This window comes from Vibrio cyclitrophicus (assembly GCA_023206055.1).
In the GTDB taxonomy this organism is placed as follows: domain Bacteria; phylum Pseudomonadota; class Gammaproteobacteria; order Enterobacterales; family Vibrionaceae; genus Vibrio; species Vibrio cyclitrophicus_A.
Window position 1 is genome coordinate 2018499 of record CP065366.1, and the last position, 115343, is coordinate 2133841.

General features: G+C 42.1%; 88 protein-coding genes, 8 pseudogenes and 2 riboswitches (1 of these 98 only partly in view). Of the genes and pseudogenes, 39 read left to right on the forward strand and 57 right to left on the reverse strand.

What is annotated here, in order from left to right; translation table 11 throughout:
* The 5 genes from ITG09_09035 to ITG09_09055 all read left to right on the forward strand — a co-directional run.
* On the forward strand, nt 1–905 hold the 3' portion of the coding sequence (locus ITG09_09035; protein ID UPR50870.1) for a tripartite tricarboxylate transporter substrate binding protein. It extends 67 nt beyond the left edge of the window; only the last 905 of its 972 coding nucleotides appear in the window; its start codon lies beyond the left edge, outside the window; it ends in the stop codon at nt 903–905.
* Between the two features lie 247 nt (nt 906–1152).
* Nucleotides 1153–1653, forward strand: a complete 501-nt coding sequence (locus ITG09_09040) for a tripartite tricarboxylate transporter TctB family protein (protein ID UPR50871.1) — start codon at nt 1153–1155, stop codon at nt 1651–1653.
* 10 nt (nt 1654–1663) lie between these two features.
* Nucleotides 1664–3184, forward strand: coding sequence for a tripartite tricarboxylate transporter permease (locus tag ITG09_09045; GenBank protein UPR50872.1), 1521 nt, complete (start codon nt 1664–1666; stop codon nt 3182–3184).
* Between the two features lie 193 nt (nt 3185–3377).
* Nucleotides 3378–4136 carry a sulfite exporter TauE/SafE family protein gene (locus ITG09_09050; protein ID UPR50873.1) on the forward strand — a complete coding sequence of 253 codons (759 nt, stop codon included), beginning with the start codon at nt 3378–3380 and terminating at the stop codon, nt 4134–4136.
* A gap of 257 nt (nt 4137–4393) precedes the next feature.
* Nucleotides 4394–4585 (forward strand): hypothetical protein, encoded by a 192-nt coding sequence (locus ITG09_09055; GenBank protein ID UPR50874.1) that lies wholly within the window; start codon nt 4394–4396, stop codon nt 4583–4585.
* A gap of 159 nt (nt 4586–4744) precedes the next feature.
* Here the strand turns inward: ITG09_09055 and ITG09_09060 are convergent, their stop codons facing one another.
* Entirely contained in the window at nt 4745–5158 is a 414-nt protein-coding gene (locus tag ITG09_09060) for a VF530 family DNA-binding protein (GenBank protein ID UPR50875.1), read from the reverse strand.
* Nucleotides 5159–5586: 428 nt separating this feature from the next.
* Between ITG09_09060 and ITG09_09065 the strand changes: the two genes are divergently transcribed.
* Nucleotides 5587–6747, forward strand: coding sequence for an HD domain-containing protein (locus ITG09_09065; GenBank protein UPR50876.1), 1161 nt, complete (start codon nt 5587–5589; stop codon nt 6745–6747).
* Between the two features lie 122 nt (nt 6748–6869).
* On the opposite strand, the gene gnd is transcribed toward ITG09_09065, so the two are convergent.
* The 5 genes from gnd to ITG09_09090 all read right to left on the reverse strand — a co-directional run bounded on the left by gnd (nt 6870) and on the right by ITG09_09090 (nt 13388).
* A complete protein-coding gene (gene gnd / locus ITG09_09070; GenBank protein ID UPR50877.1) occupies nt 6870–8318 on the reverse strand; it encodes a decarboxylating NADP(+)-dependent phosphogluconate dehydrogenase in 1449 nt (482 codons plus the stop codon).
* 28 nt (nt 8319–8346) lie between these two features.
* Nucleotides 8347–9063: a 6-phosphogluconolactonase gene (gene pgl, locus ITG09_09075; protein ID UPR53619.1), complete on the reverse strand. Its 717-nt coding sequence runs from the start codon at nt 9061–9063 to the stop codon at nt 8347–8349.
* Nucleotides 9060–10562 carry a glucose-6-phosphate dehydrogenase gene (locus ITG09_09080; GenBank protein ID UPR53618.1) on the reverse strand — a complete coding sequence of 501 codons (1503 nt, stop codon included), beginning with the start codon at nt 10560–10562 and terminating at the stop codon, nt 9060–9062. Before ITG09_09080 ends, pgl begins: the two co-directional genes overlap by 4 nt.
* A gap of 454 nt (nt 10563–11016) precedes the next feature.
* Entirely contained in the window at nt 11017–11712 is a 696-nt protein-coding gene (locus tag ITG09_09085; GenBank protein ID UPR50878.1) for a response regulator, read from the reverse strand.
* Between the two features lie 68 nt (nt 11713–11780).
* Nucleotides 11781–13388: a sensor histidine kinase gene (locus ITG09_09090; GenBank protein UPR53620.1), complete on the reverse strand. Its 1608-nt coding sequence runs from the start codon at nt 13386–13388 to the stop codon at nt 11781–11783.
* A 663-nt stretch (nt 13389–14051) separates the two neighbouring features.
* Between ITG09_09090 and ITG09_09095 the strand changes: the two genes are divergently transcribed.
* The 6 genes from ITG09_09095 (at nt 14052) to ITG09_09120 (ending at nt 21448) form a co-directional block, all read left to right on the forward strand.
* Nucleotides 14052–14279: a hypothetical protein gene (locus ITG09_09095; protein UPR50879.1), complete on the forward strand. Its 228-nt coding sequence runs from the start codon at nt 14052–14054 to the stop codon at nt 14277–14279.
* A 215-nt stretch (nt 14280–14494) separates the two neighbouring features.
* The gene (locus tag ITG09_09100; GenBank protein UPR50880.1) at nt 14495–15934 is read left to right on the forward strand and encodes a TolC family protein; all 1440 of its coding nucleotides are present in this window, start codon (nt 14495–14497) and stop codon (nt 15932–15934) included.
* Nucleotides 15935–15937: 3 nt separating this feature from the next.
* On the forward strand, nt 15938–16912 hold the full coding sequence (locus ITG09_09105) for an efflux RND transporter periplasmic adaptor subunit (GenBank protein ID UPR50881.1): 975 nt from the start codon (nt 15938–15940) through the stop codon (nt 16910–16912).
* Nucleotides 16913–16919: 7 nt separating this feature from the next.
* Nucleotides 16920–18179 carry an ABC transporter permease gene (locus ITG09_09110; GenBank protein ID UPR50882.1) on the forward strand — a complete coding sequence of 420 codons (1260 nt, stop codon included), beginning with the start codon at nt 16920–16922 and terminating at the stop codon, nt 18177–18179.
* Nucleotides 18176–19348, forward strand: coding sequence for an ABC transporter permease (locus tag ITG09_09115; GenBank protein UPR50883.1), 1173 nt, complete (start codon nt 18176–18178; stop codon nt 19346–19348). Before ITG09_09110 ends, ITG09_09115 begins: the two co-directional genes overlap by 4 nt.
* A gap of 558 nt (nt 19349–19906) precedes the next feature.
* Entirely contained in the window at nt 19907–21448 is a 1542-nt protein-coding gene (locus ITG09_09120) for an alanine:cation symporter family protein (protein ID UPR50884.1), read from the forward strand.
* A 117-nt stretch (nt 21449–21565) separates the two neighbouring features.
* Here the strand turns inward: ITG09_09120 and ITG09_09125 are convergent, their stop codons facing one another.
* Nucleotides 21566–21742 (reverse strand): hypothetical protein, encoded by a 177-nt coding sequence (locus ITG09_09125; protein ID UPR50885.1) that lies wholly within the window; start codon nt 21740–21742, stop codon nt 21566–21568.
* Between the two features lie 342 nt (nt 21743–22084).
* Nucleotides 22085–22819: a chromosome partitioning protein ParA gene (locus ITG09_09130; protein UPR50886.1), complete on the reverse strand. Its 735-nt coding sequence runs from the start codon at nt 22817–22819 to the stop codon at nt 22085–22087.
* A gap of 485 nt (nt 22820–23304) precedes the next feature.
* Nucleotides 23305–23432: riboswitch (glycine riboswitch) on the forward strand.
* Between the two features lie 96 nt (nt 23433–23528).
* Between ITG09_09130 and ITG09_09135 the strand changes: the two genes are divergently transcribed.
* A complete protein-coding gene (locus ITG09_09135; GenBank protein UPR50887.1) occupies nt 23529–24776 on the forward strand; it encodes a site-specific integrase in 1248 nt (415 codons plus the stop codon).
* Here ITG09_09135 and ITG09_09140 read toward each other — a convergent pair.
* Nucleotides 24765–25736: a hypothetical protein gene (locus tag ITG09_09140; protein UPR50888.1), complete on the reverse strand. Its 972-nt coding sequence runs from the start codon at nt 25734–25736 to the stop codon at nt 24765–24767. The genes ITG09_09135 and ITG09_09140 overlap by 12 nt on opposite strands.
* A gap of 776 nt (nt 25737–26512) precedes the next feature.
* Between ITG09_09140 and ITG09_09145 the strand changes: the two genes are divergently transcribed.
* The 3 genes from ITG09_09145 to ITG09_09155 all read left to right on the forward strand — a co-directional run bounded on the left by ITG09_09145 (nt 26513) and on the right by ITG09_09155 (nt 29328).
* The gene (locus ITG09_09145; protein UPR50889.1) at nt 26513–26944 is read left to right on the forward strand and encodes a hypothetical protein; all 432 of its coding nucleotides are present in this window, start codon (nt 26513–26515) and stop codon (nt 26942–26944) included.
* 161 nt (nt 26945–27105) lie between these two features.
* The gene (locus ITG09_09150; GenBank protein ID UPR50890.1) at nt 27106–28890 is read left to right on the forward strand and encodes a hypothetical protein; all 1785 of its coding nucleotides are present in this window, start codon (nt 27106–27108) and stop codon (nt 28888–28890) included.
* A 60-nt stretch (nt 28891–28950) separates the two neighbouring features.
* Nucleotides 28951–29328 carry a hypothetical protein gene (locus tag ITG09_09155; GenBank protein UPR50891.1) on the forward strand — a complete coding sequence of 126 codons (378 nt, stop codon included), beginning with the start codon at nt 28951–28953 and terminating at the stop codon, nt 29326–29328.
* A gap of 152 nt (nt 29329–29480) precedes the next feature.
* On the opposite strand, the gene ITG09_09160 is transcribed toward ITG09_09155, so the two are convergent.
* From ITG09_09160 to ITG09_09185, 6 genes are all read right to left on the reverse strand, one after another.
* Nucleotides 29481–31055 (reverse strand): hypothetical protein, encoded by a 1575-nt coding sequence (locus ITG09_09160; GenBank protein ID UPR50892.1) that lies wholly within the window; start codon nt 31053–31055, stop codon nt 29481–29483.
* An 87-nt stretch (nt 31056–31142) separates the two neighbouring features.
* Nucleotides 31143–31691, reverse strand: coding sequence for a recombinase family protein (locus ITG09_09165; protein ID UPR50893.1), 549 nt, complete (start codon nt 31689–31691; stop codon nt 31143–31145).
* A 218-nt stretch (nt 31692–31909) separates the two neighbouring features.
* A complete protein-coding gene (locus ITG09_09170; protein UPR50894.1) occupies nt 31910–32551 on the reverse strand; it encodes a hypothetical protein in 642 nt (213 codons plus the stop codon).
* Nucleotide 32552: 1 nt separating this feature from the next.
* The gene (locus tag ITG09_09175; protein ID UPR50895.1) at nt 32553–32813 is read right to left on the reverse strand and encodes a hypothetical protein; all 261 of its coding nucleotides are present in this window, start codon (nt 32811–32813) and stop codon (nt 32553–32555) included.
* 17 nt (nt 32814–32830) lie between these two features.
* Nucleotides 32831–33898, reverse strand: a complete 1068-nt coding sequence (locus ITG09_09180; GenBank protein UPR50896.1) for a hypothetical protein — start codon at nt 33896–33898, stop codon at nt 32831–32833.
* A gap of 761 nt (nt 33899–34659) precedes the next feature.
* Nucleotides 34660–35427, reverse strand: a complete 768-nt coding sequence (locus ITG09_09185; protein ID UPR50897.1) for a hypothetical protein — start codon at nt 35425–35427, stop codon at nt 34660–34662.
* Nucleotides 35428–35972: 545 nt separating this feature from the next.
* Nucleotides 35973–36092: riboswitch (glycine riboswitch) on the forward strand.
* A 130-nt stretch (nt 36093–36222) separates the two neighbouring features.
* On the opposite strand from ITG09_09185, the gene ITG09_09190 reads away from it, so the two are divergent.
* The gene (locus tag ITG09_09190; protein ID UPR50898.1) at nt 36223–37593 is read left to right on the forward strand and encodes a sodium:alanine symporter family protein; all 1371 of its coding nucleotides are present in this window, start codon (nt 36223–36225) and stop codon (nt 37591–37593) included.
* A gap of 77 nt (nt 37594–37670) precedes the next feature.
* Here the strand turns inward: ITG09_09190 and ITG09_09195 are convergent, their stop codons facing one another.
* Nucleotides 37671–38306: a LysE family translocator gene (locus ITG09_09195; GenBank protein UPR50899.1), complete on the reverse strand. Its 636-nt coding sequence runs from the start codon at nt 38304–38306 to the stop codon at nt 37671–37673.
* Nucleotides 38307–38611: 305 nt separating this feature from the next.
* Between ITG09_09195 and ITG09_09200 the strand changes: the two genes are divergently transcribed.
* The 3 genes and pseudogenes from ITG09_09200 (at nt 38612) to ITG09_09210 (ending at nt 42343) form a co-directional block, all read left to right on the forward strand.
* Nucleotides 38612–40084, forward strand: coding sequence for a carboxypeptidase M32 (locus ITG09_09200; protein ID UPR50900.1), 1473 nt, complete (start codon nt 38612–38614; stop codon nt 40082–40084).
* A 743-nt stretch (nt 40085–40827) separates the two neighbouring features.
* Entirely contained in the window at nt 40828–41367 is a 540-nt protein-coding gene (locus ITG09_09205) for a hypothetical protein (protein ID UPR50901.1), read from the forward strand.
* Between the two features lie 154 nt (nt 41368–41521).
* Nucleotides 41522–42343, forward strand: a pseudogene (locus tag ITG09_09210) (relaxase/mobilization nuclease domain-containing protein).
* On the opposite strand, the pseudogene ITG09_09215 reads toward ITG09_09210, so the two are convergent.
* Nucleotides 42343–42711 (reverse strand): annotated as a pseudogene (locus ITG09_09215) (transposase). The pseudogenes ITG09_09210 and ITG09_09215 overlap by 1 nt on opposite strands.
* 51 nt (nt 42712–42762) lie before the next feature.
* Between ITG09_09215 and ITG09_09220 the strand changes: the two are divergent.
* Nucleotides 42763–43997, forward strand: a protein-coding gene (locus ITG09_09220) for an IS3 family transposase (protein ID UPR50902.1) whose coding sequence is annotated in 2 segments (ribosomal slippage) — nt 42763–43132 and nt 43132–43997 — 1236 coding nt in all. Because the reading frame shifts where the segments join, the coding sequence is not laid out codon by codon here.
* 14 nt (nt 43998–44011) lie between these two features.
* On the opposite strand, the pseudogene ITG09_09225 reads toward ITG09_09220, so the two are convergent.
* Nucleotides 44012–44656, reverse strand: a pseudogene (locus tag ITG09_09225) (IS4 family transposase).
* A gap of 56 nt (nt 44657–44712) precedes the next feature.
* Nucleotides 44713–45828 carry a hypothetical protein gene (locus ITG09_09230; protein UPR50903.1) on the reverse strand — a complete coding sequence of 372 codons (1116 nt, stop codon included), beginning with the start codon at nt 45826–45828 and terminating at the stop codon, nt 44713–44715.
* A 131-nt stretch (nt 45829–45959) separates the two neighbouring features.
* On the opposite strand from ITG09_09230, the gene ITG09_09235 reads away from it, so the two are divergent.
* The 3 genes and pseudogenes from ITG09_09235 to ITG09_09245 all read left to right on the forward strand — a co-directional run bounded on the left by ITG09_09235 (nt 45960) and on the right by ITG09_09245 (nt 48388).
* On the forward strand, nt 45960–47735 hold the full coding sequence (locus tag ITG09_09235; GenBank protein ID UPR50904.1) for a hypothetical protein: 1776 nt from the start codon (nt 45960–45962) through the stop codon (nt 47733–47735).
* Nucleotides 47736–47809: 74 nt separating this feature from the next.
* Nucleotides 47810–48031 (forward strand): annotated as a pseudogene (locus tag ITG09_09240) (transposase).
* Between the two features lie 87 nt (nt 48032–48118).
* Nucleotides 48119–48388 (forward strand): annotated as a pseudogene (locus tag ITG09_09245) (carboxypeptidase M32).
* A 59-nt stretch (nt 48389–48447) separates the two neighbouring features.
* On the opposite strand, the gene ITG09_09250 reads toward ITG09_09245, so the two are convergent.
* The 5 genes from ITG09_09250 to ITG09_09270 are packed head-to-tail and all read right to left on the reverse strand — an operon-like array spanning nt 48448 to nt 55729.
* On the reverse strand, nt 48448–49290 hold the full coding sequence (locus tag ITG09_09250; GenBank protein ID UPR50905.1) for a WYL domain-containing protein: 843 nt from the start codon (nt 49288–49290) through the stop codon (nt 48448–48450).
* The gene (locus ITG09_09255) at nt 49287–50159 is read right to left on the reverse strand and encodes a hypothetical protein (protein ID UPR50906.1); all 873 of its coding nucleotides are present in this window, start codon (nt 50157–50159) and stop codon (nt 49287–49289) included. The genes ITG09_09250 and ITG09_09255 overlap by 4 nt, the downstream gene beginning before the upstream one ends.
* A complete protein-coding gene (locus ITG09_09260; GenBank protein ID UPR50907.1) occupies nt 50152–51393 on the reverse strand; it encodes a hypothetical protein in 1242 nt (413 codons plus the stop codon). The genes ITG09_09255 and ITG09_09260 overlap by 8 nt, the downstream gene beginning before the upstream one ends.
* Entirely contained in the window at nt 51393–52025 is a 633-nt protein-coding gene (locus tag ITG09_09265) for a hypothetical protein (protein ID UPR50908.1), read from the reverse strand. The genes ITG09_09260 and ITG09_09265 overlap by 1 nt, the downstream gene beginning before the upstream one ends.
* A 2-nt stretch (nt 52026–52027) precedes the next feature.
* Entirely contained in the window at nt 52028–55729 is a 3702-nt protein-coding gene (locus tag ITG09_09270) for an ATP-binding protein (GenBank protein ID UPR50909.1), read from the reverse strand.
* Nucleotides 55730–55837: 108 nt separating this feature from the next.
* Here ITG09_09270 and ITG09_09275 point away from each other — a divergent pair.
* Nucleotides 55838–56098 (forward strand): annotated as a pseudogene (locus tag ITG09_09275) (carboxypeptidase M32).
* A gap of 93 nt (nt 56099–56191) precedes the next feature.
* Here ITG09_09275 and ITG09_09280 read toward each other — a convergent pair.
* The 3 genes from ITG09_09280 to ITG09_09290 form a co-directional block, all read right to left on the reverse strand.
* A complete protein-coding gene (locus ITG09_09280) occupies nt 56192–57193 on the reverse strand; it encodes a metal-dependent hydrolase (protein ID UPR50910.1) in 1002 nt (333 codons plus the stop codon).
* Between the two features lie 143 nt (nt 57194–57336).
* Nucleotides 57337–57765, reverse strand: coding sequence for a hypothetical protein (locus ITG09_09285; protein UPR50911.1), 429 nt, complete (start codon nt 57763–57765; stop codon nt 57337–57339).
* A 175-nt stretch (nt 57766–57940) separates the two neighbouring features.
* Nucleotides 57941–58750 carry a sulfite exporter TauE/SafE family protein gene (locus ITG09_09290; protein UPR50912.1) on the reverse strand — a complete coding sequence of 270 codons (810 nt, stop codon included), beginning with the start codon at nt 58748–58750 and terminating at the stop codon, nt 57941–57943.
* Nucleotides 58751–59092: 342 nt separating this feature from the next.
* Between ITG09_09290 and ITG09_09295 the strand changes: the two genes are divergently transcribed.
* Both ITG09_09295 and ITG09_09300 read left to right on the forward strand, forming a co-directional pair.
* Nucleotides 59093–60070, forward strand: coding sequence for a DUF1852 domain-containing protein (locus ITG09_09295; protein UPR50913.1), 978 nt, complete (start codon nt 59093–59095; stop codon nt 60068–60070).
* A gap of 45 nt (nt 60071–60115) precedes the next feature.
* A complete protein-coding gene (locus ITG09_09300) occupies nt 60116–61144 on the forward strand; it encodes a methionine synthase (protein UPR50914.1) in 1029 nt (342 codons plus the stop codon).
* Between the two features lie 116 nt (nt 61145–61260).
* Here the strand turns inward: ITG09_09300 and ITG09_09305 are convergent, their stop codons facing one another.
* The 13 genes and pseudogenes from ITG09_09305 to ITG09_09365 all read right to left on the reverse strand — a co-directional run bounded on the left by ITG09_09305 (nt 61261) and on the right by ITG09_09365 (nt 70928).
* Entirely contained in the window at nt 61261–61698 is a 438-nt protein-coding gene (locus ITG09_09305) for a GNAT family N-acetyltransferase (protein UPR50915.1), read from the reverse strand.
* 86 nt (nt 61699–61784) lie between these two features.
* Nucleotides 61785–62291 carry an N-acetyltransferase gene (locus ITG09_09310; GenBank protein ID UPR50916.1) on the reverse strand — a complete coding sequence of 169 codons (507 nt, stop codon included), beginning with the start codon at nt 62289–62291 and terminating at the stop codon, nt 61785–61787.
* Nucleotides 62292–62377: 86 nt separating this feature from the next.
* A complete protein-coding gene (locus tag ITG09_09315) occupies nt 62378–62956 on the reverse strand; it encodes a DJ-1/PfpI family protein (protein ID UPR50917.1) in 579 nt (192 codons plus the stop codon).
* A 377-nt stretch (nt 62957–63333) separates the two neighbouring features.
* Nucleotides 63334–63774, reverse strand: coding sequence for a hypothetical protein (locus tag ITG09_09320; GenBank protein UPR50918.1), 441 nt, complete (start codon nt 63772–63774; stop codon nt 63334–63336).
* Nucleotides 63775–63974: 200 nt separating this feature from the next.
* On the reverse strand, nt 63975–64475 hold the full coding sequence (locus ITG09_09325) for a hypothetical protein (GenBank protein ID UPR50919.1): 501 nt from the start codon (nt 64473–64475) through the stop codon (nt 63975–63977).
* A gap of 161 nt (nt 64476–64636) precedes the next feature.
* Nucleotides 64637–65110, reverse strand: a complete 474-nt coding sequence (locus ITG09_09330) for a response regulator (GenBank protein UPR50920.1) — start codon at nt 65108–65110, stop codon at nt 64637–64639.
* Nucleotides 65097–66452 (reverse strand): cyclic nucleotide-binding domain-containing protein, encoded by a 1356-nt coding sequence (locus tag ITG09_09335; protein UPR50921.1) that lies wholly within the window; start codon nt 66450–66452, stop codon nt 65097–65099. Before ITG09_09335 ends, ITG09_09330 begins: the two co-directional genes overlap by 14 nt.
* 6 nt (nt 66453–66458) lie before the next feature.
* Entirely contained in the window at nt 66459–67877 is a 1419-nt protein-coding gene (locus ITG09_09340; protein UPR50922.1) for an SLC13/DASS family transporter, read from the reverse strand.
* A 343-nt stretch (nt 67878–68220) separates the two neighbouring features.
* The gene (locus tag ITG09_09345) at nt 68221–69117 is read right to left on the reverse strand and encodes a hypothetical protein (GenBank protein UPR50923.1); all 897 of its coding nucleotides are present in this window, start codon (nt 69115–69117) and stop codon (nt 68221–68223) included.
* Between the two features lie 121 nt (nt 69118–69238).
* Nucleotides 69239–69508: a hypothetical protein gene (locus ITG09_09350; GenBank protein UPR50924.1), complete on the reverse strand. Its 270-nt coding sequence runs from the start codon at nt 69506–69508 to the stop codon at nt 69239–69241.
* A gap of 196 nt (nt 69509–69704) precedes the next feature.
* The gene (locus tag ITG09_09355; GenBank protein UPR50925.1) at nt 69705–70112 is read right to left on the reverse strand and encodes a hypothetical protein; all 408 of its coding nucleotides are present in this window, start codon (nt 70110–70112) and stop codon (nt 69705–69707) included.
* Nucleotides 70113–70163: 51 nt separating this feature from the next.
* Nucleotides 70164–70255: pseudogene (locus tag ITG09_09360) on the reverse strand (DUF3265 domain-containing protein).
* A 25-nt stretch (nt 70256–70280) separates the two neighbouring features.
* Nucleotides 70281–70928 (reverse strand): hypothetical protein, encoded by a 648-nt coding sequence (locus ITG09_09365; protein ID UPR50926.1) that lies wholly within the window; start codon nt 70926–70928, stop codon nt 70281–70283.
* Nucleotides 70929–71578: 650 nt separating this feature from the next.
* On the opposite strand from ITG09_09365, the gene ITG09_09370 reads away from it, so the two are divergent.
* Nucleotides 71579–73402: a M4 family metallopeptidase gene (locus tag ITG09_09370; protein UPR50927.1), complete on the forward strand. Its 1824-nt coding sequence runs from the start codon at nt 71579–71581 to the stop codon at nt 73400–73402.
* Nucleotides 73403–73425: 23 nt separating this feature from the next.
* Nucleotides 73426–73563 (forward strand): annotated as a pseudogene (locus ITG09_09375) (DUF3103 family protein).
* A gap of 158 nt (nt 73564–73721) precedes the next feature.
* Here the strand turns inward: ITG09_09375 and ITG09_09380 are convergent.
* Nucleotides 73722–74039 carry a Dabb family protein gene (locus tag ITG09_09380; protein ID UPR50928.1) on the reverse strand — a complete coding sequence of 106 codons (318 nt, stop codon included), beginning with the start codon at nt 74037–74039 and terminating at the stop codon, nt 73722–73724.
* A gap of 214 nt (nt 74040–74253) precedes the next feature.
* A complete protein-coding gene (locus ITG09_09385; GenBank protein ID UPR50929.1) occupies nt 74254–74484 on the reverse strand; it encodes a hypothetical protein in 231 nt (76 codons plus the stop codon).
* Between the two features lie 254 nt (nt 74485–74738).
* Between ITG09_09385 and ITG09_09390 the strand changes: the two genes are divergently transcribed.
* The gene (locus tag ITG09_09390) at nt 74739–75617 is read left to right on the forward strand and encodes a LysR family transcriptional regulator (protein UPR50930.1); all 879 of its coding nucleotides are present in this window, start codon (nt 74739–74741) and stop codon (nt 75615–75617) included.
* Nucleotides 75618–75711: 94 nt separating this feature from the next.
* Here ITG09_09390 and tnaA read toward each other — a convergent pair whose 3' ends face one another.
* The 3 genes from tnaA to ITG09_09405 all read right to left on the reverse strand — a co-directional run bounded on the left by tnaA (nt 75712) and on the right by ITG09_09405 (nt 80716).
* On the reverse strand, nt 75712–77184 hold the full coding sequence (gene tnaA, locus ITG09_09395) for a tryptophanase (GenBank protein ID UPR50931.1): 1473 nt from the start codon (nt 77182–77184) through the stop codon (nt 75712–75714).
* A gap of 759 nt (nt 77185–77943) precedes the next feature.
* The gene (locus ITG09_09400; protein UPR50932.1) at nt 77944–79617 is read right to left on the reverse strand and encodes a 50S ribosome-binding GTPase; all 1674 of its coding nucleotides are present in this window, start codon (nt 79615–79617) and stop codon (nt 77944–77946) included.
* Complete coding sequence (locus ITG09_09405) at nt 79604–80716, reverse strand: 50S ribosome-binding GTPase (GenBank protein UPR50933.1); 1113 nt, start codon at nt 80714–80716, stop codon at nt 79604–79606. The genes ITG09_09400 and ITG09_09405 overlap by 14 nt, the downstream gene beginning before the upstream one ends.
* Nucleotides 80717–80986: 270 nt before the next feature.
* On the opposite strand from ITG09_09405, the gene ITG09_09410 reads away from it, so the two are divergent.
* The gene (locus tag ITG09_09410) at nt 80987–81496 is read left to right on the forward strand and encodes a peptide-methionine (S)-S-oxide reductase (protein UPR50934.1); all 510 of its coding nucleotides are present in this window, start codon (nt 80987–80989) and stop codon (nt 81494–81496) included.
* Between the two features lie 133 nt (nt 81497–81629).
* Here the strand turns inward: ITG09_09410 and ITG09_09415 are convergent, their stop codons facing one another.
* Nucleotides 81630–83246 (reverse strand): polysaccharide lyase 6 family protein, encoded by a 1617-nt coding sequence (locus ITG09_09415; GenBank protein UPR50935.1) that lies wholly within the window; start codon nt 83244–83246, stop codon nt 81630–81632.
* Nucleotides 83247–83355: 109 nt separating this feature from the next.
* Nucleotides 83356–85131 carry a transporter gene (locus ITG09_09420; GenBank protein UPR50936.1) on the reverse strand — a complete coding sequence of 592 codons (1776 nt, stop codon included), beginning with the start codon at nt 85129–85131 and terminating at the stop codon, nt 83356–83358.
* 510 nt (nt 85132–85641) lie between these two features.
* Between ITG09_09420 and ITG09_09425 the strand changes: the two genes are divergently transcribed.
* The 3 genes from ITG09_09425 (at nt 85642) to ITG09_09435 (ending at nt 89780) form a co-directional block, all read left to right on the forward strand.
* Nucleotides 85642–86253, forward strand: coding sequence for a toxin-antitoxin system YwqK family antitoxin (locus tag ITG09_09425; protein ID UPR50937.1), 612 nt, complete (start codon nt 85642–85644; stop codon nt 86251–86253).
* 395 nt (nt 86254–86648) lie between these two features.
* Complete coding sequence (locus tag ITG09_09430; protein ID UPR50938.1) at nt 86649–88202, forward strand: methyl-accepting chemotaxis protein; 1554 nt, start codon at nt 86649–86651, stop codon at nt 88200–88202.
* Between the two features lie 852 nt (nt 88203–89054).
* Complete coding sequence (locus ITG09_09435) at nt 89055–89780, forward strand: N-acetylneuraminic acid outer membrane channel protein NanC (protein UPR50939.1); 726 nt, start codon at nt 89055–89057, stop codon at nt 89778–89780.
* Nucleotides 89781–89917: 137 nt separating this feature from the next.
* Here ITG09_09435 and ITG09_09440 read toward each other — a convergent pair whose 3' ends face one another.
* From ITG09_09440 to ITG09_09450, 3 genes are all read right to left on the reverse strand, one after another.
* Nucleotides 89918–90634, reverse strand: a complete 717-nt coding sequence (locus ITG09_09440) for a 3'-5' exonuclease (GenBank protein UPR50940.1) — start codon at nt 90632–90634, stop codon at nt 89918–89920.
* Entirely contained in the window at nt 90634–92496 is a 1863-nt protein-coding gene (locus ITG09_09445; GenBank protein UPR50941.1) for a CBS domain-containing protein, read from the reverse strand. Before ITG09_09445 ends, ITG09_09440 begins: the two co-directional genes overlap by 1 nt.
* Before the next feature lie 282 nt (nt 92497–92778).
* On the reverse strand, nt 92779–93498 hold the full coding sequence (locus ITG09_09450; GenBank protein ID UPR50942.1) for a FadR family transcriptional regulator: 720 nt from the start codon (nt 93496–93498) through the stop codon (nt 92779–92781).
* A 342-nt stretch (nt 93499–93840) separates the two neighbouring features.
* On the opposite strand from ITG09_09450, the gene ITG09_09455 reads away from it, so the two are divergent.
* The 3 genes from ITG09_09455 to ITG09_09465 all read left to right on the forward strand — a co-directional run bounded on the left by ITG09_09455 (nt 93841) and on the right by ITG09_09465 (nt 97028).
* On the forward strand, nt 93841–94617 hold the full coding sequence (locus ITG09_09455) for an SDR family oxidoreductase (GenBank protein ID UPR50943.1): 777 nt from the start codon (nt 93841–93843) through the stop codon (nt 94615–94617).
* A gap of 173 nt (nt 94618–94790) precedes the next feature.
* Nucleotides 94791–95513: a FadR family transcriptional regulator gene (locus ITG09_09460; protein ID UPR50944.1), complete on the forward strand. Its 723-nt coding sequence runs from the start codon at nt 94791–94793 to the stop codon at nt 95511–95513.
* 147 nt (nt 95514–95660) lie between these two features.
* A complete protein-coding gene (locus ITG09_09465) occupies nt 95661–97028 on the forward strand; it encodes a polysaccharide biosynthesis C-terminal domain-containing protein (GenBank protein ID UPR50945.1) in 1368 nt (455 codons plus the stop codon).
* A gap of 224 nt (nt 97029–97252) precedes the next feature.
* On the opposite strand, the gene ITG09_09470 is transcribed toward ITG09_09465, so the two are convergent.
* Complete coding sequence (locus tag ITG09_09470; protein ID UPR50946.1) at nt 97253–98290, reverse strand: polysaccharide lyase family 7 protein; 1038 nt, start codon at nt 98288–98290, stop codon at nt 97253–97255.
* A gap of 526 nt (nt 98291–98816) precedes the next feature.
* Here ITG09_09470 and ITG09_09475 point away from each other — a divergent pair.
* A complete protein-coding gene (locus ITG09_09475) occupies nt 98817–99677 on the forward strand; it encodes a porin (protein UPR50947.1) in 861 nt (286 codons plus the stop codon).
* Nucleotides 99678–99869: 192 nt separating this feature from the next.
* Nucleotides 99870–101669 (forward strand): hypothetical protein, encoded by a 1800-nt coding sequence (locus ITG09_09480; GenBank protein ID UPR50948.1) that lies wholly within the window; start codon nt 99870–99872, stop codon nt 101667–101669.
* A gap of 953 nt (nt 101670–102622) precedes the next feature.
* Here ITG09_09480 and ITG09_09485 read toward each other — a convergent pair.
* From ITG09_09485 to ITG09_09510, 6 genes are all read right to left on the reverse strand, one after another.
* Nucleotides 102623–104191 (reverse strand): polysaccharide lyase family 7 protein, encoded by a 1569-nt coding sequence (locus ITG09_09485; GenBank protein UPR50949.1) that lies wholly within the window; start codon nt 104189–104191, stop codon nt 102623–102625.
* 447 nt (nt 104192–104638) lie between these two features.
* Complete coding sequence (locus tag ITG09_09490) at nt 104639–106381, reverse strand: polysaccharide lyase family 7 protein (protein ID UPR50950.1); 1743 nt, start codon at nt 106379–106381, stop codon at nt 104639–104641.
* A gap of 238 nt (nt 106382–106619) precedes the next feature.
* Entirely contained in the window at nt 106620–108491 is a 1872-nt protein-coding gene (locus ITG09_09495) for a methyl-accepting chemotaxis protein (protein UPR53621.1), read from the reverse strand.
* 1067 nt (nt 108492–109558) lie between these two features.
* Complete coding sequence (locus tag ITG09_09500; protein UPR50951.1) at nt 109559–110440, reverse strand: NAD(P)-dependent oxidoreductase; 882 nt, start codon at nt 110438–110440, stop codon at nt 109559–109561.
* Nucleotides 110441–111059: 619 nt separating this feature from the next.
* Nucleotides 111060–113138: a DUF4962 domain-containing protein gene (locus ITG09_09505; GenBank protein ID UPR50952.1), complete on the reverse strand. Its 2079-nt coding sequence runs from the start codon at nt 113136–113138 to the stop codon at nt 111060–111062.
* A gap of 219 nt (nt 113139–113357) precedes the next feature.
* Nucleotides 113358–115136 (reverse strand): transporter, encoded by a 1779-nt coding sequence (locus ITG09_09510; protein ID UPR50953.1) that lies wholly within the window; start codon nt 115134–115136, stop codon nt 113358–113360.
* Between the last annotated feature and the right edge of the window lie 207 nt (nt 115137–115343).

Sequence of the window (115343 nt, forward strand, 5' to 3'; positions counted from 1 at the left end):
TTGCTGCTGACGTAGAGAAAATCCACTTCCTAATCCCTGGCGGCGCTGGTGGCGGTTGGGATATGACAGCTCGTGGTACTGGTGATGTACTTGTGAAATCAGACATCGTAGAAAATGTCTCTTTCCAAAACTTGTCTGGTGGCGGCGGCGGTAAAGCAATTGCTCACCTAATTGAAACCGCTCAACGTCAAGAAGACACGCTGATGGTGAACTCAACACCTATCGTTGTGCGCTCGTTAACAGGTATCTTCCCTCAATCTTTCCGCGACCTAACACCCGTTGCAGCAACCATTGCCGATTACGGCGCAATCGTTGCGTCTGCGAATTCTAAGTACAACACTTGGGAAGACGTAGTAAAAGAGTTCGAAACCAACCCACGTAAAGTGAAAATTGCTGGCGGTTCAGCTCGTGGCAGCATGGATCACCTTGTTGTGGCAGCAGCATTCAAAGGCGAAGGTTTTGACGCTAAGAAAGTGCGTTACATTGCCTACGACGCTGGCGGTAAAGCGATGGCTGCACTGCTTTCTGGTGAAACCCAACTGCTTTCAACAGGCCTTGGTGAAGTGTTAGAGATGTCTAAGTCTGGCCAAGTAAAAGTATTGGCAGTAACGGCACCAAAACGCCTTGAGGCTGCACCTAACATTCCAACACTAACCGAATACGGCAATGAAACAGTATTTGCTAACTGGCGTGGCTTCTTCGCGGCTCCAAATACTAGCCAAGCGAAAATCGATGAGTGGAATGAAGCACTAGGCAAAATGTACAAAACCGATGAGTGGCAAGTGGTTCGTGACCGTAACGGTTGGATCGATAACTACAAAGCGGATAAAGATTTCTACGCCTTCCTAGAAGATCAAGAAAAACAGATGGGCGATCTAATGCGTGAGCTTGGTTTCTTGAAGTAACCAACAACCAGAGAGGGTCTATGTGCCCTCTTACTCTTTCCTTGTTTTGCCGTACATGAGTTAACTAAAACTCCTTTGTTTATTCGTAGACGTATTACTAACGCTTGCCGATTCGTTGTAAACGCAAGTGGCTTGCTAAACCCAAGCACCGTAATCCGCTTACCTTTGGTTAGTGATCCCAGACATTTCATTGACTCGCTCATGTACGGTTTTTTACTTTTCTATACCACCCCAACTGGAGTTGGATATGTCGGACTTACCAACCAAATTTCTGAGTAAGGAATCCCTGCTTTCTAAAGATCGCCTAGGCGCAATGATCTTTATGTTGGCGTGCTTGTGCTATGGCTACCAAACCACAATGATTCCTTTATTCCCCGGTGACGAGTATGAACCGTTTACCGCAAGAACATTGCCTACTCTGCTGACCTTCATTGGCATCGGGCTATCGTTGATCCTACTCGTGACAAGGCAACCCGATCAGAAAATCAAATGTGACACCACACCTTTGAACTGGAAGCTGCTCATTGGCTTTTTAGTGTTAATGGCTTTGTACGGTGTTGGACTGACTTATCTTGGCTTCGTTTTAGCAACCAGCTTCTTCTTACTTGCAGGCTTCTACCTGCTGGGTGAACGCCGCAAAGCGGTTTTATTTGGGGCGTCGTTTCCTTTCGTTATCGCGTTCTTTCTTCTTTTAACTCAAGGCTTAGATATCTACCTAGAGCCTGGTTTAATCTTCACTCTTTGGTAGGGATAACATTATGTTAGATGGAATTTTACAAGGACTTTCGACCGCTGTGATGCCAATGAACATCATGATGGTAATTGTGGGCTGTTTCGTGGGCACCTTCATCGGGATGCTACCGGGACTCGGTCCAATTTCAGCAATCGCACTGATGATCCCTATCACTTATGGCCTAGACCCATCTTCTGGTCTTATTTTGATGGCCGGTGTTTACTACGGTGCGGTATTTGGTGGCTCAACGTCATCAATCTTAATCAATGCTCCGGGTTGTTCTTCTACGGTGGTAACGGCATTCGACGGCTACCCAATGGCGCAAAAAGGCCAAGCTGGTAAAGCCCTTGCCCTTGCAGCCTACTCTTCTTTTACTGGTGGTACGCTTTCTGCAATTATGCTGTTGATCGCAGCACCAGCTCTAGCAAGCGTGTCATTGAGCTTCCAGTCTTCTGACTACTTTGCACTGATGCTATTAGGTTTATCAGCAGTAGCGGCGTTTGCAGGCCCAGGTCAGGTAATCAAGGCTTGGATGATGACTATCTTAGGTTTGATGTTATCAACAGTGGGTATCGACAAAGGTGTCGGTGTAGAACGTTTCACATTTGGTCTAACGGATCTTATGGACGGATTCAGCTTCCTACTTCTTGCTATGGCAACCTTCGCTTTAGGTGAGACTTTAATGGGTATTTTGAAACCTGAGAAAGACACCAGCGGCGAAGAAAGCCAAAAGATGGCCGATATTGGCAGCATGAAAGTGACCAAAGAAGAGTTCAAAGAAGTCGCGCCCGTTTCGATTCGTTCTTCGATCCTTGGTTTCTTTACTGGTGTTCTACCTGGTGCTGGTGCAACGATTGCCGCGTTCTTAAGTTACGGTATGGAGCGTAGCCTCGCGCCAAAAGACAAACAGAAAGAATTTGGTAAAGGCAGTATTCGTGGTCTTGTTGCACCAGAATCAGCAAACAATGCCGCATCAAGTGGTTCATTCGTTCCACTACTGACGCTTGGTATTCCGGGGTCTGGTACTACAGCAATCATGTTAGGTGCATTGATTGCTTATGGTATTCAACCGGGTCCTCGCTTGTTTGTTGAACATCCAGATGTATTTTGGTCGGTGATTATCTCGATGTACTTTGGCAACATCGTACTGGTTATCTTGAACCTGCCGCTTATTCCTTACATCTCTAAGTTGCTGGCAGTACCAAGAACAGTACTACTGCCAATGATTATCTTCTTCTCAATCACCGGTGTGTACTTGGTGTCTTTCAACACGATGGATGTCTTTGTAATGCTAATTGTGGCAATGGTGGCGATCGCGTTAAGGCTGGCCAACTTCCCACTCGCACCGTTACTGCTTGGCTTCATATTAGGTGGTTTGATGGAAGAGAACTTGAGACGCGCACTGATGATCAGTGATGGTGAACTCAGCTTCCTTTGGGAACGTCCTATCACCATGACATTCACTATCTTGGCGGTATTGGTTCTCTCTAGTCCGATTCTCGTTAAGCTGTTCAAGAGCTTTAGAGCAAAACCAGTTGAAGTTTAGGCTGAGAACATCACTTACTTAAACTAAACAGAAGGAGCCTCAGGCTCCTTTTTTCGTATCCGTTAATTCAAAAAAACACAGATCTAAGATGGTAGCAAACTCACAATCCGACTCATGAAAAACACATATCCCTGATATTAAAAACAAAATCAAGTAAGGTGATTCATCATTTAACGCATTGGATTCTAAAACTATGGATTGGTTGATTCTATTCTTGTCAGGCGTGATTGGCGGCGTGCTTAACTCTATTGCAGGAGGAGGCAGCTTCATCACCTTCCCCGCTCTACTGTTTGCTGGCGTGCCTCCGATTGCGGCCAACGCGACCAATACCTTTGCTTCATGCGCTGGTTACATCAGTGGTGCTTATGCACTGCGCCATGAAATTCGATCTGGCACCAAACAACTCAAACTCGTTGTCGGGCTATGTGTAATAGGCGGCGGCATCGGTGCATTTTTACTACTACATACACCAGAAGCGTTGTTTACTCAATCCGTTCCTTGGTTATTGCTGTTCGCCGCTCTGCTTTTTACCTTTGGTGGCACACTCAATAAATGGCTAAAGAAAGTAACCGCTAAACATAAGCACGCCACCAGCGCAGGCGCGTTCTTTTCCGCCGTATTACTTTTGATCGTGTGTGTTTATGGTGGTTATTTTAATGCAGGCTTAGGCATTGTGACCTTGAGCTACTTGGCACTGGCAGGATATACCAATATCAACGTGATGAATGGCATCAAATTGTTGGTGTCGGCATGCGCGTCACTCGCGGCAATCGTGTTCTTTGTTGTGAATGGTTCGATTGATTGGCCGTCAGGCATGGCCGTTTTGTTTGGGACATTGGTCGGTGGTTACTATTCAGCAAAAGTTTCTCGCCGTATTCCTCAACAATATGTTCGTACCACAGTGATCATCGCGAGCTTTTTGATCACCGCTTACTTTTTTTATACCAACTAGATTCTATGCCTACTAGGTTTATGCTAACTAGACATTCGGTTCAATAAGGCTTGCAACTGGAAAGATAAAGCAAAAAGACTGCACCCTTCTCATACCTGCTTCGCTATTTTATTGCTTATAAAATAGCCAGAGCAAAATATGTGAGACGAGTCCTTTAATTAGTAAATTTGATAACAATTTAGACTATTTTTTAGCCTTTCTTTTACGGAAAGTAGGATAATTCTCTTGTCGAAAGTGAGACTTCATTAGGAGGCGTTATGAACATTAAACTCGGTCATGTCATGTCATCAAGTCGACTCATTTGCTTTATCGCTTTTCTTGCTGCCACATTCGCGTGGATCCTAAAAATGCCCGCTTTGTTCTCTGTGTCAGCATTATTCTTACTGGTCAGTGCGATCCTTTATCTCACCGATCTTTGGAAGAATCAAAGAAAGAACAGCGAAGCTTAGCCATTGACGGTTTACACCGAACGAATTAAAAAAGGAGCTCGTAGGCTCCTTTTGTGTTCTTCGCTTGTCTACTTAGTGTATTCGTTAACCACACCTAATAACGCCTGTTTATGAGCGACGCCATTTTTAACGCCGGCTCTTGCTAACGACGCCTTCTTATTAACGACGAAAGTTACGACCGTTACCGCCGCGGCGCTCTTTAAACGCAGACGCAGCTTTAGCTTGAGAAGCGTGGATAGACTCAACCGTTAGTTCCATTGGCTCACGAGGTTCTAGCCCATGGCGGAATGTACGTGAACGCGGAGGCATCTGGTACTCAATGTCCGATGCTTTAGGCATGCGCTTGAAACGGTAAAGGTAGAAGTTTTCAACCTTTTCACGAGCCCATTCGGTTTTCTTCAGGTATTTAACTGCGCTTGCCACTGTAGGCTTAGTATTAAAGCAGTTCATACGCATTGCCGCATCTAAAATTTCCCAACCATAATGGTCCACTAATTCAGTGATCATGGTTTCAAGCTTTAAGCCATGTAGCGGGTTATTTTGTTGCAGTTCGATTCTTTCTTCTTCAGTCATAACATTACCTTTTTCAAGGCAACTAAAGGCCTTGAATTTACTCTAGAACACCGTCATCACTGACCATTTCTAGCTCAATCACTTGGGCATTACATCCATTGCCCTTATTTATGCCTTTATGATGGCATAAAGCATACTCGTTATCCTATTTATCTTTGAAATTAATTTCGAATTGGTCACTTAACACCCTACCTTAGCTCGCTATACAGACTAAGACATTCTTCAAACAAAACTCCCCCGCAAAAGATATGAAACTGGTTTAACCTAACAAAACTTATAGTAACCGTATGCAAAATCCATGTATTTAGTGATGACATTAAAGTTTTTCAGTACGCAGTATTACATCTTAATAACACAATGCTATGGTTTTATTGAATATCGAAACGGTAAAAGACCGGATTAAACAATGACATAATTATAAGTAAAGGTTGGCTTGCCAAATGTTTGACTACTCACATTTCAGCAGAGCAGCGGCCCAAGACAAAGACATCGTCGCTATAGTCGATGATCTCTTTCAGCTAGCTCGTGAACACTACCCCATACTATCTCGGCTATCCGTGGTGCTATGCAGTGAAAATAAAGCATCTAATTATTTTGTATCAGATTCACTGTGCCAAAACGTCAAGCACCACTACATCGAACAAGAAATCAAACCCAACTCCGCTTTGAGTCGTCTAGCTGAATCATTGGAGACTAGAATTGTTGATGACCTCTCTTTGATCAATCCGACGAAGCAAATCTCTCATCTACTCGAGCTCGGTCACCAAAGTAGCTATACAACTCCAATCCACTACCAAGAGAGTAACCTCGGATTCGTTTTCATCAACGCATCATGCACTGACTTTTTTGCTAAGCAGACAATCCAAAGCGACATCGCCTACCTCACTCAAGCGATTTCGAACCTGTTTGTACAACTATTCGAACGTCAGCGTCATTTTCAATCCTCTTTAGCGGTCGCTCTAAACATGGGACATGCGCGCGACCCTGAAACCAAAGAACATCTGATTCGCATGGGAAAATACAGCGAGCAGCTCGCACGTACGCTTTCGCACAGTAACAATTCGATTACCCATCAGTTCGTTCACCGTATTCGCTTATATGCGCCATTTCACGACATTGGTAAGTACCGAATCCCAGATAACGTGTTATTCAGCACGGGGCGTTTCTCAGAAGAAGAAAGAGCCATAATGAACAACCACACCTTGTATGGTGAAGAGATGATTAACGATGTGGTGTCCCTCTCCCATCATTGCTCTATGTGTTCTGACGAAATTCAGTTCATTAAGAATATTGTACGTCATCACCACGAGCGGTTTGATGGTTCGGGGTTACCCGATGGTTTGAGTCATACTGCGATTCCGCTTGAAGCACGAATTGTAACGCTCGCGGATGTGTTTGACGCGCTGATGAGTAAAAGAGCCTATAAGCACGCATGGTCACTCGATGAAGTCATGGAGTACATTGAAGCGCACAACGGTTCGATGTTCGACCCTGAATGTGTTGAGGCCCTTAAACAGAACCTAGACGACTTTATGGCAATTCGAGAGCAATACAACGACGATGTAAAACCTCAAGCTATGATGGCTTAGCCTGAGTGAATTTCGAATGACTTATGCTAAATCGAAGCCAACAAAAAAGGATGCCTATTGGCATCCTTTTTTCTATTTACAGCTTAAAGAACAAACACGTTCTTACTGATTCTAACTAACGATTATACGTCGTAAGTTGTAGAAGCAGTGTCGCCGCCTGTACCAGTCCAGTTTGTGTGGAAGAATTCACCACGTGGACGGTCAGTACGCTCGTAAGTGTGAGCACCGAAGTAGTCACGTTGAGCTTGAAGCAGGTTCGCTGGTAGACGTGCTGTTGTGTAACCGTCTAGGAAAGATAGCGCAGAAATCGTACATGGCATTGGGATACCAGACTCTAGAGATTTCGCTGCTACTTTACGCCATGCTACTAGGCTGCCTTGTAGGATGTTTTTGAAGTACTCATCAGAACCTAGGAACGCGATGTCTGGGTTTGCTTCGTACGCATCACGGATGTTGCCTAGGAATGCAGAACGGATGATACAACCACCACGCCACATTAGTGCTACGTTACCGTAGTTTAGGTCCCAGCCGTTTTCGTTCGACGCTTCACGCATTAGCATGAAACCTTGAGCGTAAGAGATGATCTTAGAAGCCAGTAGAGCTTGACGTAGTGCGTCAACCCATTCTTGCTTGTCGCCTTCAACTGGAGTGATTGTCTTCTCAAACAAAGCTTCAGCTTCAACACGTTGGTCTTTAAGAGCAGACAGGCAACGAGAGAATACAGACTCAGAGATTAGAGTCAGTGGGATACCTAGGTCTAGTGCGTTGATACCAGTCCACTTACCAGTACCTTTTTGGCCTGCAGTGTCTAGGATCTTCTCAACTAGCGCTTCACCGTCTTCATCTTTGTAGCCAAGAATGTCAGCAGTAATTTCAACTAGGTAGCTGTCTAGCTCAGTTTTGTTCCAGTCAGCGAATACTGCTTGCATCTCGTCAGCAGACATACCTAGACCATCTTTCATGAACTGGTATGCTTCAGTGATAAGCTGCATGTCACCGTATTCGATGCCGTTGTGTACCATCTTAACGAAGTGACCAGCACCGTCGTTACCAACCCAGTCACAACAAGGCTCACCAGCGTCAGTTTTTGCAGAGATACCTTGGAAGATTGGCTTAACCGCTTCCCAAGCTTCAGCCGCGCCACCTGGCATGATTGAAGGACCGAAACGAGCACCTTCTTCACCACCAGAAACACCAGTACCGATGAAGTGGATGCCTTTCTCACGACAATGCGCTACACGACGGTTAGTGTCTGGGTAGTTAGTGTTACCACCATCAATGATGATGTCGCCTTCGTCTAGAAGTGGGATTAGGTTTTCGATGAACGTGTCTACAACGTCACCAGCACGAACCATAAGCATCACTTTACGTGGCGCTTCTAGCTTCTCAACTAGCTCTTCTAGAGAGTAAGCACCAACAATGTTAGTACCTTTAGCTGGGCCTTCTAGGAACTCGTCTACTTTAGCAGCAGTACGGTTATGAGCCACAACTTTGAAGCCGTGATCGTTCATGTTTAGGATAAGGTTCTGACCCATTACCGCTAGGCCAATTACACCGATATCACCTTTCATTATTTTATCTCCTTGCGGCTATTCGCACTTATGCGATAGCACTTGCTGCATTTGAATCTAGGAACCACTCTGTTTCGCCAGTTTTAGACTGGATTTTCGCTGCCGGGTAAGGCAACTCTGAAGCAGGAGTAGTATGAATTTCTTTAACGATCTCAACTTTACCTGCACCTAGTACTAGGTAGCTGATTCGTTTTGCTGCTTCTAAAACTTTCGCTGTTTTAGAAACTCGGATTTGACCAGACTCAGGGTGAGAAGCTAATACTGATAGGTTCTCATCTTGGTAGTCCGTTGCGCCCGGGAATAGTGAAGCTGTGTGACCGTCTGCACCAACACCAAGCAGAATCCAATCGAAGACAGGCGTGCCGTTTTCAGTTGGAATTACGCCTGCCATCTCTTTTGCGAAACGCTCTGCTTCTGCTTTAGGTTCATCTTCACCACGAATGCGGTGGATGTTTTCAGCAGGAAGGTTTACTTGAGTAAACAACAATGCATTCGCTTCACCGAAATTGCTTTCAGCGTCGTCTGGTGCAACGCAACGTTCGTCGCCCCACCAGAAGTGAAGGTTATTCCATTGAATACCTTCAGCGTAAGGCGCCTGCGCTAAAAGCTTGAAAAGCATTTTTGGCGTGCTGCCACCCGACAGTGAAATGTGAACAGGTGTGCCCTGCTCGCTGTATGCTTTCATTTCATTTGCTAGGTTTTCAACAACCAGTTCAGGCGTTGCAAAGATCTTGTGATTGATCATAGTTCGCAGTAATCCGTGTCTGTTAAGTTTTTGCATGGGAAACGCCATGCGCGGCCATCACGTTGCAGAAGTTCATCTGCTTCTTGTGGGCCCCAAGTACCACAAGCATAGCCAAACAGTGCTTGAGGATCTTGCTTGAAGTCTAAGATTGGTTGAACGTACTTCCAACATGCTTCTACTGCATCGGTACGTGCAAACAGAGTCGCATCACCGTTCAGTGCATCAAGAAGAAGACGCTCATAAGCCGTTAGCATCTGAGTTTCAGGCAAGTCAGAGTAAGAGAAGTTCATTTTCACTTCTTTTGCTTTGAAACCTGCACCTGGCTCTTTCAAACCAAAGCTCATCTGAATACCTTCATCCGGTTGGATACGGATAATCAGCTTGTTCTCAGGTGCATCTTGACCAAACACTGGGTGAGGCGTGTTCTTAAAGTGAATCACGATTTCCGTTACGCGCGTTGGTAAGCGTTTACCCGTACGTACGTAGAAAGGAACCCCATTCCAACGCCAGTTGTTGATGTGTGCTTTAAGACCAATGTACGTTTCAGTACGAGAGTCATCCGCAACACCCGGCTCTTCACGGTAACCAAGCAACTGCTGGCCGCGAACGTCTGACGCTGTGTATTGACCTAGCACTAAATCTTTACGCAGGTCGTCTTCTTCTAGCGGTTTGAGACACTGAAGAACTTTAACCACTTCGTCACGAATAGAATCAGCATTAATTTGAGCTGGTGGCTCCATACCAACCATTGCTAGCACTTGTAGCAGGTGGTTTTGGAACATGTCACGAACGGCGCCAGAACCGTCGTAGTACCCGCCACGCTCTTCTACGCCAAGGAACTCAGCACCTGTGATTTCAACGTATTCAATGAAGTTACGGTTCCACAGAGGTTCAAACATCGCGTTTGAGAAACGAAGCACTAGAAGGTTTTGTACCGTTTCTTTACCAAGGTAATGGTCGATACGGTAGATCTGGTGTTCTTGGAAGTGATGATGGATCTCTTCATCCAGCGCTTGAGCTGATGCTAGATCGTAACCAAATGGCTTCTCAATGATAAGACGACGCCAGCCGTTCTTTTCATCGTTCAGGCCATGCGCAGCAAGGTTTGCTGGGATCACACCGTAAAGGCTTGGCGGAGTTGCCAAGTAGAACAATGTGTTATGGTTTTCGAATTGGTAGTCTTGCTCAAGCTTATCCAGACGTTGTGCTAGACGAGCGTAATCGTCTACATCTGAAGTGTTGATCGCTTGGTAATGCAGATGTTCAATAAATGCATTCAGCGTCTCTGGCTCAGTTTTTTCCATTTCCTGAAGAGACTTCTTCAGCTTCTCACGGTAAGACTCGTCGCTGTACTCAGTACGGCTCACTCCAAGAATCGCAAAGGACTCTGGAAGTTGATTGCTAGCATACAGGTGGTACAAAGCAGGAATTAACTTGCGGTAAGTTAGATCTCCCGACGCACCAAAAATAACGATGCTGCTGTTTTCAGGTATTACCATCATCTTTCCTATAAAAACAAGGTTTTTAGTATTCGCCAAAGGTATCAGCGACATACGAAAATAGATAATAGGTCTTGGCTATTACATCAATAGCGAGAGCCTATTACACTTGAGAATGCGTTTGGTAAACGAGGGTGAATGCTATCACCTCTATTCGGGACAGTATTGTCTATGAGTATTTGATTTACATCAACCACTGTGAAAGCAATCGATTAAATATTGACTCATTTCGAACAAATTCTAATCGATAGCGAAGTTAATAAAGGTAGAAATAGCAGTAAATCGGCATTCTCAAACATTGTAGTAAAGAAAGAATGCCATCTGGTCTGTGGAGTGAGTGGTAGATTGGTATTAAAAAGTAAACCGTTCTTATTCAACTTGTTTTACAGTTGAAAAATTACAGGATTGTGTTTGTTGTTATCTGTCTTGTAGAAGTCACTATTATTGAGCGCGACTACTTTTTCGGCTTGTTGTAGCAACGTTCAGGACGACCAACGGTGCCGTAGTTTAAATCGGCAACTAACTCACCGGTCGTGATCAAGAATTCTAGGTAGCGTCTGGCCGTGGTTCGGCTAGCACCAATACGTTCACCCGCCTCATCCGCGGTAATATCAGCAATGTCGGCTTGTTGAAAAATGGCTCTAATTTTATCAAGCGTTACGCCATCGATCCCTTTCGGTAACGTAGAGACCTTTCGAGAGTCGGCCTTAGCATTCGCTTGCAGCATCTTGTCGACCAAGCCTTGGTTTAAGTCTGACACACTTTCAAATTCTTGTTGTTGCGATTGGTACTTTTTCAGCGCCGCTTCCAAGCGAGGAAACATCACTGGTTTGAGTAGATAGTCGACGACTCCACCGCGCATCGCTTGCTGAAGGGTGTCGACGTCTCGAGCTGCGGTAATCAGAATCACATCACAGCCCTGATTACTGCCACGAACGTGGTTCAAAATATCGAGCCCACACCCGTCCGGCAGATACACATCCAATAACACCAAATCAGGTTTTAAGATATCTAACTGCATTAACGCTTCAGACTGTGTGGTCGCAATCCCGACCACATCAAAGCCTCCCATCTGTTCTAAATAACGATGGTGAAGCTCTGCAATCGCAATATCATCTTCAATGACCATGACTCTCGTGGTTGCGTTCATTTATGTTCTTCCTTTAACCATGCTTTTCCGTCACGATGATCTTCGCAAGACCGCTTCGCGCTTAATTATTATTGTTCTTCTTTTGGCAGATAAACCGTCATACGTGACCCAAAATCGGGGTTATCAATCATTTCTAGCTGCCCTTGATAACGGTCAGCAAGTTGCTTAATAAGATACAAACCCACACCACGGTTTTGCTTCGCTTTGCTCGATACACCTTTTTCGGTCAGTGCGTTGGTTGCCAAGTGTTTTGGCAAACCACACCCTTTGTCTTCTACTTCTACGATAATTTCATTACCAAAATCACTGATTGAAACTTCAATTACCCGACGCGCTGGAGCAATTTGTCCCTCTTGCTTAATAACCGTCATCGTTGCATCAAAGGCGTTATCAATTAGGTTACCAAGAATTGTGACAACGTCATCCGCGTTTAACCAGCGAGGCAGAGCTTCAAGCCTTGAGCCTTCTTCGACCTTGAGCTCCAAACCTATTTCGCGCGCGCGCTCCGTTTTCCCTAAAAGCATGCCTGCAATGAGCGGGTCTTTAACGGTCTCACGCAAAAACTCGATCAAGCTTTGATAGTGCTCCGTTTCTTGGCCTATCAGTTGCTGAACTGAATCCAATTCGCCCATCTGAATCAAACCACTGATGGTGTTGAGCTTGTTTTGATGCTCGTGGGTTTGTGAACGCAGTAGATCAGCATACTCTTTGGTTTGTGAGAGCTGGTCTGTTAAGTCGTTGATTTCATCTCGCAATCGGAAACTGGATACCGCGCCGACCACTTCACCCGCTACTATAATTGGGCTACGGTTGGCAATGATTCGCTTATTGTTTAAATACAACTCTACATCGTGGTCAGTGTCACCCGTTGATAACAGCTGTTCTAAGTCACTGCCCACCAACACATCTGATAGACGTTGCTGATTGAGTGCTTTATCTCTATCTATAGACAAGATATCGCAGGCGCTTTTGTTTATTGAGCGCAAAATACCGTTCTTATCGATACTTAAAATGCCCTCTTTCACAGTACTCATGGTCACATCAAGTTCTACGTATAAGCGGCCAATTTCTTCTGGTTCAAAGCCCAAAATAGCGCGTTGAAAACGACGAGATACATAGCTTGAAATCAAAGCATTGACCGCAACCACCAGCAACGCCATCACAATCAAAAAGGCTAAGTAAGGCTCGATTCGATCTTGCAAAGAATCCAATAAGTAACCAACCGACACCACTCCAATAACGGTACCTTGGATGTCTTTAACCGCGGATTTACCACGAACTGAAAAACCAAGCGATCCTTTGGCCGTCGACACATAAGACTCACCCAACACCAAAGCCTTCTGATTGTCACCACCACGCATTGGTTTACCGAGCCTGTCATCATAAGGGTGAATCAGGCGGATACCTTTGTCATCTCCCACAACGATAAACGCCGCACCAATGAGCTGCGTGAGGTTACGAAATTTAATTTGGGTTTCTTCAGACAGAACGTAGGGAACGCCATTAGGGTCCAACGTTCCATTTTCTTGAATAATGCGGGTGACAAGTGGCGATTCAGATAGAAATTCAGCAACACCTAACGCTTTCAAACCCATCTCTTGCTCTTGAGATTGTTTGATGTAGTAAAAACCAGCCGCTGCAAGAATCAAAAGTTCAACAAGGCCTGTGACCGTCATGATAATCAGTAACCTTTTACGGAAACTGATACTGCTCCATTTCATATTCCATCGTCCCTAACGTTAGACGAACAATGTTAACACCAAGTTAATTGCATGACCTTTTTAGGTACGCGAATTTGTGACTGTTACTCAACTAAATAATTGAGCAGATTGTTAACTGATAATCCGGAACGCTGTTCATTTCGATCAATCGTTCACTTTTAGAACGGTTTAGCTTAAAAGCCAAAATAAACGAATAAATATTGAGCTAGATCACTAAGCTTTTAGGTGTTTTTTAGGTTGTTTAAAATAAATACAATTACAATGGTTGCATATGAAGAAGTTTATTGTTGCCAAGTTATAAATCATGATTTTCTGACAGCGCTTTAAATCGAAATTTCGATTAACAAAAAGACAACAAGCCTTCGCTCACTGGACGTATCTATAACTAAAAGTTGCACGCTCTGCGCTACGGTTGTTGAACAAACAGGTTATCTTTCTAACCTCATTCACACATCCTTATTTACACTAAAGGCCAGCATGACAACTCCGAGGTGCTTGATCAAATCAGCGCCCAATAATAAAACATTGATGAGCTGGAAGTATCGATCAGTGGCAACGTCCATTAGAAACAGGATAAAAAACATAACGTATAAACATTGTTGAAAAGGAAACCAGGCAATGAAACGCGATAACTTTGGAATTTGTCTTACTAAGACTATGCTGTTCAAACATTTACAATCGACTTTTACTCACGTAAGAGCCTATGAGAAAGATGGCACCTCCCCTCTCGATCTCAAGGTGTTGTTAGCATTCCCGCAAATGTCAGGTAGAGATTTATTACAAACAATGCAAGGTTCAAGACAGTTGGTATGGCGCGCCGATCACCATTGTCCTAGCTTTAAATAACCTACTTCATTTTGTAAAAACACTTCTATACTGAACTTAAAGAGCACGCTTCTGCGTGCTTTTTAAGTTTCATTTATCTTTGATATTCACCTCACTCAATCTTATTTACACTTGATTAACGAGTTATGAGAATTTCCATTCATATGAGACAATCTATTCAAGACAAATGACTATCGCCCTGTTAACATTAGAGTTAATGCTCTAATTGGTATTTAATGCAGATGACCAAACCAAAATTCCGATACCTTGCGCTCGCTAGTGTGCTCCTCTGCACATTCACGGCGCCAAGCTATGCTGCTTCGCTCACTTTCTCTGAAGCGTGGCAAATATTACAAGAAAACAACAACTCACTTGCGGCTCAACAAGCCAACGTTGAACGTTATCAACACCTTCAGAACTCAACAAGTAGCCTTAATCTGCCTTCGATCACCTTGGGGGCTAACTACACGCACCTTGATAGTGACGTAACCATCAATGGTGAACAGTTTTCAGATAGCTTGAGTGGACTGCCATTTCCAATACCACCCGGATTTGCTGGCCTACTTGGCGGTGTAACCTCCACCATTACCGAACAAGATATCTTCAGCTCTTCCATTCGTGCGGTGTGGCCTATCTTTACAGGTGGTCGAATTACCGCTGCGCAAAATGCGGCAGAAGGTAAAAGCGAAGAAGCGCAAAGCCAACTGTTGATGGAGAAACAAGCTCGCTACGAAGATTTAAGTAAGTATTACTTCTCGGTGATCTTAGCGGAAGACGTCGTGAAAACGCGTCAAGCCGTTGAAGCAGGCCTAACTCAACACCGTGATTTCGCCATTAAGCTTGAACAGCAAGGACAGATCGCACGAGTAGAACGTCTGCAAGCCGATGCTTCTTTAGATAAAGCGGTCGTTGAACGCACCAAGGCTGAGAATGACCTCAAAATTGCTCAGCTAGCACTAACTCAAATTCTTGGCCAAAGCCAGAGCGTTGAACCTTCAGAGCAACTGTTTATCAACAAGAACCTACCTCATATGGATGTGTTCATTGATCAAACACTGATGACCTACCCCGGCCTTAAGATCCTTGATGCGAAAGAGAAACAAGCGAGCAGCTTAATCAAAGCTGAAAAAGGCAAATACTACCCAGAAGTGTACCTTTACGGTGATTACAGCCTTTACGAAGACGACTCGCTAGCGAGTGAAATGAAACCAGATTGGTTAGTCGGCATTGGTGTGAACGTACCGCTACTTGACACTTCTGGCCGTTCCGACAAAGTCGCCGCCGCTCACAGTGCTGTATCACAGGTTCAATTCCTTAAGTCACAAGCCAAGCAAGACTTAACCGTATTGGTTCAAAAGACTTACCTTGAAGCAAAGCAAGCGATTGAAGAGGTTCAAGGCCTCAATTCAAGCCTCTCTTTGGCTGAAGAGAATCTATCGCTTCGTAAAAAGGCGTTCACTCAAGGGCTTTCTAACTCATTAGAAGTGGTTGATGCCGAGCTATATCTGGCGAGTATTAAAACCCAGCAATCGGCAGCGCGATTCAAATACCTAATCTCTCTCAACAAGCTGCTAGCGCTAACTAGCGAAATGAACGCTTACTCGAGTTACTTAACCTCTTCTGTTCCGTCTGATTTCGACTCAAAAACAGACAACGATAGCCAGTCAAAAGGATAATTCATGAAACCTATTAAGCCCCTTCTTCTATCTTTAGTTGGTATCGGCGTTATTGGCTGGGTCGGATACAGTTTCTACCAAGCTTATCAACCTCAGCCTGTTAAGCTTCAAGGTCAAATCGATGCACAGCAATACAGCATCTCATCGAAAGTACCCGGCAGAATTGATGAAATATTCGTACGTAAAGGTGACTCAGTTGAAAAAGGCGAATTGATCTTTTCTCTTCTTAGCCCTGAGATTGATGCGAAATTAGAACAAGCAAAAGCCGGTCAGAAAGCCGCTGGTGCGTTAGCACAAGAAGCAGAGAATGGCGCGCGTACTCAACAGATCCAAGCCGCTAAAGACCAATGGTTGAAAGCCAAAGCAGCTGCCGATCTGATGGACAAAACCTACCAACGTGTAAACAACCTTTACAACGATGGTGTCGTTGCCGAGCAAAAACGCGATGAAGCCAAAACACAGTGGCAAGCGGCGAAGTACACCGAAAGCGCTGCGTTCCAAATGTATCAATTAGCGCAAGAAGGTGCTCGTGACGAAACCAAAGTGGCAGCCGCTCAAAAAGCGTTAATGGCAGCGGGTGCGGTAGCGGAAGTTGAAGCTTACGCAAAAGACACACAGATCCACAGCTGGTTTAATGGCGAAGTCTCTCAGGTTCTATTGAGCAGCGGTGAACTCGCACCACAAGGCTTCCCTGTTGTGACTGTTATCGACACTAAGGATGCTTGGGCCGTGCTCAATGTTCGTGAAGATATGCTTAAACATTTCGAGAAAGGCAGCCAGTTTGAGGCGTATCTACCGGCTCTGGATAAATCATTAACTTTCCAGGTGACTCACATCGCCGTAATGGGTGATTTCGCAACTTGGCGTTCAACAGACGCAGCGCAAGGCTTTGACTTACGTACTTTTGAAGTAGAAGCGCACCCTGTCGATACGAGCGAAACACTGCGTATGGGCATGAGCCTAGTGGTTGAGCTTTAGGTGACGTATGTCTGCTAACTTTCGGTCTATCGGCTCGCGATCTACAGACTCGCAATCTAGAAGCTCACAACCTATGTGTTCGCAATCCCCTGAGCATCATAGAGCGAAGAATACCTTGCTTAGGCAGTGGGCGATTGTCCGCAAGGACAAATGGTTGTTGTCTTGCTTAACTTGGATCCCTTTGCTGCTTGCTGCCAGTATCTGGCTGATTTTTTCGCAAGGGATCGCTCGTGACTTACCGGTTGCCGTTGTCGACCTTGAGCACAGTCAAATCTCGCAACAGTTCACACGTCTTGTTGATGCGTCACCAACGCTGCAAGTCACTCAGAAATACAGCTCGGCGAGTGATGCGGCGAAAGCGATGATCGAACGAGATATCTATGGTTACGTTGTGATACCAAGGCACTTCGACCGAGACCTTCTACTCGGTTTAAACCCGCAAGTGTCTGTGTTCTATAACAGCCAATTTATCTTGATCGGTAAGCTGGTGAACTCTGCATTGCTGCAGGCTCAAGGGACTTTTAACGCGCAGCTTGAAGTCGTTAAACAGCTGTCACACGGTGATACCACGGTGCAATCAGCATTAGGCCAAGCAGTAACAGTGCAAAGCCAGATCACGCCATTGTTCAACAAGAACACCAGTTATGCTCAGTTCTTGGTGTCTGCGGTTATTCCTGCACTATGGCAGATCATGATTGTAGTGGGCACGATATTGGTTTTGACGGCGAACGTTAGAGCTCGTGGCCTTCACGCTTGGTTATCCAACGCCCCGATGAAGTCACTCGCATCAACATTAACGCCCTACCTTGTCTTGTTTTTGATGTTTGGTATCGCGTTTAGCTTTTGGTTCTATGTACTCTTAGACTGGCCGTTTAACGGCAGCTTTATAGCATTGACCATTGCCCAACTGCTTACAGTGATCAGTTGTATCATCATGGGTTGTTTGTTTTTCTTCTTAACACTTGATCCTGCAAGGGCGATGAGTTTCGCTGGCGCATTTACGGCACCAAGTTTTGCGTTCATGGGCATTACCTTTCCAGTAACAGACATGAACACGGCTGCTCAAATTTGGAGAAGCTTGTTGCCAGTGAGTCATTACATCGAAGTACAAACAGCACAGTCTAGTTATGGCGTAAGCGCAGCACAGTCTTTGATCAGCCTTTCATCTATGTTGTGGTACGCGGTTCCTGCTTTCGTGGTGATGTTGTTAATTAAAAAACACTTGGCACAGCCAGAAGCATCAGCACAACAAGGAGTACAACGATGAGCTTTACTCAACTGATCAAGCAAGAACTCTTAGCGGTACTGCGCAATCCTGTCGTGCTTCTTACGGTATTTGGTGGTGTGGTCTTCTATTCATTCTTATATCCATTGCCTTACGCGAACCAAGTCCCTCAACAGCTTAAAGCTTCCGTTGTGAACTTGGATAAGAGTCAAAGCAGCTACCAATTAGAGCGTATGGTGGATGCCACCTCTCAAATCGAATTGGTCCGTCGAGACTCGACCATCGCCGATGCTAAACAAGCCGTACTTAACCAAGAGATTGGCGGGTTCCTCGTCATTCCAGAAGACTTCTATAAAGACTTGCTGCTCGGTAAGAGCCCGACGCTTTCTTACGCTGGCGATGCTTCTTACTTCTTGGTATACGGAACCATTGTTGAAGGGCTTGCCAAAGCTGGAGGCACGTTAGCTGCACAAGTTAAGGTCAGCCACTTGTTAGTCGAAGGTGTGCCTTTAGAATCGGCAGCCAAAGGCTACAGTGCATTCAGCTTGAACCTGAAACCAACGTTTAATAGTCGCATGGGATACATCGATTACGTAGTTCCAGCCGTCTTTGTGTTGATCCTGCAACAAACCTTAGCCATGGCTTCAGGTTTAGTGGGGGCAACCCAAAACGCTCAATCGACATTTGGATACTGGAGTAAAACCTCTCCAGCGAAATTGATGCTTGCTCGCTGTTGTACCCTAGTCGGCATTTATTACTTGTTGTCGATGTACTATTTCGGCGCTAGCTTTTCGATGTATGGGATAAATCTGCTCGCTTCAACAACACAGATCTTAACCTTACTTCTACCCTTCTTACTGGCCAGCTGTTTGATCGGGATTTTTATTGGTGAACTAGTGCCACGAAGAGAGCTAGTCACGGTTGTGGTGTTAATAAGTTCAATGCCACTGATCTTCTCTTCAGGTTTTATCTGGCCAGTAGAAATGATGCCTGGATGGTTAGTTCTGTTATCACAGCTGTTCCCAAGTACGCCGGCTATCCAAGGTTTCTTAGCACTTAATCAGATGGGTGCATCTTGGCAAGAAGTGGCATCTCAATGGACATTGCTATGGGGACAGGTTTTATTATGGGGTTCGTTATTGGCATTTAAGCTCTACCACAAATCCAGCAAAAGCACGGTTGGCAATAGCAATAGTCATCGAGCCGTTTAGTTTTATGGTCTAGCGAAAAATCACTAAGACTTCCTGTTCATCGTGACATTAAAAAGCTCTGATAAAGAGCTTTTTTCTTACTCTCGGGCTGACAAGCCCTCAACCATCGAATTGCTTAAACACCTCCAAAGCATATCTAATATTCAAACTTCCCCTACGCCCCTATTATCCATCACTCTGAACTCGCCTTCATCCGCCTCTATAACAGCTACTGCATATACTTTTTCCAGTCTAAAAAGCGTCGACTTATTCCCAAACAATGACAAAACCCGAACAATTGTAAATTTATTGTAAAAATTTCTTTGTTCGTATTATTTTTATGTATAGGATTATCAGTAGGACTTGGCAGACCGAATACCATAGTCTTATTGGTGCACATACCAAAAGGATATCCATATAAAGCAAGAACAGTACTTATATTTGTTTCGTTTTTCGACCTAGCTACAGCCGTTTATGTTGCCGTTGAATGAAGTAGATATACCGCTGAAAATATACAAATCAAATAGAAAACAAACACAACAGCAACAAACATAATTTATTAAAAAGACAGGGAAAACCATGAAAAACATACGTGAATTATTTTTTGGGTTTATATTATTGTTTAGTTCCAGTGCATTTGCAGAAGAAGGATCATTTAACCAAACGATCAGTAACTTAAGTCAAAGTGTTGATGGATTTTTCAACGAATACACAGGTTGGTTCGTTGGGCTGATATTTAAAAGTGTACCGATTGGTGAAGCTAACTTTCCAGTGATTGTTGGTTGGCTCTTACTCGCTGCGATCATCTTTACTGTTTATTTTGGCTTTGTTCAATTTAAACGAGTTGGCATGGCGATAGACATTATCAAAGGTAAGTATACCGACCCTAACTCGAAAGAGGATGGCGAGGTTTCTCACTTTCAAGCGTTAACAACAGCGCTTTCTGGTACTGTCGGGCTTGGTAACATTGCCGGTGTAGGTGCTGCACTTGCGATTGGTGGTCCTGGCGCGACATTCTGGATGATCTTGTGTGGTCTTCTGGGTATGGCTTCTAAGTTCTGTGAGTGTACCTTAGGTGTGAAATACCGAACTATCCTACCTTCAGGTGTCGTTTCAGGTGGTCCAATGTACTACCTAAGCCAAGGTCTTGGTGAAAGAGGTTTAGGTGGTCTAGGCAAAGTACTTGCTATCGGTTTTGCATTAATGTGTATTTTAGGTGCATTGGGCGGCGGTAACATGTTCCAAGCTAACCAAGCACACGCGATGTTAACTTACGCATTTGATGTACCGAGCGAGTACGGTGTGATCACTGGTCTTGTACTAGCAGCTTTGGTTTTCTCTGTGATTGTTGGTGGTATGCCTTCTATTGCATCGGTTACGGAAAAAGTTGTTCCTTGGATGGCTGCTCTGTATATCGGTATGGCTGTGATTGTTATCGGTTCTAACCTTGATCAAGTTGGTCCTGCGTTCAGCGCAATCTTTACAGGTGCATTTACTGGTGAAGGTGTCGTTGGTGGATTCATTGGTGCGTTAATTCAAGGCTTGAAGCGTGCAACGTTCTCGAACGAAGCAGGTGTAGGTTCAGCAGCAATCGCTCACTCAGCGGTTAAAACAAAAGAGCCAATCACCGAAGGTCTAGTATCACTATTAGAACCGTTCGTTGATACGGTAATCATTTGTACTATGACCGCATTGGTTATCACTATCGCTGGCTTAAACGTAGGTCCATTCGATGGTTCTGGTTTAACGGGTGTAACGCTTACTGCGGCATCGTTTACTGAAACGGCAGAAGTGTTCAAATACACACTCGCTCTAGCGGTAATCATGTTTGCGTTTTCTACCATGATTTCTTGGTCGTACTATGGGCTTAAGGCTTGGACTTACCTATTTGGTGAAGGCAAAACAACGGAACTGATTTTCAAAGTGATTTTCTGTGTGTTTGTTGTGATTGGTGCGACAATTCAATTTGGCGCGGTAATCGACTTCTCTGATGCGGCTATCTTTGCGATGTCTATCTTCAACATTCTTGGTCTGTACTTCTTGATGCCGGTTGTGAAGAAAGAACTGCAATCATTTGTTGCCCGTGTGAAATCAGGCGAAATCAAGACTTACGATAAATAGTGTTTCGTCAATAAGTTATCGTCGAATAACGCTGTTCTAAAAATTTTTGTAATACCCTTTGCTTGAGAAAGCGAGAACAGTACTACAATTAATCTAAAATCCCTACTGGCTTAAGGTTTAGCTCGTAGGGATTTTTGTATCTGGATTTTCTTGTTCAAGCCGGTCAGGATCTTGGTTTACTTTTTTGCGATCCACCAGCTCTTCTACTTCAATCATTTCACGTTGCGCTAATGGCGAATTACAATCATCGAAGCAATAGGCTACGGTGCAGCTCTCACACAGATATTCGTTCATGGTTTAATCCCTGTCCATTGAGATGGTCTAATCACAGAATGACAACAGACCGCGTGTTTATCCTAGAACATCGCTATTATGCTGTTTCTCAACCCTATAAATATGCGTGCAAAGTCACCAAAATATTCAATTAGTCACATATTAAAACCATTTTACGGCTCTAATCACGAATAGCTTGGTAATAGTGTGAAAACGGGTCTTCAATGTATGGCTCTCCTAGCTAGTCATACATTGCGCAGTTCCCCTAAAAAATTAATCTGGAACGAAAAACGCCCACACCATTTTCATGATGTGGGCGTTTGAATAGCTGCCGCTAAAAACAAATGAATTAAAGGTTTGAGCTTATAAACCCATCTCTTCGGTTAGCGTTTTGATTTGCTTGAGATCCATGGTGTGAACCTCAATCATTTGTCTGATGTCACTTAGACGAGAGTTCGCATTATCTTGCTTCTCACACGCGTCAGACTTCGCATCCCATGATGTGCCATCTAAGTAAACATCACACGCTTTCTTAAGAGAACTAAGGTTCTTCTCGAGTTGATCTCTTTCTTTCTCAAGCTTTTCAAGTTCTTGAGAAATTTGTAATTCTTTTCGGAAAACTTCACGCGAACGCTCAAACAAAGTCGACTGCATGTCAGCCTGACGATTAAGTTTCTGGTTGTCTTGCTGAGTTTGCTCTAACGTTTGCTTCTGTTCATTTAGCTGTTGTTCTAACGAGTAGTTTGCCTTCTCTAAAACCGAAGACTGTTTCGCTAATTCTTCGAGTTCTTTTTGATGTTCTTCTGTTTGTTTAACTAAAGCGGCTTCTACTTTCGCGTCGATTTCGGTATCGACTTTAGCTACTTTCGCTTCAACGGATGTCATCAATTCGGTTTTGCTATCACGCAGTTCTTGATAACGAGTTTCGAGTACCTGATAAGTGGACTCCCACTTGGAAGCCGTTACTGTAGAGCCGATTAAGCCACCTAACGCCAAACCTATAACCGCAGCAATGCCGATATAGAACTGACTGCGCTTATCGCGTTCTTCAATAACAACCACTTCATCTTGTTCGCTTTGTCCAGATTGCTGGTTCACTAGCGGGTACTCCCAAAAATTTGTTTAACGTTACGCGGTCACTGGCACTAATACCAATACTGATTGTGTAGGTTCAGTTAAACCTGTCGCTCAAGTCAGAAACACTTGAGCTTTACTAACACGTTCATCCCATCTGCTCACAGACGGTTTAACGAGTTAACTCCGAAATCATCAAGCTGGCAGTATACAAAAGGAAGCTGCTAACGATAACTATCACTACCCATTTTTGCAGTTTTTCGTTGGTCCGGTAACGAAACAATACAAATGCTAAAGCCAATAAAAAAACAATCGCTATTAATCGAGTCATAACTCCTCCTTGTTTCCCTATTTTATACCATTTAAATAAGCAAGTTACGTCAGAGACTCGTTGTTTGATCATTTAGTTGAACAACATTTGTGCAAACAGATATTTTGTAGCTGACATCACATTTTATATGATCTAGGATACGCCTACAGATTACCTAATTATTTAGGTAATTGTTCCGATGAAGACTGCAGGAGAGTGGTTTTTAACTAAACATTAACATTTAGTTAGATTGACCCGCCGAAGAAGTAAATCTTTCAGGTGCTTTATGCTGGAGAAATCCAGAAAAGTGAGGACTGTCGTTGGAGGAACCTCTGGAGACCGTAATATAAAATCATAACTCTTTGTTTTATATTAACTTAACCCAGTAATTAGTCAGTTTTGCGCTACATAAGTGATATACATATGCACCTTGTAAGCCGCAGTAACACCTATTACTTCCAACGTAGAATCCCTAAAAACCTTCAGTCTCGCTACAGTGGGAAACAACACCTAAAATTCTCTCTTCAAACCAAAGATAAGCGTCAAGCACTGATCCTTGCACGTAAACTATCTGCTCAATTCGATATTGAGTTCGAAACAGTTCAATGTAAAAGCCTACCTGACTTCTCAAACAAGTTTAACACTGCCAACTCAATACAAATGCCTAGTAGCCTAAACCTTTCGCGTTGTGTTTCTGAATTCTTAGAAGCAAAACGAATCGATGGAGTATCGAAAAAAGCACTAGATCGTTACCAAGCAAGACTCAACCTGCTAGTCGATATTGTTCATGACCAACCAATCGACTCGCTTAAACGATCTGACGCCTTAGAGTTTAAGTCTATTCTAGTCAAGTTACCGCCTAACCTTTCTCGTAACCCTGAGTACAAGAGCAAGTCTTTCGTTGAGATCATTGAACTTGGTCATAAACCAATTGGAACCCATACAATCAATGACACCTTTAAAGTTGTTTCTGGGTTCTTTGATTGGTGCGTACTCAACGAAAAAGCCCAAAAGAACTCCTTTACTAAACTTGGTGTAAAACAAGAAACCAAAGCGAGCGAACAGCGTCGAGCGTTTGCAAAAGACGACCTCAAGAAAATCTTCTCTGTCGATGTCTTCCAAAATGAGCCAAGAGAAGCATGGCATAAGTGGATACCATTACTCGGTTTATATACAGGTGCTCGACTTAATGAACTTTGTCAATTGTATTGCTCAGATATAAGGATGGAGGATGGGGTTTGGTGTGTACACTTTGGTACTAACTACGAAGATCAAAAACTCAAAACTCAAAGTGCATATAGAACCATTCCAATCCATTCTAGCCTCATCAAGAAAGGTTTTATTGATTACGTCCACCAGCAAAGTGGTAGGTTGTTCCCTACCCTCAAATACCTGAAGACCGATGGATATAGCAAATACCCATCAAAATGGTTCTCAGTGCAACGTGACAAAGCACTAACACCACAAGAACGTGAGCGTAAGACATTCCATTCTATACGTCATACTGTGGCTACTGAGTTCAAGCGGAAAGGAGTCGACTATCATATTGCTGCTGCAATATTGGGACATCACAACGATTCAATGACTTATGGTAGATACGGGAAGGAGTACAGCCCTGAACAACTTGCCAAGGCTATCGAATTATTAGATTTTGCTAGTTTAAGCATTTAACTTTATGGCACTAAATAATCTTTCGTCAGAATCTTGTTCTGTGTGCCTTTTTCGAATATTGGCTAACATTGGGCGATAGGCTGTCAACTTATCTCTGCTATCTTTGACTCTCTTTTGGTACGATTTGGTAATTACCGCAATATCTTCTGGCGCTATCCCTTTTCTATGTAGTAGTTCAGCCTTTAGATTCGACGCTATCTGTTGATCTGAACTCTCTATTGAGTCGTGTAACGTCAACACTATATTTTCTATAACCTCACGGCTTTCCTTCATAGATTTCAGTTCTAATTCAAGTTCTTCGTTTTTACTGATATGTGAAGATAATTCTTTCTCAATTTCTTCATAACGAATGTAGTACTCTGAGGACTCGGCGATTTGTCTTTTCTGCTCTTCTCTCTCTTTAGTTAAGAACTCAACCTTTTCGACATTAAGTTTCAGTTCTTCTTTGCTTTTCTCAAGTTCAGCCGTGATTAAAGTTAGTTGTTCTGTACCCGATTCAAGTTGAGTATTCAGGTTTTCTATACGAGACTCGTACTCTTCCCTTTGTTGACCCCAATTATCTAAATCTCGGTTTAACTTGTCTTGCTGGTAACTAAGGCTAGACTTCGCCTGATACTCACTCGCTACCATCTGAAGCCTGTATTCATCTGCTCTTCGTCCATGGTGGTCAGCGATACGCTTTCTATCAATCCATCGATGCTTGCTGCCGTCAATTAAATTCTGAATGAATGGCAAGCCATACGTATACAGCAAAGCAAGACCCAGCGGGTAAAAAGCATCCCTTAATAAATCGAGGCTATTGCTCTTCACTAATACAATCTTATCCTCCGAAGAACTAAACAAGAACTCCACTACAAACACATGATTGACGGCTAACCAAGCCAATATGAAAGAACCAAGAAAAGGTGCTCTAAGTCGATTTATTGAGGCTTGTGTGATTGCATTGACAAGTTCTTTCATAGGGTAGCCATACAGATAAGGTATTGAGAAAGTGGTATGAATATTACTGAATAGCCATCAGTCTAGCAATTACAAATCAAACGGTTACTACTTATATTTGGGTTGCAATACAGAGCCTAAAGAAAGTTGAGGCAATATTAACTCTAGCAATAGATTCACAGTTGCATTGAAACTAAAGTAATAGCCCCCATATCTAAGTTGTCACATCTTTTCCGTGTGTGACTTGAAAACCAGTTCAGCCCTTCTCATAAGCACGAGTATTTCGCATATGAAGAAGGTCTTTTTTGAACTATTAACACATTTGAACGAGCACAAAGGCTCACTAGGGAAAATCGGTTACAGGATATATAAGTTGGTAGAAGCCTATTCGTTAGGTGATCAGCAACAATTTTTACTAGAACTGATTTATCTAGGAATGACTCTAAAAGGGGTATTAGCGCAGAACAACAAAAAACAGAAAAGTAAGACAAAGTAGCACGTCCTAGACGTATCTTTAACTACTAATTTGGTACGGATTATGAGTACATTGACTCTTAAGTAATCTGGTTTTTCAATCTGAGAGGGCTTGAGCCGTCTCATAAACGTTAATACCTAGTTCAAACAGTTAATAGGTAATAACTAACGGAGTCACCATAGACACTGACGCACAGAAGCAAGATTTTCTAGAACTCGCCAATAAGATAATTGACGATGCTTTAGCGTGCGTTGAACCCCCACCAAACATTGATGATCAGATCGATGCGGCAGGCAAGACGATTGCTTATCTTGAACAAAATATGAAAGTAATCGAAGGTATCAGCCCACTTTCTAAAGAGATCACGCCCGTAAATATTGAAGGTCTACTAAAAGATAGTTTTGACGAGGAGCGCTATGCGATATTTGAAGCGTTAATTGAAAAACAACTAGACCTCTATGCCGCGCCATGGACACTTGGCGTAAAAGTGGCAGCAATCACTGTTTACTCAACGGTAATATCTCCTATTATCAAAGGTTTGCTTCACAAAGTAACTCATAGACTACAATTGCTACGTGAATTCTTAGAGTGTTCTATACCCACATGCGAACTGTTCTTGGTATGTCCTTATAACAACAGCCCACCAGCGAAAAGTAACAACTTCTTAGGTAAAGATAGCCGCTTTCTTAATTTGACCTTCTCCAACGTATCTAAACTCCCTCTTTTTATCGATTCATATCCCCATTCCATGTAATAACTGATGAAAAACACTGATACCGTTGCCGATATCCCCCCTAACTCCTAAACATTTGTAACCTTTGACAGAAAAAAACATCCTTTTAAACTCAACATGAATCTCGTTCTTTCCCTTATGTCTGTGGTTTAATACCTGGATATAACTCATTGAGATTTAAGATGAATACAACAGAAAGAATCCATGCCCTCTTAGAAGACCGTAGTTTTCCGAGTATGGTGTTACTAGATGGACATTGGGGTGTTGGTAAGACTTACTATGTTAAGAACGAACTTCAACCCTATCTCAAAACGCATTACCCAACCCCATATAAGACCATTTACTTATCTTTGTATGGCGTAACAAGCCTTGAGGATTTCAAGGATCGAGTTCTGTCCTTAACCTATACCGAGAATAAGAAATCTAGTTGGCTCGCAAAGCACAGCAGCGATCTAGTCGGTTCTTCTGCACAAGTAATTTCTGGAACTAGAGGTGTTGGCGCTGCACTTGGTGGCGTTGCTTCAATCGTTAAGTACCACTACTTCAATAAGATCGATAACCTAGTTCTTCTACTAGACGATCTAGAGCGTATTACGTGTGAAAAAGTACGGACTCAAGTCATGGGCGAGTGTCTGAACCTCGCAGAAAACAAGCAACATATCAAAATAGTAGTCATTGGAAACCAAGATAAAATCGGTAATCATGAAGACTTAGAGAAAGCGTTTAGTGACATCGTTCATTTGAAAAGGACACCTTTCGAATCCCTTGACGTAATTAAGAAGATTTATACTGGAATTAGTAGGCTTAGTGATTATGAACTGTCTGAGATTTCAAAATGCCTTAAGTCATTAGAACTTGATAACTTAAGAATAATTCGACGGGCTATCGATAGATACAAAGCCGTCTGTTCCTTGTTTGATCGCGTAGATGAAGTTAACTACGACTATCTAGAATCTAAACTAATGGATGCTTCTTTTCGCATATCTACAGCGATACACCGAGAAGGTTTCAGTCTAGACGAGATTTTAAAAGGAATTGAAGATCGAACACGTCGTGTCAACCTAGCAAATGACAAAGTTAAAGTAGATGAACTTACTGATATTGAGAAAAGGCATCTTGAATTAGAAACATATGTTTCACCAATTCGTTACCACACACCGCAAAGCCTTTCGACTTACATCGCTACGTACCAAAATAATTTCTATGATATTCATCAAGAACTTAATATTCCTACAAGCACTGAAGCCATTGAGTTGTTCTTGGGTTACGGTTTTAGAGATAAAGATGAACACTGGTTTCAACAAAATATTGGAGTACTCAAAAAAGAAGTATTCGAACCAAATGTAGACAATCTACTTTTTTGGATACGTTGCTGCGGGCTTTACTTTTACATGTTAACTGCTGGATATGTCAAAGAGCAAGCAAACACATTTCGCTCAAAAGTTACGGTATTGCTTAAAGAAAACGACTTTTCACTTGATCTAGATTATCGAGATTTAGAACATGACCTCCACACTTTTGTTCGTGATGATGAATTGAATCAGTTGTTTAGAGCATACATAGAGAAATTTAAAGTCGAACACTCAAAAGCGAAAAGTCAGTCGTTTGTAAGTGACTTCATTAGTGACTACTCATTGGTTCGTGCAGAGATTGATGTAAAGTTGGCACATACGGCTTTTCTTCAGAACTTCACTTCTGAAGACTTCAAAACCGCGCTGTCAAACTGGAGTTCAAAAGAGATTCAATCCTTCATTTATGATATGCAGTCACGTTACGACTTTAATAATATCGATGATTATTTTTCAGTAGAATTTAGTGGGCTAGTAAGTTTATCTGAACAGATTCAATTACTTATGATAGATACTCCTTATGGAATTAAAAGAGGCAGCCTTTCTAATTTAGATCGTGTAATTACAGGCGTTATCACAAGACTTGAAACAAAAATCAACGCCAAACTAGCAACTTAATCAGTTGCAAATCACCAGTTAGAACAACTAGAATAACTGTTTATAAACACAGTTTTTTTTATGTTCTTAATTTGCGCAGAAAACTACAAACGAATCAAAGTGCATGAAAATGGCTTTACTGAAAAAGACGAACGGTACAGTATCTCAGCCCTTAAACGTAACGGTGAGTTTATCAAAAAAGACTTCATCGGGTTCGTAGAGAAGACTTCCCTATTACGCCCTCAGTTCGTAAAACTCGTCAGTATCGTTGGTGTGTATAACGGCATCGAGATCATAGATATACCCAGAGGTCACTGGGTTCTGGGGGTTTATCAGGCACAGGCATTCTCTGTAGTGCTTGAAGATAACCAACCTTTGTATCACCCAATCGAACACGAGAAACATATACAGCGCTATCACGATAATGTTGTAAGTTTGAGTGCATTCAGCAAAAGGTAGTACTTTTCTCATACTTTAAAGATCTCAAAAATCGATTAGATTTAGTTCTAACAACTGAGGAAAGAAATCATGACTATTAAAGTAAATCTGTTGTCATTAGTGCAAGAAAAAGCGAAGCAAACTGGCAGTACTTCAGAACTTAGGGAGTTCCGTTAGACAATATTGCCCATAGAGTCTTGTTCTATATGGGCAGATAGTTCTACGGCTTTGAAGTAGTCCGTTCTAGTCCATACTCCAATATGAGAACGCTCAGTCAATGGAATCTTCTCTAACTGTGTTCTTTGCTCACCTATCAAACGTTGCCATTTTTCAGCCCCCTGAGAATGATTCGTCATGTTGCGATTCATACTGCCGACCTGCTTCATGAGTAACGTTAGTGCCGTTTCTACAGTGTGCTTTTCTTTAACTTTGTCATTCGAGAAGTCATTAGCCAATCCCCAACTATAAAGGTATTCATCTCGTGTGGTCGCCAAATATGTCGAATTGTCAGGGCTAATTCGGTTGAATTCATCTTTACTTCGACTAGTTGATATTTCTACTACATCATCCGTACTGTAGTTTCGACCAATTCCATCTTTAAACTCTTTGGACAAATGATATCTCATACCGCTATATTGCTTGCGTGAGTTATATACGTCATTGTAATCAACACTGTCGTACTCAGCGATCAACTGTATAAGCAATCGAATATCAAAGAACCGCTTGCCAGAGTCAAGTTCATAGAGTACACACGATTCGAACTTGTTGAACACTTGCTCCATACGTCGAAGTGAAAGGTTGTACATGATACTAACCTCCGCTAGTAACCGCTTACCCAGTTCTTCGCTGTACTCCAAATCACCGAGTAAACGCATCTCTTCCTTTCGCTCTTCTAAGATAGAGTCCTTCACAAGCAATTCAGCAAACAAAATCTTATCCGGTAGAGGTAAAGCAGCACTTCTATTGAAGAAACGTGATAGGTATTCGCTACCGTCAAATGCTGCGCCATAGACAGCCTTAATTGAGTGACTGAGTTGTTTGGTGTCAGTTGCTACGACAAACACATAGTTATCCAGTGAGAAGAAGTGCTTTATTGTTTCAAGCATCTCTATTGCGTAGGTAGGACGACACCTGTCTAACTCGTCTATCAGAACAAAGACTTTTCGTTTATCCTTAGCAAAGCAGCCGAGGTATTCGTTGAGTGCTTTCTTTGTATCTTCTATCGCACTTAGTTGTGCTTTGTAGTTCTCGGTCAGGTTTCTACCAATATTTACCGCTTCCTTGTCTTCAAACGTCAGTGTCTTAGCCATCTCTACCATCGCACTGTTATCAGTTTGACCAGATAGATAAGTTCCAACGCCAACAGCGGTCATGTTCCATAGTCTTTTGGAGAACTTAGCCGCCACTTTCAGCATCTGCTTTTCATTGTAACTGGCATTGACCTGTAGGCTTAAGTTTTTGAACTGTTCAATGAACTCACTAACAAGAACAAGGAGAGGGTCATTGCTAAAGTCCGACCGCCAAGCATTGATGTAGATCACTGGATACTCATGTTCGAAGCGCAGATTCGAATACATTTGCCTTAAGAAATGAGTCTTCCCTGTACCCCATGCTCCATTAAGGTTCATAACAAGAGGTTTCTTTTGGCTTCTTAAGTACGAAGACAGGTATTTCCCGTATTCTTTGTTGTTTAGACCACAATTATCAAAGTTGTACTTCTCTTTCCAATCTTCAAAACGCTCTTTCACTGAACACCACTATCAATACAATTTCCATTAGACGTAATTATACATAAGCAACCGTGTTATATATTGATACATAAGAGAAATTTTGGTTTAACTACGCTCTATATTCAAAATCGTACCACGGGACACGTTGTATTCTTTCGACAACTGCAACTTTGAGGCGCCACCAGCCAATTTCGCCTTAATATCTTTCTTCTGGTCATCGGTTAACTTTGGCTTACGACCACCAAAGTTACCACTAGCCCTCTTTCCTTCTTGAGTTCGACTAACAATAAAGTTTCGTTCCATCTCAGCAAACATACCCAATAGTTGAATCATAGCAGTATTCATGGGGTCGTCATTTGATGTGTCAATACCCTGATCTAGCGCTACAAGATTTACACCTTTTTCTTTTAACTGATCTAAAACTTGTAGTACTTGAGAAAGAGAGCGACCTAATCGATCAAGTTTAGTAACAACGACAGTATCGCCATCACGAACATAACCAAGTAATTCATCTAGCACTTCTTTATTAGTATCTGCTTTACCCGAATGTTTACCACTAAAAATCTTAATACACCCATACTCATCCAATCGAGTGAGTTGATCAGTCAATTCTTGTGCTTGTGTTGAAACTCGCGCAAAACCAATATTAGCCATTTATAAACTCCGTCAAAGAGATGATGTCAAAAACTTATAAGATTATAACAGTGTGCCATTCTGACGTCAAAAACTCAGAACTGTTTACATTTGACACTGTCAGTTTTGAATTGAAAGTTTTTAACATGTGACAGAGGCAGCAAGGTAATGAGTGCTTTTACTTCTACTCAAAAACACTCGGCGGTAAGTAAAAAAAATAGCCAGTGTATGAACGCTGACTATGAGTGATGGACACGAGTAAAGATTTCTTTCGCTCTGGACGTAAAAATTCTTTGGTGAGAACGGAAGTATTTGCTCAAGTTGTCAAACAGAACGTTCTCAATAAGCACAGTGAAGTGTAACCACCAGCCATTCTCATGTTCTTGGCAGTAGTGTAAGAAAACTAATAAGTCTTTTGTTGTGTTCTTTCTGTTTTTGCCAATTTCAGCATAATTCAGCCCAACTTCATCACAGAAATTTTTCTTCGTACTGATGATATTATTGCTTTTCAGGTGATGGAGTACTTCCTGAAGTAATTTTGTGCTGTTTTTTGATGCCATGAGAGACAGACTCTCGAAATTGTTCATTGATATAGTAAGTCTTTGACCAGTAATGTGCTTGATCGCGAGTTGTTGAACATTCTCGTAGAAATCTAAGCGCTTTTTTTGCTCAAAATAATGTGTTTCTGCATTGTATCTATGAATAGCGAAGATGGATGCTGCAAGCAAACGCTCTGGCTGTATGTCTCTATCTAAGTATAAGTAACAGTCATGCAGATAAAGCAAGTCATGTAACTCAACACCAGTTGGTTTCACCATGTTTTCATTCGAATATTGGTAAAATAAACTGAATAAGTCATTTGCTAGTTGGTCATATCTCATATTACTCCCATTTGTTGAATATGTGGCTTAGTTGTTCTGCTAGCGGATCTATCGAAGTACTTGGTTCATGTACTTGATGAGATTGTAGGTGCTTCAATCGTTGGTAGGATTTCTTTACCTCACAAACCTTTTTGTATAGCACCTTATTGCTACTGACTTGTTTCAATACTTCTTTTAGTGATTGATTGCAGGCAGGATTGAATCTCACGCCATGATCTAATAGTTCGTTGATGAGTGTGTTTAAATTTTCTTCATTTTGCATGTTGCTCCTTGTACTTATTATTCAAGATCTATTTTGATACTTAACCCTGTTTCGTTATGTATGATGGCTTCGAAATCACCAACAGGCATATCGGTCTTTGTATATAGTCCGTCATGAAGTAACAAACAGTTATCTTGTTCGTGGGTAAGTGAACGCATGGCTTGTAATGCCTTCATTTCGTGAGATTGGTATAGCCAAACCATGAAGTGACGCTTCCAATAAACACGTTTCTTGTTAGCCAATGTGGCTTCATCTCGTTTCTCTTTTTCAATGTCATTTCGCTTATCTAACTCGTTCTGATTCAAGTTGCGACCTTTACATACTTCTTGTCGTAAATCTGACAACTCATTCTTCATTGCAACAGTGAGCGGATGTTTAGCAATATTTTCTCGAATATCTTGTGATATGTCGGATTTAACGCTGTTGATTAAATCACTACCAAATAGCATGGCAGTTAGTGCAGTCTTGATATGTTCAACACTTTCGCCAGTATCATCCGCAATCAATTGTCGGTACTTCTGTCTATCACTAGCGTATTGCAGCAGTGATGGATACTTGTGGAGTTGTTCGCTTTTGACCTTAGAAAGTAGAATGTTGTATGCCGCTGCTTGCATGTCGTAGCAATGGTATTGATTGAAGACAATGTTTCTCATTGCTTTACTTATTGATTGAAGCCCAAAGCAACCAAAGGTGTACAAACGTTCTGTTTTGTTTGTTCTGTAATATTGTGGAAATAGCCCATTGTTCTTGTACGCAAAAACATAAATGGCGAAAAGATGCCAACGTTCAGTGTTCTTCAATGAAGATTCTGTGTTACTTAATTCTTTCTCTATGAATTTTAGATCTGGCTCAATGTATGTATATGTGTCGTGTTTTGGAACTTGATGGTTTTCCCACGTAAACATTTCAAGGAACGAGAAATTTCCAACTTTTGGAAATAGATTGCTTAGCGATTTCAAGAAAGAAGGCGTGAATTCAAATGCTGCTGCTTGTGTGTAGCCTATTGCTTGACGATTAACTTGGAATACATTGAACGCTGTATTATAGAAGTCGAACCCTTCCATCTTATCTTTTGATTTGTCCACAGTTAGAGTCGGATGACCAAATCTTTTTCGGCGATCCTTGACTGTTCCTAAGTAGTAGCCAAGGGATGTATCTATATGCGTTCGCTTTCCAATCAAGCACTCAGCGATTAGCAAACAGAACTCCAATCGTTTTTTTTTGTTCCAATCGTTGCGTCTGCGTGTACCTTCGAAATGCACAGCCATTAAAGGCGATACGCTATCAATTTGTAACATATCAGTACTGAGTAAGTATGATGCGATAATATATGTTGGTGTTAACTCCATATTGTTAATTTCTCTGTCGAGGAGACCAACAGCCCACAAGGGGCTATTGCCTCCACAATCCCAAAAAACTTACAGCAATGGCTACGCTCATTACTGTCGTTTTATTAGCATTGTTTCTTTTTATCTATTGGTTTCTTTTTTATTACTTCTACATAGGTGTTCCAAACTTTTTAGAGTATCCGAAGCCTGATAAGCCTACGAATAGGGAAAACATAGTGTTTTCCAACGCCAGTCATATTGATGACTTCTTCCATTGTGTAGCCGTCTTTCAATAGGTCGATGACCAAGTTTGCTTGATGACCATTCATACCAATTCCTTTTACTGTGATAAGTACTGGTATTTAGTCTGGTGGGGCAATGAGATATCCGAGGTATATAGCGCAAAGAAAAATAATTATTTGATAGTACGAAAGAGCAGTGTATGGCCCTTCTCTCCTGACGATTACTTTGTATCAATCGTAAAAGTCCTACCTAGCGAATGTTAGATGTTAGCCATACTAAATTCTAAACTCAGTGCAAAGATCAGAATCATAATCACTGCTGACAGTGTGGATCTCAAAGTCTTCCAACATGCATACAAAAGAAGGATCTAATAAAATCTCTTGATGATATTCTCTTAAACCTTGCAAAGAACAAAGCCCATGTTTTTTTACGTTTACTTTGATTTCAACTATCGAACCGCTAGTACCAAAGCGAGTTGCATATAATTTCGCAGCGGCTTTATTTGTCGTCCAACCTAATCCTAGAAAGCCTCCTTGCTCTATTTCACCATGAATCCCACGGTATAGTTTGACTTTGCGATGTCTAGTGGCATGTTGCCAATGTTTCTGTATCGCTGTTAATTCTTCCTTATCACGATAAACGTCCTTATCCACTGCTTTCTCAAGATCCCATTGATTTATCCCACCTATCGTTTGAAGAATACCGTAAAAGCCTGCAGAGTTTCGGTTAGGAGCGTCCGTAGACAAATAGCAATTAACAAGGGCCAATTGGGCTTGAACTTTGCCATTTTCTTCTATGTAACGCTCCCAAAACTCTCGATTAAAGTGCCCGTGTTCACCTAGTTCACCGAAGGCTTGTGAGCCCAAAAACGACAAGGCAGAATTTGCCGCTTCGCCCCATTTATGATCAGTACTTAACATATCTGCAATTCTCGTATCGTTTGCTTCTTTGTTTAGTGCTTGAACTCTCTCTAAAAACTCTGATGGTTGTAGATTTTCATCGGCAATTGCTTTGTATTTTTCATTGTATACTTCTGCGTACATATTCAGTTCACTCTCGTTTTAATGTTTTTGACACCCAATAAAAAAGAGGCTCTCAGCCTCCTTTAACTCTTAGTCTAAATTTATAATTCAAATGAAATCAAAGCCTTAATATAATCACATGCTCATTCATTCACGTCTTTGACCACTTATGATGACTCAACTCCTGAAAGTGTCTAAAAATTTCACGAAGTGGAAACTAGTACCTCGATTTAAAAGTTCATCCTATGTGAGGAAAGCCGCTTTCAACTAACAACTCACCTTTAATGCGCGTTCTAACTATGTTCAACCATCATTGGTATACATAACTGGTATACATTTTTGAAATTCATATTGAATTACATAAAAATCATGATAGAGTTCACACATCAATAATGAACAGCATTATTGACTAACCTTTGTGCAAATGTTGCACATTTGTTCCGATGAAGACTGCAGGAGAGTGGTTTTTAACTAAATCTTAACATTTAGTTAGATTAACCCGCCGAAGAAGTAAATCTTTCAGGTGCTTTATGCTGGAGAAATCCAGAAAAGTGAGGACTGTCGTTGGAGGAACCTCTGGAGAGAACCGTTAGATCGGTCGCCGAAGGAGCAAGCTTAGTGCCCGTTACTTATCTATAAGTGATTCGCTAAGTGAAACTCTCAGGCAAAAGGACAGAGGAGTGGAAAGCAACAATCCTTAATTAACAAAAGAATTCTATCTAGAAATTCGTATGTATTAAGTAGTGCTACCGATCCCTGTGATCTGCACTGCCTTCCCTCTTCTCCTTAAATTTTTTAATTTATTAAGGGGAATCTATGAACCAGCTACAAGCTACACTACAAACCATCAACCAATTCGTTTGGGGACCACCACTGCTTATTCTGCTAGTGGGTACAGGTATCTACTTTACTTTTCGCTTAGGCTTACTCCAGTTTAGACACCTCCCAACCGCGCTAAAAATGGTATTCAGCAAAGACAAATCCGGTACGGGTGACGTATCAAGTTTTGCCGCTTTGTGTACAGCACTTTCAGCGACCATTGGTACTGGAAACATCGTTGGTGTAGCGACCGCAATCAAGATTGGTGGCCCTGGTGCCCTATTCTGGATGTGGCTTGCCGCTGTATTTGGTATGGCGACCAAATACGCAGAATGTCTACTTGCTGTTAAGTACCGCAGAACCGATAGCAATGGCGAAATGGTTGGCGGCCCTATGTACTACCTTCAATACGGTGTTGGCTCAAGAATCTTAGCGGTGATGTTCGCTGTGTTCGCTTTGGGTGTTGCCTGCTTCGGTATTGGTACCTTCCCACAAGTTAACGCTATCTTAGATGCAACTGAAATATCATTTGGCGCTTCGCGTGAGATGTCTGCTGTTGTTCTGACGATATTAGTGGCAGTGGTAACCCTTGGTGGTATTCAATCTATCGCTAAAGTTGCAGGAAAAGTGGTGCCAACCATGGCGGTTATGTACATCGTCGCGTGTTTGAGCGTTCTGGTTTCAAATGCAGACCAACTACTGAGTGCCGTTATCCTTGTTGTTACCTCTGCATTTACCAATACAGCGGCAACAGGCGGATTCTTTGGCGCGAGCATCATGCTTGCTATCCAATCAGGTATCGCTCGTGGTGTATTCTCGAATGAATCTGGTCTAGGTAGCGCACCAATGGCTGCGGCGGCAGCAAAAACAGATTCATGCGTGAAGCAAGGCCTTGTCTCTATGACCGGTACCTTCTTCGACACCATCATCATTTGTACGATGACAGGTTTGGCGCTTATCTTAACTGGCGCTTGGCAGACTGACCTTTCTGGCGCTGCAATGACCACTCATGCATTTGCTGTTGGTCTGAATGCAGACACGCTTGGCCCTATGCTGGTTTCTGTTGGCCTAATCTTCTTTGCGTTTACTACGATTTTAGGTTGGAACTACTACGGCGAGCGCTGTGTTGTTTTCTTGCTAGGCACTAAAGCAGTCCTACCTTACAAGATCATCTTCATTGCGTTGGTGGCTTCTGGCGCATTCTTGAAGCTCGACATGATATGGATAATGGCCGATATCGTGAACGGTTTGATGGCAATTCCAAATCTAATCGGCCTTATCTTGCTACGCCACGTGGTTATCGAAGAAACAAAGCTATTCTTCAAACCTTTAACGTCTTCAAAAGGTTGTGAAGCTGCTAAAGCATAATAAGAACTGAACGATCAAAACGCCCGCAATATTCTGCGGGCGTTTTATTATGATTGAGATAGCTATATTCCAAAAGCTTAGGTAGGTTCTTCCATCAGAAGCTTAACACCCAGTCCCACCAGCACCATGCCAGTCACACCTTCCATCCACTTCATAAAGCTCGCGTTTTTAAGCAAGTTTTTAGCGGAGTTCAATGCCCCAGCCAAACTGCATTGCCACACCATCGCAATCATAAAGTGCACCGAAGCCATCACCATGGATTGCAACAAAGGCGATCCTTCAGGGTTGACGAATTGAGGCAGAAAAGCCAAATAGAAAACCGCTGTTTTCGGGTTAAGCACATTAGATAAGAAGCCTTCGCGTAGAGAGCGCTTGGCACTGTATGCTTGCTTAGCTTGTTCACCGACCTTCAAACCGCCACCGTTTTTCATCAAAGCTCGCAAACTGCTTAAGCCAAGCCAAATCAGATAAACCGCACCTACCATTTTAACGGCTTGAAAGAGTTCAGCGGATTGGGCGAGGATTGCAGAGATACCTACAGCAGAGAAAAACGCGTGTACATATAAGCCGCTACAAATACCAAAGCTGGTCATACAACCGTCAGCTAAGCCAGAGCGGCTGGTATTACGAATCACCAAAGCCGTATCTAAACCCGGCGTTAGCGTTAAAATAGTGATGGCAATCAGAAATGCCTCAAAGTTCAAAATATCCATATCATTGTCATTCTTGTTCAGCGATCTATCATCAATACCGTGTATCTGAACAATTCGCAAGCAACAATTGCCATCAGCTATACAACTCACTGATTTTGTGCACAATGGTACAGTTTAATTTGTTAACAAATAGTAAATTACTGGCATATCACTGCCCTATCTTGTTTAGGCTATATCTTCTACTGAGAAGAGCTGCCTCAAAAACAAAGTGAAGTGACCAACTTCAAAGTACTAAACATCGAGATGCCCCTTAAACTGATGCAGCCTTATGGGTCATTAAAAGAAACCAAATTAAGAGTAGTCAAATGAGCGCATTCAAAAAACTAGTCGAACACTCTCAAAAATGTTCACGCTTTCAACACCTAGCTTCTATTTGTGGTTGGGACCAAGCTTCAATGATGCCAGCTGGCGGCAACCAAGCACGTAGCGAAGCGATGGCCGAGCTTTCTGTTCATATTCACGGCTTGATGACTCAGCCACAGCTTGGCGATTGGATTGCAGACGCTGAAAACGAAGCGCTAAATAGCGAACAACAATCGTCACTTCGTGAAATAAAACGCCAATGGCAACAAGCTAACCTGCTTCCAGAGAAACTGGTTGAAGCAAAATCTCTAGCAGGTTCAAAATGTGAACATGCGTGGCGTAGCCAACGTGGAGAAAACGACTGGGTTGGTTTTGAAAAGAACTGGCGTGAAGTGGTTGAGCTATCACGTGAAGAAGCGCAAATCCGTGCAGATGCGGCAAATTTAACGCCTTACGATGCGATGCTGGATATCTATGAACCGGGCACCAGCTCTGCTTCGCTTGATACCCTGTTTGCAGACGTTAAAACATGGCTACCAAGCCTGATTTACGAAGTGATCGAAAAGCAATCGAGCGAGCAATTTAACGCGCCATCGGGTATCTACTCGACAGAGAAACAGAAAGCGCTTGGCCTAGAAGTGATGAAGCTACTTCAATTCGATTTCGAACACGGCCGATTAGATGAAAGTGTTCACCCTTTCTGTGGTGGTGTTCCTTCAGACGTGCGTATCACAACCCGATACGATGAAGCTGAATTCGTTCAAAGCTTAATGGGTATCGTCCACGAAACAGGTCACGCACGTTACGAACAAGGCTTACCTAAACACCTAGCAGGCCAACCTGCCGGTGAAGCTCGCTCTATGGGTATCCATGAATCTCAGTCTCTGTTCTTTGAGATGCAAGTTGGCCGCAGCGACCCATTCATCGGACACTTAGCTAGCCTAGCAGGACAACAGTTCTCAGGCTCGGAATTTGAGAAAGATAACTTCCAGAAGATCTACACTCGCGTGAAGAAAGACTTCATCCGCGTTGATGCCGATGAGCTGACCTACCCAGCGCACGTTATTTTACGTTACGAGATTGAACGTGATCTGATTAACGGCAAAATCAAACACACTGATGTCCCTGAACTTTGGAACACTAAGATGCAGTCTTACCTTGGTTTAAGCACTCAAGGCAACTTCACTAATGGCTGTATGCAAGACATTCACTGGACAGACGGAAGTTTTGGCTATTTCCCGAGCTATACTCTCGGCGCGATGTATGCGGCTCAATTCATGGCATCTATGAAGCAAACCGTTAATGTTGATGAAGCTATCAGAAGTGGAAACATGACTCCAATCTTTACGTGGCTATCAGAAAAAATTTGGTCAAAGGGGTCGTTGCTAACTACTGATGAGTTAGTTAAACAAGCCACAGGTGAAGTTTTAAACCCGATATATTTCCAGGAGCACTTAAGGAATCGTTACTTATAGTTTAAATAACCCCAGCATAGGCTGGGGTTATTCTGCGTGCTATAAACCTGTAACACTTCGCAACAAAGCCTTATCGTTCAATAGTTAAAGAGATGCTATGTGAAACTTTAAACTAACGTTCAATAACTAAAGTTTAAATTGCAACTACTACAGTGACCAAAATCGCGTTCTTTTAAATCACACAATTACTGAAATCCAGTTTTCTAAACTAGCATCAATAGCTTACGCTTTATTTAAAACTAATTTCCAAAAAAGTAAAACCATCACAATATACATACTTTAGAGAAATAAAATGTAAAATAAACATTAAACTTAATATTTTAAGCCATAAGCTTATAATTTAAAAATCAATAGACCACATAATAATATTGTTATAATAAAAACAAGAACTAATTAAATAACAAGCGGGTGTTTAAATTCACTATTTGTTCCAAATAGCGATTTAATCAGCTTACCTCACCTTCTGGTGACGTTGCGCTAACATGCTTCGCAGTTATCGCTAGTAAATACAAGCACTATGATATGCATCATTAAAAAATAACAAAAAGAGCATATCGAAAATGACTAAACAAGAATTAAATAATTACAGAGCAGTTGTAAATAACATAACAAGAGCAAGTAAAAAATAGTTAGAAGAAATAATTAAATCAACATCTCTTTCAAAGGAGGAGCTTAAAGTTATAGTTCCTTCACTTCTGCCGCCTTTCACCAAGGACTTCGGCATTGCTATTGCTGACTACAAAATGACGGTTGAAACTATAGCTATTTACTACACAAACAATCAGAAAGAAGCTAATGAAGAATGCCTTTCTGCATCTCGTGAAGTAATTGATGCAGCAAAGTCTGCTTTTAAAGAAGAACGAAAAGCACGAGAAAACCTTTACGTTAAAGCCATAAAAACAAACCTCACTGAAGAACAGTTTAAATATTTCACCGAGCTAATGCACAGCTACAACTCAGCAGCAGCTTTTCTGAGAGACGTGGCAATCAATCAGCTTGTTGTTAAACCTAACAACCATGAAGAATTTATTAACTATTTCAGAGAAACGAAGAAGCTTGCAAGTTTACTCGAAGATATAGCAGATGACCTAGAAGATGTAGAAACCCAGCAGCAGCTCTCTGGTATCATCAAAGAGCTTATTGTCAGCTTAAACCTCGTCCGCAAGCTTGCGCTAGACTCCCACTCTTCTGCTACAGCTATCCCTATCGCTAGGAAGTTTCTAAGTGCTAAACAGCTTAAGGCTATATATCTTGAAAAGCTTGAAGAAGAAGCCGACCTTTAACCTTTAACTCCCTTCTTATCTTAAGGAGGGCTTATCTACATCTATACATCTATACATCTATACATCTATACATCTATACATCTATACATCTATACATCTATACATCTATACATCTATACATAACAATAATAATAATAACTACGAGATTTTAAATATGATTTTTACAAAACTAGAATGCAAAAGAACTAAGCAGACAAAAAAAGACGCAGAGCACTTGATAGAATATGGCGCTAAACAAAAAGACGCAGATAACCTCGTTAAATACGGATCTGGTAATTCAAAAGACCACGCTTCAGCCTCTGAGGGACACTCCTTTTTCATCCATGCGAACGAAATAGATTCCATACCTGTCCGCACTGGTGAATTGGCTACAGGCGCAGACTGGAGCGATGCTATAAGCGAACTACAAAGCTCACTCAAGCACAATCCAAACGTTACTGAGTCGTTCCGTCATTTCGTAATAAGCCTCGATGAAGGCGAGCATCTAACTGATAAACAGTGGAAAAAAACAGTAAAGAAAACGATGGCTCATCTCGGCTACGACAGCGCTCGTTATATCGCTTTCCGACACAGTGATACCGACTCAGACCATGTACACATCACAGCTAGCACTCAATGCCTTGAAAGCAATAAAGTCATCAACGATTGGCAATCCGTTACGAACGCCCAGGAAGTAATGAGAGAGCTTGAAAAAGGGTTTGGTCTTAAGGAGCTAGCAAGCACGAAAGATATGGATCGAACAAAAGAATGCGTTGCTGATAAACAAGCCCCTGACACTGTTAAATTCATGATGCACAGGCTTGTAAACAAAGCTATAGATACACTAGATAAAGAAGCTTCCCTGGTTGATTTTGAGCTGGCTTTGCTGAATGTCGGTGTAACCATCCGCCTTAAAGAAGAACAGGTTAAGGGTGAGTTTAAAGGTCTAATTTACGGCTTTAACGACTACAAAATACCAGCCACAAAACTTAGGTCCTCTATCCCTAGACGAGGTATGGATAGAATTCGGCGTTGTTTAATGCTGTCGGCTTGTACTGCAATGAGGCCATTCCACCACATCAAGATTTCAGCGAGTAACGCAGTAAGAAGCAGGATATCCAATCGCTTAGTACAACGAGTCCTGTTGTGACGAAGTGCGATCCCATAGGCGGTACTCTTTAGATCTCGGAAGGCTTCTTCTATTTGCATGCGCTTGGCGTACAGGTTGGTAATTTGTGCTTCATTTAAGATATGTCTAGGGACATTGGTCGCGAGTAACCACGACACCTCTACACTGCGTTGATAGAGATGTGTAGCGGAGTGTTTTTGGCTGGCTCTGCTATAGCGCTGGGCTTTTCTGCCTTTTTCTAATCCTTTGTCCCGTCCTGAAATGTGTTTACACATTGAGGACGAATTATGACTACTTCAAATAATACCTACGTTAAGCGCACTCAGCGTGATTACACACTAGGCTTTAAATTACAGGTCGTCGCCGCTGTAGAAAGAGGCGATATGACATATAAACAAGCCCAAACCATTTATGGTATCCAAGGCCGTTCAACTGTTTTAACTTGGCTTCGAAAGCACGGTAAGATGAATTGGGCGCAAACTCCAAGGATGAATACCATGCACCAATCTAAGCCTAAAGAGTCACCAGCACAGAAAATAAAGCGCCTTGAGAAAGAGCTGGAAGACGAAAAAATAAAGAATCTCTTTTTAAATAGAGTGGTTGATATTCTTGATGCTGAACACGGAACTAGCCTCAGAAAAAAGTATCTCGCCAAGGAGCAAGAAGTCTTCAAGAACAGGACGGAATAAGTTTAGTTCGAGTATGTAAGCTATGCGGGATAACGAGACAAAGCGTTTATCAACGAGAAAAGCGAGCTGTTCATCGCCAGTTAGAACTTAAACCCATCAAACAAATGGTGTTGGATATTAGACGTTATATGCCTCGGGTTGGCACTAGGAAACTCTACTTTTTACTTAAGCCAAAGTTGCAAGAACAAGGTATCAAGCTAGGTCGAGATGCTCTTTTCAACTACTTACGTGATGAACGATTATTGGTAAGACCTAAACGTAGTTTTACAAAAACGACAAACAGTAAGCATTGGATGAAAAAACATCCGAACTTATTAAAGAACTACAAACCATGCAATCCAGAGGGTGTGTTAGTAAGTGACATTACCTATATCCAATCAGATGAAGGTGTTCACTATCTCTCATTGGTAACTGATGCGTTTAGTCGGAAAATTATGGGCTACGAGCTGAGCAACGAAATGAAGGCGACGGATGTTGTGAAAGCGCTAGATATGGCTGTTAAGGGACGTCAATATCATTGTTCGTGTATCCATCACTCTGATCGTGGTCTCCAGTACTGCTCAGGTGTTTATCAAGATAAGTTGAAAAGTAGCGGCATAATCCCCTCGATGACAGACGGTTATGACTGCTACCAAAATGCATTAGCAGAGAGAGTAAATGGAATACTGAAACAAGAGTTCTTACTTGATAAGTGTAAAAACCTCGGAGAGCTTAAACAACTAGTAAAAGAGTCTATAAGTACCTATAACAACATGAGGCCGCACCTTAGCCTTAGGATGAAAACTCCAAATGAGGTGCATGAAAAAAGCCAACAGCTGACGCTATTGGCTTAGTAGAAATACTGTCAACGTATTTTAGGACGAGACACTTTATAAACATAGGCTTCACAAGATATCGGTGATCTCTTTGGTAATAAGCAGTGGCCAAGATATTTAGGTTTATGGATAGCGTTTGGATAAAAGGTTTTATTTGAGACCCAAGGTTTTTGAGGTTGTTTTATTGATACTTCACCTCGGACACGACCTAACCAAAACCAACCTTTCGCCTGAACTTGTCTGAACCAAGTATTTCGAAAACCCGCATCAGAAACGATGATCGGACTGATTTTTTTCGGCAAAATACTCTGTAATTTATCGAGGAACATATGGTGACTTTTCGGTGAATTATATTGGCCATATTCAAAAACTTGTTCAAAGATTGTGATGGCTCGACCATCAAGTTCAACGGATGCTCTTAACGTCATATAACGAAGTTGTTCACTAACATCAGACCAATCAACAAGGATCCCAAGACATGGGTTAGCGCCCGTTATTAAGTAGGCATGCCATTTATAAATAAGGTCTTTCTCACGATGTAGTTGGCGATTTCCAAGCAGTCTATCAACACGTTTGATCGCATGTTTTGCCGTGGTATTAGTTTCCAGTTTTCGACCTAGTTTTGTCAGCGTTAAGTCTGAGCCGTCAAGTACACTTTTTGTAGCAAGTATCAGAGAAATAAAGCAAAGTAGTTATCCTTCGGGCGTGTGCTTCACTTAGGTTTATATCTTCATCATCTTTTTCTTGCTGCATAATCTTCATACATATCATTAATTTTGAAAAATATGTAAAAACCTAGAACAACACATAAAGCTCCAGTGACACCAAGTGTTTCAATCCAGTATCCGCCAGCAAAAGAGAAAAACCCAAAGCCTTTGACCGCGCTAAGAATTGTTGCAACGATATACACACAAAGAGGAAAGATAAAACTAAAATAAAAGATACCCCCTTTGTTGCCATTCTTATCAAAGTAAAGAAGAGCTTGAAATTTCAAAAGGAAGCCGCTTAAAAAACCAGCGGAAATAATTGAGGTCATTGCAGATTCATTGAATGAAATAATGGAATACAAGATGCCAATAAATACTGAACAAAATAAGATAAAAAACACCAGACCAATGAATCCGAAAAACTTAATCTCTTTCATTGCATGAAGCAGCTCAACGCCATCTTTCGTTGCATGAAGCCAAAGTTGAAAGCCAACCGCAAATAGAATCATGTAAGTCCATGCCTTTTCACCATCAGCTATTGTTTTAATGTGAGAATTGCTTCCATATAGTGCCTTACTATAGAGAAAAGAAGATATACCATGAGGAGAATTAATGATGAGTTTGACAAAGGTATCCGCTTCATCACTAGAAATGATCTGGTAAATGTTTTTGGATGTATCTTTTTTCTTTAAATTTTGCTGATTAGCTAGCGATGCGGCATTACGAGCTTGCCTCTCAATATACATGTTCTTTTCAGTATCGATGAAATTTAAAACGTAACTATGAGCTTGGGAGATAGTGTTTGGGATTGTATCGTTAGTAAAATGAGCATAAGTACCAAAGCCTCCAATAGTAACTGATACAGTTAGCACGACATAGACGATGAGATTGCGAATTTTACTCTTGAATCTTAAGGCAAAAGGAATAGCAAACCCCAGAAGAGCAATCAATATGAAGGCTGGCTCTCGATGTAGATCGGCAAATCGCTGATTATCAAAAAGCGCTATCAAAAAAAGGAAGACACAACAATGAATGACTGAATATAGATAAAAAAGAGTCGTTGTGAGCTTTACCGAACTTTTCTGTCCACTAGCCTTTAAAACGGTGTTTGATTCGTTTTCTCTTAATGCTTGATTTTCCATATTCACTCCCTTTGGCCATAAGTATTTAACCTACAACCCATGCCAACCACAAACTTCACATATGCATCATGGAATATACCATTAATTTAAGTTAGATTACTCAATACTTTATAAATTATGGATAATGATAGATGCAACATTGTGAAACAAAGCTTTTTAAAGACGAAAATTATTGCGGAGATTGTGGAGAAGCACTGCCAAAGTTTGTCAAGAATAGTATTGATCAAGTTCACCCCGAATTGGTCAGCAACATAAAGAGTGAGTTTCCTAATGCAGAGCTTGTAACGGGCGAGATTATTTCAATTAGTTACGCAAAGGAAATAGTTGGCGGGGTCGAAACCACTAAAGAAGACAAATATGATGGTAAAAACCAAACAAAAACTAGGACTTACACTGATAATACGAAGGAGTATAGTCTTTGGAATACGAAAGTTGTTGATAGTGATGGCGAGCTTCACGAGTTTAAAATTATTGCCGAAGCAGAAGCGACACGCAACTTACAGAAAGGCGATATTATTACCGTGTTTAGTGTTGGAATCGACGGCGTAATTGGCGAAGAAGTTATAACCATACATAAGGATGACGGACAAGATCAGTTTATTAAGCCTAGTCTTGTCAAAAAGCCAGAAAAAAGAAGTCCAAGCTTTGGTTTAACTTTAACCATCGCTATTTTTCTTCTTGTTTTCTGGCAAACAAACAACTTGGAACTTAGCCTCATAGCTGGCGTTGCTATAGGCGCGATTTTGTTTGGACTTGAGTATTCTCATCACTCATCTAACTTTAAAAACAGCATAAAAAAATACAATCAAAGACTCGATTTCTATTCATCTATGCTGCAAATAACAAAGCAATCACTTGGCTATTTACCTTCAAAAAGACCTCGTTTAGAAAGCGATATTCTTTGTAGTTCATGTACAAAACGTATTGCTAGTGATAGCGCATACTGTGCATTTTGCGGAACCAACACTACAGAAGAACTACAAGAGCCAAGTGAGACAACCCTATTCACATCATCCGATCATCCTGCGCTAGAAATAGTTTCAACTCAGAGCCAAGCCCATGTAGAGAGCGCTGACGAACCTCTGCTAAGTAAGCCTGCCAACCAAATATCAATCCAGCAAATAAAGTCGAATCTTGAGGGTGAGTACAATTCACAATTTAATACCGATTACTTACACAAGTTAGTCCTTGCTGGTGACATTAAGTTTAATGTGGTGAATAATTTCTATTTGGGCCAAGTTCTCGACATTGATACGAACGCAGATATTCAGTACAAATCAGAGTCAAAGAAGGAGATATCAGGGACAGATAAAGAAACAGATCACTACGAATTCAGTCATTTTAATAAGTCTTATAACTATACTCACACTGAAATTGAGCGAAAACGAAATATTGAAAGCTATATTACCGACACTCGGACATCTAAACTAAGCCAAGTACTGTTATTGCAAACAATGGACGGCAATTTAACAGAACTACACATGCCTACAGGCATGACAGGTAAGATTCAAAGAGGAGACTGGCTGGCGATCAAAGATTACACGCTAAGCTCAGACAACAAAGCTTTCCAAAAACACAATGAGCAAGATAAATTCCTTGAGAGTATTTACAACATTACCCAAGAATCAGAATACAGTATAGATGATGGTTTTAAGGGGTTTGAATTCAGATTAGGGTTTGTAAGATCCTTATATGCCTTAATCCCTGTTGTGGCACTTAGCTTTCTTTTCCCGCCACTGTTTGCCCTCTATATTCTTGTTGTCTGCTTTGGAATGCTTGCCACTCCATTTGCGAAAAAACGCAATAAGAAAGCAAGAGAGTTCATCATTAATGAAGCTAAAGTACCTTGGATAAAGCTAAAAGATAACTTACCATCGATACAAACGTTAACGAAAAAAATCAGCTAACCTTCCTCACACATAAGCCAAGCGCTTGCGCTTGGCTTCATTCATCTAGAATAGTTCGTACTTTTGTTAAGGAACGTGGCGGAGAAACGGTCATTGCTAAACGCAATTACGGACAAGATATAGACAAAGACAGTATGGATTGGTGTCTATACAAGTATCGTCACTTGGTCGAAAATGCCTTTGCGAGAATTAAGCATTATCCAGCTATTTCAAGTAGATATGACAAGCTGGAAAGGAATTATGCCAGCATGTTATCACTGGCATTCATGTTGATGTGGCTAACGATGTATTGTTGAACGCGAAATGTACAGCAAAGATCAACACGCCCTAGTTAAAGTCTGTATATAAATCATGCGCATATAGAGAATAAAATAGTGATGAGTGTTCACCATACAGACGGCGCATTCGGCTACTTCCCATCGTACACACTAGGCGCGATGTACGCGGCTCAGTTCATGGCTTCAATGAAGAAAACGGTCGATGTGAACTCGGTGATTGAAAACGGAGACCTATCGCCTATCTTCACTTGGCTAGAGTCGAACATTTGGAGCAAAGGCAGCCTACTCACCACTGACGACTTGGTGAAAGGCGCAACAGGCGAAACCTTAAATGCACAGTACTTCAAGGATCACTTGAGAAGTCGTTACCTTTAATAAAACATCAAATTAGATATAGAGCAGCACAAGAAAGTGCTGCTCTTTGCTACTTTCGATTAGAACAACCACCTACTAACTTCGTCATAGTTTTCTAGGTACAAAGGCCGTATCTTAGGATCATCTGATTCTGATCGTTCATACTTATCAATAAGGTGAAATTGTAAGTAGTACTCGGCCATAGCTGCTCGTATACTTACCTCATAGAAGTCCCCTTCTCCCTTATCCATCATAATCACACGTTTCTGTTCAACAGTTAGCGTTGGTTGAGGAGAAATTCTCAAAGTTATTGTCTGCATCCAACAGTCGTCATCCTTGACTTTCCAAGACGAGTTTCCAGCAATAGCTACATCCTTCATACGACTTACATTGAAATCTCTAAATTCTTTCCTGTACTCATCGTAAGCTCGGCAATGCCACCTGAGTCCACTGTTTGCCATTGCAATTGGATGTAATCTTCTTTTCATTCCTTCTGGATGACTAAGAGAATAGTATGTCACTTGGATAGCGAGATTTTTTGCTATTGCCTGTGTAAGAATGCGACTTACTTGTGGGTCAACATGACTCGAAATCGTAGGCCCAAAATCAATGGTATTTTCACCCCATAGCGTTGAAGAGTAGCTAACGTTATTTAGTCTCAGGAACGCAGTATACTCCTCCCATGAACCGTCAATATACTGGAGATGAAACTCACTAGTCGGTTCAAATCTTTTCTCGCTCTTATTGTAAGAAAGTGAGTCTGGATATTCTTTTCTATACTCTGCTAAGCTCTTAGTAATATTGTTTACTGTTACCTGAAACAACACGGCTAACTTAGAGGCATTAACCATTCCTTCCCAATAAGCCAGTAATTCGATAACTCTGAAACGCGCTTCTTTTGTACTAAGGCCGCCTCCAATCATTGCTTAATCTCCAGATTCTCTATCACTTTCAATCGCGCTTTATGTACCACCAGGTGTTCTTGTGTAATAGCCAAACGTTCCGATTCAATTTTCTTCAAGTGCTCTCTAACGACCTCTGGTGTGTGAGGATCCTTTAGTCGCCTTAATAGCTGAGGCTGCTGCTTGTGAAATTCCTCAAGCTTACTCAATTTTAGTATTTCTGGAGATAAGCTTGTTGGTACTATTAGATCGATGGGTCTTACCTCTGCTACCTTTAAAGCCATATCAATGCCTGCTGCATCGTAGTCAAAGAAGATAGCAACTTTTGCTGAATTACCTAAGCTATTAATCACTTCCATCACAACTGACTGGTTATCACCATGCCCTTTATAGATCATTACCGCCTCCTTATATTCAGAAGGTATACGGTCGATGACTTCCTCCCAGTAAACCAAGGCTTCTCCGTTTTCTAAGATTATCATCTGCTTTATGCGTTCGACATCCAAATGACCTTTTCTTACCGATACTACAGTACCAACTGGTGTTGATACTTCCACATCACCTACCAAGGGAATCGATGAAGTAAGGCTCGACATATTAATCATCGATTTAAATACGTCTCCTTTTGCCCACTTTTCATCAGGTACTGTTTTTGATGCATCCATGCGGTTATGAAATTCAAGAGATAAATCTATTACTGATTTACCAAACATTTCATCAAGAAAGGTTTCCAGCTTCCTCAACTCATAAGAACTTAAATGAATTTTGCCACTTCGATAATCGCCTATACCTACTTCATCGCAAATATGTCTATAAGAAGGTTTGTCTGGAAGCTGTCTTCTCGATGACTTAACTATTTGGAGTGCAAGTTTAAGAACTTTCTTATTCACGATTACCCTTCCTGAAAACCATATCCTTAATATACAAAGTACCGTCAAAAGGCTGAACAATATCTCTGACCTCTTCGACAGTTACGTATCTGGAAATTGATTTTTTCTGTGCTTCATAATAGCTCATCACCATGATCATCCAATCTTCAGGCAGAGCTTCAACACCGAGAACTCCATAAGCATTCATTGCTGAAATATCTTCTTTGTGGGATCTGTCGGTAATAGCCTGAAATAGTAGCTCAACATTTTCTGTTAGAGGATCAAGAACATTTTCTAGAGTTCCTCCTCTTGCATCGGAGATTTCCTCTTCAATTTCTTCTGGTTGCTCAGTATTCGGCTCTGGTTGAACCTTTTCCAAAGTATCCAGAGCTATATCCATCAGCAGTTCTTCATCCCTTGCACTACTGATATCAGCATATCCCCCCAAACGTTGTCTTTCAGCAAGAGAGGCACAAGTTGGCAACTCCATAATTCCTGATATGTCGGGTCGATAGCCAGGTTGCTCTTTGAACTTACTCGAGAAGATATCAATCAGCATGTTAAGCCGACGAACTGCTTTATCTTTTTGCAGCTTCTCTACCATGCTGTTTAGCTTGCGATTGGTCGCTGCTAGGTCTTTTAAACAGCGATCAATATGAGATTTAAAGACTTTCATTAGTAAACGTTCAAGCAGTAAATCAGTTCCAACCCATTCTCTTATCTTTACCACATTTAAGTGGCTGATTGTCGTTCGGAGCTTATAGCACTCATCTTTGCAGCGGGTTGTCTGCCTTATACGTTCATCAATATCAGACACAACACTAAATTCATCAGAAACAATATGGTGGTACATGCTTAGCGCACCTGTAAGCATGTCCATTATTTCCATAACTATCTCTCTGATTTCATCAAAGTATTGCTCATGAGTAGTATGTGTCCTGACCTTCGATTTATTGTAGCTCTCAATATTAAACTCTAAATCTTCAATTAGGCTGGAATATGCTCCTACTTTTTCTCTAAACCTATATCTGCTCGTGACATGATCTAACAAATTCCTAACTTTGCTGTGGACCTGCACACCAAGATTGTCATCTACATAGTAAGCTAATCGATTCTTTTCTAAGGCTGTTATTGCAGATTCATTTTCAGGTGTGTCATCAATTTGACCAGCAGTGACATAACAGCTTTCATCGACTACTTCTATATGCTTACTTAGTGCTCGAATCGCTGATTTAGAATCTTCTTTACGTCCCATCAGAAGAGCTCCTGCTGAGATTCTAGTTCATCATCTGGTAATTCATAACCTTCAAATGAATGTATGAATTCTAATTGGTCAAATAATAGAGACCATTTAGCTGTCGCTTTATACACCGCGCCAGAACTACCAACTGATAGAAGATAGCCATTGTCAGATAAATAAGTCAAAACAGAGCTCAACTTGGTTTTTGTTTCAACAGACCTTGAAACTTTTCTAAATTTAGAAGCTATTTGGCTCAAGAGTTCAGACATAGAGGAAGACTCTTCTATTGCAGATAGTAGCTCTGACTCTGAAATTCTTGTCCCTGCTTCTATTGGGCGAGATTCTGCATCTACATTTCTTACTAATCTAAGCCAATCTATCAACGGTTCTAGGTCGGCCAGCATATGAGAGAACTGTTTCGTCGCTTTTTTTCGTCTCTTTGGATCTTCCAATGTCTCATATGAACAATAATAACCTTTACTGTCTTTCGTCTTTCCAACTTGTCTGGAAACTCGATGCAGAAATGCATTAACTTCGGAACGATTTCTAGAGTCTTGGAGGAATCGAAAAGTTTCGGGATAAGAAGCTTCACATATCACTTTTTCATCAAGCAAATATTCAACCGTAATTTCAAATCTGGTGCTCATGATTACTTGTCCTCTTCTTCAGGTAATAAAGGATTTTTCTTATCACCTTTTATTGAGACATAACGTTTAATACCCAGGTTTTTGTCTACATAATTCTTGGTGGTAAAGTAGCGGAGTAATACAGGAGATGGGTTAGGCTGAGCACAAAACAGCGAGATGTTATGTTCATCCATCAACTCGAATAGGATCATCACGTTTTCGTCTGAAATTTTACCAAGTTCATCCAATGGCCAATGTATCCTCACATTATTGTCTTTACATAAGTAACGAGTCATTCCACAGAACACAACAATCACTGCCAAAGTAGATATACCTTCACTACTTAGCCCTTTCAGATCTGCATCGGTTCTTATGTTTACAGGTCTACCATTTTCTCTCATCGAGATATCAATATCGACTAAAGACTCTATATCATTACTTATCTGACAACTACGCAAAGAGTCTGTCGTACTTTGGAATATCGTTACAAATTCTTTGCTAGGAAGAACATTCCGATCGCTCTCCACCCAGTTAGACCAGACTTCACTAAACGCCTTTAAATCTTTCCAGATATCAAACTCATCGACTTTTGATACCAACTCTATGTTAATGTCACTTAATGCTTCAAAGTGATTTGTTGTATTTATCTCTTCACCAAGTGTTGAGGAAATTGATCTCACTTTTCTATTTAATGTGTCCAATGAATGGTAGAAACGCACATACCGTTCACCTACTGTTTTAAGTGACTCTAAGGTAACTTCCCTGATATCGGGGATGGCTACCTCTAACAAACGTTTTACATCATCGACACCCTCAATTAAGAAATCTTCAGTGTAATTGGCATGAATCGAACGACGACTTCTGTCTTGTTCCATGTTCTCCCACAAAACATAGATTTTATTTTTTGAACCTATACTTGTTAGAACCTCTCCCACTTTCTTTACTGCATCAGCGATGCTTCGACGCAATACTTTAATCCTATTAATGTTCTTTGTTAGTCGTTCAAGTAACAGATCTAAAGATAAATTGTCTCTTATTTCGGATGATTCATGTGTAGAAGGGACTTTATCAAGAGCATCATTAACATCTTCAAAGGCGTTATTTACACTCTTCTGCTCCTTCTCTAACCGACCTAGCTTCGTTTTCTGTTCTTTGGTCTTGACCTCTAGTTCTTTCAATCGCTCTTGGTAATTTTTCTTTTTATCCTCAAGCTGACTAGATAGGCAAGCAACTGATGCTGAAAGTTCAGCTGCCTCTTTTTCATGCTTATCTATATGTACCCACAACGATTTTTCCCAGCTACGATAGTCGTTGAGTAGCTGTGCGTAGCTTTTTATCAGTTCATATTCACTCTTAGACTTGACCGCCCTTTCTTTAGCTACTTGCTCAGTCAAAGGATCGATACCTTTATTTTTCAATACGGCCTCAAAGGTCTTCTCGAGCTCTTTACGTTGATTATCCGCAGTATCTTTAATGCCTTTAATCAATTGATCTTTCAGATCGATTTGCTCTTGAATTGCCGCCTCTTCAACCGAAGCGTTGGCTTTCAAAGTAAGTATCTCTTGCCTGGCAGTTTCTTCTAACTTTTCAACACCACTATCCGTTTGATGATCATATGCTTTTAGCTCTAAAATACTCTGCTGAATACGTTTATCAATTTCCCCAACCCTAATGGTTATGGCCTTCTCTATATCAATTTTTTTTGCTTTTATTGATAGACCTATCTCTTTCTTTTCAGTATTCAATCCATCTTCTTCTCTTCCCAGTTGGGATAGCTCCTTTTCGGACTGGGAGACCTGCTTGTTAAATTTTCCAAGCTCTGTTTTTATACGAGTTATATCTTCTTCATAGTTCAGGATATCTTTTTTTAGGACTTCTCTTTGTTGCTTTAGCTGATTCTCAGACTTAGTAAACTCGTTCGGTTCAACAAAGTTTAGGTTTATTTCGAGTCCATACAGAGCTTGGGAACTTTCCCCACCGACTAATTGAGGATTTAAGTTCTTCTGGCTAAGGAGCTCAGGTCGAATCACTTTCCCTATTGTGTCTCTCCAAGAGTCTTTCGTTTCATTCAAAAATTCATGCAAACTATCAGGCTCTGGATTTAACTGCCTAGTGATTTTCTCTCTTTCCTTTTCCGTCTTACCCAGTGCTTTCTTTTTGAGTTCTAGTTCGTCTAGTTTGCCGTCCCGAAACTTTTTATCACTATTAAGTTGTCTTCGTTTCTCCGATATATCTTTAGCTTGCTTTACTAGTTGTTCTTCGATTTCATTAATCTGGTTTTCATATGAATTAATTTCTTTATTCTCGTCTTCAGAATACAAAGAAGCCTTTGTTATATCACCGTAGAGCGCTTGAATATCATCATTAATGCGTTGTTTTTCTGAGGCTCGACTTTTTAAAAATTCACGAATTTGCACATGCATTTCGTCAGAACGATCACTTTGCCTTTGCTGGGCAAACCTCAAATGCTTAGACATTGAGTTATCTAATGTGGAACGCTCATCCTTTGCCTTGCTTAATTTATTCGTTGTATCTGTTTCCAGTTGACCAATTTTTTTTTGGTGGGCATCAGCCTGCTGTGATACCGCTTCTAATAAACCTGTGTAGTGGTTACTATCACTGTTCATCTTGGCTTCATAGTCAGACAACTGTTCATACTGGGATATCTTGGTTGTAATGTTCTCCTTCCCGTCCCACCGTTCTCTTTCATCATATATCGTCTGAATTAGGCTATTTTTGCCCCCTAAGTTATTAGACTCGTTGTTATAACGTTCTCTTAATGCGGCTGTTTTACTTTTATAATCATCTTCCAGATCACCTGTTTGAATATCCAAGTCTTTTATTAAAGCCACTGTAGTAATCAGGTTTAATCCCACTTGAGAAGCAGCTTGGTCCAACTGTTTTTTATAGGCTAACAATAACGACCATTGTTCTTTGAGTTCTACATCTTTATCCAAAGCACCATGAAACGTAGCGCTATGCTTTTCAATCTCAACCAATACATTAAGGCTATTGATATATTCCGCATCGTCCTTGTGGAAAGGCGCATCTCCGATGTCTATCTGATCAGATAAAAAGCTGTCTACTACCATGGTTTTAAATTGAGCGAGTAGCTTATCGTGTCTCAACATTACTGCTGTTAAAGAATCGATATGCTGCATTTGAGTGTCATTTAAACAAAGTGAAAACTGGTAAGCTATTGATGATAAAGATTGATGGGATTTACGTTTCTTTTGAAGGCGCTTTTTATCGTTTAATAGAACCGCTCGGTAATCAATTGAGCTTCCTATCTGATTACTTACATAAAAGTGTTTAGATACTACGTGTCTCAACCAGTCATGCACATCGTTAGTGCAGGCCAACTGATCCATAAGATGTTGTTGAAACAAGCCTCCTTCTGCACTGCAATCAACAAACCTATAAGCTACCGATTTCTTCGATTTATACATTACAACACACTTGAGTTCACCCAAACGCTGATACTCGAAAATCAGCATTGATCGCACTGATGGTAATAAAAAATCAGCAAATGCTTTTTTCTCACCAGCTCTGTTTACCAGTGAACTCGGTTCTTTACCATAAAAGAAAGGGATAAGGCTAAGCATGGTCGATTTACCTGCACCGTTTGTCCCCATATTGTTTGTATGCCCAACACACTCAACTTCTGTGAATTTTCCTTTGAAGTAACTGTGGTGAAGGTAGATCTTCTGAAGTCCGCTTTCCATGTTTAAACTCAACTCAAATTATACACACCAAATCAATGTACACCAAAACGATGTATATTATCAGGTGTGTTTTTGTACAGCAGTCGTTGACATTACCATTGCTAGCTGACCGACGGCGCATTCGGTTACTTCCCATCTTACACACTAGGCGCGATGTACGCGGCTCAGTTCATGGCTTCAATGAAGAAAACGGTTGATGTGAACTCAGTGATTGAAAGCGGTGACTTATCACCTATCTTCACTTGGCTAGAATCGAATATTTGGAGCAAAGGCAGCCTACTCACCACCGGTGACTTGGTGAAAGGCGCAACGGGTGAAACCTTGAATGCACAGTACTTCAAAGATCACTTGAGAAGCCGTTACCTTTAATCAGCCAATCAACAAAGGCTGTTTAGAACAACGATAAATTAAAGGCTGGGCAGATTACTGACTCAGCCTTTTTACTCTCAAGACCTCTAACCATTAATCACCTTTCAACATCTCTAAGAAGATCTGTCTCGATTCAGGCGTGTTGTCTCTGTGCATTTCGTATTTTACATGCGCGTTTGCACCAACAGCTTTTGATAGCTTAATGCTCCATAATGCTTTCATTTGGTTCGGTACAATTGAATATCGGACATCGATAATACGCAGCTCGTCTGTTGGATCTTGTCCAAGATAACCATTCGAAAACCAGCGAAAGCGCTCAATGTCTTTGGCTTGTTGGGATTCAGGGTCAAGCCAAGGTAAATCCCTGCTAACGTTCAGCTTAGCAATCGACTCTCCGGGATATGCACTTACCGATGTGCTAACCCGTACTGCGTCTACATAATAATGAGCCTCTGTTTCGTACACCACTTTCCAAACTAAGATATTCGCGAAGCTCGGCTTTGCCTCTAATCGGATCGGCGTGTGTTGTCTTTCTTGCGCTAATTGCCAGCCAATCGCCTCTGCCCTATCTCGCTGAATCATCCCTAGTGTTGGGTAAACCAAAGCCCACGCAAATGCGACACGTGCTAGCCAAGGTGCTCGTTTCAACGTTGCAAACACAAGTAAAATTAAGATGGGAAGCGTATAAACAGGATCGATTATTGATATGGTATTCCAAGCAAAACGCGCGTTGGTCAAAGGCCAAAGTAACTGCGTGCCATAAGTGGTACAAGCGTCCAACAGTGCATGAGTGCCATAACCCAGTGCACAAAACAGCCAGCTTTGTTTGAAAGAAAGCCCACGCCTTTTTGCAATCAGGTGATGCAGAACCAAGGCACAGATCAAACTGCCAATGGGGATAAAGAAGAGTGAATGGGTAAACTGTCGATGAAATTCCAAAGCCAACAAAGGGTCACTTTGAGACTTAATCAGTGCATCTAAATCTGGCGCTAACCCGGAGAGCAGCCCTAATACCCCAGCAACAACCAAATGCTGTTTTTTGCTGGCCGATTGTGACAAAGAAGTGCCTAGCACGCCCTGCGTTAAAGGATCCATAAATCACTCATTGATAGCATTCCGTTTAATCAAACAAGATACATTTAGCTATAGCAGTGAATTGGGTTAAATAACAATGTTTTATCAAGATAATCATGTTGATAGAAGATACTGATATGAGTACTTTCCATTAAGCGTCAACGTTAAACGTTTTGCAGAGAAGCCTTGCTCAACAACATTTCCCAATCAGATTTCTCTACCTGGCCTTTGCGAACATTCACCTTGTAATAGCCCTTTTGAGTCAGAGATTTAACTTGAATATACTGTCGAGCAAAGACAGAGTTTTTGATTACTAAGTCCGCTTTAATACCATGTAGATGTACGTCTTCACCCACTAAAGATAGATTGCTTTTAGTGAATCTTGAGGCGAGAGCGTAGAAAGCAACCATGATGATAATTGAAGTAATGAAAGGGAAAAACTGGAGTTCTGTGTGATAAAAGAAGTTAATAGCTAAAGATACGATCACGTAACTTATCGTCATTGATAGAACAACGTTCCAATGTGTGCTGTTGTTCTTAAATGAGATTTCTCGTGCCATCACTCGCTCCTTTAGGTAAGTATTTGACCACATTTGAACATTTATAAAACGTGAACAATCTTATTATGAACCATGATGCATTAAAAGGCGTAAATACGGCGATTGATAGACTCAGATCGTAATTAGACATTTACATGCGTTTTCTCGCACCTAAATGTCTAATTGATAAAGAAACTGAATCAGTTACAGGTCAGAGGTCGGTCTTTAATTAACGCGCCACCATACTTGCCGCGATAACCACCAACAACACTGAGAAGATTTTCTTAATTGTTGGGACAGGTAAGTGATTGGTTGCTTTTGCGCCCAACGGAGCCGTAAACCAAGACGTGCACACAATACCCAACAGCGCAGGCAGATAAACAAAGCCAGCAAAACCGTCGGTTAGCGCAAAGTGGCTGCTGCCCGAACTGATGTAACCTATCGAGCCAAACAACGCGATGACAATGCCACAAGCAGACGCACAACCGATCGCCTTTTTCATATCGACCGAAAAGAACGTAAGCAATGGAACGAGTAACGCACCGCCACCAATACCTATCATCGCAGACAAGCCGCCAGTAATGGTTGTCAGCACCGTTAACACACCTTTATTCGGTAGTTTTCGTTCTTCAGGCGCGTCGTTTTTGCTGCTTAAGAACATCTTAATCGCTATCAGCACCACGCTTACGGCAAACACAATACGAACAACCTTTTCCGGTAGTAACGCCGCCATAAATCCACTAACCAGTGCTCCTAGAGCAACACCTAGCATGATCCAAGGCGCCAGATCCCAAGGCACGTTGCCATTCTTGTGGTGAGCAAGAGCAGAAGACGTAGAGGTGAACAGTATTGATGCCAACGAGGTAGCAATCGCAGCGACAACAACTTGGTCGGATGGTAGAACTTCTAAATACAGTAAAATGCTGCTTAACACAGGGACAATGATCAGCCCTCCGCCAATACCTAACAAACCGGCTAGAAACCCAACACCACTGCCTAGTAACGCACAGTAGAAAACCAACAACAGCAATTCACTCATTTCATCCATCTCTTAATTAAATTAATTGTCTTAAATAACACACTAATAATATGGTTATATTTCCATCAAGCTAATTAATATAACTGACACCGACTTAAATATTCAAACAGAATAGATCATGAATATTCCTCATGTTGAATGTGAATTAATACCATTGTTAATGGTCAACCTATCCACGTATAAAAACCTTAAGCGATTAACTTTATACGACATTAATTCAACTAAGTATTAATTTCAGACAGCATAGCCTTCGATTCTTAATCCGGTCACAAGCAAAAATAAAAGCCGTTTTAATACTAAAGACCGAGAGAATCAGAAAACAAATTGGGGTACCAAATCAGCATGAATAAAGAATTTAATTTTACGATTAAGAGCATTAGCCTCGACGAAAACTACCAGCCTGCAGACAGCACGCGTATCACAACCAACTTTGCTAACCTAGCTCGCGGCGACAGCCGTCAAGCGAACTTACGTAATGCACTACAAATGATAGACAATAGTTTCAATGCGTTAGCACACTGGGACAACCCGAAGGGCGACCGTTACTCTGTTGAGCTTGAAATCATTTCTGTTGATATGGACATTGAAAGCAACGGCGAAGCATTCCCTTCAATTGAAGTGCTGAAAACCAATATTGTAGACCGTAAAACTAACGAGCGTATTGAAGGCATTATCGGAAATAACTTCTCTTCTTACGTTCGAGATTATGACTTTAGCGTACGTCTATTGGATCATAATAAAGGCCAAGATAAATTCAGCATTCCAGAAGATTTTGGTGATTTACACGGCAAGCTTTTTAAATATTTCGTTAACTCTGACGCTTACAAAAAGAACTTTAATAAACCACCTGTTATTTGCTTAAGCGTGTCAGATAATAAAACCTATTACCGCACTGAAAACCAACACCCAGTATTAGGTTTTGAATACCAACCGAATGAGTCTTCTTTAACTGAGCAATATTTCAAGAAGATGGGCTTACAGGTTCGTTATTTCATGCCGCCAAACAGTGTTGCACCTTTGGCTTTCTATTTCTTTGGTGATCTGCTGAACGATTACTCTAACCTGGAGCTTATCAGCACCATCAGTACCATGGGTACTTTCCAGAAGATCTACCGTCCTGAGATCTACAACGCGAATGCTGTTGCGGGCAACTGCTACCAACCAAATTTGAAAAACTTGGATCACTCACTGACTCAAATCGTGTATGACCGTGAAGAACGAAGCCAGCTAGCGGTTGAACAAGGTAAATTCGCAGAAGAGAAGTTCATTAAGCCATACCAATCAGTTCTAGAGAACTGGTCGGCAAATTACGCACTTTAATCGTCTATTGCGCTCTCAAACCACCCAAGGATAGGCAGTATTATTATGAAAACACTATTACCGACTTCAACAGCGGGCAGTTTGCCGAAACCGTCTTGGCTTGCACAACCAGAGACGCTTTGGTCGCCATGGAAACTTCAAGGCAATGAACTCACAGACGGCAAACAAGATGCACTGCGTGTCTCTCTGCACGAGCAACAGCAAGCAGGCATTGATATTGTAAGTGATGGCGAACAAACACGTCAGCACTTTGTAACGACCTTCATTGAACACTTGAATGGCGTTGATTTTGAAAAGCGTGAAACCGTTAAAATCCGCGACCGCTACGATGCGAGTGTACCGACGGTTGTGGGCCCTATTTCTCGCCAAAAATCCGTGTTTGTTGAAGATGCGAAATTCTTACGTCAGCAAACCGACCAACCGATCAAATGGGCTCTGCCGGGGCCTATGACGATGATAGATACGCTTTACGATGCGCATTACCAAAGCCGTGAAAAACTGGCGTGGGAATTTGCGAAGATCCTCAACGAAGAAGCCAAAGAACTTGAAGCTGCAGGCGTTGATATTATTCAGTTCGATGAGCCTGCGTTTAACGTATTTTTTGATGAAGTGAATGATTGGGGTATCGCTTGTTTAGAAAGAGCCATTGAAGGGCTTAAATGCGAAACCGCAGTACATATATGCTATGGCTACGGCATCAAAGCAAACACAGACTGGAAAAAGACATTAGGTACCGAGTGGCGCCAATACGAAGAGGTATTTCCTAAGCTGCAGCAATCGAATATCGATATTATCTCTTTAGAGTGTCACAACTCTCATGTACCACTTGAGCTACTTGAACTGGTGCGAGGCAAGAAAGTGATGGTTGGCGCTATTGATGTAGCTACAGATAGCATTGAAACACCGGAAGAAGTGGCTAGCACTCTTAGAGAAACACTTAAGTACGTTGACGCAGACAAGCTCTACCCTTGCACCAACTGTGGCATGGCTCCCCTACCTCGCGAAATCGCCTCAGCGAAGCTCAATGCGCTAAGTGCCGGCGCAGAGATCGTTCGTAAAGAGCTTTCAGAGTAACGGTTTAAACTCAAACTAAAAGCGAACTTTTGAAGCCTAAGTATCAGATTGATGCTTAGGCTTCACTTCAAAGTTCCATTGGACATGAATCGATAGCCCAAACCACCTCAAAAGACTTACTCGGAATATGTTCCTAAAAGCAGCTCCATTTCAGCGAGCCCTTTCACTTCAGACAACTTAGTAAAACCTTTTGATTGATAGAGCTTAATGGCGGGATTCTCACTGAACACGCGCAACACTAACTGAGCCGATGCTTGATTGTTCGCATGTTCAATAGCTAAATCGAGACACTTAGAGCCAAAACCTCGACCTTGATAGTCAGCTAATATCTGCAAGTCCCTAAGAAACGTTGTACCACTGGTGTAACTGAAGCGGATAACACCAATACGGCTACCCCCCACATAAATTTCATAGTTATCCAGATCATCCCAGCTTCGTAAAAACTGACTATGACCCCAAGCGATGCCACGAGCCTGATAGTAACTCGCCATATTCGTTTTGGTGATCGATTCAGCGAACTTAGGATCTGAACCTTGGACCAACCTTACTTCCATATTGTGTCCTTTTTTTTCTAGGCTAAACATTGAGCAATACGCAATTAAAGTACCAAGAGTATTGCATCGTGTTTGAGCCATTCTTATCACTCTGATCCCTTGTTTAATGCCTTCTCTAACCACATTGAACTGATGTATTGGCCGTTTTTCTTCGCATATTCATTGAACACTCCTACTTCTCGAAATCCAAAACGTTTATGAAGTGCTATTGAAGCCTCATTAGGCAAAGCAACACCTGAGACTACGCGGTGAACATCATAATCACTAATCGATGCAAATAGCTGAGAATAAAGCTTAGAGCCTAAACCTTTACCTTGAGCTTCTGCCGCAAGATAAATAGTGACCTCTGCGGTATCTTCAAATGCCGACATAGCCCGGTATTGTTGAGAACACGCGAAGCCTAATAACACACCACCTTCTGTCGCGACATACAGTTGATATTTACTTTGGCTCGAAAATTGAGAAAACCACTGTTGGCGATTTTCCAACGACAACTTATCTTCTTCAAAGCGCGCATTGGTATGTTCAATATAGAAGTTGAAGATACGAGTAATAGCTGCAACATCGGACAATGTTCCTATTCTAATGTCCATATAATGTCCTTTTTCAATTGTGCTTTAAACTCCCAAACCAACACATAAAATACACAACACACGTAGACTCACCTTTGAAGGGTTAGCTACTTACATTCCTGCCAACTGTACTCCATTTGACGTGCAACTTTCTTAGCAAACAATAGACCGCTATGTACTGACACCAAATGCAAGCTCATATCTATCCCTGCTGAAATACCACCTGAAGTCGTAAATTTTCCTGATGTCACCCAGCGCTTATCACTGACCACATCTAATTCTGGGAACTGCGACTCTAAGTCGGAAATGTCTTCCCAGTGGGTGGTTACTTCTGACCCTTTCAGTAAGCCAGTTTGAGCGAGAAGGAACGCACCAGTGCAAACAGACACCACTTGCGAGGCTGAACCTGAAACAGAAGCTAGCCAATCAAGTACATTTAGTTTGTTCATTTCGTCAGTATGCACACCACCAACGACCATTAACAAATCGATCTTTGGATGATTGTTTAACGAATAGTCAGCCAATACCTTGAAACCGCCACGAGCTATAACTGGTCCCACATATTCGGAGATTAAGAATACATTTAGATCTTCAGCACCTAAGCGCTTTGCTGTACTGAAAACTTCAAACGGGCCAGAGAAGTCGAGAACTTCTGCTTGATTATAAATATAGATTCCGATGTTCATTGCACCTCCATGTACAACTTCATTAATAACTAGAATTTACCATAAACATCTTGTTCGGCTAATTCATACAACCCATTAAGGATTCTTAACTTTACCCATTTTAGTCAGGATGCCTTTGCCCTTCTCATAAACAAGAGATAAACCAAAGTAGACTGAAACCCACAAGACAAAATCAAGAGCGGCTAATTTGATATCAAGTGGATCTGAAAAGGTGTTATAGGTGTGCCCAAACTTTGCTTCAATTGATTTAACTAAAATCACTGTAGCGATAAATATCACAATCCTCATGGGTTTCCCTATCTAACGTTTAAACTAAATCGTACACATGCGTGTGGAAATTGTTTAAGTTATTCCAAGTATATAATGCGTTGACAGCCCTACTTGCCATCGACCTTTTCTATAAACCAACGCCCTTGGCACGGGCCATTGGTTAAGTGCCACCGGCCGTCAAATCTATTGCCACTGCCATGTGCGGAAAAACGATAATCCCATTGGCGATGTTTAGTGTATAAACGTAAGTCGCCGCTTTCCGTAACCCAGCCCTCTAACGGTGTTCCGTTGGAGGTAAGCCTTAGGGTAGCCTTGCCCTCACGAATGGTTCCGGTGATGGTTGTGCGTTCACACATATTATTGCCAGTGGTGTTAATACGGCGACCTAGCCACTCACCGTCAAAGTCAGTAGATGGCACAAATTGCGGGCTATCAGGAAGTGTAGGAAACGACTCGGAATTACTGGACCCAAACCACTGGAGTTCACGACCAACGAGGATGAAGACAACAAAACCGATTGATATCGCTATCAAAAATCCCTTTTTCATTAGCCTCTTCCCTAATCCGCTGACCTTAAGAAAAGAACCCTAACATAATGAAAAGTAATAACTTACCATCAATTTAATTAATTTTGATATATTCCACAAATTGCATTCAAATGTTGAATATAGAGAAAGCGGCATCGTACAAAAATGCCGCGCATTGAGAATCCATTATGTGCAGTGTCGAAAGACCTGCACAGAAAGCCCTAACCTTCCAAGGCATTGCGCCAATACTGAACGGTTTTCTCCGACACCGAGCCTGTCTCGCTCGCCGCTGAGACTAGGAAGTCACATAAGCAAGTAGCAACGTCTTCATTACCTAACAAGTATAAACTGCGAATGGCTCGTGTTAGTCGAAGCTGGTTATGATCATGACTCTTCAACCATACATGGTTCGCTGGGCTAAGTGGCAACAATGACGATATCTCACTTCCATCTCGCTGCATTCCCCAAAACTCAAGCATCAGGTCAAGCACTTGTAGATGTGCAGTGCGAAGGTCTTCTGAGTTAGCAAAAATCGCCCTATCTTCTTGGGTAACCAACGGTGCATGTTGATTAAACTTAGTCCCTTCATCGATTGGGAAAAACACCTGAATATACTTATGGTTATGCTCCAACCAAAAGTGATTATAAGCTAACAACTGTTCAATATTACGACCAAATTTGTCTGGCACTTCACCAGATATAAAGCGAGCAATCTCACTCATTTTAAAATCCTACTGACCAGTGTGTTAATAACTGAGTACTAAAACCTGAACGACTAAAAGAGATAGGTAATATATGCACCGAAAGGTTTCATCTTTCAAAGAAAAAACCATTCAAAAAGCGTCCTTCGGTGCATACAATTTCAAGCGGCTGACATAAATGACTAGCGTAAGCGTCTCAACACAACCTGCTGGTCAAGCTCATTCTGATAGTCCGTGTAATCAAGCCCCTGATCAAATATGTACTCAGTGACAAGAGTACGAATGCATTCAACTAATGTGCTTGCTTGCCAAGGCTTTTCAAAGTAACGGTCGATGCCTGCTGCATTAATCGCATTGATGGTATCAGTATGAGTGGCCTGCCCCGTAAGAAGAATTTTCTTTGTATTCGGAAAGCGACTGTCATGGAACACGTCAGTGAGTAACTCCACACCCGTTTTCCCTGGCATCACATGATCAGACACGATGACGGTAATGTGTTCGCCTTCTGCGTCAAGTTCATCAATGAGATCAAGCACTTCTTGTGCTGATTCACAATCTTCAATATTCAGCCAACTCGCCAGCGGCTCTAAATCTTGTATCACTGCGCTCAGTACTTCTCTCTGGTCATCGACACAGATTAAATTAAGCTTCTCCATGTTCACCCTCTATTGGTAACTTGATTCTAAATACCGTTTTAGAAGCATCACTTTTCACAATAATACTTCCGCCATAACCTGCCACAATCCGCTTAACTACTGATAAACCCAAGCCCAATCCAAACGATAAACCACCTTTTTTAGTGGTGAAGTTGGGCTGAAATACCTTTCTACGAGTCGCCTCGTCTATCTCAGGGCCGTTATTCGCGATCGTAACTAATATTCTTTTCTTACTTAATCTGGTTTGAATCTCTATTGCGGCATCGTCTGAATTCGACATTGCATCACAAGCATTCTTTACAATGTTGACCCAAATCTGAACGAGCTCTGTTTTCGAGCCTTTAAAAGGCGGTAAATCTGCAGGGCTCAACCGCACTGATACTCTACGTAACTCACTTTGTAACAACGATAAGGCATGGTTAATGGAGTCATTAATATCAACCGCTTCTTCGGTGTCGATATCAGTTCTGCCAAGTTGTTTAACCGATTTTACGATGCCGACAGTGTGTCTAGATGCCAAACGTAAATCATGTAAATCACAGCCCATCTGCCAAAAACGAATCGCTTCTTCTGGGTTTTTCAGCCAATGCTTTGAAATAACGTCTGTTGCAGATAAAGCATCAATTGGAATCGCCTTTGCAAGAGAGCGAGCAATGTTTTTGTCTAAACCATATTTTCTTTCAAATTGTCTCCCACGCGTTCGTGCTTCTAACGACGACGTTTTCTGACCATGCATTAACCCAAAATCGAAAAATTGACTGGCTTCTGGATGCACTTCTTCAAGCAGGTCCATGATGACCGTTTCAAGTCGACCCGATTTACTATTTACTACACCAATAGCGTTGTTAAGTTCATGAGCAATCCCTGCAGCTAATTGACCCAAGGTCGTCATTTGCTCAGCAGTATGTAACTTCTCTAGCGCTTTTTGTTTCGCGATCGCTTCTTGTGTTGCGCGGCGTTGACGACGCGACAACTCATTGACAATCACAGGTGTGAACTGTGCGGTAAGAGGACCAAATTTACGTTCATCTTCTGCAGGCGTGTCTTTATCGATCCACGCTAACTCAACATCGGTTTTAGCAACAACCGTTGAAGATGCAGTCCAATTACCTGAAAAGAAGCTATGAACGCCTATAAAAGCCCCACTACCCGCGCTAAATACTCGCACTTGCGGTGTATTCGCATCGGTATAAAACCCTTCCAGTTCTCCACTAAACACATAATATAAACGTGTGTTTAACGCTGATTGTTCAATAATGGTGTTACCGGCACGGCACGTCACCCGACGTTCTGTTTGGTTAAAATAGCGCTCGATAAGTGCTTCTAACTTATGTTGATACACGTATCGTTATCCTATGTGACCAATTGAATGTAGCAGCCACACCATAACAAAACTCAGTAGCACACCAACCACACCCAAAATAATACCGATTCTGGCCATTTGATTACTTTGCACATGACCAGTGGCATGAGCCAACGCATTCGGTGGTGTACTGATTGGCAGCGACATACCTAATGAAGCGGCAAAGGTCACAACCAGAATTAACGTTATCTCACCGCCTAGTGGCGTGAGTGAAGCCATAGACGAACCCAATGCAGCCATAATTGGCATTAACAAGTTGGCCGTTGCGGTATGAGACATAAAGTTTGCCATTAGCAAACACAAGAACGCCGCTCCGAACAACACCACATATGGTGAGTAAGCATCAAACGGAATGCTGTGTACCACGAGCCTTGCTAAGCCAGTTTTATCGAGAGCTAAACCAAGCGCGATACCACCTGATACAAGCCACAGTACGTCCCAAGAAATCTTTTTCAGGTCTTCTTTATTGATGATCCCTGTGAGTGAGAACACAGCGACAGGAATCAGAGCGACGGTATAAGAGTTCATGCCATGGCTTGAACCCATTAACCAAAGAATGATAGTCAGCGCAAAAGTGACGTACACCGCAATGGCTTTAGGCGTTTTAAGGAATTTACCTTTAATACTTAGTTCGATTTTCTTTTGGTCAGCTTTGTACATAAAGCCGATTAAAAACCACGCTAACGCCATCATAATAACGACAAACGGCACACCAAATGCCATCCATTCACCGAACGTAATGAGGTTATCGCCAACTAAATATTTTAGTGCGATGGCATTCGGAGGGGTACCTATCGGGGTACCAATGCCACCGATGTTAGCGGCAACAGGGATACAAAGCGCAAACGCTACACGACCGGGGTCTTTCGGGCCAAACACAGCCAGTACCGGCGTCAAAATAGATAGCATCATTGCCGTTGTTGCCGTGTTAGACATAAACATCGAAAAGATACCAGTGATCAACATTAAGCCGAGCATCACAAACTTTGGGTCTTGTCCAAATGGCTTCAATAATACACGGGCTAAGTTTACGTCTAATCGATACTTAGTGGCGGCCATCGCTAAGAAGAAACCACCCAAAAACAGCATGATGATTGGGCTGGCGAACGTCGCCATGATGTCGCTGTATTTTAACAACTCACCAAAATGTTCCTCCCCATGCTCAAACCTTAAAAAGATCAGCCCTTTATCCGACAACATCAATAATTGCAGAACGATAATAACAACAGACGTCGCGTAAATCGGGATAGGCTCGAACACCCAGCACAATGCCGCTAATAAAAAGATCGCAATAACGCGTTGTTGAATAATCGTAAGGCCTTCAAATGGAAACGCTGATAGCGGCATTACGAGGATAATGAAAGGAATTAAAATTGGGATAATGTATTTAATATAGGGGCGCATAGCACAAAAACTCTTCCTGAGATAACAACTACTTAGAAATTAGATTTACAGCTCTAATTTAGATCCGACAACGAATTATCGAGCTCTTATCGCTATCTCACTATCGGCTAGATCAATGATTACGTGATCGCGATACCCCCAGTTTCGTTTCTGTGCGCTACCTCAATGTTTGTATGTCTTTTATTGTTGAAATTAAATTCAGGAGAGTGATTTCTACGTTTCTAGTCATGTCCATAAATTGAGGGCCACTTCTGATAAAAGCGTTGAACAAGCTCACTGGGTTAGGTATGCCTGAAACTTGTCGTATCGACTAAGAACCCCACGAAACGGGGTGGCTCTATCTCTAAATTGACTGTTCTAACAAACGACACTGATACTCTGCGACACATTTTAGTTCTGCTGCATATTCAGGGAATCGTTCGTGAAGAAAACACAATGCATCCGCTAGGGTTATCTGATGCAGATTCAATGTATAAGCAAAGACCAATCGGTGCACATTGTCATAGAGCTCATCTGAATTATCCGAGCTTTGGCACTGCGCCAAGATAGCTTGATCAATCTCATCGTCAGGATCTTCCAAAGGTCTATTGGCCTGTCGGTAAAGATTAGAAAGCATTGCGTCATATTGCTCTTTCGACAGCTCTTCCTTGCAACGCATTATCCACGTAAGCGTAATAAGATTGTGCCCAAAGAAACCAAATTGCTTTAAGCATGCTTGTAATACGCTATTGAGTTCTACGACTTCACTTGTATCAGTGCTTTGGTCGCCATCAGAACGGGTCGATGTGACAAATTCAGTGAAGCGGTTAAGGAATGCTGGAACTTGAGACGGCTCTAGCTCGCGATAAACACGGTTCAGCGCCAATAAGATAGTCACATTGTGGGAAAGATATTCACTGGTTTGAGAAGCCTGCGAAACGTAATGCACGAAGATGTCTTGAAAGCCCTTATTCTCATGCCACTGCATTAAAGCAGCATACGCCGCTGGGTATACCCCGTTTTCCAATATCCTGCGAATACGAAAATCCGTAAACTTTGGCGCTTGTAGCGTTGCAGAGTACTCGCCTAAAACTTCAATCTCAGTTTGGTCTATCAACTCACTCGTTTTAAGCCACGCATTATCTGTTTTGGCGAAATAACCATTTAGATAATTCGCAGCCAAATAAGCTTTTAAAGAATGAGGTTGATGGATGCTGGCACTGCTATAAAGTGCCTTTTCCAGTAATTGGTCGCTTGTCATGTTTCCTCCGTGAAACGTGCCCCTTGAATCTATGATGAGAAATGGCGCCATGTGGGGGAACAAAACAACCAAGAATTAATCATTGTCGCCAAAGTCGCTTGTTATGTACGTACTCTTTGAGCTAACTGAGTCTCCAAGGGCCAGATTCTACGACTTGAACCACTACCCCTTCTTGCTCAAGTTGTCGTAACAAAGCGACTAGCCAATATTGTTGGTTCGATGGGCTAGCCTTGCGCTGTTCTCCCCACCCAAATCCACAGCGCCTGAAAATTTCAGCCTGTTTCATGCCACGACTGCTTGTGGAGCAGTCGGGATGACTTTGCATAAACTCAACAACTAGACCTTTGGCGTGATTGCGTAACAACTCACCTTTCGACTCGAAGCTATCCATGTTGAACACCTTTCCACTTTGACGTTACTTAATCATAGTGAACTTCCTAGTTTCTAGGCAAGAGCACATAACGCCTACATGACACGTTTGCTACCAAGCAATCATGTTTAAATTTGGCACCATAAACGAGAAACACTCAGTAAACTGAGATTACCGAGTGCAGTAAATCGTATTGATGCATTATTTGTATGATTAATTATTCACTAACTTTTGTCCATCCAACGACATCTTTATTTGCTAGTTCACTGATTGAGCCAGTCCAGTTACTGTAACTTCCATTTTCAAGTGAAAATTTACCATAGCACTGAGTTGTACCATTTTCAGTTTGCAGTCTTGATTTATGAACGGATACTATCTTACCTTTAGCGTTTTTAGCATTATCATTCCAATATTGGAAACTAGAGATATGATCACTACAGCTTGGACCATAATGAGCATATTGTTCATAAATTGCCTTACCTGCAATAAATGTTGAAATAATTGCCCCTAGTAAAACAACCTTAAGCAAAATTGTTAAGACTGCGTTCAGATTTCTCAGATTTAATTTTTCATTCTCTTTAGTCTCATCACTCCCAGTTTCTTTTGTTTTAATTGTATCTTCCATTTTATCCTCTTATTTTTATACCTAACTAATTTAAAAATCACATGCGCCCACTTAAGGGGTGAGCAACGTAACGCCGAAGTCGCTGCAACCACCTTAAACACTAAAACCAACGCATAGTGACAATGCCACGCATTGCGAATCACTCTTGAACGGCTTGTTATGTAACCTCTACGCGAGCCTTGTCATGGGGATGCTCGAACCATGGGCCATACCATGCTTTCCTGTTGGAGTATCGTCCACAACAAAGCCATATTTTTCAAAAAATGGAACAAGTGAAATATGTGCTGCTGTTAAACAAATTCTGTCTAAATTGTGCTCTTTACAATATGTAACACAACGGTCAACTAACTCACCAAATAAATTGAGTCCACGAAATACTTGAAATTCAGACTGCCTCTCTGATGGCTTCATAGGCTCAAGTGGATTAGAGAACTCCACATCGGATATATGCAGAATATTTTGATGTAATACTGAAATTAACAGTTCACTAAAATCTTTGTAATCTACGCTGCTATCATCCGTATTAGTATGGATATATAAAATATCTTTAATTACGTCAGCACCTACAAAGCTACTAACTTCTTTGTATAAGCAGGGATTACTAGTTTGGAAGTGAATTGCAAGTGACATTGGATCAACATCTGGGTGGGTTTGTATATACTTATCCCAAATAGTTCCTCCCAATTCAAACATACAGTTCTCTTTTAATTCTATGATTTTTTCGATTTCGGAAAACCCATACTCTACAAATGAAACTTGATTTACTGGTACTCTTTCACAAAGCAATTCTTTAGGGTAAATATCTATCAGATTCATAGTTTTTTCTTCCTTGTAATATCAAATGTATAACAATGCGTCACTTTGGTTACATAACAGCTATCAGCCAGAACAATTCTGTATTTAAATGCAAAGTGCTCCGCCCAATTCTTATGCAACCTATCTTAAACGACCGCCTCCTTTCATAACAACGACTTATCGTTCTTAGTTTGTGATTGAACAAGAAAATGCAGAGTTTTTCTGTCTAACAGGATCAAATATAGAAAAGATGAGAACTGTGCCTAGTGGTATTGTTAAAACAACTTTACTATTGATAATAAAGAAAATATTAGAGCCAAGAAAACCAAGCTATTTACAAGTTTATAATTAAGATAAAAACAGAAAAATATCGAAGTTAACGTAGATAAAGTTATTCTATCGATTCAAACAAAGCGGATTTTAATAACTCCCTCCCCATCATCGAGTTACGATAAATAATAAAATTAGATTTTATAAAAACAATTTGATCAATAAGAGTCTTTGTAAACTTTGAATTACATACTCTAAAATTTAATCTCTAATAAAAACTTGTCATAAGCCGAAATGCTCTTCCAATCTTGATTCGCAACACATAGCACAAGTATGTTGCATATAGACTTCCTATAAAGCCGTTGGGAAGAAGGAGTTTATATTAAAATCAGGAACAAAAAATGAACCAACAACGTCAACTAAGCTGGAAAATAGCAGCCATTCTAGGTACGTCTTTCGGCTTTACTGCACACGCTGCAGAAATGGTCAGAATCGATAATGATACACCGCTACAACAAAGCCTCGTCGCGCAGTCGAAGAGTGTTGCCCCACTAGAATTAGGTTTTTCTGAAGTAAAACGGGTGGTATTGCCCAATGGGAAAACAAAAGTCCGCTATCAACAAACTCACTTAGGTTTACCCGTCTTTGATACCTCCGTTGTCGCCACCCTTTCTAAGAACCAACCCACTCAGGTATTTGGCTCAATGGCACAAGGGATCAGTGGAGACTTATCCAGCATCGCGCCAAAGCTGAATCAGGAACAAGCGATCGAAGCCGCGATTTCCTCTCACCGCACTTTTACTGTCGGCAAAAAGTCGATTGAAAACAAAAATGCAAAGCTCATGGTGAGACTGGACGAGAACCAAACCGCACAAATGGTGTATCTGGTCGATTTCTTTATCGCTTCCTCTTATCCAGAGCGCCCTTTTTACTTTATTAATGCCATGACTGGCGAAGTAATCCAAAAATGGAATGGATTAAACCATGCTAAATCGTCTGGTACTGGCCCCGGCGGTAACCTCAAAACCACTCAATATGAATATGGCAGTGACTTCCCTAGTTTTCCCATCGATAAGACAGGTACCACGTGTAAGTTAGAAAATGAATCAGTTAAGACAGTCGATTTGAGGAACGGAACGTCTGGCAGCGCAGCCTACAGCTACAACTGTGCCGACGGAACCAACTACACCGATCACAAATACATTAACGGTGCTTACTCGCCTCTTAACGATGCGCACTACTTCGGTAATGTCGTGTTTGATATGTACAAAGAGTGGATGAATACCTCGCCGTTAACTTTCCAACTGACGATGCGTGTTCACTACAGCTCGAATTACGAGAATGCGTTTTGGAATGGTTCATCAATGACCTTTGGCGATGGTGGCAGCACCTTCTATCCATTGGTCGATATTAACGTGAGCGCTCACGAAGTCAGCCACGGGTTCACAGAGCAGAACTCGGGGCTTGTTTACAGAAACATGTCGGGCGGTATTAACGAAGCCTTCTCCGATATTGCGGGCGAAGCGGCTGAATACTATTTGCGTGGCAATGTGGATTGGATTGTGGGTAGCGATATATTCAAATCAGAAGGTGGTTTGCGTTACTTTGACCAACCATCAAAAGATGGCCGCTCGATTGACCATGCCTCTCAATACTACGACGGTTTGAACGTTCACTTGTCTAGCGGTGTTTATAACCGCGCCTTTTACCTTCTAGCGAACAAATCGGGTTGGAATGTACGTAAGGGCTTTGAAATATTCACAGTCGCAAACCAACTGTATTGGACGGCAAACAGTACCTTTGATGCCGGTGCGTGTGGCGTAGCGAAAGCCGCAGCAGACATGGGTTATGTGGTTGCCGATGTTGAAGATGCATTTAACACCGTAGGCGTGAATGCAAGCTGTGGTGTCACGCCGCCAACTGGCAATGTACTGACGAAAGGCACACCGATTGCGAACCTAAGCGGGAATCAATCCTCAGAGAGCTTCTACACCTTCACTGTGGATTCTGCATCAAACGTGACGGTTTTAATGTCTGGCGGTTCAGGCGATGCCGACCTTTATGTGAAATCGGGCAGCAAACCAACCACATCCAGTTACGACTGTCGCCCTTATCGCGCTGGCAACAATGAGCAGTGCAGTGTGAGCGCTCAACCGGGTGTCACCTATCATGTGTTACTGCGCGGATACTCGAACTATTCTGGCCTAACATTGCGTTTAGATTGAGTTAGAACGAACCTCTCAAATATGGCGTATTAGTCAATGATGATGACTTCGTGGACGTGTACTACACCTTAATGCAGAACACGCCTTATGTAGATCGTCCGGGCGTAAGCGGAAATGCTGTCGCATCGTTTGCACCCGTCACGATTGCAACTACAGAATAATCGATTTGCACTGGTTAGAGATTCTTATCTTGATCCCTAACCCGCTATTTGAGATAGCTTAAGCGTATATGCTGTAAGTAAATCTACTTTCGGTTTATACGCTTTTATCAGTTTGCACTTTGAGCTTTATCCTTCAAGGGAAGACCGTTCTAAGCGGATTACAATGAATAGTCAAACACGATAATGTCATCCAGTAACGGACGAAACACTTCTTTCAGCGCATCATGCTCTGGATGTGGAAGGTAGTTCTGACGGCCTTCTTCATCGGCGAACGTCATTAGCACCGAATGGGTATAACCTTGGTTTTTGTTTTCAGGGCTGTCATTTAGACCCCACTCGACTGAAGTTACGCCTTCCACCTTGCTTGGCATTGCTTCAAACAATCCTTTCAGCTTCTCTATTTCAGAAACTTCTGCATCTTCTTTAAACTTAATCAGCAAAATATGACGAATCATTCCTGTTTCTTTTCGATTCATTCCTAATCCTTGTCGAGTCTTCGTTTGTTTATGTGTCATTCGAGCGCACACCAAGTCGCGAGTTAACATTAATAGAAAAACAAAATGCCACACGTTACGCACCATTCCAAGGCTAGATGGCTAAATTTTATAAAAGACTCTCTAGCCCAAAACGAAAAACGCTGCCCCCGAGGGCACAGCATTTATTATGACAATGGCAAACACTGTTTAAACGTTAGTCACGACGACCTTTAAGCTGGATAGGTTGGTCTTTATCAAAATTCTTTTGGAATTTAATTCCACCTAAAGCGGCATCATTTCTTCCTTCTAGTGTTAAGTCAGATTCTACACGCTCAGCCTTAATTTCTTCGCCTTTACTTACACGAGTGTCAGCATAGCTATTATCTGCAGCAAAAGCCGTGTTCATTGAGATAGTCATTAAACCTAATGCGATTAACGTCTTCATACATCACCTCTGGTATTTTTAATTCTTTGTTCGATAGATTTTAGTGTTTCTTTGTTGAGGTCACCTTAGCGCTGGAATGCTAACAACACGAGGAAAAGCAAGATTTACCAAACGGAAAATCAAGGAATTAGAGAAGTTCTGACGCTATGCTGTCTTATTGGTTTTGTACTGCCATTATGATATTGGAGTCGCATAATCTCTGTCGCCTACCACACAGAGATTGCTACCTATAAAGGGAATCATTTGGAGAGCCTGTGGACATCAACCTAGATATTCAGAATATCTTAGTCATCAAGCGTATGTATGAACTTCGTAATGTCAGTTTAGTGGCAGAATCATTAGGCAAAACGCCGGGCGCGATCAGTAAAAATTTAGCTAAACTCAAAAATCAACTCGATGACCCATTGTTCATTCAATCTAAACAGGGCTTTGAGCCCACATCGTTTGTTGAAGCAAACATGGCAAACTTCGACCAAATACTCGAGGGAGTTGAGGCGATAAAACACCAAGAATTTAGGCCTCAGACCTATAAAGGTGATGTCACCATCTACGCCAATACCCTGCTCTGGGAACAATTCGGTGCAACACTCTATCTTGCTTTGACCAAAGAGGCTCCCAAAGCATCGTATTCATTTGTTAGATGGGGAACGAACACGAAAAACAGAATCATCGACGGAGAAGAAGCCATCTCTGTTCATTATTTCGATGAGACCCTACCACAATCCATTAGTCAAAATGAGGTTGGAAAAGGAAAAATCGTGTTCTTTGTTCGAGATGGTCACAAAGCGAAGAACTTCGAGGCACTCGTAAATTACCCGATCATTCTATTTAAAACACCCGGCTGGAATGACTATAGATATCCAATACTCGACCGCCTTAGAAAGGTGGGATTTAACGTCACCCCAAAAGTAGAAATTGACCATCCAGCTATGGTTCACGACATCATTTTAAAGTCGGACCATTTTGGAATCACACTCGATGGGAGCGTGCCAGAGGGATGTCGCAGTATTGACTTGCCGGAGAAACTCACTATCGACGTAAGCTATGTGATGAGTTGTCGTCGTTCGCAAAAAGACGCACCGATAAATCAATGGCTTCTTACTATTTTAAAGTCCGTCCTAAGCAGTAAGTAAACGTAGCTTTGCCTATACGTCTCTGATGTTTTTAATGAAAAGAAGGCTCCAACAGGAGCCTTTGTGATTGTGACTATTCGCTTATGTTTTTATTTTAAAATGCTTCTTCGAGCGTTTGTTCATTCTTTTTTCCTGCTTGTTTCTCGCTTACTTCTACCTCTTTCAAGCGCGCCGTAAAGTGTCTTAATACTGGCGGTTCATAGGTAAAGTCGAGCCCTTTCACTTTACCTGCGTTCTCTTTCACTTTTTCGAACGCTTCGATAATGAAATCCATGTGGGTTTGTGTGTACGTCGCGCGTGGAATGGTTAAGCGTAATAACTCCGCAGGGCATGGATGTTGCTCGCCCGTTGCAGGATCACGGCCTTGCAATAACGAACCAATCTCAACCGCTCTAATACCGGCTACTTTGTACAGTTCGCACGCCAAAGCATGTGCTGGGAACTGACCAGCAGGAATATGAGGTAACAGTTTACCCGCATCCACAAACGCAGCGTGACCGCCTGCTTGTTGACATACGATGCCCATCGCTTCTAAGCCATCAACGAGGTATTGAACCTGACCGATGCGATACTCCAACCAATCTTGACGCATGCCGTCATAAAGGCCAACCGCAAGACGCTCCATCGCGCCGCCTTCCAAGCCACCATAAGTTGGGAAACCCTCTTGCACAACACACAAGGTGCGACACTCTGTGTACACATCCATGAAGGAGTCGTCTTTAAAGCACAACAAACCGCCCATTTGTACCATGGCATCTTTCTTGGCCGACATAGCCAAACCATCTGCGTATTTGTATGACTCACGCGTGATCTGTTCGATGGTCCAATCCTGATAACCCGCTTCACGTTGCTGAATGAAGTAAGCATTTTCAGCGTAGCGCGCAGAGTCCATGATCACAGGAATATCGTACTTCTGAGCGATTTCATAAACGGCTTTTAGGTTGGCGATAGACACTGGCTGTCCACCAGCAGAGTTACAAGTAATGGTACTCACAATGTAAGGAACGTTGGCAGCGCCCGCTTCTAAGATCGCCTCTTCCAATTTCACGATATCGAAGTTTCCTTTGAAGTCGGCATTCACTGAGGTATCAAACGCTTCTTTGGTATAAACGTTCTTCGCCACGCAGCAATTCACTTGAGTGTGGCCTTGCGTGGTATCGAAGAAGTAGTTCGACAAAGCGACCATTTTGCTGCGGTCGAGTCCCTTTTCCATTTCACGCTTCTTAATCAAAACAGGAATGTAAATCTGCTCTGCGCCACGCCCTTGGTGTGTTGGAATCGTCAATTTATAGCCGAAGATATCCTTAACCGCATTCGACAGTGCATAGTAACTGCGACTGCCACTGTAGGCTTCATCACCCATCAACATCGCAGCTTGCATACGTTGTGTGATTGAACCTGTACCGCTGTCGGTCAGCAAATCGATGAACACGTCATCACTGTCGAGTAGAAATGGATTCATACCCGCTTCGACAATGGCTTGCTCACGATAAGCGCGAGTTGTTCTTTTTACTGGTTCTACAACGCGAATACGAAACGGTTCTGGTAGATGTTTGAAATTTTCCATAATAGTACCTTTCAACAAATTCAGCTTAAGGGGAAAAAGCCAAATTCATTATTTTTAGATGTCACGAGTCATCACCATTAATTTTATTTAACGCACGATCACACTCGTGATAATTACGATAAAAATTAATAGCTAGAAATAAATTATTTAATCAATGACGTATTGATTGGAGTCCAATTAATAATGACTAAGAGATAAAGAAACCGATGCACAACAATACAAACAGAAAACGCATGAGTTACGACATATCTTAAAGACGAAATTAATAGGATTGGGCAAAGCTCAAGGGCTCTGCTGGCGCGTGACGCCTAGAAGGTACTACTCTGAAGAAAGGTGGAACGAGAGCTGGTGATCTAAAGTATACCAAGCTAACAAGGTTAGCCAAGTTGTTGATTGCCATTTCAGATACATGTTCACAATATATCCCTAAGTTGAAATCAAGATGATCCGAAATATAAATATAGTGAAATTATTTTATAAATAAAGCTTAGAAAAGTATAAATGTGATCAATATTTAGAATGGTAATTAAATACGATAGCGTATTATATAAACTGTGAATATCGTCAGTTTATATACTATTAAACTAGTTCATGGAATTAACTAAGCGTTGAAAATTCACTGCGGTAATAGAGGATTAATTATAACTAATGGTAAATAAAACAAGCTCTGATAATCACTGAGTTAAGTTAACTTCAGCCTCATCAGAGCTTAATTGCTTGTGTTTGTATTACTGCCATAGCTATTGCCATTAAATCGGGTTACTTCTTCTTAACCACTTGTTTAATCGCCATTTCAGCTAACTTCGGTGTCGCGGCTTTCAGCGCACTGGGTGCCACCTTCTTACCGGCTTTTACCGCTTTGTTAAGCTGCCCTTTAACCGACGTCCCTCTTTTCATTGCTTCAAAACGTTGGCGGTTTCTCTGCACATTGTTTGCGTCAGCGATACGCTCGAGCAACGTTTGCCTTAATACATCTAAACCAAACTGCGCTTTTTCAGGAGCAATCGCCAGTGGCAATGCAATATCGGGTTGTAGCAGTGTTTGATTATATTCGAGCGCTTGAGCAATGATCTTCGCTTTCGCCGATGTTGGGCTATCTAAATCATACGGCGGTTGCCAATCGTCTACAGGCTTTAATCTATCTACTTGATTGACAACCGTGACAACTATCGGCTTCTTACGTGAGATGTTCTTCGGCTCTTCATAGAAAGCGTCAAACTTGCCCTTCAACTGTTTATCCAACTCACGAGCCGATTGATTGGCTTTAAGCACCCAAAGCACCACATCGGCTTGAGTCATCTCTTTCAGCATTAAGGCTTCGGTTTTAGGATTGCCATCAAGCCCCTGAAGATCAACCACGCGAACATCATTGTCATCGACAAACGCGTTGTAAACGGTTGAACTATCGGTTGATGGCAGAACGTCGACCTCGGCAACAAGCTCTTGCTTAAGCGCATTAATGAGTGAGGACTTCCCAGAGCTGGTTTGCCCCACCAGCACAATTCGTACAGGCTCTAATTCAGGAGCAAAACGTTGTTCATCAAGTTCAGAAACATCGGACGCTTTCAGTGCCTCATCTTCAATGCTGAATCGACCGCTATAGAGATCAATTGCGACCGCAGCTACTTCATCGAGTAAAGCTTGTTTGGCAGCATATTGCATGTCATCTACCACACCTTTAGTCATGGTAGATGTCGCTTGCTCTCGACCTAAATCAGAAATCACCTTGAGTGGATTCAAATATAGGTTTTTAAGGTGGTTACCCCAAATAGCCGCTTTGAAGATCTTCTGCCCTAGCTCACCATATTTGTCATAGGCTTCGTAGCCCGCTTTGATGTATGAAACCTTAAGATACTCAATGCCCGGAATGTGTTCTTTCACCACCAACTTATAGCGGCGGCTAACCTCTTCAAATAACTTAAGCCCTTCAGGAATCGAAAAATCGAGCGATTTCTTATCAAACTTTTTGGCGACAAACTCAAGCACCTCTAAACCAGTTTGGTCGAGGTTACCCCACTCTATTTCGTTACTTAATTGCTGTCGCACATAGTGTTTTGAATCATTCCAAATCAACAGCTCAGCTTGCGACCATTCATCGGATGCTTTGACCATCGCATCCTTTACTAACGCCTCATTGATATCAGCACTCTTAGGCGATGATTCGGTTTCACCCTCTCTTTCTGGATTGGCAGACGTATTGCTATAAATGGGTTGACTAGAAGAACGGCTAGAAATGTATAAAGGAATGGTGAACACCAAGGTACTCATGGCAATGGCAATCGACATTTCCAACAGATAGCCGTATTTAACCGCCAAGAAAACACCAAAACCCATCATGATAATGCTTGGGAAGATGGCCGAAATCAGAGCAATACCCCAGCGGCCGCTCGATAGCACTGCCAGTAATCTAAATAGATTTCTAATTTTCTTCATAACCCGACGCCGCCTTTCCTTTTTTCAGGGATTCTTTGTAGATCTTCTGCATCTCTTGTTCAGACACTTCTTCACCTTTGTTCTTATGATAGAAGTAAAAACACGCCGCTCGGCCTAAACCATAGCTGGTGCCGAAACTCATGGCGGCGGCTGCAACCGCTCCGACCGTTTGACCATAAACCGGAATCAACTTTATCAGCTGTCGAGTGCCCAGCTTCATGCCGTATTGCACTGCAAAGCTGCTTCCCAAAGTGCCTATTAGCTCGCTAAAGACTCTCTTGTTCCATTCAACCCCATATTGGTTTGCCAAACTGTGGAGCATCTTCGCTTGAATTGCAGGCACAGACACCAAACCAACACCCGGAATCAAATCACTGGCCGCTGCACTTCCTGCGTACCAAAGCACTTCGTTTTCTACTTGGTCAAAGTTGGCCTCTTCTTGAGTAGAATGCTCTTTATCGACCACCATCATTCCGATAACAGGAAGCATATTAGTCAGCTGTTCAATCAACGCTTCATAATTGTAGATTGCGCCACTATTGTTGCTCGAACCATCCGTTTCAAAATCCACCGCGACCGATTCAAATTCCTTTCCCCACACCTTCTCTATTTGGTTGGTGTTGAATTGAATTTGCCTTGCGCGGTCTGCTTCATTGGAAGACAACACAGCGGTATGAACAAGCAGTAAGTGCTTAATCTTCTTTTGCTTCTTAATCTGTTGCAGAGCGGCAAGCACAGCGGATTGTTCAGGCTCATCGACTTTCATCACCACGACGAGCGCATTGCCCGCTTGACCGATCTCTTTAAGATCGTCTGCCGGATCGTAATCGGCCTCACCCAGCCCTCGGGTATCGAGAAATCGCATGACCGGTTTGTCTTGAGGGAACGCATACGACATTGCCGTCATGGTGCATGGCGCAAAACCATTACCCACTTCAACAGAAGAGTCGCCCGTGACCGCTTGAATAAACGATGACTTGCCCGCCCCTGTTTTGCCCAACAGCCACAATGTAGGAAGGTGTTTGCGCTGATATTCATGGGCCTGAGTGAGATCGGGGTTCTTGCTCGGGTTAATGAAGTCTTTTATTTGATCAAACATGGTTAGACTAACTCTCACTTGATGTTGAGATTCGGGTTGGTGACAAGGCGCGATGACTTATATAATCACATCATCGCATTTTACTTAAGTCTGTTCAGTGGCACTGTTTTACAATGCTTAAGCGCTTGTTTTTATAAGCCTGTTTTATATACGGTTCTATCACGTATTTAAGCATGCTCCAAGCTATTGATATGCATGTAGCCATCGTTACCTCGGCGGTCTATTCACAATGAGTCGCCAGCAACAAACACAGAGAGCTCAAAGAGAAGTATGGAACAAATTTATTTAGCCGGCGGATGCTTGTGGGGCGTGCAAGAGTTCATCAAGTATGTGCCCGGCGTGATCAGCACAGAAGCCGGTCGTGCCAATGGAAGCACCCAACCAACAGAAAACGAAACAACACAAAGCGATGAGACCCAAAACGCTTATGATGGTTACGCGGAGTGTGTCCAAATAGAGTTTGATCCGAGTATCACGTCTGTCACGATTCTGATGGAACATCTGTTTGAGATCATCGACCCATACAGCGTAAACAAACAGGGCGTCGATGTGGGTAAGAAGTATCGCACTGGTGTTTACAGCACTAACGCCCTGCACCTAACGGAAGCCGAGCGCTACATTGCATCACGCGACGACGCAGACCGAATCGCTCTAGAGGTTTTGCCGTTGACCAAATACGTCGCCAGTGACGATATCCACCAGCATCACCTAAGCCAATATCCTGAGGATCACCACTTATGCAATATCCCTTGGGATCTGCTGCATAAATACAAATCCTAACTTGAGCCTCAAGCCTAGCTTCTAAGATATTTAGCTTAGAATCTAGAACCTAGAACCTAAAAAGCCCCAGAACGCTGACACGCTCTGGGGCTCGTTTTTATCGTTGCCAGTTAAAAACTGACTTTATTCCGCGTTACTTCTTTGTGTTTTCAAGCACGTAATCTGGACCTGCTGTTTCAGCCGTTACCACAGCCAGTTTAGACACATCTGCACCTTCACCTTGGTAAGCGTTCATGCCATTAGTGACGGTCATTGCTGGTAACTCAACGGAGTAGCTAGAGATCTGCTCAGATGCTGTCACTTGGCCAACATATGTCTCACTGTCATACGTGGCGCCTACTAACGGATAATCTTGCGTTGCGCGAACACTGACAAACTCTGGAGACTCTGAATTGTCGACAACATTATTGTTAAACGCGATATCAACACCGGCATAAATCTTTTCAACTTCTGCATTATTGAACAGGCTCACACGGTGAGTTTGATTGCCATAGATAATGCCCCACTGTGTATCAACCAACGAGTTGTTCTCGATGGTGATGTTTTTCGGCGTCCACTGCTTGTTCAGCTCTTTGCCCTTCACCGACTGATCTAGCTCTTCGCCGTTTGCCACATCAATGATACCTGTATTAATCACGATACCACCACGTAGGTCAGCATTGCCTTCAATCACACCGTCACGTCCACGTGTATTCGCAATGTAGTTATTACGGATAACATGGTCTTCATCATAGATTCGAATGCCACCAGTTAAGTTCTTTTTATTACCTAGAATAATGTTATTTTCAACACTACTTCCTTTACCATGACGCAAAGAAATCAAAGCAGAACTTTCAAAAATTGTATTTCCAGAAATTGTGTTGCCACCCGACTTAACTGAGACAAGCTCACGCTCGCCATCCATGTCGATCATCAAGTTATTAACGAATTTTGAATTGGAATCCCACTGAGAGGATTTTGAATCACCAATACGAAGTGCTTCCCAGCTATTGCCGTTGTAACGAATCGCTTCTTTGATGTCGAATTCATTAAACTGATTCGGTTTCTGATCCATAAAGATATTATTAGCAATCAAGTGATTGTCTGCAGAATCATCTTTTTGCACACCAATCAAAGTGCCGCGCTTTTGCTTACCTTCAAAGCGGTTGTTGATCACTTTGCCGTCTTTACCCCACAGAGAAACCCACAGGTATCTCGGGTATTCGGAACGACGCTCATCGGGTTGATATTCATAAGCGTGGTTAAAGTAGTAAAAGGTTGAATTCTGTAAAGTGTTGTTGTCGCCCATCATTCGAACGCCACCAAATCTTTCGTTTGGACCACCTTCGGTAAACACTAAGCCATCTAGCGTAATGTCATCACCTTTAAGTTCAAATTGAACTAGGCCAGTTAACCATACAGAACCGGCTTGCTCTGCTTTAACGGTAATGTCATTCGCGGTAATCGTCACTTGACCTAAGTTCGCGTATTTACCGTTAGGAATAACAACTTCGTCGCCATCTTTTAGGTTTTCAAATTGTGCTTTAAGCGCGGCTACTTGCTCTTCTGATGCAACGTCTAATGTGTTGCCATCAACCTCAGTTAAACGGTCACTGCTCAAAAGGTAACTACGGTCGATTTCGCTAATAGCAGGCGTAGCTTGTTCAGCCACGTTGATCACTGGTGCCGGTGTATCTTGGCTTGTGCAGCCCGTAGCGAAAGCTAACGTAAACGCACTAATAATGCTTATCGAAATTAATTTTTTTTTCATCGTACATCTCACATTGAATCTTGGATTATCAAATTAACGGCCACCCAAGTGGGTGGCCGATGTGTTAACACTCTATTTTTGAGTATCTATTTTTAGAATCTTGTAGGCGTTAGCTTTCTGTAGAGGTAACTTCGTCGTTTTGTTGCTCGACTTTGTCATCAACCGCTTTAACCAGAAGCAAACCGACAGAGAATACAATCAAGCCACAAAGAACAAACACCATGCGTCCCCACATTGGGTTAGGCAGTACGAACATTGTCATTACGCCCACACCCGCGACTGCGATAAGTGAACCCAACATACGACGTTGCTTGTTATCCAATTTCTTCTGCTCGTTACTTTCAGCAACTAGTGGTGTCGCTAGGTTGTTGAAGAACTTGTCTACGTCTTTCTCGCGGTGCTCTGGTAATGGCTTGTAGAACAGCGTTGAAAGAACAAAGAAGCCAGCAGTAAATATGATGTGACCAATAAGGCCGATAGCCACTTTCAGGTCAGACCATTCACGGCCTGTCAGTTCATTCAAACCGAACCAGTTTTGGATCATGTCAGCCGTGATAACGAAACCAACGAAGTAAGAAACCACACCACCTACAACTAGCGTGCCCCAGCCTGCCCAATCCGGTGTTTTACGGATGAAGAAGCCACAGAATGCTGGAATGGTCATTGGGAAGCCGATCAATGCGCCCACGTACATCATGGTGTCGAAAAGGCTCAGACCTTTAAGAGAGTTGATGAACAGAGCAACCAAGATGATCGCGATACCGAAGAAAGTAGACGTAAGTTTAGAAACGACCATTAGCTCTTTCTCTGTCGCTTTCGGGCGAAGAATCGGCTCGTAGAAGTTCTTAACGAAGATACCTGAATTGCGGTTTAGACCTGAATCCATTGAAGACATAGTCGCAGCAAACATAGCGGCAATCAGAAGACCAACCATACCTGCAGGCATGTATTCTTGAACAAAGTAAAGGTAAGCGAAGTCAGCGGCTTTGCTGCCAGCTTCAGGGTAAGCTGCTGCTAAATCAACACCTTGACCAGCCATGAACCAAGAAGGCATGAACCAAATGATTGGGCCAAGCGTCATTAGTACACAAGCAAGCAGGGCTGCTTTACGTGCGTTGTTTGAATCTTTCGCAGCAAGGTAGCGGTAAGAGTTAAGCATGTTGTTGGTAATGCTGAACTGCTTTAAGAAGATGAACACAGCCCAAATACTAAAGATGCTTAGGTAGTTAAGGTTGTCACCTGTGATGAATGAATCTGTTGGGAAATCACTAATGATCTGCGTAACGCCGCCACCGTGGTAAATCGCAACCACAGCACACGTCACCGTTACCGCCATGATGATAACCATCTGCATAAAGTCAGATGCGATTACCGCCCAAGAGCCGCCTGTTACTGACATCACCAGTACAACCAGTCCCGTTAGGACAATCGTCGTTGTCATATCAAAGCCGAAGATACCTGATGCGATGATCGCAAGGCCGTTCAACCAGATACCTGCAGAGATAACGCTGTTTGGCATGCCAGACCAAGTAAACACTTGTTCATTCACCTTACCAAAACGCATACGAATCGCTTCAATTACCGTCACAACGCGCAGTTGGCGGAACTTCGGAGCGAAGTAAAGGTAGTTCATTAGGTAACCGAATGCGTTCGCGATGAAGATAATCGCTACGGCAAAACCATCGGTAAAGGCTTTACCTGCTGCACCAGTAAATGTCCAAGCACTGAACTGGGTCATAAATGCAGTTGCACCTACCATCCACCACAGCATATTACCTCCCCCACGGAAGTAATCACTTGTCGTACTTGTAAACGTTCGGAACATCCACCCTATCGCAATTAAGAATAGGAAGTAGATGCCAACTATCAGGGTATTGAGTTCCATCGTTAGACCTTTTATTTATGTTTTTTTGTTGAGGTCACTATAGATAGATGGCAAGCATATTTGTACTACAATAATCTAAATGCGTGACAGTGATCTTACAGTCTGACACTCAATTAATCATACAAGTGATCGAGCTCAAAGTTGCACCACCTAGCAGCGTAATTCTTCAACTCAGTGCAGTTATCCTCACTAAATTTCGACCAAAACCTCGTAAAACGTGAACAAGGTCTCTATAAACCGCAAAATCATCGTCAAAAATCATTATTCGTCACGATTAAAGCTCAAAGGCGAACAACAAAAACACGCTTAGATATAATTTATAAAAATGAATAAAACCAACTCATTTGTAGTACAAATATGAGCAAGAATTTGCTTTGAAAAGTTCCTTATATTAAGTGGCCAATAATGAAAACTTGAAAACCACTATTAGATGCTGACAGGGATACGCGAAAGTGAAATGCTTTTAACACACCCGTTACACTTTCCCCCGTTCAATTAAAAGGTGTCATTATGAAGAAATACGTTCCAATCTTAATTGCTCTTAGTGCGGTATCTTCTATGAGCTATGCAGCAACACCACGTGAGGATGCTGTTGACTACTTACAGATGCGTAAAGGCGTGGCTTACCAAGTAAACCATTCAAAACCCTTTACTGGTCAATTTGAAGAGAAGTTCGATAACGGCCAAGTCGCGACCCAAGCTCAGTTTGCCGATGGCTTGGAACTTGGCCTAGAAACTAACTGGTATCCGAATGGTCAAGTCGCTTCTAAAGTGAATTACGTAAAAGGTGAACTGCAAGGCAAAGCTGAAACCTGGTATCCAAACGGACAGAAAAAAGCAGAACTCAATTATAAAGATAATGAACTATCAGGCACCGCTTCTCGCTGGTATCCCAATGGGGAACAAAGCCTAACGGCGGAATACAGCGACGGACAAAAAGATGGATTAGTAACGGACTACTACCCGAACGGTAACAAGGCCAGCCAAGCGAAGTTTGATGAAGGTGAAGTCGCGAACGGAAAACTTACTCGTTGGAATACTAACGGCGACAAGGTTGAAGAACTGACCTTTAAAGACCACAAAGTCACCTCTAAACAGGTGTGGATGCCCACAGAAAGCTAAGCCTAGAGCACGGCTCTTACAGAGTTGGTCTCATACAGCGAAACGACTACAGTAACACGACAAGAGAAACGAGCATTCATGTGACAAACGTGAATGTTCGTAGCCTTTATTACTTTCTCTTTTCACTACCACTCCCCTCATCACTTTAGTCCGACTTTACCTCGTTCCCTTCACTATTATTTACAGCACTCCCTCTAGTGACAAAACAATCACCAATAGTCATTGAAATAATAAATATTTAACTTGTTAATAATCACTTTATAAAATATTGTTAGCAAACGTTTTCGTTGCGAGTCAGATCTCAATTACGTCCTTGTAAGCTATCTACCCGCAAATAAGAGAAACACGATTCTAAATACGTTGTTGAGTCATATTGTTTTGCTTTGGTGCCACCTATGAAAATTAAAACCTCCCTTTTTAGCCTAGCTTGCTTGTCGATTGTTTCTTTATTGATTGTTGTGTCATTCACAGAACTGGCCAATCTAAAGTTAATCAAACTTGAGAAAACGCTGATCAAAGTAAAGTCACTCGAAGTTTCGATGCTTCAACTGAATCGAACAGAACTAGAGTTTCTAATCACTCATGACAAAAGCCTCAAACCTGAATTCTCCAAAGAATACTCACACTTTCAACAGTTAATGGGTAGCTTTTCCGTCTTGCTCAAAGAGTCTGATATTTCAGTTCCTGAGCTAGAAAAACTGACACTTGAAGTGAAGCAATACGACAAAGACTTCTCTTTGATGGTGGACGCGATTGATCGAAATCCGGCAAAAATCGCAGAACTGAAATCAGAAATGAAGATGCTCTTTGAAGACATCATCTCGATATTCATCAACCTTGAAGGCCGCTTGGAACAGCAGGTCGAGTCAATTCAACAAGTTATTACGACCTTTATTGTCGGTTCTATTATTACCGTTGCTGCAGTACTGATGACGCTATCCTTTGGCATTTCATCTCGTGTCGCGAAGAAAATAGCTTCGTTAAACTCAACCATGCTGCAGGTCGCACAACAACGTGACTTTACCGTAAGAGCGGAAGACAGCGGAACGGACGAAATAGCCGATATCGCAAAGGCGTTTAATACCGTACTCACCGATATTCGTCAGTTGGTCGGTCAAGTTCAGGGCTCCATTCAAGAACTCGGTAACATCTCTAATCAACTTCAGCACGATGGTATGGAAGTTGAAAGCGCTTTAAACAAACAACAGCAACAAACCGAGAATATTGCTTCCGCGATAAACCAGATGGGCAGCAATATTCAAAATGTGGCAACCAACAGTGAAAACGCTTCATTCAATGCGCAAACCAGTTTCGCCACCGCGAATGATGGCCTAAACGACGTGGCCTTCACTAGAGATACCATCAATACCCTTTCAACGGATCTAGTAAGTGCGAGTGAAGAAGTGAACCGCCTCTCTGTTCATTCCGAGAAAATTAATACCGTGCTAGAGGTAATTAAAGATATTGCTGAACAAACCAACCTACTCGCTTTGAATGCTGCAATTGAAGCGGCGCGCGCTGGAGAACAAGGTCGTGGTTTTGCTGTGGTCGCTGATGAGGTAAGGACCTTGGCAGGCAGAACTCAACTTTCAACCGAAGAGATTTCAACGATTATTCAAGGGGTTCAAAACCAAACCCAAATGGTAGTTAACACGATTCAAAATTGTTGTGAAAAAGGCAATAGTAGTGTCGACTCTTGCGAGAAGGCGCATTCAAGAATTACATCCGTTATCGCAGATATGGCAACCTTTCTAGACAACAGTTTAGAGGTTTCTAATGCCATGCAAGAGCAAAGTGAGGTCACATCAGAGATCATCGAAAACGTAGATGCCATCAAGCAACTGACAATGACGAATGTGAAAAGTGCTTCAAAAAACGCAGCTTCTGCAACTTCAGTAGTGGAACAAACAGACTCACTTGAACGTGCTGTCATCAACCTAAAAGCCTAGCTCTCAGGCCGAGACTTAAACGCTTATTGAGCCTCAAGCTACTCTCTACTCAAATTTGAGATAAAAAAAACGCTCATGTTGCCTGTATCAACATGAGCGCAAGGGCAGATCTTCGACTACCATCTCCTACCTTTCTAAAGGAAAGCAGAAGTTATAATTAGAATAGTTGGGAGCAATAATCAAAATGCTTTCGCAAGCACTTCAACAATTTCTTCTTTGTCGCCGATTAAAACAAGGGGTAACTATTCGAACCCTGTTCATTTCTATCGGTTCATATTTATATAGCAGGCTATGTCACTGCCTTACCTACTACATTTCAAACCTTCTCTGCTTGAGCTTCAAATCACCTCAAGCAAATGCCTCATGCTCTTAAAGAAGTTGGTTTTAATCCATTTAGCTTCAAGACCATTCTTACTTATTCGGCTTCACACCGTCAGTTCGTGTAATCAACACAGCAAAGTTATGTGTTGCTACAGAAAGTTAGTAAATAATAATGTATTACAAATAAAAATGACATATAAAGATTAATTTTTTTGCTGTAGCGCACATTTATTGATGAACAAAACCCTTAAAAATCGCTATTGGAAAACAAATAAATCACCTAAAATCATCAACTTATCAGGCCAAACTAACTTTGTAACCCTTTGTAAATGGTGATTTCGACGTCACAACACGATCTAATTCACAGATCATACGCCTTCAAATCGTTAGCATATTTGTATTATTTAAATGCAAAAGAAATTAGAAATAACTAAAAAATTATTTCAAAAACAAAATGCATTGAAGACAGAATTACTCTATTTGGCTCGTAATTATGGCCAATACTCACCCTATAAATATGGAATTAATACCATGAATAAAACTAAAATCGTGATTGCTGTGGCATCTGTACTCGCTGCTGGCTCTGTGTCTGCTGCGTCTTTCGATATGAGACACGAATACAAAAGTCATACAGATCAACACGCTACCCGTGTAAAACTTGGCGATAGCATTGGCAACTTCCTTGTAGATATCGAAGCGAAATTCAAGGGAGAAGACGGAAAATTCATGGAAGATTTGAAGAATAACGGTTGGGAACTTGGCCTAAATTACCGTCATGTACTAAACGATAACTGGACCATGACTTACGGTATGCCAATTGAAGGTCGTGAATCTGGCGTTACCTATAAGCCTCAAGTTCGTGCAACATACAAAGTAGATAGTGTTGATGGTCTAAGCCTAAGTGCTCGTTACCGTTACGATATGAGACAAAACACTAGCACCACTGAGTATCAGATCGACGATAATGATGAGATTGTCGGTGTTGAGAAAAACATTGAAAACCAACGTCGTCACCGTCTAACGGCAAACGTTAACTACTCAATGGAAAACTGGCGCTTTGGTTTTGAAGGTAACTACTACAAAGCCGATGGATACGACATCTACGACAACGACGATACCAACTACGAGTTGAACGCAAGTATCCGCCATATCATGGGTCAATGGGCACCGTATGTAGAATTTGGTGATGTTAGCACTTCATCAACAAAAGCAACTCGTGAACTGCGTAGCCGTGTTGGTCTAACTTACAGCTTCTAAGCTGCACGACTTATGAAAAATCTGAGATAATTACTGTCCTAATTTTCTAAGACCTAAACAAAAGCCAGCTTAATTGCTGGCTTTTTTCCTTTAAAATCAGTTCAGTAAAATAGAGCCGAGTACTTGAACCCCTTTCCCTAGTGGCTGATCCGATAGAGAAAGGCAACAGTCACATCATTGTTCGGGACCACTCGCTTCTGCTGAGCTAAAAGTAATTCTGCAGTTGACACAGCATCCGCTAGGGCGTTATGGCTGTTATACTCGGGAAGCCCATACCTGTGTCGCGTGCCCGCTAGAGTTAAGTCCACCTCTTCATGGTTACTGATTGCTTTCTCCATACTCTTTTCGATACACAAGGTATCAAGCCAAAGCAAAGGAATCGCTCTTAAACCGTAACAACGAAGAAGATATTGGCTAATAAACTTCTCTTCGACCACACAAGCGTGCGCGACAATGATCTTGCCTTTTGCTGCTTCGAAAAAAGTCAGCATCGCATCATGAATAGACGCGCCCTCTTCCAACATTTGCGGCGTAATATGGTTAATGACAGCCGTTTCAGCATTGATCTGCGAATCGTTATTAAGATAGATATGCTTGGCTGACGCCAAGTCGATTCTCCCCTTAACCACATTGACCCAACCCATAGATAAGATAAGGTCTTGTTCGCTGTCTAAGCCTGTGGTTTCAAGATCTAAAACGATGTATTCGCTGTCTTTGGCCAAGTCCGTCATCTCAGGGCAAGGTTGTTCAACGAGATCATGTAACGCTTCTGGCAACTTAACCGTACCCAGATATTGCTTACGCTTACGTTTAATTCGTTCAAGCGGGTGAAAATAGTTTAACAAGGCTTTCATTAACGTGCTCCGAAACGAATCTTCGCTGCTTCTTGAAGGTCGGCAATGATCCTAAAGGCATCTTTCAAGTGTTTACGCTCAAAGCTACCAAAGCTATCTGGGTTGATGTTGTTGTCAGGCACATCCCCGTTCTTCAACGCTTCAAGTTGATGACCAAAACGGAAAGAGAGAATGAACTGATAAGCACCCAGAATGTTCTTGAATGCGTCGTCGCTCAGCATGCCTTTTTCATTGGCAGCTGCGAAACGTTCGTCAGTCGCCGACAAGTCGCACTCCACAGCAAGGCCATAAATACGTGCTAAGTCGATAATCAAGTTGATCGCGTACTTCTTCACGTTCAACGTTTTCTTATTCTCACCTGACTTCTCTAGTACCAAACTATTAAAGATGCCAAGTGGTGGGTTGGTATTGACCGCGTCTTTCACTAGCGTGCTTAAAAACTCACGGTTACCGCGAATATTACTATGCAATTCATCACGAAGAATGCCTTCGTACTCACTGTTGCCATAGATAGTACGAATTTCTAGGAACACACTAATGTTAAGCAAGCGTTCGTACTCTGGGTTAGCTACCCACTTCTTGTAGTAATGCTTCCAAACGCTGAGTGGCTGACACCATTTTGGCGTCGCGGCCATAAATTTGCCTGGACATAATGGGTAGTGACAGCTTGCTAAGCCGTTGGTCACCATCATAGCTAAGTGTTTGAAGTAAATACGGTCACTGTCTGTTGCATCGTCGGCCAGTACAATCGCGCTGTCTTGATCCGACAACATGTGGACTTCGTTACGCGCGTGCGATCCCGCTACGATCCAAGAGAAATCACACGGCGGTGGACCTAACTTATCAATCGCTATCTGAATCAACCGGCGAGTGTAGGCGTCCATAATCATGGTCATTACTTTGCCAACGGTTTCAGGGGCAACCTTGCCTTCCACCAGCGCTTCAAAAATAGCTTGGCGCTCTGAAGTGAAAGAAGACATAGTTTTCACGCTGCCCGCGTATTTAATCTTCTCAATCAAGAAAATCGCTTGAACACGGTGGTTTTGAACCAAATGAGACGTAGTAAGAAGACCAACGACTTTATTCTCTTTCACAACTGGCAAGTTACGGATATTGAATTGCATCATGATAGACGCAGCATGCAGCACTAAATCATCCGGTTTAACCGTAAGTGGAGAGTGCGTCATTACCTCAGAGATCAGGCTATCAGTACTGACACCATGGGCGATCACTCGCTTGGTCATGTCTCGGTCGGTGATCAAACCAACAATGGTTTCACCTTCATAGATCACAGCACATGGCGAGCGTTGATGAAGCATTTCAACCGCAACTGATTGGATGCTTTGCTCAGACTTAACAATCGCCACCTGCCCGCTGGCCACTTCCTCAACCTTACGAATGAACAAGCCTTTCTCTTTATTTGACCAGACCACGTCCAGAGCTGATTTTAAGCGAACCTGCGCCTGTGAAGCAAAGTGTTCAGCGCAACTTGGAAAGGCTTTGAAAAGCGTTTGAAGTGCCGAGTGTGGAATCACATAAAGCAAGGTGTTCTCGATTGCGACAGCTCTATAGCCCTTTTCGTCGTTGACTTCAGAATCTAAAAACGTAAAGCCGAACAAATCTTCACTGCCTAAACGTGCGCGGAGCACACCGTCCGATTTTCGTTGCTCCATCGAGCCCGTTCGAATGATATAGAGCGACTTCTCTTTACCCGACTCACACAGATCAACCACATCCCCTTTGCCGAGGTAAGTGATCTGAACATTAGAGGCAAGCTCACGAAGCGCTTCTTTAGGGATCTTATCGAATGGGTCGATTTGACCTATGAATTGAAGAATATTTGGCAGTAGAGACTGGGGCATAATCACACTCACAATAATTTAATTAGTATTATTATATAATTTAAAATACTGGTTACTAGTGCTTTTAACGAAACAGCAAATAATAGATTAAATATTGGACATCAATCAGGTTTTCATCAAATTTGGATGCAAAAAAAGCACGTATGAAGCGTGCTTTTTAGAGATCACTGTTTAAGTTAGCTTTATATAACCGTAATTTTAAATTTGACGACCCGGGTTTTACGAGAATTACCTCTCGTCAATAATGCAAAACTATCAAAGCTAAAATAACAATAAAAACAATTAGCTAGCGGCTGGTAGCCTGTGGTTTGTTTCCAATAAGTGACTTGCTGACGCATGGCGCGCTTTGTCACTATTACCTGCCATAATTGCTTCATAAATCTGGCGGTGTTCGTTAATACAAGTACTTCCCTCTTCAGAAGAGTGAGAAATAAAGTTAACAAACATCGTGGTTAAGATGTTACCAAATGGAAGGTAGAAGTCGTTACCTGTTGCATTGAAGATCAAACTATGGAATTTCATATCAATATCTAACCAACGTTCTTGATCAAGAGTTTCTTCGTTAGAGATTTCTACCATTTGTTGGAAAATACCTGATAGTTCAATGCGTTGTTCTGCACTCGCGAACTGAGCGGCTAAAGCACACGCTTCTGGTTCAATCGCTCGGCGTAACCCCAAAAACTGATGACAGAATTGGTCTGTGTCGGCCAAACCGTCCATCCATTCAATCAATTGTGGATCTAAGAAGTTCCAGTACGCACGGTCAACAACGCGAGTACCAATCTTGGGGCGAGATTCTAATAGGCCTTTTGAAGTCAGAAGCTTAACGGCTTCTCTTAATGCTGTTCTACTGATACCAAATTGCTCACACAGAGCCATTTCACCAGGGATAATAGAACCTTGAGGCAAATTGCCCGACAAAATACCACGGGCGATTTCACGTGCAACTTGCACATGAAGGCTTCGCTTAGAGCCTGAAATAGAATTGAAAGAGCCAGCCATGTGTCTACTTACTTATTAGATATGTATTATTTAACCCGGACTATAGCACTGATTTATATCTGCACCAACTTAGTATAAGAATAACGTGAGGTCACTCCTGATATGCTCTAGAGCAATATTTCACTCACCCAACACCTATTAAGCACATAAAACCCTATGAGCTCATTAATTCATACAAATAGTTCTTATTTACACTTTTTGAGTATGCGTGAACTCACAAAACCACTCTTACTCTCACTATTTCTGTCGTTAATGATCGGTTTTGAGATGAACATCCTTGAATATAGCAAGTGTTATTGTATGATTTATTAACGCAAATAATCTACAATATAGGCGACTCTGATGTTTAACGATTTAAAAGGCAAACGCATTCTAATTACTGGCTCGACCGCTGGTATGGGCTTAGCTACCGCACGTATTTTTGCTAAGTACGGTGCAAAGATTGGCATCAATAGTCGTGCTTTTAGCCCGAAAGTCGATGACGTTATTACGGAACTCACTGCACTGGGTGGCGATGTTGCATTTTTTCCCGCAAACCTAATGGACACATTAGAGTGCGAAAGGTTGGTCAAAGAGTTCACTGACCATTTTGGTGGCATGGATGTATTGATCAACAACGCAGGTGGCCTTGGTGGTCGCGCCAACCTAGAAAATATCGATGATGAATTTTATGAGCGCGTAATGAACCTTAATGTTCGTTCTGCACTAATGACAACCAAGTTCTCTATCCCTCACTTACGCGCTTCTGCTGTTGAGTCGGGGCAAACATCGTGTGTTATCAGCACGGGTTCGATTGCTGCTCGCGAAGGTGGCGGTGTGGGGGCTGGCATCTATGCAGCTTCAAAAGCGTGGTTACACGACATTCACCGTAACTGGGTGAAAGAGTTTGCGAAAGACAATATCCGTTTCAACATTGTTTCTCCGGGCACTATCGATACTGCATTTCACGATGGTAAAAGCGACGAGCTGAAATCAAACATTGCTAGCAACATCCCAATGGGACGCTTTGGTGATATTGATGAAGTTGCCCCTTCATTTGCTTTCTTTGCATCGCACGCTTGCAGCGGTTACATCACAGGTCAAATCCTAGATGTTAACGGCGGACAAATTACACCTTAGTTAGCTGGTTTGTATAAGCTCACTCAGCAATTTAAGTTCGCCACACTATATAAAGTCAACAGACCCTAGTAGATGAGGAAAACCTCACACTAAATTCGACGTATACACTGACATCAAACGCCAGATTCGTCTGGTTTTTTTTGTTTTTAAAGTTTCAATTTCAGGTGGTTTAAATGTCAATATTTACATTGGTGGAAGATTCAAGCCGCCGAATTCATGTTCAAGTGGCGAGGCAAATTGCTCGCAAGATCTTGTCAGGCGAGTTAGAAGAAAATCAAAAGTTACCCAGCGAAATGGAGTTGTGCGATATCTTTGGCGTGAGCAGAACTGCCCTTCGAGAATCAACCAAGTTACTTTCGGCAAAAGGATTGATCGAGTCAAAGCCGAAAGTGGGCACTCGAATCAAACCAAGAACGCAGTGGCACTTCTTAGATCCGCAATTGCTATATTGGATTCAAGACTTAGAAGATACCAAGCCTTTCTTGTCTCAATTCTTAGGCTTAAGAAAAGCGATTGACCCGGAAGCGTGCGCACTGGCCGCAACCAACGCAACTGTCGAGCAGCGCAAAGAGCTTTCAATTCTTTTTCAAAAGATGACCATTGCAGCAAACAGCTTTGATTATGAAGAGTGGACAGCTAACGATCACCTGTTTCATCAAACGATTTTCCTATCAACAGGTAATCAGTTCTACATTCCGTTTGCTAACATTTTATCGACGATTTTCAAGCAATTTATCGACCATTCAGCTGAAGGCGGTCGCTTCTGTTTGGAAGAACACAAAGCGATTTACGACGCGATAATGTCAGGAAATGCCAAGCAAGCTCGTATTGCTTCTCAAGCTTTGCTAGACGATGAGAACCAAAAGCTGTCTCGGGTTGAACTCGCCATGGCATAACCAAGATCGACCAACTGACTCGTGTATCTCAATACACGAGTCAGTCACATTTTAGCGTCCAATTTTTTACTATCCATACCGTAGTGTTTAATCTTTAAACCTTGAAGTCGGGTCATCTCTGAGAAAGCTCACGGTTATACACATAAGGTGTTGTTTGTGTCTTCGCAATCGTACGTAAGGAAAAACTTCTCTCTCGCCTGGCCACTCGCCTTAAACGCATTACTGATGCAGTCGATGTTGATGATCGACACACTATTGGTTTCTCCGCTTGGTGAAATACCTCTTGCAGCGATGGGCATTGCCACGACCATCATCGCGTTTGTGCTAGGGATTCAAATGGCGTTGGCCAATGGTACGCAACTTGTTCTCAGCCGCGCAGTCGGCTCTGGTGTCACCTCTTCGCTATCCAAAGCATTTTGGGCGGGTCTATTTATCAATGTTGGCGTCGCATTGATGTTTTGGATTCTGCTGACCTTTTTTGAACAACCTTTAATTCAAGCATTAACCGACGATAAAACACTTCATCTTGAGATTGATCACTATCTGGACATCTCAAAATATCTGGTGATCTTCACAGCATTAACACAAGTGATCATTGCCTTGTTTAATGGGCTGGGCAGAACTAAAGTCCCGTTTAAAGGTTACTTGATCGAACTTCCAGTCAACGCCGTGCTCTCTTATGTGCTCATTTATGGTTTCTCAAACTTTGAAGGCACTGGCGTGCAAGGTGCAGCACTTGGTAGTGTCATCGCCATCACAGTTCGTCTTGTGTATTTGATTCTGTGTGTGCATTACGATTCGTCTGTGTCACTGAAGCTGGATACTGAAAAGTCTGAGTTCATCACCAACATCCGCCGTCACTTTATTGAAATATTCCCTGTCGCTGCGAATGTGACCATGCTTTCGATTGGTGCGACGATCTATCAGTTGTTGTACTCACAACTCAATATCAATGCTTACGTGGCGATTACCTTGGTGATGCCGTGGATCCGTGCCGGCACTCAATTCATTACTGCTTGGGCTCATTCCTCAGCGATTACTATCAGCCAAGCGATCGGTTCGAAAAAAATGGATGACCTGACCAAAAACGTTGATACCAGTATTGATGTTGCAGTTGGCATCTCTGTGGTTTGTGCGGTGATGTTTGCAGGTTTAAGTTTGGTGATTGGCGATATTTACTCAGAGCTTGACGCCTCTACTTATCAAGCTTTGGCTATTATTGCCCCACTCTACATCTTTTTGCCAATCGTTCGTGGTTACAACACCGTTCACGGTCACGTATTAAGAGCACTCGGTAAAACCACTGACGTTTTCAAAATCAACTTTACTGGCCAGTGGGTCATTTCAATCCCACTGTGTGCTTTGATTATCTTTGGCTTAGACGGCTCTATCTTTTGGGCATTTGCTATCCAACCATTTGAAGAGATAGTCAAAGCCTTCCCATTCCGTCACTTGGCACGCAAATCTCTTAAAGAGTTTGATGCCAGCAAAGCTAAAGAGTTGATGTATGACTAAACTCGGTATCGAGTTGTCATTCTAAAATCTTTCTACTCTTTCTGATTACAACCTTGTCTTTTGACAAGGTTGTATTGTTTTTAGCCGTACGTTTTATTGGTTGGCTTCAATCCCTTCCGCTGATACCCAGCTCATATAAAACAAAAAGACCACTCAACATTCGGTTAAGTGGTCTTCGAAAACATTTGGCTGTGTTTAAGCTAGCCTACTGGTTACGCTAGGTATTATTTACCGTTCAACTTAAGTGCAGAGAAAGTCACACTGTTGTAATCGCCATTCTTTTTATCGACAGCGAAATCACCCGTGCCGCCACAACCAGGGCCCCATACAGGGTGAGAATCGCTCACGCTGCATTGGCCGTATGCGCCCGCTTTATAATAGAAATCATCTTCAGCATAACCCGTTGGTGAGTCAAGCTCATCAATGCCCTTGCTTAAGTCAATTTCATACTTAACCGTATCGTGACGCTCTGTTTCAAACGTCAGGTACATCATGGTGCCTTTCACTTCCACTTTGTAGCTAAACTCTTCACCAAGAGCAATCCCCGCTTCACCTGGTTCTGCTGGGTTTTCCCAAGTGTTGCCCCAAACAGGATAAGCGATGTCGGCACGGTTAGGATCTTTCTTCTCTAGGTTACGTTCATAGTTCCAAAATACTGAGCCCATTTCTTGGCCCGGAAACTTCTTGTAGAAGATCTTCAGTGGTTCATTACCGTGGCCGTAACCTGTTTTTGCTTTGATCAAAGCATCATGTTTCTTCGCGTGTATCTGACCAACAACTACCGAGTGAGCCGGGTACTTTTCTGGGTACTTAGCATTAATCGCAACGTGATTCACTTTTAGTGTTGCTTCCAGTGTTCCGCCAACCGCACTGTACTCGCTTGCATCTGGGTGGCTAGATAATGCCCACTGGTTGCCTTTGTCGGCCGTATCGATTGAGAAATCCGCGCCGCGTGGCATCTGGCGTAACTCAGAGCGCGCGTTTTTCGAGTTTTTCGTCGTAATCGCTTGGTTTTGTACTTCAAAGACGAGATTACCGTCTTTATCGAGATGGAAGAAATCACTATGTGAGTAGCTCATCATAGCGACCCCTTCTATTTCATCAACACGACCATCTTCATTAATATCCGAAGGAATCGTTATTTTCCAATTACGCATATCAAACTTATCAGCAGGCACTGGATCAGAAACACCGTTATTTGCAAAAGTAACCATTGGCACAGTCGCTAATAACGCCACTGCTAATATGTTTTTCTTAAACATGACTCATCCTTTATTGTTAACAAATACCAAGCAACACTCTCAGTATAAAAACTACGTTCAAACACCAATTCGTAATAATGACTATTTATTCGACCTAAAAAGAAACAATATAAAAACAACTAACCAACATAACCACAACGACAACTTTGAAATAGCTGACCTTGAATTTACCGTGTAAGTGATTACACCCATAAACTAAATATGTAAGTTTTATGCCATTAATAGTTATGAACTGAATTATTTGTCTTATTTTAACACATAGATATCAACTAACTTACGACGTTTATAAATATGAGATCTAAGTCATTATCGATTTAGAAAACAGCGTGATAATTGGGATATTCATAGCATTTAGCTATATATTTGGGCGATTATTCAGAAGTTTTTGATAGATCTCACAGAAATTTCATCCGGTAATTAATATCATATTTGTCATACATTAATTTAATACCATGTAAGGTATTGATTTGTGAGCCATGGGTACATTGGATGTATCCAAAATAAAAAATAATAGTGAGACAAAGGTATGAATTCTGTTACAAAAATTGCTGCAGCTGTTGCATGTACTCTTTTAGCAGGCACTGCTACGGGTGCAACTCTTGATTATCGTTACGAGTATCGTGCTGCGACGGATTATACAAAAACAAATGGCGATACTGCTCACGTAGACGCTCGCCATCAACACCGAGTTAAGCTAGGTGAAAGCTTTAAACTGTCAGATAAGTGGAAGCACTCTACAGGTCTAGAACTTAAGTTCCACACGGATGACTCTTACTATGATGCAGATTCAGATTCTGTTAAATCAGCAAACAGTCGAAGCTTTTATAATGGTAACTGGTACATCTATGGTATGGAGATAGATAACACTGCGACATACAAAATAGATAACAATTGGTACCTGCAAATGGGTATGCCTATTGCTTGGGATTGGGATGAGCCTAATGCTAACGATGGCGACTGGAAGATGAAGAAGGTTACATTTAAACCTCAGTTCCGCGTTGGCTACAAAGCAGACATGGGCTTAACGACTGCCATCCGTTACCGTCACGAGTATGCTGATTTCCGTAACCACAACCAATTTGGTGACAAAGATTCAGAGACTGGTGAGCGTTTAGAATCAGCACAAAAATCAAAAATCACACTAACGGGTTCTTACAAAGTTGAATCTCTACCGAAGCTTGGCCTTTCTTACGAAGCAAACTATGTAAAATCTCTGGATAACGTACTTCTTTATAATAGTGATGACTGGGAATGGGATGCTGGTTTAAAAGTAAACTACAAGTTCGGCTCTTGGAAACCTTTTGCTGAGATCTGGTCTTCTGATATCAGTTCATCCTCTAAAGACCGCGAAGCAAAATACCGTGTTGGTGTTGCTTACTCATTCTAATTAGAAAATAGTCATTTATTAAAGTACCCCTCTCCTCTTGTTAAATTTTGGGGCATATTTTAAGCACTTTATTTTAAATAAAAGGATGTTCTAATTAATGTTAGTTACATCCTTATAAATACTTAAAGACTATTCATTACTTATCTCTCATATGGTTGACATATGGATTTAATATCATAAAGAGAATATTTTATGCAAATTTCTAAAGTCGCTACAGCTGTCGCCCTTTCGACAGGTTTATTATTTGGTTGTAACAGTGATGGTTTACCTATCCCAACGGAACCTACTCCCGATCCTGGTACTCCGACTTTAACTGCGGGTTACTGGCAAATTAGTGATAGTAACTCTAGCTCAATATCTGCGTCATCTAACGCAGACCTTCCAAATGTGTATGTTTTCCAAGAAGACGGCAACCATAAATACTATGACGACGATGACAACTTAGGCACATACACAATTAAAGATGCAAGTGCATCTACAAATAACTATGATGAAGAAGCAGGTACCGTCTCTTTTACTTACTATGAAACAGGATCATCCACTCTTGAAATTTTGGATGGTGTTTTCACCCTAGATGATTCGGGCGCTCTGGTAGTTACTGATAATTCTTCAGGAATCAATTACTCTGGTTCAGATCAAACTGAGGTCGAAGGCGTGCAAGATGCTGTCACTGACGCCAATGACCTAGTTGGTATTAACGGCTACGTTCAAATTTTAGATACAAACCATAATGGTAGTAAAACTGACTCAGGAGAGCTACGTTTAAAATTGTCTGACAGTAGTACAGGTGCAACTGTAGATACTATTGCATCAGGGAAAATGACTGTAGATCTAATCTACCAAGTGGACGAAGATACGACAGAAGAAGAAAACACCTCAGGTAATAACGCATACATTAGTCTCTTTGCTTCAGGTACATCTAATATCAACCTGCATGGTGAAGTCATTTTCAACGCTGGGGAAATTTTCTACCGTTCTACGGTGGTTGAAGATGGTAAACCTCAAATTTCTGATGAGCCTGTTGGTACTTACACTTTAGGCGAAGACCTAGCTGTTGAAATCACTTGGGCTGACGGTTACTACAGTTTCAAGGTAAATGACAACGTATACGACAATGATGGAAACGGTTTTGAATCTTTTGATAAAGCTGCAGTTACTGTCATATCATTAAAGCTTGGTGATACTTCAAACACAACGCATTTCGAAATGATCGCGGATAACTTTAAAGTTTACTCACACGACACGACTACTGACGAGTTAGTATTTGAAGATGATTTTAATGGTTACCCTAATGGTCACTCTTTATCAGGTAACCCTTATAATAGCGCCACAGCTGAAGCAACTGTTATTGTTGACGGTGACAGCACTGATCCAGACCCTGAGCCGGGCGAAGTTACAGACAACTTCGATTCTTATACTGTAGGTACGCAGATTAATTTGGCTAACTCTGCATACCAGACAAAAGGTGTTGATGGGGTTTTAAATACAGCAGTAATCAGTAGTGACTTTGCCAAGTCGGGCTCTAATTCTTTGCGCATAGAAGATGGTGCGGACTCAACCACTGATAATAACAAACCTATCGTTGGTCGTGACTTTGCGAATGGCGCAGCAGAAACTGGCTCTGTTTCTACATCTGTATACATCCCTAGCGATGGCTATGTAAAAGCATCATACATTTTCTTGGGTTCTAATAACGATGCATCATCTAGTGGTCGCTTCACTGAAGTTGTATTTACATCTAGTATGATTAAATTCCGCGACGAAACAGGCAGCCAAGTTGACCTTGCTTCATACTCAAAAGACACATGGGTAGATGTGACCATCAAATGGGTAAATGATGATGTTACAGTAAATATTGATGGCACAGATTATTCTGGATTAAAGGCTGAAAATGCAGGTAGTTTCCCGACCGCTATTGCACTATATACTGGTGACAATGGTTCAAAAGGGACATACACCTACTTTGACAACCTAGATTCAGACTTGTTCTAGTTCTCACTAGAAAAGCCAGGCTCGATTGCTAGATAAAATAAATCCCTATCAACATATTTGATAGGGATTTTTTATTCCTAGCTGAAGAATAAAAAGCAGACTGGCGATTCAACTAAGCTCTCTGACTCAGCGGAACTTTACTTCATCATTGAATAAGCACCGATGCCACAAGTAAGGGATGGCCGCTGCCTTCCTACTTATTTAGCCCTATCAACGCCCTGTATCTATCATATATAGATAAAAACCCTCAGTTCTATACCCAGCCCACAAATTATTATTCAGCGTCACCGTACCATTACAATCAGAGCATTTACGGCCTGCAAGCAATTAACGCTAAAGCGTATACCCTTAAGCTGTTAGAGTCGTTTGATTATCGACTTGAACCTGCCTATGTATTTCATAGAGAATAAGAGCAAATTGAGTGATGGCCAACCCTACCCTTCTAATTTTGAACGAGTTAGAGCACTATTTATGGCTATTGCTAGGAGCCTTGCTCAACAACCAAAGAGTGGCGTTTCAAGAACAGTACGGGAGTAGTCAGCCGAGCTAACGCTTATTAGTAGACCGCGCACAATAATACGTTCGTACATTGGCAAAGCCTTGAGAACGAAGTCAAAGTTTTCGAGCTATGATAATTCCGATAAACATAACGACATTATTTGGGTTTGAATACTCGACAAGTTGATCTACCAATAGCTGAGATTAATCATGAGCGAGGTTAATGGTGATCGGCGCTTGAGGGTTGATAGTGACTGAAACTTAGAATGACTAAATTTAATACTAAATGAGCTTGATGATAATGTCCTAAATTCTGTGTAACTGTTCGCCAACACCCCTACTTTTAATCAATAAAATCATAACTTTAAAACCAAACAACAGGCACAAAAAAGCCTCCAAACCCTGAGGCTGGAGGCTATTGCGATAACTTAAATATTAAGTGTTATTCGGCTCGATTACTTTTTGTACTGATCGTGCGATACGTCTAACTGATAGAAAGTCGCTTGTGAGTAGTCGTCTAGGTCGCCGCTGATGTTTTGGTTGTAAACACCCGCTTTGAAGTACATGTACTTACCACCTGCGTCGTAGCCGCTTTCGCTCATATCAACGACTTGTACAACGTCATCTTTGCCTTCACGCATTAAGCTAACAGTCATCGTGTTGCCTTTAACGTCAATGCGGTAGCTGAACACTTCGCCTAGCGCGATACCATCTTCACCCACTTCAGCCGTCATATCGCCCACTAGAGGGTAAAAATCCTCTTTTGTCGCGTCTTGGCTTTCGTGTGCAAAGTAAACTGCACCCGTTGCTTGGTTTGGCAGTTTACGGTAGTACAGACGAATTGGCTCATCGTTTTGATCGTGAATCTGACCAATGATAAAACGGCCTACTTCGTTCGCATTACCTGTCGTTGTTGCGTGATCGATTTTCAACGTCGCTTCTAGAACACCATCGATACCCGCTGCCGCTTCTAAATCTGATTCAGGCGCGCTTGAGAATACCCAGTTGTTCTTGTTAACACCCTTAGTGCTAATAGATTGGTCACCACGACGCATCATTTCACGAAGCTCTGTACGCGCATACTTAGTGTTTTTAGATGTACGTACACCTTTCACGTAAGCCTTGAATACTAGGCCGCCATCGTCCGCTGTGTAGAAGATTTCAGGGTGTTGGTAACCGTTTGCAAGGTTCCACTCAGAAACATCATCAGGCTTGCCATTTTTATCATGATCGAAAGGCTGAGATAGGTACCAGTGAGTCATATCGAAGTTTTCGCTCGGTGCATTACCGGCAACTGGTGTCTCAGGTAAGCCCGTTGGTAAAGGTAGCGCAGTGCGCGTTTCGCATTTCACTGTTGTCTCACAAGGGTAAACCGCTGCGACACCGAAATTACCAGAACGTAAGTCTTTGCGTGCTGCTTTACGAGCTTTTTCCGCTGCTTTCATTTCCGCGATAATTACCGCTTCTGCTGCTACCACGTCTGAAGTGATAATATGGCTAGCAGGACATGCGTTAATGCTACAGTTAACTGCAGCTAACTCAGTCACACTGTTCCAACCGTTTTTGGTGTTGCCGTGGCCAACGTATCGTACGTAACGCGCTTGAACAGCTGGCTCAAACTGGAAACGTTCTAGACCAATCGCTTTACCTGAACTCATTTGGTTCTCAAGTACTGTTGTCCAGCTTTCGCCATCAACACTAACTTGAATATCAAATTTAGATTGACGCTCGTTACCTTTGCTAAATGATGCTTGAACAGCGTCAAATTCTTGAACTGAACCATAGTCCAACATTGCCCACTCGCCGTCACCCGCTGAGGACCAACGTGTTGTAAGATCTTGGTCAAACAGACGATCAGGGCCGTTGCCATCGTGGCTGCTAGCCGTCATAGCAACCGGCGTCAGGAGAGCTTCACCGGTTTCTTTATTGTTTGGAAAATCAGCAGTAGGCGTGCTCGTGCTCGCACAACCAACCGCAAGTAAGATAGAAGAAGCGAGTAGGGTTTTTATAGTGATTTGTTTCATATTTAATCCGTTATTATAATACAAAGACAGCATTTATAAGTGAAAATAGAACCTGCAAACATGAGCTATAAGGCAATTCCCCTCTCAGTATTTGCGATAACATGAAAATATTACATAATCTTATAATACAAATAAAACATTTCATTGAATAAATGAGACTGGGAACACTTTCCGATTTTTCCATACTTTAACTGGATCACACTTCCTATTGATAAAAACAATATATAAAAAAAATGAATGCGAAATAGACTAGCAATACCCAAAACAACCCAGTTGAGGTGAGGAGTTTCGAACCCTGTGAATCCGTGCTTTTCAACGATAAAATCCAGTGATGATCTCCTTCCTCCCAGAACGTAAAAAGACCACATGGTTGGGAACCAATGTGGTCTTTTTAGTCGCCGTTCTAGCTATTCAAGGATTAGTGAAGGTATTCAAGTTCCGGGATACTCAATAATGTGCCGCTCTAAGGGAACTAAAGCTCACATCAAACACCTCACCGGCATAGTCGCTATCAGGTTTAAATTGTGGATAGATGCCCGCTTTGAAATAGAAAGCAATATCTGTCGATGTCCAATCTGATGTTAACGACACTGCATCCCCATCTTTGTCGGTGTAGTCTTGTCCCCAAGGGATTGAATGAGAAACGGTGTTGGTTCCATCTAAGTCATGAGTTGCTAAGTACACACCGTCTTGGTTGGCACGTATTGTATATCGCCATTCTTCACTGGCCGAATAAGTACCTAATTCAACACTGAACGGTTCACAATAACCGCAGTCTTGGTTGTTTCGTTCAAAGTCTGAGTTCAGAATCACTCGTACTGGTTTACCCTCACCCTCCCAAAGCAACTTCACTAGGGCTTGATTGATTTTCCAACCGTGTATTTGCCCAAGCACCACTTTCGGGTCTTGGGTATTAATGTTCGGATAGTCCTCGATTCGCAGGGTTGCGGTTAACTCGTGACTGGTTGTGTTGGTTCTGGTGTCGTCCAAATACCAACTTGTATCTTCATCGCTGGTGCTGCAATCTGGTTGAGTACTACTTTGGTACAACTCTCTAAGCTCAGAACGAATATAGCTAGAGTTTTGCGTAGAGGTGCCGTATCCCATATCCGCTCTAAAGTGCATTCTTCCTTCATCTGCATTGAAGTAAGAAAGGTCAATACCACTGTGGTACACATCGCTGTCGTTCGAAAGAAGATCTTTACTCGATTCACAACGTTCCGGTTCTAGTTCAGCAGCACTATCACCACCGCTTCCATACCAAGTATCTTTACTTGCCGGAATGGTCAGCTTCCAATCATTAATGTCCCAATCGTTTGACCCATTGATTTGGGTACTGGTGTATCTCAGCGCCTGATAGTAGGCCGTCGCTTCACCATTTTCGAATTGATTGTAGATACCGGCTTTAAAGTAGCTCAATAGGTGCTGCCAATACGTGATATCTTGATTCACTTTTACTTCGTCATTCACTTTGATCGACAATGTGCTCTCATAAATAGAAAGATCAAACTTGCTGAAGCTATCCAGTTCCGCCTCACCTAAATCGTAGCGATTGTATGAGGTGGCATAACAATCCGAAGAGTCAGCAGCACTGCTACAGTCAATCGCATTGTTTTTCATGACTGCCCAATAATGCCCAGTAAGACCATCCCTCTCTTGCTCCCATACCACACGCAGTAACGGATGAGGGATGTAACCTGTGCCACTCTCATCTGTGCCCTTGTTGTGTATCTGTAACAACGTCACTTCATCATGATCGGCAGGTGAACTCGCCATTGCATGTTCGATATCAGGTAAGCTTATCTCCGCATACAAACTTCGCTTTACACCAGTTTCATTGATATCGAAGTTTTCTCCCTCACGAACCTCTGAACGCATCTTATAGTTCGCCATTTTGAAGATTAGATTTTCCGTCTCTTCATCCGCGTAAAAGTAATCACTGAGGTAACCATCGAAATCCCCATCTTTAACTTCAGAGGTTTTGTTACCCTCTGTGCCGTTAGGATCCGATACCTGAAGGTCAGAACTAGAGAGGATGCTTTGATACTTAGCAATATCATAAGGCGCAACAGTGCCATTAGACGTTCCTGGATTATTGCTATCGGAAGGATCACTACTGTCACTTGAGCTACTTCCACCGCAGCCGTATGTGAGCGAAGCGAGCGCAACGATGATGATTGGCTTATTCACATTTATCTCACTTATCCATAAGAGTAGAGTGATAATGTATATTTGTACTATTTTATGTCAATTGTCTATTTGTCAGAATGTGAGATGCGACAGATGAAGTTATATGAGCAGATTTTACGTAGGGTTTAGAGACAAAAACAACACAGAAAGGCCACTCTAAACTCGAAAGTTATTGAGTGGCTCTTTGACTAAAAATAAAATTTAAGATATTGATTTTTAAATATTATTCATAAAACACTTAAACTTTAAAACTGCTCATCAGTTCACTGACGCTGCCATTCAGTGTTTTGATTTCAGCGGATTCTGTCAGTTGATCTTGGCTTAGCTTATTGAGCTCTTCAACGAAGCTTTCAATCTTATGCATGTTCTTAGCGATACTTTGAATCAGTGCATTCTGCTCGACAGAAGAACCAGAGATATCGTTGTTGAAACGACTCACGGTTTCCATCTGCTCCGTTAGCTTCGCTAGCATGTTTACCGCTTGAACTACTTGAGCACGAGTCATCTCGCAATTGCTCTTCGTTAACTCAATCGATTTCACCAATCCATCCGATTTAGATTGCAACCCAGATAGCGCCTCTTCTATTTCAGAGGTACTGATTTGAGTTCGGTTTGCTAGCGCACGGACTTCGTCAGCCACCACGGCAAAACCTCGACCATGCTCGCCCGCTCTCGCCGCCTCTATGGATGCATTCAACGCAAGCAAGTTGGTTTGTTCAGCAATACCGCCAATCACAGACACTATCGACTGGATGCTCTGTGTTTCGTTGGCCATAGAGCGAATATCATCAGAGGTGGTGCAGACTTGCTTCTCAAGGTCACTGATATAAGTTTCGGTCACTGTGTTAATTTGTTTCGTCTCATCACTGAAAACAGCTGCTTCTCTTGCTGCTTCTGCCGCGGACTGAGAACTCTTCTCTACTTCGTTTGATGCTTCAGACAAGCCATTAATCGCAGAGACTACTTGAACCGTTTCATCGGTATGAACTTTCAGTACATCGCTGGTTTCTTTGCAGCCTTCTCGAATACTTAATACCTTGGTATCAAGATCCGAGTTCTTGAATTTTACGTCCTTAACCATCTCTTGCAGGCCAATAATGAACAAGTTTATGTCTTTGGCGATGTGTCCTAAGTCGTCATTACCTTTCTCTACAAGCCTTTGAGTCAAGTCACCATTACCTTGAGAAAGGTCATGAACAATCTTACGCAGTGACACAATTGGGCGGTAGAAGCGATTCAGGAGTAGAATCATCAATATGACCGACCCCAACACACAGGCAATAATCAGCATTCGAGTATCCGACATCACACCGTTCAACTGATTGAGCGCGAGTTCAGGGTCGATACTGGATATCATGTACCACTCTTTCTGGCTGCCAATATCGACCTTCTTAGCCATTAAGATTCGCTGATTACCATCAATCACACCTTCAATAAATTGATCTGGTCGTTCGATGGCCTTGTTGAGTTTCATTAACGCGTCAGCAGAAGATATATTGCTCTGTGGAAGCACGTTTTCTATTGTGGATGCGACAACCATTCCTCTCTCATCAACAATGATACCTTTGGCTTCATAGATGCTATCTAGTTGTTGGAGTTGAGTTTCCAAATCATCAAATCGAATGTCCGCCATGATTACGCGATCTTGATATGAATACGTCACCCCAATCATTGGTACTTGAGTACTCTTAGTGAAAAACAGATCACTAAAAGATAAACCCGATTTCAATTTCGCTTGTTGATACCAAGGGCGAGTCGTTGGGTTGTATTTTTCTTTGATTCCAACACCGTTAGGGAAAGACTCGGAAGGACGAGAAGTGTAAGAACGGCCGTCGTCAAAACCCACTACAATTTTATCAATGCCACCGAGCTTGGCGGCGTAATGCATAAGCGCTTCATTAGGTACCTGGTATGGTGACTTCATGAACTCTTGAGCGACTGAATTTACGGTATCGATAGTGCGCTGAACGGTACTTTCTATTTGATTAATTTCTATCGTCAGCGAGTGGTCAATCTCGTTATAAATCGTTTGGTTTACCTGGTCTGTTGCCAAGTCAAGCGTAAACCAGTTCGTAAATGCCAACGCACTAGAACTGACGAGCGCCACCATTAAAATCAGTTTTCCTTTAAACCCTAGAGACAATTTTGAATTCATAAAACTCATTATCCATATAACCTATGTCTATTATTTTCATCCGAGTAAAATGGTCATATTTTGCATTATCGAAGATACGGTGAAACGTAACGTATCCATGTCGATCCATCGCTACAACCACAATTTAGCTAATATTGTATGTTTAATTGATAACCCTTTCTGTGAGCGATCTTGATATATTAAAACTGGCTAAAAACACCTTGTGACATAGGTATCATTTATGAATTTTGACTTTTAACTCGATTAGAAAAGAATAAGCAAGTTACTAAAATTGATCGAATTTTTTGATACTAACCTTACAACTTCGCCGATAATGCTTCTACTTGAATTATTGATACCAATTTCGATTCGCTAACTAGGAAAGTGGGCCTTAAGTCACATTTTTACTAACAACCCATTCACTAAAGGCATTCAACCTTAAAATTTATTTGTAATACAATAAGCCTTAAGTTAAGGTGTATTTGAATCATAACTTAAGTTCTTTCTGAATGCTTTTGCGCAATTCAAAGTGGAAATTGAAGCGTCTCGCTTTAAGGTCATTGAACACGGTTAACGTAGAAACTGTCGGGGGATCTCGTTAAACGGTACTTCACTTAGATTGTTCATTGGTTTTTTCAGACGGCTCGTCCGAATACGCCCACATAGTCACCAGCTGTGTGGGCTTTTTTTTGTTTTATTTTTGGACCCGGTATTCGAGTAGTGTTCAGCCATCACCCACAATCGCGTAAGCGCGCTAGTTTCAAGCTTGCGAGGAAAAATGAGTGAACGAGTGGGTGCTAGAAGGTTTTGAATTTACAGATAGATATAAATATAGAAATAGAAATAGAAACAAAAATCAGAATTAAGACAGTAAAAGAGTTAAACAGAGTTTTGATTAGAGGTAGCTGAAAAAATTGAAGTAGAAGTAGAAGTAGAAGTAGAAGATTTTAACGAGGGAGTGAATATGGCAGATAAAAACGAACCTCGCTGAGGTATCGCCGCCTAAAAAAGACAGGCAATACCCAAGCGAGGTCGTACGTCGATTACTTCTCTAGTTTAGCGAAGTAGTCGAAGATTACTGGTACATCGTTGTTACCCATGCCTGCGTCAACAGCAGCTTGTAGGCTTGTTGCAGTACCTTGAGCGATTAGAGACTCAGTACCTAGCTCTTCACAAAGAGCAAGGAAGTAACCAAGGTCTTTGTTAGCGTTAGCAACAGAGAAACCTAGCTTCTCTTCGCCGTCTACTGCGTAGAACTTACAGAATTGCATGAACGGAGAGTTAGATGGACCTGCAGACATGATGTCAAACAGTTGTTGGCCATCAACACCAGCGCGTTGAGCAACAGCGAAAGCTTGAGACATAGTCGCAACAGTCGTCATACCCATGAAGTTGTTTACAAGCTTAGTTACGTGACCAGAACCTAGAGCACCTAGGTGGAATACGTTTTCGCCTTGCTCTTCAAGAACAGGTTTAACTTTGTTGAAAGTTTCCATGTCGCCAGCAGCCATGATGTTCAGAAGACCATCTTTAGCGTGTGCAGGAGTACGACCTAGAGGTGCGTCGATCATGCCTGCGCCTTTCTCAGCAAGAGCTGCACCGATCTTCTTAGTAGAAGCAGGGATAGAAGTACCGAAGTCTACTAGTACTGCGCCTTCTTTGATGCCCGCTAGAACGCCGTCTTCGCCGTAAACGATTTTTTCAACAACAGCTGAAGTTGTAAGACAAAACTGAACGATGTCACTTGCAGCAGCTAGTTCTTTAGCAGAAGTGAATGCAGTCGCATTGCCGCGATCTGTAACGCGAGCAACAGCTTCAGCGCTTAGATCCATTACGTTTACGTGGTAGCCGCGCTTTTGCAGGTTTTCAACCATGTTGCCGCCCATAAGACCTAGGCCAATGAAACCGATTACAGGTTTAGTCATGTTCAAACTCCAAATATAGTATTGTATGATTATATGCTCATTATAATAACTACGTCTTTCTCGTTACGCAATAGTTTTAGGGCATTGATTCGATGGTTAGACGCAAGTTGTGACGGGGATTCACTTTACGAGAAAATATGGGTCACGCTTTGTACTTACAGGCACTATATGTCACTTAAAAAACTGTCTATTGATGAAATAACGTACGTTAAATGTCATACGATTAATAAGAATAAGCTACGCCTTTACTTATGTATAGTTTAGTACTCCCTTACCTAACCAGTGATTAGACTGCTCTCGGAAAAGTAAGTTATAACCGTTTCTAACAAACAGGCGTGTCACCCTATTCTTCTAACAGAGCGATACATGCGGGCCTCGTATACGACTCCCGCACATGTCACTCAGCATAGTGGCTAAGTACATACCCGGCCTTTTGTCCAAATTCAGCCCTTGAGCCACTGACTTGGCATCGAGAAGCTATTTATCTCTGGCCAATTAAGTTTTCTTGCAACCTGATGGATTTACCAACTTAACTAACTAGCTAGCTAGCTAGCCAAACAAAAAAACTCCGAGCTTTCACTCGGAGTTTCTAATATTTAGCTTATGTTACTTCAGCGAATTACAGTTCGATTGAAACCGTTTCACCGTCAACATTTAGCAACAGCGTGTTGCCTTCAAGCTTATGAGACACTTCAACTTGCTCGCCTTCATTCTTATTAGGAACGAGAAGCGTCAGGATGTTGTGCTCTTTCGATGGCTTGAATTCCACTTCAACGTGACGGTGGATCTCAAGATCTTTGAACTCGTATGGGTCAACTTCACCGAAACCTTCAACGTTCTTAACTGACGTGATGTTATCAGCAGACTCGTTGATGAAATTTACGTCTAGGTGCGCAACTTCGCCACGGATAGTGAAAGACTTGTCTGCCACTTCGTTTGCGAAAGTTGTATGCATTAGCCAAGTCATGTCTTTCTCTTCAGAAAGCGTTGCCTTGTCTTGCATTACGAATACTTTACCTTGAACAAACCAGACCTTACGCTTGTAAGATTCGATTTCAGGAACGAAGTACTTGTAAGATGCCGTTGCATCACCTTCAACCATCTTCACATCAGATTCAGTGTCGAAGTCAGAGATAGTGCCGCCCGCTTCGATACAGAAGCGATCTTGGTGGTTTTCGTAGCCTGTGTTCTTGTTCTCGCCGTACTGACCTTTACCACCAAATAGTGGAAGGTTTTTAGAGAACGTTTGACGACGCCACTTAGTGTGCATGTCTACACCGAAACCACCGTAGTAACCTGTTACTGACGCTAGCGTTTCACCAAATGCGTGCAACGTGAATGCGTTTTGGTCACCGTGAGAGTGGCTGATTGAGCCAAACGGAGAACACTTGAATACCATGTGAATATGGTTATCACGCTCAGTCATCTTGTTGTGGAATGCAGCCCAACCCGTGATTGGGAATACTTTCAACAGTGGATCATTCGATGGTGCTTTCTCTTCAGGTGCATCCCAAAGGAAGTTGAAACGAAGATCGTCGTAACCGAAGTCCCACCAACCGAAGTTGTAGAATTTGGTGTGTGCTTCAGTATCACGGCCTTTCAGTTGGTTGTAGTACCAAACGTACTCAGGCTTCTGGTTAACACCCGCGTAGTGCTTGATGTTGTAAGCCAGTTTTAGTCCTGGGAAATCACCGATTGAAGACTGGTCACAGAAGCTTGCGCGCTTAGAGTGAACAGGCATACAGTAAAGCGGGAAGTCACCTGTGTTTTCGTAGAATGTCTTGTTGAACATGTCTACACCACAGTATGCTTTCAATAGGTCGAATGCTTCACCTAGGAATGCAGTTTGTGTGTTCCAGTAATCCGGACCTTCAGCCCAACCGCCGTCTACACCGCCCCATGGTGGGTAGTGTACTGCGTAGTATTCTAACGCGTATGCGATGTACTCGCCTGCTTTCGGGTGATCGTGGTAAAGCGCGATACACGTTGGAATAATAGCAGAAGAGATCGAACGAACACCGTGGCTGTTTAGCGGGTTGTTCAATAGATCAACCGTCACTTTTAGGTGGTGCATGATTTCGTCTAGACGCTCAATCAAAGCATCTTGAACTTGCTGACGCTCTTCATCGGTGAAGTAGCCGTGTAACCAGTCGTAGCCCCAAGCCATCGCTGCAATGACACGGAAAGCCGCTTCATCATTATAGCCACGAGAAGTCACGCCTTCTGGATCGTAGGTAGACAGCTTTAGAGTCCAAGCTTTTGCTTTAGCAATTAGCGCTTCGTCTTCTTTCACAACACCAGCAATTGCTAGGTTACGTGTCGCGTTCAGTGCCATTTGGCAATCAACGTACATTTGACGCCAGTAAGGACGCCACAAAGAAGCTTTACCTACCGTCTCAGCTGGGTACGCTTGAGGCTCTTCAAAAGGAGCAGTCTCAAGGAACTTAACGGTAGAGTTGTTGTAGAAATCATCAAACATGCAGTGAGCTTCATCAGCTTTCACTTTCGCTTTGAATTCTTCTAACTGATCAGCTTGAACAAGAAGACGTGGACGCGCTTCGCTCAAGTTGTCTAGGAATGATAGATCGAAGTCACGTTTCTGTACTTCGATAGGGAGTAGGTCTACAAGATTACCTGCTGAAGTATCATTCTCCAGCTTCATCTTCCTGATTGCATCAAGAGATTTTTGGTCGCTCATTCTAACTCACTTATTTTTCAAGTTGATTGAAAGGAATTAGCAACAATATACGTCTTATTGTAGGACAATTGAATACATTTCGATTCTATTGAACCACTTTGTACAGTTTTCGTGATTTAGGTCAGATATCTTTCACCTGACGGTTTTCCCGTTTTGCAGAACAAAAAAATGCGACGCCCTTTCGAGTCGTCGCATTCTATTATAAACGTTTTCTATGTATTAGCTTTCGGTTACCGTTTTCGCTTGCTTGCCGCCGTCATCGACCGCTTTAACAAGTAGCACACCAACACCACCAACAATCACACCACATAAGATGAAGACTAGACGTCCCCACATTGGGTTAGTTAGTAGAGCCATTAGCATAATACCCACACCTGCTACTGCAATCAGTTTACCAAGCATTTCACGCTGCTTGTTATCCAGTACTTTCTGCTCTGCAGACTCAGCGACTAACGGAGTAGATAGGTTACCGAAGAACTTATCAACGTCTGCTTGACGCTTCTCAGACAGTGGTTTGTAGAACAATGTCGATAGGATGAAGAAGCCACCTGTTAGTGTAATGTGACCAATTAGACCAATCGCAACTTTAACATCAGACCATTCACGGCTCGTTAACTCTTCAAGACCGAATACAGATGACACCATTTCAGCGTTTACAACGAAACCTACGTAGTAAGATACAAGGCCACCCACTACTAGCGTACCCCAACCTGCCCAGTCTGGAGTCTTCTTGATGAAGAAGCCTAAGAATGCAGGGATTGTCATTGGGAAGCCGATTAGAGCACCAACGTACATCATTGTATCGAACAGGCTCAAACCTTTAAGCGAGTTAATGAACTGAGCGATAAGGATAATAGCAATACCGAAGACTGCAGAAGTAATCTTAGAAACCGTTACTAGCTCTTTCTCACTTGCGTTGCCTTTACGAACAATAGTTTCGTAGAAGTTCTTAACAAAGATACCTGAGTTACGGTTTAGACCTGAGTCCATAGAAGACATTGTCGCTGCAAACATCGCCGCAACTAGAAGGCCTACCATACCTGCTGGCATGTACTCTTGTACGAAGTATAGGTATGCAAAGTCACCTGCTTTCTTACCAGCTTCTGGGTAAGCAGCTGCTAGGTCGACACCTTGACCAGCGATGTACCAAGAAGGCATGAACCAAATGAATACACCACAAAGCATTAGCACACATGCAAGCAGTGCTGCTTTCTTAGCATTCTTTGAGTCTTTAGCCGCTAGGTAACGGTAAGAGTTAAGCATGTTGTTCGTAATAGAGAATTGCTTCACGAAGATGAAGAATGCCCAGATGCTGAAGATGCTTAGGTAGTTGATGTTGTTACCAGAAAGGAATGAACCGCCTTCTGCTACAGGGAAGTTATTAACGATTTCGCCAATACCGCCGCCTTGTACAACCGCAACAACAGCACATGTAACCGTAACTGCCATGATGATAACCATCTGCATAAAATCAGATGCGATAACTGCCCATGAACCGCCCGTTACTGACATAGCTAATACTACTAGACCAGTAATCCAGATAGTCGCTGTCATGTCGAAGCCGAAGATACCAGAAGCGATGATTGCTAATGCGTTTAACCATACACCTGCAGAAACCACACTATTTGGCATTGAAGACCAAGTGAACACTTGTTCGTTAGTCGCACCAAAACGCATACGGATTGCTTCAATTACCGTCACTACACGTAGTTGACGGAACTTAGGTGCGAAGTATGCGAAGTTCATGAAGTAACCAAAAGCATTGGCGATAAAGATAACCGCTACGGCAAAACCATCGTTATACGCTTTACCTGCCGCACCGGTGAATGTCCATGCACTAAACTGGGTCATAAAGGCGGTTGCACCAACCATCCACCACAGCATATTACCGCCCCCGCGGAAGTAATCACTGGTGGTACTAGTAAATGTCCTAAACATCCAACCTATCGCAATCAAGAATAGGAAATAAATGCCGACAATAATCGTGTTGAGTTCCATCGTGTATCCTTTGTCCGTTGTAATTTGTTACGAGGACTATAGGAAATCTCAAACCTTATTTGTAGTACAATAATCCAAATAAGTGATGGTGATCTTATTTTAATTGATTAAGTTAATTATATATATGACATAGGATGGAATATGGCCAATCCATTAAGGAAATTACTGGGGTTTGAGGTAAAAACATGAGAAATCAAACCACAAGAA

Coding starts and splice junctions, on each gene's coding strand:
- ITG09_09495 (UPR53621.1), bottom strand. CDS start 108,491: ATGGTGGCGCTCGTCAGTTCTAGTGCGTTGGCATTTACGAACTGGTTT.
- ITG09_09205 (UPR50901.1), top strand. CDS start 40,828: ATGACGGTTGAAACTATAGCTATTTACTACACAAACAATCAGAAAGAA.
- ITG09_09165 (UPR50893.1), bottom strand. CDS start 31,691: ATGGCTAATATTGGTTTTGCGCGAGTTTCAACACAAGCACAAGAATTG.
- ITG09_09425 (UPR50937.1), top strand. CDS start 85,642: ATGAAGAAATACGTTCCAATCTTAATTGCTCTTAGTGCGGTATCTTCT.
- ITG09_09140 (UPR50888.1), bottom strand. CDS start 25,736: ATGAAAGAACTTGTCAATGCAATCACACAAGCCTCAATAAATCGACTT.
- ITG09_09315 (UPR50917.1), bottom strand. CDS start 62,956: ATGAACATCGGAATCTATATTTATAATCAAGCAGAAGTTCTCGACTTC.
- ITG09_09060 (UPR50875.1), bottom strand. CDS start 5,158: ATGACTGAAGAAGAAAGAATCGAACTGCAACAAAATAACCCGCTACAT.
- ITG09_09145 (UPR50889.1), top strand. CDS start 26,513: ATGAAAGTAATCGAAGGTATCAGCCCACTTTCTAAAGAGATCACGCCC.
- ITG09_09370 (UPR50927.1), top strand. CDS start 71,579: ATGAACCAACAACGTCAACTAAGCTGGAAAATAGCAGCCATTCTAGGT.
- ITG09_09280 (UPR50910.1), bottom strand. CDS start 57,193: ATGGATCCTTTAACGCAGGGCGTGCTAGGCACTTCTTTGTCACAATCG.
- ITG09_09310 (UPR50916.1), bottom strand. CDS start 62,291: ATGGACATTAGAATAGGAACATTGTCCGATGTTGCAGCTATTACTCGT.
- ITG09_09050 (UPR50873.1), top strand. CDS start 3,378: ATGGATTGGTTGATTCTATTCTTGTCAGGCGTGATTGGCGGCGTGCTT.
- ITG09_09195 (UPR50899.1), bottom strand. CDS start 38,306: ATGGATATTTTGAACTTTGAGGCATTTCTGATTGCCATCACTATTTTA.
- ITG09_09250 (UPR50905.1), bottom strand. CDS start 49,290: ATGATTGGAGGCGGCCTTAGTACAAAAGAAGCGCGTTTCAGAGTTATC.
- ITG09_09430 (UPR50938.1), top strand. CDS start 86,649: ATGAAAATTAAAACCTCCCTTTTTAGCCTAGCTTGCTTGTCGATTGTT.
- ITG09_09125 (UPR50885.1), bottom strand. CDS start 21,742: ATGAACGAATATCTGTGTGAGAGCTGCACCGTAGCCTATTGCTTCGAT.
- ITG09_09045 (UPR50872.1), top strand. CDS start 1,664: ATGTTAGATGGAATTTTACAAGGACTTTCGACCGCTGTGATGCCAATG.
- ITG09_09450 (UPR50942.1), bottom strand. CDS start 93,498: ATGGCTGGCTCTTTCAATTCTATTTCAGGCTCTAAGCGAAGCCTTCAT.
- ITG09_09445 (UPR50941.1), bottom strand. CDS start 92,496: ATGCCCCAGTCTCTACTGCCAAATATTCTTCAATTCATAGGTCAAATC.
- ITG09_09090 (UPR53620.1), bottom strand. CDS start 13,388: ATGACGGTCACAGGCCTTGTTGAACTTTTGATTCTTGCAGCGGCTGGT.
- ITG09_09185 (UPR50897.1), bottom strand. CDS start 35,427: ATGTACGCAGAAGTATACAATGAAAAATACAAAGCAATTGCCGATGAA.
- ITG09_09485 (UPR50949.1), bottom strand. CDS start 104,191: ATGAAACAAATCACTATAAAAACCCTACTCGCTTCTTCTATCTTACTT.
- ITG09_09460 (UPR50944.1), top strand. CDS start 94,791: ATGTCAATATTTACATTGGTGGAAGATTCAAGCCGCCGAATTCATGTT.
- tnaA (UPR50931.1), bottom strand. CDS start 77,184: ATGGAAAATTTCAAACATCTACCAGAACCGTTTCGTATTCGCGTTGTA.
- ITG09_09510 (UPR50953.1), bottom strand. CDS start 115,136: ATGGAACTCAACACGATTATTGTCGGCATTTATTTCCTATTCTTGATT.
- ITG09_09115 (UPR50883.1), top strand. CDS start 18,176: ATGAGCTTTACTCAACTGATCAAGCAAGAACTCTTAGCGGTACTGCGC.
- ITG09_09055 (UPR50874.1), top strand. CDS start 4,394: ATGAACATTAAACTCGGTCATGTCATGTCATCAAGTCGACTCATTTGC.
- ITG09_09355 (UPR50925.1), bottom strand. CDS start 70,112: ATGGAAGATACAATTAAAACAAAAGAAACTGGGAGTGATGAGACTAAA.
- ITG09_09260 (UPR50907.1), bottom strand. CDS start 51,393: ATGGGACGTAAAGAAGATTCTAAATCAGCGATTCGAGCACTAAGTAAG.
- ITG09_09200 (UPR50900.1), top strand. CDS start 38,612: ATGAGCGCATTCAAAAAACTAGTCGAACACTCTCAAAAATGTTCACGC.
- ITG09_09350 (UPR50924.1), bottom strand. CDS start 69,508: ATGGATAGCTTCGAGTCGAAAGGTGAGTTGTTACGCAATCACGCCAAA.
- ITG09_09290 (UPR50912.1), bottom strand. CDS start 58,750: ATGAGTGAATTGCTGTTGTTGGTTTTCTACTGTGCGTTACTAGGCAGT.
- ITG09_09330 (UPR50920.1), bottom strand. CDS start 65,110: ATGGAGAAGCTTAATTTAATCTGTGTCGATGACCAGAGAGAAGTACTG.
- ITG09_09500 (UPR50951.1), bottom strand. CDS start 110,440: ATGACTAAACCTGTAATCGGTTTCATTGGCCTAGGTCTTATGGGCGGC.
- ITG09_09400 (UPR50932.1), bottom strand. CDS start 79,617: ATGAAGAAAATTAGAAATCTATTTAGATTACTGGCAGTGCTATCGAGC.
- ITG09_09110 (UPR50882.1), top strand. CDS start 16,920: ATGTCTGCTAACTTTCGGTCTATCGGCTCGCGATCTACAGACTCGCAA.
- ITG09_09325 (UPR50919.1), bottom strand. CDS start 64,475: ATGAGTGAGATTGCTCGCTTTATATCTGGTGAAGTGCCAGACAAATTT.
- ITG09_09305 (UPR50915.1), bottom strand. CDS start 61,698: ATGGAAGTAAGGTTGGTCCAAGGTTCAGATCCTAAGTTCGCTGAATCG.
- ITG09_09040 (UPR50871.1), top strand. CDS start 1,153: ATGTCGGACTTACCAACCAAATTTCTGAGTAAGGAATCCCTGCTTTCT.
- ITG09_09270 (UPR50909.1), bottom strand. CDS start 55,729: ATGGAAAGCGGACTTCAGAAGATCTACCTTCACCACAGTTACTTCAAA.
- ITG09_09440 (UPR50940.1), bottom strand. CDS start 90,634: ATGAAAGCCTTGTTAAACTATTTTCACCCGCTTGAACGAATTAAACGT.
- gnd (UPR50877.1), bottom strand. CDS start 8,318: ATGAAAGGTGATATCGGTGTAATTGGCCTAGCGGTAATGGGTCAGAAC.
- ITG09_09385 (UPR50929.1), bottom strand. CDS start 74,484: ATGAAGACGTTAATCGCATTAGGTTTAATGACTATCTCAATGAACACG.
- ITG09_09120 (UPR50884.1), top strand. CDS start 19,907: ATGAAAAACATACGTGAATTATTTTTTGGGTTTATATTATTGTTTAGT.
- ITG09_09320 (UPR50918.1), bottom strand. CDS start 63,774: ATGAAAAAGGGATTTTTGATAGCGATATCAATCGGTTTTGTTGTCTTC.
- ITG09_09295 (UPR50913.1), top strand. CDS start 59,093: ATGAATAAAGAATTTAATTTTACGATTAAGAGCATTAGCCTCGACGAA.
- ITG09_09095 (UPR50879.1), top strand. CDS start 14,052: ATGAAACGCGATAACTTTGGAATTTGTCTTACTAAGACTATGCTGTTC.
- ITG09_09435 (UPR50939.1), top strand. CDS start 89,055: ATGAATAAAACTAAAATCGTGATTGCTGTGGCATCTGTACTCGCTGCT.
- ITG09_09175 (UPR50895.1), bottom strand. CDS start 32,813: ATGCAAAATGAAGAAAATTTAAACACACTCATCAACGAACTATTAGAT.
- ITG09_09365 (UPR50926.1), bottom strand. CDS start 70,928: ATGAATCTGATAGATATTTACCCTAAAGAATTGCTTTGTGAAAGAGTA.
- ITG09_09410 (UPR50934.1), top strand. CDS start 80,987: ATGGAACAAATTTATTTAGCCGGCGGATGCTTGTGGGGCGTGCAAGAG.
- ITG09_09300 (UPR50914.1), top strand. CDS start 60,116: ATGAAAACACTATTACCGACTTCAACAGCGGGCAGTTTGCCGAAACCG.
- ITG09_09480 (UPR50948.1), top strand. CDS start 99,870: ATGCAAATTTCTAAAGTCGCTACAGCTGTCGCCCTTTCGACAGGTTTA.
- ITG09_09190 (UPR50898.1), top strand. CDS start 36,223: ATGAACCAGCTACAAGCTACACTACAAACCATCAACCAATTCGTTTGG.
- ITG09_09230 (UPR50903.1), bottom strand. CDS start 45,828: ATGGAAAATCAAGCATTAAGAGAAAACGAATCAAACACCGTTTTAAAG.
- ITG09_09505 (UPR50952.1), bottom strand. CDS start 113,138: ATGAGCGACCAAAAATCTCTTGATGCAATCAGGAAGATGAAGCTGGAG.
- ITG09_09415 (UPR50935.1), bottom strand. CDS start 83,246: ATGAAAAAAAAATTAATTTCGATAAGCATTATTAGTGCGTTTACGTTA.
- ITG09_09155 (UPR50891.1), top strand. CDS start 28,951: ATGTTCTTAATTTGCGCAGAAAACTACAAACGAATCAAAGTGCATGAA.
- ITG09_09470 (UPR50946.1), bottom strand. CDS start 98,290: ATGTTTAAGAAAAACATATTAGCAGTGGCGTTATTAGCGACTGTGCCA.
- ITG09_09405 (UPR50933.1), bottom strand. CDS start 80,716: ATGTTTGATCAAATAAAAGACTTCATTAACCCGAGCAAGAACCCCGAT.
- ITG09_09455 (UPR50943.1), top strand. CDS start 93,841: ATGTTTAACGATTTAAAAGGCAAACGCATTCTAATTACTGGCTCGACC.
- ITG09_09105 (UPR50881.1), top strand. CDS start 15,938: ATGAAACCTATTAAGCCCCTTCTTCTATCTTTAGTTGGTATCGGCGTT.
- ITG09_09135 (UPR50887.1), top strand. CDS start 23,529: ATGCACCTTGTAAGCCGCAGTAACACCTATTACTTCCAACGTAGAATC.
- ITG09_09345 (UPR50923.1), bottom strand. CDS start 69,117: ATGACAAGCGACCAATTACTGGAAAAGGCACTTTATAGCAGTGCCAGC.
- ITG09_09235 (UPR50904.1), top strand. CDS start 45,960: ATGCAACATTGTGAAACAAAGCTTTTTAAAGACGAAAATTATTGCGGA.
- ITG09_09420 (UPR50936.1), bottom strand. CDS start 85,131: ATGGAACTCAATACCCTGATAGTTGGCATCTACTTCCTATTCTTAATT.
- ITG09_09340 (UPR50922.1), bottom strand. CDS start 67,877: ATGCGCCCCTATATTAAATACATTATCCCAATTTTAATTCCTTTCATT.
- ITG09_09085 (UPR50878.1), bottom strand. CDS start 11,712: ATGAACGCAACCACGAGAGTCATGGTCATTGAAGATGATATTGCGATT.
- ITG09_09380 (UPR50928.1), bottom strand. CDS start 74,039: ATGAATCGAAAAGAAACAGGAATGATTCGTCATATTTTGCTGATTAAG.
- ITG09_09475 (UPR50947.1), top strand. CDS start 98,817: ATGAATTCTGTTACAAAAATTGCTGCAGCTGTTGCATGTACTCTTTTA.
- ITG09_09170 (UPR50894.1), bottom strand. CDS start 32,551: ATGAGATATGACCAACTAGCAAATGACTTATTCAGTTTATTTTACCAA.
- ITG09_09285 (UPR50911.1), bottom strand. CDS start 57,765: ATGTGGTCAAATACTTACCTAAAGGAGCGAGTGATGGCACGAGAAATC.
- ITG09_09100 (UPR50880.1), top strand. CDS start 14,495: ATGCAGATGACCAAACCAAAATTCCGATACCTTGCGCTCGCTAGTGTG.
- ITG09_09265 (UPR50908.1), bottom strand. CDS start 52,025: ATGAGCACCAGATTTGAAATTACGGTTGAATATTTGCTTGATGAAAAA.
- ITG09_09080 (UPR53618.1), bottom strand. CDS start 10,562: ATGGTAATACCTGAAAACAGCAGCATCGTTATTTTTGGTGCGTCGGGA.
- ITG09_09150 (UPR50890.1), top strand. CDS start 27,106: ATGAATACAACAGAAAGAATCCATGCCCTCTTAGAAGACCGTAGTTTT.
- pgl (UPR53619.1), bottom strand. CDS start 9,063: ATGATCAATCACAAGATCTTTGCAACGCCTGAACTGGTTGTTGAAAAC.